The organism is Caballeronia sp. A2-2 (assembly GCF_057612605.2).
Genome location: NZ_JBVFIR010000004.1, coordinates 513016 through 626894 on the forward strand (window position 1 = coordinate 513016; position 113879 = coordinate 626894).

105 protein-coding genes and 3 pseudogenes (2 of these 108 only partly in view) are annotated in these 113879 nt (G+C 60.7%); 61 read left to right on the forward strand and 47 right to left on the reverse strand.

Annotated elements, in window-relative coordinates; genetic code table 11:
• Together ACZCWR_RS33335 and ACZCWR_RS33340 are read right to left on the reverse strand one after the other, a co-directional pair.
• Positions 1 to 584: the 5' portion of a sugar phosphate isomerase/epimerase family protein gene (locus ACZCWR_RS33335; protein ID WP_487306346.1), read on the reverse strand. The gene continues 256 nt to the left of window position 1, outside the view; the window shows 584 of its 840 coding nt (coding positions 1-584); the start codon lies at positions 582 to 584; the stop codon falls past the left edge of the window.
• 18 nt (positions 585 to 602) lie between these two features.
• Positions 603 to 1508, reverse strand: a complete 906-nt coding sequence (locus tag ACZCWR_RS33340) for a phytanoyl-CoA dioxygenase family protein (protein ID WP_487306347.1) — start codon at positions 1506 to 1508, stop codon at positions 603 to 605.
• A 178-nt stretch (positions 1509 to 1686) separates the two neighbouring features.
• Between ACZCWR_RS33340 and ACZCWR_RS33345 the strand changes: the two genes are divergently transcribed.
• Entirely contained in the window at positions 1687 to 2709 is a 1023-nt protein-coding gene (locus ACZCWR_RS33345) for a LacI family DNA-binding transcriptional regulator (protein ID WP_487306348.1), read from the forward strand.
• 6 nt (positions 2710 to 2715) lie between these two features.
• Here the strand turns inward: ACZCWR_RS33345 and ACZCWR_RS33350 are convergent, their stop codons facing one another.
• A complete protein-coding gene (locus ACZCWR_RS33350) occupies positions 2716 to 3741 on the reverse strand; it encodes a LysR family transcriptional regulator (protein ID WP_487306349.1) in 1026 nt (341 codons plus the stop codon).
• A gap of 162 nt (positions 3742 to 3903) precedes the next feature.
• Between ACZCWR_RS33350 and ACZCWR_RS33355 the strand changes: the two genes are divergently transcribed.
• Genes ACZCWR_RS33355 through ACZCWR_RS33395 form a run of 9 tightly spaced genes read left to right on the forward strand, consistent with a single transcriptional unit; the run spans position 3904 to position 10917 of the window.
• On the forward strand, positions 3904 to 4875 hold the full coding sequence (locus ACZCWR_RS33355) for an agmatinase (protein ID WP_487306350.1): 972 nt from the start codon (positions 3904 to 3906) through the stop codon (positions 4873 to 4875).
• 41 nt (positions 4876 to 4916) lie between these two features.
• Positions 4917 to 5780 (forward strand): transporter substrate-binding domain-containing protein, encoded by an 864-nt coding sequence (locus ACZCWR_RS33360; RefSeq protein WP_487306351.1) that lies wholly within the window; start codon positions 4917 to 4919, stop codon positions 5778 to 5780.
• Between the two features lie 32 nt (positions 5781 to 5812).
• Entirely contained in the window at positions 5813 to 6469 is a 657-nt protein-coding gene (locus ACZCWR_RS33365) for an amino acid ABC transporter permease (protein WP_487306352.1), read from the forward strand.
• A gap of 18 nt (positions 6470 to 6487) precedes the next feature.
• A complete protein-coding gene (locus ACZCWR_RS33370; RefSeq protein WP_487306353.1) occupies positions 6488 to 7210 on the forward strand; it encodes an amino acid ABC transporter permease in 723 nt (240 codons plus the stop codon).
• Complete coding sequence (locus ACZCWR_RS33375) at positions 7207 to 8007, forward strand: amino acid ABC transporter ATP-binding protein (protein ID WP_487306354.1); 801 nt, start codon at positions 7207 to 7209, stop codon at positions 8005 to 8007. The genes ACZCWR_RS33370 and ACZCWR_RS33375 overlap by 4 nt, the downstream gene beginning before the upstream one ends.
• Positions 8008 to 8034: 27 nt before the next feature.
• Positions 8035 to 9000: an arginase family protein gene (locus tag ACZCWR_RS33380; protein ID WP_487306355.1), complete on the forward strand. Its 966-nt coding sequence runs from the start codon at positions 8035 to 8037 to the stop codon at positions 8998 to 9000.
• A 19-nt stretch (positions 9001 to 9019) separates the two neighbouring features.
• Positions 9020 to 9628 (forward strand): DUF1989 domain-containing protein, encoded by a 609-nt coding sequence (locus ACZCWR_RS33385; RefSeq protein WP_487306356.1) that lies wholly within the window; start codon positions 9020 to 9022, stop codon positions 9626 to 9628.
• A 6-nt stretch (positions 9629 to 9634) separates the two neighbouring features.
• Positions 9635 to 10270, forward strand: coding sequence for an urea carboxylase-associated family protein (locus ACZCWR_RS33390; protein WP_487306357.1), 636 nt, complete (start codon positions 9635 to 9637; stop codon positions 10268 to 10270).
• Positions 10267 to 10917 (forward strand): DUF1989 domain-containing protein, encoded by a 651-nt coding sequence (locus tag ACZCWR_RS33395; protein ID WP_487306358.1) that lies wholly within the window; start codon positions 10267 to 10269, stop codon positions 10915 to 10917. The genes ACZCWR_RS33390 and ACZCWR_RS33395 overlap by 4 nt, the downstream gene beginning before the upstream one ends.
• 1107 nt (positions 10918 to 12024) lie before the next feature.
• On the opposite strand, the gene ACZCWR_RS33400 is transcribed toward ACZCWR_RS33395, so the two are convergent.
• The 3 genes from ACZCWR_RS33400 to kce are packed head-to-tail and all read right to left on the reverse strand — an operon-like array spanning position 12025 to position 15166.
• Entirely contained in the window at positions 12025 to 12816 is a 792-nt protein-coding gene (locus ACZCWR_RS33400; RefSeq protein ID WP_487306359.1) for an SDR family oxidoreductase, read from the reverse strand.
• Position 12817: 1 nt separating this feature from the next.
• A complete protein-coding gene (locus tag ACZCWR_RS33405; RefSeq protein ID WP_487306360.1) occupies positions 12818 to 14179 on the reverse strand; it encodes an MFS transporter in 1362 nt (453 codons plus the stop codon).
• A gap of 33 nt (positions 14180 to 14212) precedes the next feature.
• Entirely contained in the window at positions 14213 to 15166 is a 954-nt protein-coding gene (kce, locus tag ACZCWR_RS33410; RefSeq protein ID WP_487306361.1) for a 3,5-dioxohexanoate:acetyl-CoA acetone transferase, read from the reverse strand.
• A gap of 118 nt (positions 15167 to 15284) precedes the next feature.
• Between kce and ACZCWR_RS33415 the strand changes: the two genes are divergently transcribed.
• The 5 genes from ACZCWR_RS33415 to ACZCWR_RS33435 all read left to right on the forward strand — a co-directional run bounded on the left by ACZCWR_RS33415 (position 15285) and on the right by ACZCWR_RS33435 (position 19495).
• Positions 15285 to 16310: an AraC family transcriptional regulator gene (locus tag ACZCWR_RS33415; protein ID WP_487306813.1), complete on the forward strand. Its 1026-nt coding sequence runs from the start codon at positions 15285 to 15287 to the stop codon at positions 16308 to 16310.
• A gap of 158 nt (positions 16311 to 16468) precedes the next feature.
• Positions 16469 to 17287 (forward strand): transporter substrate-binding domain-containing protein, encoded by an 819-nt coding sequence (locus ACZCWR_RS33420; RefSeq protein ID WP_487306362.1) that lies wholly within the window; start codon positions 16469 to 16471, stop codon positions 17285 to 17287.
• A 2-nt stretch (positions 17288 to 17289) separates the two neighbouring features.
• Positions 17290 to 17940 carry an amino acid ABC transporter permease gene (locus tag ACZCWR_RS33425; protein WP_487306363.1) on the forward strand — a complete coding sequence of 217 codons (651 nt, stop codon included), beginning with the start codon at positions 17290 to 17292 and terminating at the stop codon, positions 17938 to 17940.
• Positions 17941 to 17960: 20 nt separating this feature from the next.
• On the forward strand, positions 17961 to 18623 hold the full coding sequence (locus ACZCWR_RS33430) for an amino acid ABC transporter permease (protein WP_487306364.1): 663 nt from the start codon (positions 17961 to 17963) through the stop codon (positions 18621 to 18623).
• 26 nt (positions 18624 to 18649) lie between these two features.
• Positions 18650 to 19495, forward strand: a complete 846-nt coding sequence (locus ACZCWR_RS33435) for an amino acid ABC transporter ATP-binding protein (RefSeq protein WP_487306365.1) — start codon at positions 18650 to 18652, stop codon at positions 19493 to 19495.
• Here the strand turns inward: ACZCWR_RS33435 and ACZCWR_RS33440 are convergent.
• Complete coding sequence (locus ACZCWR_RS33440) at positions 19476 to 19952, reverse strand: RidA family protein (protein ID WP_487306366.1); 477 nt, start codon at positions 19950 to 19952, stop codon at positions 19476 to 19478. The genes ACZCWR_RS33435 and ACZCWR_RS33440 overlap by 20 nt on opposite strands.
• Before the next feature lie 163 nt (positions 19953 to 20115).
• On the opposite strand from ACZCWR_RS33440, the gene ACZCWR_RS33445 reads away from it, so the two are divergent.
• A complete protein-coding gene (locus tag ACZCWR_RS33445; protein WP_487306367.1) occupies positions 20116 to 21420 on the forward strand; it encodes a dicarboxylate/amino acid:cation symporter in 1305 nt (434 codons plus the stop codon).
• Positions 21421 to 21431: 11 nt separating this feature from the next.
• The gene (locus ACZCWR_RS33450) at positions 21432 to 22367 is read left to right on the forward strand and encodes an amino acid ABC transporter substrate-binding protein (protein WP_487306368.1); all 936 of its coding nucleotides are present in this window, start codon (positions 21432 to 21434) and stop codon (positions 22365 to 22367) included.
• A gap of 3 nt (positions 22368 to 22370) precedes the next feature.
• Here the strand turns inward: ACZCWR_RS33450 and cynS are convergent, their stop codons facing one another.
• Positions 22371 to 22856 carry a cyanase gene (cynS, locus tag ACZCWR_RS33455; RefSeq protein ID WP_487306369.1) on the reverse strand — a complete coding sequence of 162 codons (486 nt, stop codon included), beginning with the start codon at positions 22854 to 22856 and terminating at the stop codon, positions 22371 to 22373.
• Positions 22857 to 22967: 111 nt separating this feature from the next.
• On the opposite strand from cynS, the gene ACZCWR_RS33460 reads away from it, so the two are divergent.
• A complete protein-coding gene (locus ACZCWR_RS33460; RefSeq protein ID WP_487306370.1) occupies positions 22968 to 23351 on the forward strand; it encodes a hypothetical protein in 384 nt (127 codons plus the stop codon).
• An 81-nt stretch (positions 23352 to 23432) separates the two neighbouring features.
• Here the strand turns inward: ACZCWR_RS33460 and ACZCWR_RS33465 are convergent, their stop codons facing one another.
• Positions 23433 to 23711, reverse strand: a complete 279-nt coding sequence (locus ACZCWR_RS33465; protein WP_487306371.1) for an HU family DNA-binding protein — start codon at positions 23709 to 23711, stop codon at positions 23433 to 23435.
• Between the two features lie 331 nt (positions 23712 to 24042).
• Here ACZCWR_RS33465 and ACZCWR_RS33470 point away from each other — a divergent pair, with 331 nt between their 5' ends.
• From ACZCWR_RS33470 to ACZCWR_RS33495, 6 genes are all read left to right on the forward strand, one after another.
• The gene (locus tag ACZCWR_RS33470) at positions 24043 to 24243 is read left to right on the forward strand and encodes a DUF6566 family protein (RefSeq protein WP_487306372.1); all 201 of its coding nucleotides are present in this window, start codon (positions 24043 to 24045) and stop codon (positions 24241 to 24243) included.
• Positions 24236 to 25135, forward strand: a complete 900-nt coding sequence (locus ACZCWR_RS33475; protein WP_487306373.1) for an alpha/beta hydrolase family protein — start codon at positions 24236 to 24238, stop codon at positions 25133 to 25135. Before ACZCWR_RS33470 ends, ACZCWR_RS33475 begins: the two co-directional genes overlap by 8 nt.
• 335 nt (positions 25136 to 25470) lie before the next feature.
• Positions 25471 to 27882, forward strand: coding sequence for an EAL domain-containing protein (locus ACZCWR_RS33480; protein WP_487306374.1), 2412 nt, complete (start codon positions 25471 to 25473; stop codon positions 27880 to 27882).
• Between the two features lie 6 nt (positions 27883 to 27888).
• Complete coding sequence (locus tag ACZCWR_RS33485) at positions 27889 to 28626, forward strand: iron-containing redox enzyme family protein (RefSeq protein ID WP_487306375.1); 738 nt, start codon at positions 27889 to 27891, stop codon at positions 28624 to 28626.
• 121 nt (positions 28627 to 28747) lie between these two features.
• Complete coding sequence (locus ACZCWR_RS33490) at positions 28748 to 29485, forward strand: OmpW/AlkL family protein (protein ID WP_487306376.1); 738 nt, start codon at positions 28748 to 28750, stop codon at positions 29483 to 29485.
• A 10-nt stretch (positions 29486 to 29495) separates the two neighbouring features.
• Positions 29496 to 29687 carry a hypothetical protein gene (locus tag ACZCWR_RS33495; protein WP_487306377.1) on the forward strand — a complete coding sequence of 64 codons (192 nt, stop codon included), beginning with the start codon at positions 29496 to 29498 and terminating at the stop codon, positions 29685 to 29687.
• A 659-nt stretch (positions 29688 to 30346) separates the two neighbouring features.
• On the opposite strand, the gene ACZCWR_RS33500 is transcribed toward ACZCWR_RS33495, so the two are convergent.
• Positions 30347 to 30796, reverse strand: a complete 450-nt coding sequence (locus tag ACZCWR_RS33500; protein ID WP_487306378.1) for an NUDIX domain-containing protein — start codon at positions 30794 to 30796, stop codon at positions 30347 to 30349.
• A gap of 250 nt (positions 30797 to 31046) precedes the next feature.
• Between ACZCWR_RS33500 and ACZCWR_RS33505 the strand changes: the two genes are divergently transcribed.
• The 3 genes and pseudogenes from ACZCWR_RS33505 to hutG all read left to right on the forward strand — a co-directional run bounded on the left by ACZCWR_RS33505 (position 31047) and on the right by hutG (position 33018).
• The gene (locus ACZCWR_RS33505) at positions 31047 to 31838 is read left to right on the forward strand and encodes an IclR family transcriptional regulator (protein WP_487306379.1); all 792 of its coding nucleotides are present in this window, start codon (positions 31047 to 31049) and stop codon (positions 31836 to 31838) included.
• A 126-nt stretch (positions 31839 to 31964) separates the two neighbouring features.
• Positions 31965 to 32184 (forward strand): annotated as a pseudogene (locus ACZCWR_RS33510) (formimidoylglutamate deiminase); the annotation flags it as partial.
• Positions 32185 to 32208: 24 nt separating this feature from the next.
• On the forward strand, positions 32209 to 33018 hold the full coding sequence (gene hutG / locus ACZCWR_RS33515) for an N-formylglutamate deformylase (protein ID WP_487306380.1): 810 nt from the start codon (positions 32209 to 32211) through the stop codon (positions 33016 to 33018).
• Positions 33019 to 33061: 43 nt separating this feature from the next.
• On the opposite strand, the gene ACZCWR_RS33520 is transcribed toward hutG, so the two are convergent.
• The gene (locus ACZCWR_RS33520; protein WP_487306381.1) at positions 33062 to 33796 is read right to left on the reverse strand and encodes a Crp/Fnr family transcriptional regulator; all 735 of its coding nucleotides are present in this window, start codon (positions 33794 to 33796) and stop codon (positions 33062 to 33064) included.
• A 270-nt stretch (positions 33797 to 34066) separates the two neighbouring features.
• On the reverse strand, positions 34067 to 34531 hold the full coding sequence (locus ACZCWR_RS33525; RefSeq protein WP_487306382.1) for a hypothetical protein: 465 nt from the start codon (positions 34529 to 34531) through the stop codon (positions 34067 to 34069).
• Positions 34532 to 34832: 301 nt separating this feature from the next.
• Between ACZCWR_RS33525 and ACZCWR_RS33530 the strand changes: the two genes are divergently transcribed.
• From ACZCWR_RS33530 to ACZCWR_RS33540, 3 genes are all read left to right on the forward strand, one after another.
• On the forward strand, positions 34833 to 35048 hold the full coding sequence (locus tag ACZCWR_RS33530; protein ID WP_487306383.1) for a Flp family type IVb pilin: 216 nt from the start codon (positions 34833 to 34835) through the stop codon (positions 35046 to 35048).
• Positions 35049 to 35360: 312 nt separating this feature from the next.
• A complete protein-coding gene (locus tag ACZCWR_RS33535; protein ID WP_487306384.1) occupies positions 35361 to 37553 on the forward strand; it encodes a hybrid sensor histidine kinase/response regulator in 2193 nt (730 codons plus the stop codon).
• 61 nt (positions 37554 to 37614) lie between these two features.
• On the forward strand, positions 37615 to 38841 hold the full coding sequence (locus ACZCWR_RS33540) for an MFS transporter (protein WP_487306385.1): 1227 nt from the start codon (positions 37615 to 37617) through the stop codon (positions 38839 to 38841).
• Positions 38842 to 39709: 868 nt separating this feature from the next.
• Here the strand turns inward: ACZCWR_RS33540 and ACZCWR_RS33545 are convergent.
• Genes ACZCWR_RS33545 through ACZCWR_RS33560 form a run of 4 tightly spaced genes read right to left on the reverse strand, consistent with a single transcriptional unit; the run spans position 39710 to position 48769 of the window.
• The gene (locus ACZCWR_RS33545; RefSeq protein WP_487306386.1) at positions 39710 to 41170 is read right to left on the reverse strand and encodes an efflux transporter outer membrane subunit; all 1461 of its coding nucleotides are present in this window, start codon (positions 41168 to 41170) and stop codon (positions 39710 to 39712) included.
• Positions 41167 to 44475: an efflux RND transporter permease subunit gene (locus ACZCWR_RS33550; RefSeq protein WP_487306387.1), complete on the reverse strand. Its 3309-nt coding sequence runs from the start codon at positions 44473 to 44475 to the stop codon at positions 41167 to 41169. Before ACZCWR_RS33550 ends, ACZCWR_RS33545 begins: the two co-directional genes overlap by 4 nt.
• Positions 44475 to 47594 (reverse strand): efflux RND transporter permease subunit, encoded by a 3120-nt coding sequence (locus tag ACZCWR_RS33555; RefSeq protein ID WP_487306388.1) that lies wholly within the window; start codon positions 47592 to 47594, stop codon positions 44475 to 44477. The genes ACZCWR_RS33550 and ACZCWR_RS33555 overlap by 1 nt, the downstream gene beginning before the upstream one ends.
• On the reverse strand, positions 47591 to 48769 hold the full coding sequence (locus ACZCWR_RS33560; protein WP_487306389.1) for an efflux RND transporter periplasmic adaptor subunit: 1179 nt from the start codon (positions 48767 to 48769) through the stop codon (positions 47591 to 47593). The genes ACZCWR_RS33555 and ACZCWR_RS33560 overlap by 4 nt, the downstream gene beginning before the upstream one ends.
• A gap of 479 nt (positions 48770 to 49248) precedes the next feature.
• Between ACZCWR_RS33560 and ACZCWR_RS33565 the strand changes: the two genes are divergently transcribed.
• The 3 genes from ACZCWR_RS33565 (at position 49249) to ACZCWR_RS33575 (ending at position 51808) form a co-directional block, all read left to right on the forward strand.
• The gene (locus tag ACZCWR_RS33565) at positions 49249 to 49980 is read left to right on the forward strand and encodes a winged helix-turn-helix domain-containing protein (protein WP_487306390.1); all 732 of its coding nucleotides are present in this window, start codon (positions 49249 to 49251) and stop codon (positions 49978 to 49980) included.
• Positions 49981 to 50046: 66 nt separating this feature from the next.
• Positions 50047 to 50367, forward strand: coding sequence for a pyrimidine/purine nucleoside phosphorylase (ppnP, locus tag ACZCWR_RS33570; protein WP_487306391.1), 321 nt, complete (start codon positions 50047 to 50049; stop codon positions 50365 to 50367).
• Positions 50368 to 50509: 142 nt separating this feature from the next.
• Positions 50510 to 51808: a cytochrome P450 gene (locus ACZCWR_RS33575; protein WP_487306392.1), complete on the forward strand. Its 1299-nt coding sequence runs from the start codon at positions 50510 to 50512 to the stop codon at positions 51806 to 51808.
• Here the strand turns inward: ACZCWR_RS33575 and ACZCWR_RS33580 are convergent.
• From ACZCWR_RS33580 to ACZCWR_RS33595, 4 genes and pseudogenes are all read right to left on the reverse strand, one after another.
• Positions 51805 to 52647 carry a lysophospholipid acyltransferase family protein gene (locus tag ACZCWR_RS33580; protein ID WP_487306393.1) on the reverse strand — a complete coding sequence of 281 codons (843 nt, stop codon included), beginning with the start codon at positions 52645 to 52647 and terminating at the stop codon, positions 51805 to 51807. The genes ACZCWR_RS33575 and ACZCWR_RS33580 overlap by 4 nt on opposite strands.
• A 61-nt stretch (positions 52648 to 52708) precedes the next feature.
• The gene (locus tag ACZCWR_RS33585; protein ID WP_487306394.1) at positions 52709 to 53359 is read right to left on the reverse strand and encodes a hypothetical protein; all 651 of its coding nucleotides are present in this window, start codon (positions 53357 to 53359) and stop codon (positions 52709 to 52711) included.
• A gap of 6 nt (positions 53360 to 53365) precedes the next feature.
• A pseudogene (locus ACZCWR_RS33590) lies at positions 53366 to 54538 on the reverse strand (glutathionylspermidine synthase family protein).
• Positions 54539 to 54543: 5 nt separating this feature from the next.
• Positions 54544 to 55935 carry a saccharopine dehydrogenase NADP-binding domain-containing protein gene (locus ACZCWR_RS33595; protein ID WP_487306395.1) on the reverse strand — a complete coding sequence of 464 codons (1392 nt, stop codon included), beginning with the start codon at positions 55933 to 55935 and terminating at the stop codon, positions 54544 to 54546.
• Positions 55936 to 56119: 184 nt separating this feature from the next.
• On the opposite strand from ACZCWR_RS33595, the gene ACZCWR_RS33600 reads away from it, so the two are divergent.
• The gene (locus ACZCWR_RS33600) at positions 56120 to 56638 is read left to right on the forward strand and encodes a DUF2628 domain-containing protein (protein WP_487306396.1); all 519 of its coding nucleotides are present in this window, start codon (positions 56120 to 56122) and stop codon (positions 56636 to 56638) included.
• 16 nt (positions 56639 to 56654) lie between these two features.
• On the opposite strand, the gene ACZCWR_RS33605 is transcribed toward ACZCWR_RS33600, so the two are convergent.
• Positions 56655 to 57257, reverse strand: coding sequence for a CDP-alcohol phosphatidyltransferase family protein (locus ACZCWR_RS33605; protein ID WP_487306397.1), 603 nt, complete (start codon positions 57255 to 57257; stop codon positions 56655 to 56657).
• Between the two features lie 234 nt (positions 57258 to 57491).
• On the opposite strand from ACZCWR_RS33605, the gene ACZCWR_RS33610 reads away from it, so the two are divergent.
• From ACZCWR_RS33610 to ACZCWR_RS33660, 11 genes are all read left to right on the forward strand, one after another.
• Positions 57492 to 58127, forward strand: coding sequence for a lysophospholipid acyltransferase family protein (locus ACZCWR_RS33610; RefSeq protein ID WP_487306398.1), 636 nt, complete (start codon positions 57492 to 57494; stop codon positions 58125 to 58127).
• A 7-nt stretch (positions 58128 to 58134) separates the two neighbouring features.
• Positions 58135 to 59064 (forward strand): phosphatidate cytidylyltransferase, encoded by a 930-nt coding sequence (locus ACZCWR_RS33615; RefSeq protein ID WP_487306399.1) that lies wholly within the window; start codon positions 58135 to 58137, stop codon positions 59062 to 59064.
• A gap of 207 nt (positions 59065 to 59271) precedes the next feature.
• Positions 59272 to 60588, forward strand: a complete 1317-nt coding sequence (locus tag ACZCWR_RS33620; RefSeq protein WP_487306400.1) for an MFS transporter — start codon at positions 59272 to 59274, stop codon at positions 60586 to 60588.
• A 30-nt stretch (positions 60589 to 60618) separates the two neighbouring features.
• Positions 60619 to 61815 carry an acyl-CoA dehydrogenase family protein gene (locus ACZCWR_RS33625; protein ID WP_487306401.1) on the forward strand — a complete coding sequence of 399 codons (1197 nt, stop codon included), beginning with the start codon at positions 60619 to 60621 and terminating at the stop codon, positions 61813 to 61815.
• Positions 61812 to 62870 carry a phosphotransferase family protein gene (locus ACZCWR_RS33630; protein WP_487306402.1) on the forward strand — a complete coding sequence of 353 codons (1059 nt, stop codon included), beginning with the start codon at positions 61812 to 61814 and terminating at the stop codon, positions 62868 to 62870. The genes ACZCWR_RS33625 and ACZCWR_RS33630 overlap by 4 nt, the downstream gene beginning before the upstream one ends.
• Positions 62863 to 63273 (forward strand): DUF6285 domain-containing protein, encoded by a 411-nt coding sequence (locus ACZCWR_RS33635; RefSeq protein WP_487306403.1) that lies wholly within the window; start codon positions 62863 to 62865, stop codon positions 63271 to 63273. The genes ACZCWR_RS33630 and ACZCWR_RS33635 overlap by 8 nt, the downstream gene beginning before the upstream one ends.
• 1 nt (position 63274) lies before the next feature.
• On the forward strand, positions 63275 to 64036 hold the full coding sequence (locus tag ACZCWR_RS33640; RefSeq protein WP_487306404.1) for an SDR family NAD(P)-dependent oxidoreductase: 762 nt from the start codon (positions 63275 to 63277) through the stop codon (positions 64034 to 64036).
• A 36-nt stretch (positions 64037 to 64072) separates the two neighbouring features.
• A complete protein-coding gene (locus tag ACZCWR_RS33645; RefSeq protein ID WP_487306405.1) occupies positions 64073 to 65764 on the forward strand; it encodes an AMP-binding protein in 1692 nt (563 codons plus the stop codon).
• On the forward strand, positions 65761 to 67488 hold the full coding sequence (locus ACZCWR_RS33650; protein WP_487306406.1) for a thiamine pyrophosphate-binding protein: 1728 nt from the start codon (positions 65761 to 65763) through the stop codon (positions 67486 to 67488). Before ACZCWR_RS33645 ends, ACZCWR_RS33650 begins: the two co-directional genes overlap by 4 nt.
• A 48-nt stretch (positions 67489 to 67536) precedes the next feature.
• Positions 67537 to 69447, forward strand: coding sequence for a propionate catabolism operon regulatory protein PrpR (prpR, locus tag ACZCWR_RS33655; RefSeq protein ID WP_487306407.1), 1911 nt, complete (start codon positions 67537 to 67539; stop codon positions 69445 to 69447).
• An 84-nt stretch (positions 69448 to 69531) separates the two neighbouring features.
• Positions 69532 to 69909: a hypothetical protein gene (locus tag ACZCWR_RS33660; RefSeq protein WP_487306408.1), complete on the forward strand. Its 378-nt coding sequence runs from the start codon at positions 69532 to 69534 to the stop codon at positions 69907 to 69909.
• A gap of 911 nt (positions 69910 to 70820) precedes the next feature.
• On the opposite strand, the gene ACZCWR_RS33665 is transcribed toward ACZCWR_RS33660, so the two are convergent.
• Positions 70821 to 72749, reverse strand: a complete 1929-nt coding sequence (locus ACZCWR_RS33665; protein WP_487306409.1) for a potassium transporter Kup — start codon at positions 72747 to 72749, stop codon at positions 70821 to 70823.
• A 141-nt stretch (positions 72750 to 72890) separates the two neighbouring features.
• On the opposite strand from ACZCWR_RS33665, the gene ACZCWR_RS33670 reads away from it, so the two are divergent.
• Genes ACZCWR_RS33670 through ACZCWR_RS33680 form a run of 3 tightly spaced genes read left to right on the forward strand, consistent with a single transcriptional unit; the run spans position 72891 to position 74279 of the window.
• The gene (locus tag ACZCWR_RS33670; protein WP_487306410.1) at positions 72891 to 73160 is read left to right on the forward strand and encodes a hypothetical protein; all 270 of its coding nucleotides are present in this window, start codon (positions 72891 to 72893) and stop codon (positions 73158 to 73160) included.
• 20 nt (positions 73161 to 73180) lie between these two features.
• On the forward strand, positions 73181 to 73765 hold the full coding sequence (locus tag ACZCWR_RS33675) for a glutathione S-transferase family protein (RefSeq protein WP_487306411.1): 585 nt from the start codon (positions 73181 to 73183) through the stop codon (positions 73763 to 73765).
• Positions 73749 to 74279, forward strand: coding sequence for a DsbC family protein (locus ACZCWR_RS33680; RefSeq protein ID WP_487306412.1), 531 nt, complete (start codon positions 73749 to 73751; stop codon positions 74277 to 74279). Before ACZCWR_RS33675 ends, ACZCWR_RS33680 begins: the two co-directional genes overlap by 17 nt.
• Positions 74280 to 74292: 13 nt before the next feature.
• On the opposite strand, the gene ACZCWR_RS33685 is transcribed toward ACZCWR_RS33680, so the two are convergent.
• The 7 genes from ACZCWR_RS33685 to ACZCWR_RS33715 all read right to left on the reverse strand — a co-directional run bounded on the left by ACZCWR_RS33685 (position 74293) and on the right by ACZCWR_RS33715 (position 81266).
• Positions 74293 to 74700: a VOC family protein gene (locus ACZCWR_RS33685; protein WP_487306413.1), complete on the reverse strand. Its 408-nt coding sequence runs from the start codon at positions 74698 to 74700 to the stop codon at positions 74293 to 74295.
• Positions 74701 to 74890: 190 nt separating this feature from the next.
• Positions 74891 to 75499 (reverse strand): TetR/AcrR family transcriptional regulator, encoded by a 609-nt coding sequence (locus tag ACZCWR_RS33690; RefSeq protein WP_487306414.1) that lies wholly within the window; start codon positions 75497 to 75499, stop codon positions 74891 to 74893.
• Between the two features lie 51 nt (positions 75500 to 75550).
• On the reverse strand, positions 75551 to 76492 hold the full coding sequence (locus ACZCWR_RS33695; protein WP_487306814.1) for a TauD/TfdA dioxygenase family protein: 942 nt from the start codon (positions 76490 to 76492) through the stop codon (positions 75551 to 75553).
• Between the two features lie 121 nt (positions 76493 to 76613).
• Positions 76614 to 77186 carry a DUF4142 domain-containing protein gene (locus tag ACZCWR_RS33700; protein WP_487306415.1) on the reverse strand — a complete coding sequence of 191 codons (573 nt, stop codon included), beginning with the start codon at positions 77184 to 77186 and terminating at the stop codon, positions 76614 to 76616.
• A gap of 50 nt (positions 77187 to 77236) precedes the next feature.
• The gene (locus ACZCWR_RS33705; protein ID WP_487306416.1) at positions 77237 to 78001 is read right to left on the reverse strand and encodes a flagellar brake protein; all 765 of its coding nucleotides are present in this window, start codon (positions 77999 to 78001) and stop codon (positions 77237 to 77239) included.
• Between the two features lie 143 nt (positions 78002 to 78144).
• A complete protein-coding gene (locus ACZCWR_RS33710; protein WP_487306417.1) occupies positions 78145 to 79668 on the reverse strand; it encodes a class I adenylate-forming enzyme family protein in 1524 nt (507 codons plus the stop codon).
• A gap of 71 nt (positions 79669 to 79739) precedes the next feature.
• Positions 79740 to 81266 (reverse strand): MFS transporter, encoded by a 1527-nt coding sequence (locus ACZCWR_RS33715; protein WP_487306418.1) that lies wholly within the window; start codon positions 81264 to 81266, stop codon positions 79740 to 79742.
• 158 nt (positions 81267 to 81424) lie between these two features.
• Between ACZCWR_RS33715 and ACZCWR_RS33720 the strand changes: the two genes are divergently transcribed.
• The 3 genes from ACZCWR_RS33720 (at position 81425) to ACZCWR_RS33730 (ending at position 83171) form a co-directional block, all read left to right on the forward strand.
• The gene (locus ACZCWR_RS33720) at positions 81425 to 81919 is read left to right on the forward strand and encodes a DUF2753 family protein (RefSeq protein ID WP_487306419.1); all 495 of its coding nucleotides are present in this window, start codon (positions 81425 to 81427) and stop codon (positions 81917 to 81919) included.
• 44 nt (positions 81920 to 81963) lie between these two features.
• A complete protein-coding gene (locus ACZCWR_RS33725; protein WP_487306420.1) occupies positions 81964 to 82590 on the forward strand; it encodes a superoxide dismutase in 627 nt (208 codons plus the stop codon).
• Positions 82591 to 82781: 191 nt separating this feature from the next.
• Positions 82782 to 83171 carry an RcnB family protein gene (locus ACZCWR_RS33730; protein ID WP_487306421.1) on the forward strand — a complete coding sequence of 130 codons (390 nt, stop codon included), beginning with the start codon at positions 82782 to 82784 and terminating at the stop codon, positions 83169 to 83171.
• Positions 83172 to 84072: 901 nt separating this feature from the next.
• Here the strand turns inward: ACZCWR_RS33730 and ACZCWR_RS33735 are convergent.
• Positions 84073 to 84738: a TetR/AcrR family transcriptional regulator gene (locus ACZCWR_RS33735; protein WP_487306422.1), complete on the reverse strand. Its 666-nt coding sequence runs from the start codon at positions 84736 to 84738 to the stop codon at positions 84073 to 84075.
• Positions 84739 to 84876: 138 nt separating this feature from the next.
• Between ACZCWR_RS33735 and ACZCWR_RS33740 the strand changes: the two genes are divergently transcribed.
• From ACZCWR_RS33740 to ACZCWR_RS33750, 3 genes are read left to right on the forward strand one after another with little or no spacing between them, the layout of a single operon-like run.
• On the forward strand, positions 84877 to 86004 hold the full coding sequence (locus ACZCWR_RS33740) for an HlyD family secretion protein (RefSeq protein WP_487306423.1): 1128 nt from the start codon (positions 84877 to 84879) through the stop codon (positions 86002 to 86004).
• Positions 85997 to 87571, forward strand: coding sequence for an MDR family MFS transporter (locus tag ACZCWR_RS33745; RefSeq protein ID WP_487306424.1), 1575 nt, complete (start codon positions 85997 to 85999; stop codon positions 87569 to 87571). Before ACZCWR_RS33740 ends, ACZCWR_RS33745 begins: the two co-directional genes overlap by 8 nt.
• Positions 87572 to 87575: 4 nt before the next feature.
• Complete coding sequence (locus tag ACZCWR_RS33750; RefSeq protein ID WP_487306425.1) at positions 87576 to 89027, forward strand: efflux transporter outer membrane subunit; 1452 nt, start codon at positions 87576 to 87578, stop codon at positions 89025 to 89027.
• Between the two features lie 74 nt (positions 89028 to 89101).
• Here the strand turns inward: ACZCWR_RS33750 and ACZCWR_RS33755 are convergent, their stop codons facing one another.
• The 9 genes from ACZCWR_RS33755 to ACZCWR_RS33795 form a co-directional block, all read right to left on the reverse strand.
• Positions 89102 to 89695 (reverse strand): hypothetical protein, encoded by a 594-nt coding sequence (locus ACZCWR_RS33755; RefSeq protein ID WP_487306426.1) that lies wholly within the window; start codon positions 89693 to 89695, stop codon positions 89102 to 89104.
• A 37-nt stretch (positions 89696 to 89732) separates the two neighbouring features.
• A complete protein-coding gene (locus ACZCWR_RS33760; protein WP_487306427.1) occupies positions 89733 to 93734 on the reverse strand; it encodes a type VI secretion system Vgr family protein in 4002 nt (1333 codons plus the stop codon).
• On the reverse strand, positions 93731 to 93985 hold the full coding sequence (locus ACZCWR_RS33765) for a PAAR domain-containing protein (RefSeq protein WP_487306428.1): 255 nt from the start codon (positions 93983 to 93985) through the stop codon (positions 93731 to 93733). Before ACZCWR_RS33765 ends, ACZCWR_RS33760 begins: the two co-directional genes overlap by 4 nt.
• 245 nt (positions 93986 to 94230) lie before the next feature.
• Positions 94231 to 95253 carry a substrate-binding domain-containing protein gene (locus tag ACZCWR_RS33770; RefSeq protein ID WP_487306429.1) on the reverse strand — a complete coding sequence of 341 codons (1023 nt, stop codon included), beginning with the start codon at positions 95251 to 95253 and terminating at the stop codon, positions 94231 to 94233.
• Positions 95254 to 95263: 10 nt separating this feature from the next.
• A complete protein-coding gene (locus tag ACZCWR_RS33775; protein ID WP_487306430.1) occupies positions 95264 to 96172 on the reverse strand; it encodes an SMP-30/gluconolactonase/LRE family protein in 909 nt (302 codons plus the stop codon).
• A 20-nt stretch (positions 96173 to 96192) separates the two neighbouring features.
• The gene (locus ACZCWR_RS33780) at positions 96193 to 97179 is read right to left on the reverse strand and encodes an ABC transporter permease (protein ID WP_487306431.1); all 987 of its coding nucleotides are present in this window, start codon (positions 97177 to 97179) and stop codon (positions 96193 to 96195) included.
• Positions 97176 to 98111 (reverse strand): ABC transporter permease, encoded by a 936-nt coding sequence (locus ACZCWR_RS33785; protein ID WP_487306432.1) that lies wholly within the window; start codon positions 98109 to 98111, stop codon positions 97176 to 97178. The genes ACZCWR_RS33780 and ACZCWR_RS33785 overlap by 4 nt, the downstream gene beginning before the upstream one ends.
• A complete protein-coding gene (locus tag ACZCWR_RS33790; protein WP_487306433.1) occupies positions 98108 to 99586 on the reverse strand; it encodes a sugar ABC transporter ATP-binding protein in 1479 nt (492 codons plus the stop codon). Before ACZCWR_RS33790 ends, ACZCWR_RS33785 begins: the two co-directional genes overlap by 4 nt.
• Positions 99587 to 99605: 19 nt before the next feature.
• Positions 99606 to 100640: a substrate-binding domain-containing protein gene (locus tag ACZCWR_RS33795; RefSeq protein ID WP_487306434.1), complete on the reverse strand. Its 1035-nt coding sequence runs from the start codon at positions 100638 to 100640 to the stop codon at positions 99606 to 99608.
• 4 nt (positions 100641 to 100644) lie between these two features.
• On the opposite strand from ACZCWR_RS33795, the gene ACZCWR_RS33800 reads away from it, so the two are divergent.
• From ACZCWR_RS33800 to ACZCWR_RS33820, 5 genes are all read left to right on the forward strand, one after another.
• The gene (locus ACZCWR_RS33800; protein ID WP_488876532.1) at positions 100645 to 100851 is read left to right on the forward strand and encodes a hypothetical protein; all 207 of its coding nucleotides are present in this window, start codon (positions 100645 to 100647) and stop codon (positions 100849 to 100851) included.
• A 147-nt stretch (positions 100852 to 100998) separates the two neighbouring features.
• Entirely contained in the window at positions 100999 to 101694 is a 696-nt protein-coding gene (locus ACZCWR_RS33805; protein WP_487306815.1) for a FadR/GntR family transcriptional regulator, read from the forward strand.
• Between the two features lie 92 nt (positions 101695 to 101786).
• The gene (locus ACZCWR_RS33810) at positions 101787 to 102089 is read left to right on the forward strand and encodes a hypothetical protein (protein WP_487306436.1); all 303 of its coding nucleotides are present in this window, start codon (positions 101787 to 101789) and stop codon (positions 102087 to 102089) included.
• A gap of 156 nt (positions 102090 to 102245) precedes the next feature.
• The gene (locus tag ACZCWR_RS33815; protein WP_487306437.1) at positions 102246 to 102806 is read left to right on the forward strand and encodes an ester cyclase; all 561 of its coding nucleotides are present in this window, start codon (positions 102246 to 102248) and stop codon (positions 102804 to 102806) included.
• A gap of 38 nt (positions 102807 to 102844) precedes the next feature.
• Positions 102845 to 103768, forward strand: a complete 924-nt coding sequence (locus ACZCWR_RS33820) for a LysR family transcriptional regulator (RefSeq protein WP_487306438.1) — start codon at positions 102845 to 102847, stop codon at positions 103766 to 103768.
• A 37-nt stretch (positions 103769 to 103805) separates the two neighbouring features.
• Here the strand turns inward: ACZCWR_RS33820 and ACZCWR_RS33825 are convergent, their stop codons facing one another.
• Together ACZCWR_RS33825 and ACZCWR_RS33830 are read right to left on the reverse strand one after the other, a co-directional pair.
• Entirely contained in the window at positions 103806 to 105920 is a 2115-nt protein-coding gene (locus ACZCWR_RS33825; RefSeq protein ID WP_487306439.1) for a phosphocholine-specific phospholipase C, read from the reverse strand.
• Positions 105921 to 105958: 38 nt separating this feature from the next.
• Complete coding sequence (locus tag ACZCWR_RS33830) at positions 105959 to 106294, reverse strand: hypothetical protein (RefSeq protein WP_487306440.1); 336 nt, start codon at positions 106292 to 106294, stop codon at positions 105959 to 105961.
• Between the two features lie 149 nt (positions 106295 to 106443).
• On the opposite strand from ACZCWR_RS33830, the gene bluB reads away from it, so the two are divergent.
• Positions 106444 to 107094 carry a 5,6-dimethylbenzimidazole synthase gene (bluB, locus tag ACZCWR_RS33835; protein ID WP_487306441.1) on the forward strand — a complete coding sequence of 217 codons (651 nt, stop codon included), beginning with the start codon at positions 106444 to 106446 and terminating at the stop codon, positions 107092 to 107094.
• A gap of 862 nt (positions 107095 to 107956) precedes the next feature.
• Here the strand turns inward: bluB and ACZCWR_RS33840 are convergent.
• From ACZCWR_RS33840 to ACZCWR_RS33855, 4 genes and pseudogenes are all read right to left on the reverse strand, one after another.
• A complete protein-coding gene (locus ACZCWR_RS33840) occupies positions 107957 to 108922 on the reverse strand; it encodes a porin (RefSeq protein ID WP_487306816.1) in 966 nt (321 codons plus the stop codon).
• 163 nt (positions 108923 to 109085) lie between these two features.
• Positions 109086 to 109547: a cupin domain-containing protein gene (locus ACZCWR_RS33845; protein WP_487306442.1), complete on the reverse strand. Its 462-nt coding sequence runs from the start codon at positions 109545 to 109547 to the stop codon at positions 109086 to 109088.
• A gap of 14 nt (positions 109548 to 109561) precedes the next feature.
• Positions 109562 to 110260, reverse strand: a pseudogene (locus ACZCWR_RS33850) (GNAT family N-acetyltransferase); the annotation flags it as partial.
• A gap of 42 nt (positions 110261 to 110302) precedes the next feature.
• On the reverse strand, positions 110303 to 111319 hold the full coding sequence (locus ACZCWR_RS33855) for a GlxA family transcriptional regulator (RefSeq protein WP_487306817.1): 1017 nt from the start codon (positions 111317 to 111319) through the stop codon (positions 110303 to 110305).
• A gap of 109 nt (positions 111320 to 111428) precedes the next feature.
• Between ACZCWR_RS33855 and betI the strand changes: the two genes are divergently transcribed.
• Positions 111429 to 112016, forward strand: a complete 588-nt coding sequence (betI, locus tag ACZCWR_RS33860; protein ID WP_487306443.1) for a transcriptional regulator BetI — start codon at positions 111429 to 111431, stop codon at positions 112014 to 112016.
• Between the two features lie 50 nt (positions 112017 to 112066).
• On the opposite strand, the gene ACZCWR_RS33865 is transcribed toward betI, so the two are convergent.
• Positions 112067 to 113512: an NAD-dependent succinate-semialdehyde dehydrogenase gene (locus tag ACZCWR_RS33865; RefSeq protein WP_487306444.1), complete on the reverse strand. Its 1446-nt coding sequence runs from the start codon at positions 113510 to 113512 to the stop codon at positions 112067 to 112069.
• Positions 113513 to 113773: 261 nt separating this feature from the next.
• Positions 113774 to 113879, reverse strand: the end of a protein-coding gene (locus tag ACZCWR_RS33870) for a hypothetical protein (protein WP_487306445.1). It continues 320 nt past the right edge of the window; only the last 106 of its 426 coding nucleotides appear in the window; its start codon lies beyond the right edge, outside the window — the gene reads right to left on this strand; the stop codon is at positions 113774 to 113776.

Below are 113879 nucleotides of genomic sequence, written 5' to 3' on the forward strand. Positions count from 1 at the left end.
TGTTCGCGGCTCGCGACGCGTCCATGCAAGCCCCAGCAGTTGTCGAGCACGCGATGCATCAACGCGTGGTTCTCCTTCGACACCGGCCATTCGAATTCGCGTCCGACGACGTAATGCGAGAGATCACCGGTGAGCCTCAAATCCGGAAAGCAATCGAGCAGACGCAACATGAAGAACAGGTCCGTCGTCATGCGGTTGCGATGCGTTTCGATATGCACGGCAATGCCCGCATCGTGCGCGAGGCGCCGCCATCCTTCGATCAGCGGAATGCATGCTTCGAGCGTATGCGGCCTGACATCGGGCTGAAGGTTGATGTGATCCGCGCCCAACTCCTGCACATGCTCGATGATCGGCTTGAGGTCATCCACCGTTTGCGGATAACACTGCGCCTGCCACGTCAGGCCGTATTCCTTCAACGTATGCGTGACCTGACGGGCGAACGCGTAATCGAAAAAGCGCACGCCCACGCCGTCATAGCCCGCGTCGCGGATCATGCGCAACTGTTCGTCGAGCGGCCATTCGAGGCCGTCCGGACGGCGGCGCTCCATGGCCCAAAGCGACTGATACACCTTGAATTGCTGCATGACACTCCCGTTCGATGCTTACATCGAGACTGCATCCGCCGTGGCTTTGGTCGCGAAGAAACGGTTCTTGAGCGACGTCTGGTTCTCATAGATCGAGCCTTGTTTAGGCGCGGGCGGCAGCGGCATGATGACCGGCACGTCTTCCATGCGCGGCTTGATGGTCGGCTCGCCCGCGATCATGCGCTCGTTGAATTCTTCGAGACTCTTGAGCGGCAAACCACCACCCGACAGCGGCCACGCATCGGCGGCGGTGATTTCATACAGCAGCAAGCGACGCGGACGGTTCGACGTGTTTTCCGCTGATCCATGAATGGCGCGCGCGTGGTGAATGGAGAACGAACCGGCTTTGCCCGTGCAAGGCGCGGCGCGGCTGAAATCGACATCGCACGTGGTCGGGTCCATCGCGCCGCAGAAATAGCCGTCCGTGTGATGGCTATAGACCTCGCCCTTATGGCTGCCCGGAATGATGAGCAGCGGGCCGTTCTCCAATTCGCAGTCGTCGAGCATCACGCCAACGGCCAGCACATCCTGATTCGTATGCGGATAAAACGCCCAGTCCTGATGCCATTCGACCGGATCGCCGACATGCGCTTCCTTCAGATTGAGCTTGGTGTTGCGCACGCGCAGATTCGGGCCGAGCAGGCTCGTCAACGCGGCAATCAGCTTGGGATGCTTCAGCGCTTCCATGAACACCGGATCGACGCGAATCGGGTCCTTGATGCGACGCACGCGCGGACGCTCGGCGGTGTGCGTCGGCGCGAGATCGAACACGTCATCGGATTGCGTCAGCGTGCGCGATTTCTCGACCAGTTCGTCCGTGACGCGACGCATGCGCGCCACGAGTTCTTCGCTGAAAACATCGGTGACGATCACATAACCGTCCTTGTCGTACTGCCCTACCTGCTCCGTCGTAAGCACGTTCATCTCCTCGAAAACATGATGGGAGCGCTCCCATTTTGCAGCATGTTTGCGTCGGATTCGCTTGGTCATCCGTCACGGGTCTTGCCTGAATCTCTGCCTGATGTGCGCGCTCCCATTCAAGGTATAGTGCTTCGAACGAGGTGTCAATAAACGGGAAAACCCTCAGCCAGCACGAGAAAACATGGATCAAACGGATGTTGCAACACGGAAAATTCTCGCTCGCCCGACCATGGAAGACGTCGCGCGCGAAGCGAAAGTCGGCCGCATGACGGTATCGCGCGCGTTGAATCAGCCGGAACTGGTGTCGGCGGAATCGCTGGCGGCGGTGCAGGCGGCCATCGAACGGCTGGGGTATGTGCCGAATCTCAACGCGGGAAGTCTCGCGTCGAACCGCTCGCGGATTATCGGCGCAGTGATTCCGACCATCGAGAACGCGTTTTTTTCGGAGACGATCAGCGGGCTGTCGCAAATGCTCGCGGTCAAGGGCTATCAATTGCTGCTCGGCCAATGCCTCTATAACGCCAGCGAAGAAATGCGACTGATCGATGCCTTCGTCGGGCGCCGCGTGGACGGCATCATGCTGATCCGCACCTCACGGCCCGCCGATCTGGAGAAGCGCATTCGCCGTTGCGGCATTCCCTTTGTCGAAGCGTGGGATACCTCGAACGATGAAATCGACATGCTCGTCGGGCTTTCGCATCGCGATGCGGGCGCGGCGGCGGGACGGCATCTCGCATCGAAAGGACGTCGATATATCGGCTATCTCGGCAGCGACGAAGCGCGCTCGAATGCGCGTCTGGAAGGGCTGCGCGCCGCGGCGAAGGAAGCGAGATTGCCGAAGATCGAAGCCATCATGCTCGACCGGCCTTCGGGCATCACGGATGCCTCCGCCATGCTCGACACGCTGTTCGAAAAACGCCCCAAACTCGATGGCCTGTTCTGTTCGAGCGACATGCTCGCGGCAGGCGCGCTGTTCGATTGTCAGCGGCGTGGCATTCGCGTGCCGGAGGAATTGTCGATCATGGGCTTCGCGGACTTGCCCATTGCTTCGGCGACGCATCCCGGCATCACCACGATCCGCGTGCCGTCGCTCGAAATCGGGCGGCTCGCCGGGACCATGCTGCTCGATTATCTCGATGGCGTGCATCCCGCGAATCCGCGTATCGATCTTGGGTTTTCGGTGGTCGAGCGTGGCAGCGCCTGATGTTGCTCAGGCCGATGCGCGCGCACCCTCGCTGCATCGGCCACGATGCGCGTCCTGCAAAAGCTGCATGAATAGCTCCGCGCTCGGCGCAAGCTGCCGGTCCTCCACGCGAACCAGCGCGAACACGGACCGATAGCTCACCGACTCCGCATTCCTCACCGGCACGAAGCGGTACATCGACTGCAACGCGCGGACGTAATGCGTCGGCAGAAGGCCCGCGAAACGACCGCTGGCAAGCAAGGTCGCGACCGCTTCCAGCCCGACCGATACACCATGCCGCGCAATGCCGACTTGCTCGACGAGCCGCGAAGTATGCGGATCGCGCTCACGCACGACAAGTTCATAACCCTGCTCCGCGAGTTCGCCCAGCGACGGCGGCGGCTCGCCTTCACGCTCGGCCACGTAGAGTTCGAACGTCTCCTCGAACAACGGCGCGCAGGACATGCGCGCACTGCCGACCGTGGTGCCGGTGACGCCGAGCGTCGTGCCCGTCATCGCAAGCTGCAACTGACGGTCCGTGAGCTTCGCAAGTAGTTCGGATGGCAAATGAATGGACAGATGCACGGTGACATCGGGCGCAAGCTGCCTGAACTGCGCCAGCGCTTCGACCAGCGCGCAATCGGGATTGGTCAGGCAGTTGTCCGCCACGCCCACATGCAGGCTGCCGCTCATCACACTGCGCGCGCGGTCGAGTTCGTGGCCGATCATCTGCAAAGTATCGTCGGCGTTGATGGCCGCGCGCAACACGGCACGTCCGAACTCCGTCAACTGAAAACCGCTCGGTCCACGAAAGCAAAGCCGCGCATTCAGCCGCGTTTCCAGCGTGCTGAGTTGCCGGCTGATGGTCGAGCGATCCATCCCGAGCGCCATTTCCGCCGCCGCGAGACCGCCCGCTTCCGCCACCGCGCGAAAGATGCGGAACAGCCGCAAATCACCTTCGCCGATGGCAAAGGTTGCGGCATTCGCCTGCGTCGAAGAATCGATTGCGGGCCGGATGGCACTGCGGCGGTGCGAAATCTGCGTCAGCTTCATGCATTTCCCCGTTTTCTCCAGTGCAATGCAAGCACGGTGCCAGTTGCTTAGGTTGCAAGGTATGCACGCATGGTTATTTTGGCGGCACTCCTTTGCGCGCTTATGGCTTCCTAGACTGCGACACATTCCAACCGTGATTGCACCAACGCAAAAGGAAAGCGCATGAGCACCTTGCCTCTGACCGTGCCGCCGTTCGCGGGCCAGCATCGGAGTTTCCTGTATTCGCCCGTCGAAACCGATCTCGATCGTCTCGATGCGCACGTCGCCATCATGGGTCTGCCCTACGGCAGCGCCTACGATGCGCGCGCCATCTCCAACGATCAGATCAACGCGCCGGATGCGGTGCGCTCGGTCACGGACCGCGTGTGCCGTTCGCTCGAACGCTACGACTACGACGTCGGCGGCCCGATCTACGCAGGCCGCGCATTGAAAGTGGTCGATGTCGGCAACGTCCCCGCCGACTTCAACGATCTGCGCAGCCACTATGTGCGCGCCGAACAGGCCATTCGCAAGATCGTCGCGAAGGGCGCGATGCCCGTGACCATCGGTGGCGATCACGGCATCACCACGCCCGTGCTGCGCGGTTTCGCGGATGCCGGACCCATCACCATCGTTCACGTCGATGCCCACCTCGACTGGCGCGACAGCGTGAACGGCGTACGCGATGGCTTGTCCAGCCCGATTCGCCGTGCATCGGAAATGCCGCACGTCAAGGCGATTTATCAGATCGGCATGCGTGCGCAAGGCAGCGCGCGGCCCGAGGAAGTGGTGGCCGCGACCGAATACGGCTCGCATATCGTGCCCGCGTTTCAGGTGCATGACGAAGGCATCGAGTCCGTGCTCGCGATGATTCCCGATGGTGAGCGCTACTACATCACCATCGACGCCGATGGTCTCGACCCGACCGTGATGCCCGCCGTCGAAGGCCCCGCGCCCGGCGGGCTCACCTTTCATCAGGTGCGCAAACTGATTCACGGCCTTGTGAAGAAGGGCCGCGTGGTCGGCATGGATATCGTCGAGATCACGCCGTCCATGGACGTGAACATGATTTCGTGCATCACGGCGGGACGGCTGATCGTGAATCTAATCGGCGCTGCCGTGCGGGCCGATTACTTCGACGCGCCGCCCGTCTGACGAAGAACACCCTTCCCCACATCGATACTTCGGAGAGCTTCATGATTCGTTTCCCGAGACGGGCGCGCGCGGCCATCGCGACGACGCTCTGCACGGCGCTACTGGCCCTGGTCGCCGCCCCGCACAGCGCGTTCGCCGAAACGACGCTCGAAAAAATCCGACGCACGGGCACGGTGACGGTCGGCACCGAAGCCGCCTATCCGCCGTTCGAATTCGTGGAGGACGGCAAGATCGTCGGATACGGGTCGGACATTCTCGCGGAAGTGGTCAAGTCGCTCAACGCCAAGCTCGTGCAAATGGACTTGCCGTGGCAGGGCATTCTGCCGGGCGTGGTCGCGGGCAAATTCGACTTCGTCGCGACGACCGTGGGCATCAACGAAGAACGTGCGAAGCGCTATGCCTACACGCTGCCGATTGCGGATGGCACGCCGTATCTGCTCGATCGCAAGGGCGAAGCGCTCAAGGCGACGGACCTCAACGGCAAGGTCGTGGCAACGCAGCTCGCTTCATCGACGGAACCGGTCGCGCGCGCTCTCGATGAGCAACTCAAGAAAGCGGGCGGCGCAGGCTTCAAGCAACTGAAGCTGTATACATCGTTCCCCGAAACATATGTGGCGTTGTCGAACGGCGAAGTGGACAGCGTGATTCAATCTTTGCCAAGTCTTGCCGTGCTCGTCAAGCAGCATCCCGATGGCTTCGCACTCGGCGGTCCGGTGAAGATCGAAGGTGCATATACGTATCTCGCGTGGGTTACGCGTCCCGAAGACAAAGACCTGCGCGACTACATCTCCGGCGTGATCCGCAAGATGCGCGATGACGGACGCCTCGGCGCATTGCAGAAGAAGTGGTTCGGCTATGAGATGAAGATTCCCGACAGCGGTTACCTGCCGCCCGGCGCGATGTAAGCGCATGGCACGCGCATGAGCGGAGCAGCACGATGAAATTCAACTTCGATTATCTGTGGTCCGTGCTGCCGTCGCTCGCCACGGCGGCGCTGACGAACCTTCGTCTCGCCGCCATTTCGATTTTGCTCGCGGTTGTGTTGGGCATCGCGTTGACAGTGCTGCGCGCGGCCAAGATCGGATGGGTCAACAGCATCATCGGCGTGGTCATCAGCTTCGTGCGTGGCACGCCTTTGCTCATTCAGATTTTTATCTTCTTCTATGTGTTGCCCGCTGCGGGACTGAATCTTAGCGCGCAAACGGCGGGCGTCGCGGCGCTTGCGTTCAATAGCATGGTGTTCGTGAGCGAGATTCTGCGTGCGGGCCTTGGCACGCTCGATCCCGGTCAGGTCGAAGCGGCTACCGCGCTCGGTTTGCGGCCTGCATCGATCTGGCGTTATGTGATCTTGCCGCAAGTGTTGCGGCGCGCGTTGCCGGTGCTTGTGAACGAAGCGTCCATCGTCATCAAGGGGACGGCGCTGCTTTCGGTCATCACCGTGGTCGATGTTTTGCGACGCGCGCAGCAGATCGCGGCGTCATCGTTCAGGCCGTTTGAAACGCTGCTTGGCGCTGCGCTCATGTTCGTGGTCATCAACCTGTTGCTCAACGTATGCGCGCGGGTGATCGAACGCAACGTCGCGCTGCGTACTTAAAACACGGTGATATCCGCGATGAAATTCGATCTCTCCATCATCGTCGATAACATGCCGCTGTTTCTGCGCGGCGCGTTATTGACGCTCGAAATCTGCGCGTGCGCGTTGGTGATTGGCTATCTCATGGGCATGTTGCTGGCGTTGATGCGTATCGCGCCGCAGCGGCCATTGCGCATGCTCGCAGGCGGCTGGATCACGCTGATTCGCAGCGTGCCGTTCATCATTTTGCTGTTCGTGGTGCATTACGGATTGCCGTTCGCGGGCGTGCGTCTGCCGTCTATTTTCACGGGCACGGTATCGCTCGCCACGTTCGCGAGCGTCTATTACGCCGAGGTGATTCGCGCGGCCGTGCAGGCCTTGCCTGCGGGACAGTATCAGTCGGCGCGCGTGATCGGCATGTCGCCCATTCAGGCGACGCGGCATGTGATCGTGCCGCAAATCTTGCGCGCGCTCGTGCCGCCGTCCACCAACATCACGCTATCGATGATGAAAGAATCCGCCGTGCTCTCGTCCGTCACGGTGCCCGAATTGAGCTATCAAGGGCTGATCGTGCAGGGCAATACGTTTGCGCCGTTCGAAGTATTCGCGGCGGTGGCCGGCCTTTACTGGCTGATCGCGATTGCGACAGCGGAAATAGCGCGATGGCTCGAACGTCGCACGGGCGGCGCGCACGATGTGCGCATCACGCGAAACGCGCTTGCGGAACGCTATCTGTCGCTTGAAAAACGGAGCGCGCAATGAGTACCGGAGGCATCGCGCTGCGTCTTTCTGGCATCAACAAACGATACGGCAACGCCACCGTCCTCGACGACTTCTATCTCGATGTGCGCGAAGGCGAGATCGTCGCGCTGCTCGGCCCGAGCGGATGTGGCAAGAGCACGCTGCTGCGTTGCGCGACCTGGCTCGAACCGCCTGACGATGGTTTCATCGAAGTGGGCGGGCAGGCGTTCGGCAGAAGGCAGATCGGCGAAGGCGTGATCGAGCGGCAGACGCGACAGGAGATCGACCGCATTCGTCCGCGCATCGGCCTCGTGTTTCAGCAGTTGAATCTGTGGCCACACATGAGCGCGCTGGAAAACGTGGTGCGCGCGCAATGCGTGGTGCTCGGCCGTTCGCGCAGCGATGCGCAAAGCCGTGGCAATACGCTGCTCGCACGGCTCGGTCTCGGTCCTTATGCGAGCCGTTCCGTGCAATCGCTGTCGGGCGGTCAACGTCAGCGCGTGGCAATCGCACGCGCTTTAGCGATGGACCCCGCCGTGATGCTGTTCGACGAACCGACTTCCGCACTCGATCCCGAACTCGTCGGCGAAGTGCTGGAGTTGCTCAAGTCGCTCGCGGCACAAGGCACGACGATGCTCGTCGTCACGCACAGCGTGGGCTTCGCGGCGGCGCTGGCCGATCGTGTGGCGTTCATGGATGGCGGGCGCATCGTCGAAGAAGGTCCGCCGCGTGAGTTGCTGAACAAGCCGCGCACCGAACGTCTGCGCGCCTTTCTGCAACATGCCGCGCCCGAACGTCTTTCCCTGGCCGTCGAATAGGCCTTTCATTTTCAGGAGTCGTTCCGCATGCAACGAGTCAATCGGCCATATGTTGGCATTCCTTCCTTTTTGCGCGCGCGCATCTGTGAAGACTTGAGCAAGCTCGATGCCGCCATCGCCGTGTTTGGTGTTCCCTTCGATGAAGGTTCGCCCTTCTTTCCCGGCTCGCGCATGGCGCCGCGTTCGCTGCGCGAGCACTCGCTGCGTTTCGGCGCGGGCGCAGGCGGCTATTACGATCCGCGCACGCGCACGCAATATCTCGTCGAAGAAATGCGCGATGGCCTGATCGCCGATGTCGGCGATGTCGATATTCATCCCACCAACGTGGAGCGCACGTTCGCGAATATCACGGGCATGGCGCGCGGCATCATCGAACGTGGTGCGATGCCGGTCGCGCTCGGCGGCGATCACTCGATCACCGACTCCATCTTCCGCGCGTTCGATGAAAAGCTGCACGTCATTCATTTCGATGCGCACACGGACTTTGCGCCCTTCGAGCATGAAATGGAGCATACGAACGGGCACGCGTTTCGTCATGTGGCTGCATTGCCTAACACGCTGAGTCTTACGCAAGTCGGCATTCGCAGTCTGCGTCACGCGCCCGCGCAAATCGAGGACGTGATTGCATCGGGTAATCGCGTGATACCGATCAACGAGTTTCGCGAGTTGGGACCGCAAGGCGTGGCGGACTCCTTGCCGGAAGGATCGCGCGTGTATGTGAGCATCGATGTCGATGTGATGGATATGTCGCTCACGCCGGGCTGCGTGTCGGCGGAACCGGACGGCATGACGTACGCCGACTTGCGCGATTCGCTGAAGGCGATAGCCGTGCGTCACGATGTGGCGGGCTTCGATTTCGTCGAAGTGAATCCCTTGCTCGATGCACGTACGGGCGTGACGTCGTATCTCGGCGCGCTGACCGTGGTGGAATTCCTTGGCAACATCTGCGCGCAGCCGCGCTGGGCCGCGCGTCGTCTTGCGCGTCCGCGTTGATCGAATGGAAGCGTACGCGATGAACGAACCCATTCAAACGCTGACCGTCAAGGCAGGCCACGGACGCGCCTTCGAAGTAAAGGCCGGCCAGTTCCTCACGATCATCGATCTCGAAGGCCAGCAAGCGGCGGATTTTGTCGCGGTGGCGGCATCGGACAAGCACGAGAAGCTATCGCCGACGCATACGCGCCGCGCCTTGCGTTCGCTTTTCTTTAACGTAGGAGATGCGTTGTATTCATCGCTTGGAAGACCGCTGTTGCGCGTGATCGAAGACACGGTAGGCGTGCACGATGCAAACGTACCCGCTTGCGACGACACGCGCTTCACCGTCGATTTCAACGTGACGGGGCATCGCAATTGTCTCGACAATATGCATTCGGGGCTTGCGCTGCATGGACTTTCTCCGTTCGAAGTGCCCGAGCCGTTCAATCTGTTTCAGAACGGACCCGTCACGCCGGATCGCCGCATGCAGGTGACCGACCCGACGAGTAAAGCAGGCGACCGCATCACGTTTGAAGTGTTGGAGGATTTGTTGTGCGCGGTGTCGTCGTGTCCGCAGGACATAATTCCGGGCAATGGGCTGCGTGTGACGGACATCGCCATTTTTATTCATGCTCAGGCTAACTGAACGTTCATGCTCTTACTCAAAGACACTCCGCAGCGCGCGCCGCTGCCGCCTGTGCGTGTGCTCGTTCCGGCAGGCGAAAGCCGTGCGATCGATGTGAAGGCCGGGCAGATTTTTCGAATCGAAGCGAAGGACGCGGGCGCAACCGCCGCGCTGTTCGGCTTCAGCCGAACTAATCCCGATGTGTTCATGTCGGTGCATCACACGCGTGTGTTCAGCAATTCGTATGTGTTGCAGGCGGGCATGCGGATCGTCAGTAATAAGAGGCGTGCGTTGATGGTGCTCGGTAAGGATTCGATAGGGCGTCATGACTTGCTGTTGCCTGCATCGACCACGGCTTATCTTGAAGAGAAAGGTTATGGCGGACAAACTGGATGCGTCGAATCGGTGGCAAAGGTCATCGCGCAAGAAGGACTGACGCCGCCGAAGATGCCGGACCCGATCAATCTCTTCATGCATGTGCATCTGCATCAAGATGGCCTGATCGAGCCGCGAGAAAACGCTATACGTATAGGCGATTTCATCGCGTGCCGTGTTGTGGCGGATATGGTGTTCATCGTGTCCGCATGCTGCACGGGTATTCCCGGCAATGACCGGCCTGGCGCGCTTGAGCTTGCTGCTGCGGAGGAGTTGAATCAGTTATGAAGTTTATCGTGGAGGCAAGACACGGCAAGGCCGTTCGTCTCGAAGCGGGTCAAGCCGTGCGCGTGGTCAATACGCATGGTACGCAAGTCGTCGATTGTTGGGCGTGGAACGCCTACGACCTTGGCGAGTATATGTGCATGGAAACGACGCGCGTCTGGAATCAGCGGCTCAATCCCATCACGGGCGATAGTTTCGTCACGAACCAGCGGCATCCCATTCTCACTGTCGTGGAAGACACCACGCCCGGCGTTCACGATACCTTCATGGCCGCCTGCGACCGCAAACGTTATGAACTGCTCGGCGTGCGCGGCTATCATCGCAACTGCTGCGACAACATGTTCGAAGGCATGTTTGCGCTCGGCGTGACGCCGCCGCGTGCGAACCTCGCATCGTTCAATATCTTCATGAACATTCGTGTGCAGGCGGATGGCATCACGTTGCATACGCTGCCGACTGTGACGAAGCCTGGCGAATACATCACGTTGCGCGCGGAGATGGATTGCTTCGTGGCGTTTTCAGCGTGTCCGCAGGACATCGTGAAGATTCAGGGGCAAGGGGATAACACGCCGAAACCGGTTGAGATTGTTGTGCTCGAAGGTTTTTATTCTGCATTGCCGGGGACGCGGACGTGGGTGCCGGAAGTGTGAGCGTGCTTGATGGCGGTGCGTTGGTTCTTCATGCCGGTGCATAAGCATGCGTGCTTTGTTCGCTGAATGGGTTCTTTTTGCTCGGCCTTGAAATTGCTTTGAAGGGTTATGAAGCGGAGGGAATCTGCCATGATGCGAGCGCCTTTTGTTACGCCTGAATTGTTGTTGATCGAGGATGCGTTGAGGGAGTATGCGGGTGAGCCTTTGGTTGAGCGTGCCGCGTGGTGGAGTGTGTTGGGTCGCTTTTTTAAGCGCGTTAAAGTGTAGGCGGGTGCATTTGATTTTGTTGTTCTTTCGTGCAAAGGGCTTCTCTTGGTTGTGCTCTTTATTCAGTAGCCGCCTCCCCGGCGGGGGGGTAACTTTCTTTGCTGCTGCAAAGAAAGTCACCAAAGAAAGCAGCTTTTACCCCTCCGCACGCTGGCTGGAAAGTGTGGTCTGAATTAACGATGCAGTGGCCGCAATAGGACTTGCAACGCATAACTTGTCGCTTAGGCAACCTGGCGATTGCGCGCTCGAATCTTATTGGTTCTGTGGACCGCGCTCATGCTTTCGGCCATGCGCTGCGCGCGCCGAGAGCTTTAGAACGGAATCCCGCAGCGTATGAGTGCCCAGTCACATCACACCGCATCGCACCTCTCCCATTGGGCCCAACCTTGGTAAGCGCTTCTGGGCAAAGCTCGCACACCAACGCAACTCACTTTTAGTCGGAGCACTAACCAAGGTAGGACCGAATAACAATCTAGCGGGGAAGCGTGAGGTGGCTGGGCGCTGATAGGCTGCGGGGTTCCGTTCTTACGTTCTCGGCGCGCGCAGCGCATGGCCGAAGGAATGACTGCGGTCCACTAAGACCAAAGGATTCGAGCGGGTGGTCGCGAGGTTGCCTAAGCGGCAAGTTATGCGTGGAAGGTCCTATTGCGACCACTGCATCGTTAATCCAGACCACCCTCTCCAGCCATCGTGCATGGGGGTAAAAGCTGCTTTCTTTGGTGACTTTCTTTGCAGCAGCAAAGAAAGTTACCCCCCCGCCGGGGAGGCGGCTACTGCAATAAAGACACAAACAACAGCAGCCCCTTGCACGACATACATAAACCAGCACCCAACACCATCTTAAAGATACTCTACATTCCCATCCACACTAATCGCCTGCCCCGTCACATTCCCCCCCGCCGGTGAAGCAAGAAACAGCGCCATCGCAGCGATATCATCCATCGTCACCATGCGCCGAAGCGAGATCTTCTTCAGATACTGGTCGCGCATGACATCGAACTCCACACCCGTAGCCTCCGCACGCGCCGCGATCACACGATTCATGCGTTCCCCTTCCACCACGCCCGGCAAAATCGCATTCACGCGAATATCGCTCGGCCCGAGCTCCACAGCGAGCGATTTGACCAACCCGACAATCGCCCATTTCGTCGATGCATACGGCGTGCGATACGCATAACCCAACCGCCCCGCGACGGACGACATCGCGATGATGCTTGCCTGATTCGGACTACGTTTGAGCCACGGCACCGCACGCCTCAGGAAGTAAAACTGACTATCAAGATTCGTACTCACCGTGCGTTCCCATTGTTCAACGTCGAGGTCTTCGATAGCACCGGTCGGACCGGCAATGCCCGCGTTGTTCACCAGAACGTCGAGACCGCCCATCACGCGCGCGGCTTCATCAATGACGTTATCGACTTGTTCCCGGTCCGAGACATCCGCGACACTCGCATGAAGCCCGGGATGCGCTTCACGCGCACGTTCGATCGCTTGCGAGTCGACATCGCAGATAGAGACTTGTGCTCGTGCATCAAGAAAGGCCTGTGCAATCGCCAGCCCGATTCCCGAGGCGCCCGCCGAGACAAAAACGCGCAAACCCGGTTGCGGCTTCAATAAATCAAGTGCGCTCATTTCACTTCCTCATCATGGGTTGCTGCACGCCCGCATTCGCGACAATGCCAACCCGCACGCCGGATTCACGCCGAATAGCGCGCGCCAGCAGCGGCACAAGCAACAACCCGAGCACCGACGCCGCCACGATCACGCCGAAGCCCGAATCGCTGCGCCCGGTGATCGTCTCCGTCATGCCGAAAAGATACGGTCCGACGAAGCCGCCAAGCAACCCAAGCGTATTGATGAACGCCAGCCCCGCCGCCGCCTGAATGCCTTGCAGGCGTTTCATCGCGATGGCCCAATAGGTCGGCAACACGCCGCCGCCGAAGAACGCCGTCACCGCGAGACAAAGGATGCGCGCCATCGGACTGCCCGCGACGAGATACGCACAAGCGCCCGCCACGAGTCCGAATGTGAGCCAGCCGAGATACACGCAATCGTTGTTCATACGTCGATGAATACGCGGCAAGATCAGCACGCCGAACAAAAACCCAATGCCGACACTCGCGGACAACAGCCCGATGATGAACGGCGAATCGACATGCATCTGATGAATCATTGCGGGCGCGAAGAAGTACAGGCCGACGAACGCCACCTGATTCAGAAAGTAGATGAGCCCGATCAGCACCGTCGTTGGCCGCTTGAGCGCGGCGAGCCAGTCGGCAGATGTCAGTTCCGGGTGACCCTGCGAATCGATCACGGCACGCGCTTCCAAGGAGGCCGCTTCCGGCTTCGTAAGCCATCGCGCATGCGAAGGCCGGTCGGGTAGCTTGAAGAACAGCAGCACGCCCACCACGATGCTCGGAATGCCTTCGAGCATGAACATCCATTGCCAGCCGTGTAGTCCGCCGATGCCGCCTAACTGCATCAACGCGCCGCCAATCGGACTGCCAATGACAAGCGCAAGCGCTGGCGCGGTATAGATCCATCCCACCGCAACAGGCCGGTCTTCAGGCGCAAACCAAAGCGTGACCATGTACATCAATGCCGGAAAAAGCCCCGATTCCGCGATGCCGAGCACCACGCGCAACACATAGAACGAGGTCGCGCCCTGCACGAACATCATCAGCGTGGACACGATGCCCCACGTCACCGCGATACGCGCAATCCAACGTCGCGGTCCGAAGCGATGCGCCGCCAGATTGCTGGGCACTTCAAGCAGCGCATAGCCAATCGAAAATATGCCTGCGCCAAAGCCATACGCCGCCGCGCTGATGCCCGCATCGATGGCAAGCTGACCTTTAGCGAGCGCAACATTCGTGCGGTCGAGAAAGGACATGAAATAGATGAGGCACATCAGCGGAATGAGCCTCGCCATGGCTTTGAGCGTTGCTTGCCGATGAAGCGCATCGCCGCCATCGGCAATCGTGTCGGTCGTCATGAATGTCTCCTTACTCTTTTATATGTACTACGCTCAGGCAGTGAGTGGCTCGAAAGAAACCTTATCCGCGCCTTTAAGGCCAAGCATCGATCTGGCTTCCGCGGGCGTGGCGATTTCGAACGAAAGCTCTTCCAGAATGCGTCGAATCTTCTGCACTTGCTGCGCGTTGGATTGTGCCTTCACGCCTTTGCCGAGATACACGCTGTCTTCCAGTCCAACGCGCACATTGCCGCCCATGATCGCGCTCATGGTGACGAGCGGCATCTGATGACGCCCCGCGCCGAGCACGGAAAAGTGGTAGTTTTCGCGGCCAAAAAGACGGTCGGCGGTCGAGCGCATGAGTGTGAGGTTCTCAGGATCGGCACCCATGCCGCCGAGAATGCCGAACACCGCTTGTATGAAGAACGGCGGCTTGATGAGCCCTGCATCGACGAAATGCGCGAGGTTGTAGAGATGGCCCAGGTCGTAGCATTCGAACTCGAAGCGCGTGCCCTGCTCGCCCAACTCAAGCAGAATGTGCCGGATATCGCGGAAGGTGTTGCGGAAGATCATGTCCTCCATGCCTTCCACATAATCCTTCTCCCAGCCGTATTTCCACGAAGGCATCTTCGCGGCCAGCGGATGAATGGAAAAATTCATCGACCCCATGTTGAGCGAGCACATCTCGGGCTTGAGCAAACGCGGATACGCCAGCCGTTCTTCGAGCGTCATGCGCGTGCTGCCGCCGGTCGTGATGTTGATGATCGCATCCGTCGCCTGCGCGATAGCGGGCACAAACTCATTGAATACGTCGGGGCTGGGCGTGGGGCGTCCGTCGAGCGGATCGCGTGCATGCAGATGAATGACCGCCGCGCCCGCGTTTGCCGCATCGATAGCCTGATCGCGAATCTGCTGCGGCGTGATCGGCAAATATTCCGACATCGACGGAACGTGCGTGGCGCCCGTGATGGCGCATGAAATGATGACCTTGCGGCCTGTGCTGCTCATGACGTCTCCTGATTTCGTTGTGATCTTGTGATACCGATGCTAAAGCGATAGCATCGCTACGAAAAGGTCATTTCCGGACACCCGGACGTCTCGTGAGGACATTCTCTTGAACTCGATCGTGGCATCGGTGCGACCGCCGCTGAACGAACGCATGTTCGCGCCGTACAAGATCGCCGCGCTCGTGGAAGTGCTGGCCGAACAGGGCATCGCGCCTGAAACGAGTCTGAAAGGCACGGACGTGCTGGTGGAGCAGCTTTACGATGCTGCGGTCATGACGTCGGTCGGGCAATACGCGCTCGTTTGTCGCAATGGCATCGCGCTATCGTGCGCGCCGGATACGCCGTTCAAGGTCGGCATGCGGCTGCATTTGTCGGCGTATGGCATGTACGGCTACGCGCTCATGTCGTGTCTGTCGCTGCGGGACTACTTCAAACTGGGCGTCAAATATCACCGGCTGGCGACGCCGACGGTCGCAATCGAATGGACGGAATACCCGGACCGCATGGTCTGGACGTTTCCAGATGCCTTCGTTTCCAGTCCTTCGCGTGAACTCGGCGCGTTCATCATCGAGCAGCAATATATGCAGCACGTCACGCATTTGCAGGATGTCGCGGGGCGTTCGTGTCCGCCGCTTCGGGCGTGTTTTTCGTATCCCGCGCCGCCGCATGCCGCGCTTTACGAATCGTATTTAGGCTGTCCTTGTCTCTTCGATCAGCCGCAGTGCGAGATGGTCTACGACAGCGCCATTCTCGATATGAAACCTCAACTCGCGCACAAACTCACTGCGACGCTGTTGCAGGAAACATGCGACCGGTTGATCGGACAGGCGAAGACTTCGGCGGGCGTATCGGGCGAGGTGTATCAGCTTTTGATGAGCAAGCCGGGCGTGTTTCCGGGCATGGAGGAAGTGGCCGACGCCTTGCACATGACCGCGCGCACCTTGCGGCGGCGCTTGCTTGCAGAAGGCACGTCGTTTATCGCCATCGTCGATGATGTGCGCCGTTCGCTCGCGCTCGAATACCTCAAGACCACGCAGATGACGACCGAGGACATCGCCATGTTGCTAGGTTTCAGCGATGCAGCAAACTTTCGCCGCGCGCTCAAGCGCTGGACCGGCAAGGGACTCGCCGAATTGCGAGGCTAAAGCGATAAAGCGAATGGCACAGCATAGAAGAAAGCTTTGCATTACATCGATAAACCATATTTTTTTGGGGAAATTGGCGCGATAGATTTCACAGGTCGTCGCAGACTAAAACGAATGCGATCCTTCTATTCAAGGTAACGGTCATGGGGCTACCTGACATGAAATACTGGAAACGTCATCTTCTCGCCGCGATGCTTTTCGCCAGCAGCCTTTCCGCACACGCGGACGATGTGCTTTCCCGCATCAAAAAGCAAGGCGAACTCAATGTCGGCACGGAGATGCAGTTCGCGCCGTTCGACTTCATTCAGAACGGCGAGCAGGCGGGCTTCAATAAGGATTTATTCGCGGAAGTCGGCAAGATTCTCGGCGTGAAAGTGCATTTCATCGACTTGCCGTGGGACAGCGTGTTGCCGGGTCTGGATGCGGGCAAGTTCGACATGGTGGCAGGACCGCTCACGATGACCAAGGCGCGCATGGAACGCTATGCGTTCACCTTGCCTATCGCCGATGCAACCGATGCCTTGCTCAAGCGCGCGAACGATACCAACATCAAGCAATCGTCGGATATCGCGGGTAAAACCGTGGGCGCGCAAAAGAGCAGCGCGCAGAACGAACAATTGAAGGCGTATCTCGCCACGCTCAAGCCTGAAACCACGGTTCGCGAATATGTCGATAACAATCAGGCTTATGCGGACCTCGCTTCGGGCCGCCTGAACGCAGTGGCAAACTCACTGACGAATATCGCTTATGTCGCCAAGCAAAGGCCAAATGTATTCGCGGTCGTGCAGCCAGCCTTCGGCGCGAAGGTGTATTTCGCCTATTGCACGCGCAAGGATGCGGACAGCGAATCGCTCATCAAGGCCTTCAACGATGCGCTCGTGACGCTCAACAAGAACGGTCAGTTGGCATCGTTGCAGAAGAAGTGGTTCGGTGTGGCGGTCGATCTGCCGACTTCGTTGCCGACGCCGAACTACTGATCATGTTCAGTCTTGCCGCCTTTTGCGAAGGTCTGCCGCTGCTTTTGCATGCGTCGATCATGACGCTGACAATCTCGGCGGCGGGCCTCGTCATCGGCTTCTTTATCGCGCTGATGGTGTGCAGTGCGCGGTTATCGGCGGTGCGGGTATGGCGTATTGCGGGCACCGTGTATGTTCGCGTGTTTCGCGGCGTGCCCTTGCTCGTGCAATTGCTGTTCGTGTATTACCTGCTGCCGTTCGTGGGCATCAACGTGCCGCCGGTGGTGGCCGCGATCAGCGCGGTGTCGTTGTGCACCGCTGCTTATATCGCGGAGATTCTGCGCGGCGGTTTCGCGACCTTGCCACGCGGACAAACCGAAGCCGCGATGATGCTGGGCCTCTCGCCAATCGACCGGCTTATACGCGTGCAGATTCCCCAGGTCATGCGCGCCACGCTGCCCTCGCTCGTCAACGAAATGGTGCTGCTCATCAAGGCATCGTCGCTGATCTCGGTGGTCGGCGTGGCGGAAGTCACGCGCACCGCGCAGAACATCGCGGCGAGCACGTATCAGCCGTTGGAAGCGTATGCGGCGGCCGGACTGATCTACTTCGTCATTTGCGGTGCGCTTTCGTTGGTCGCTCATGCAGCCGAACGACGGCTGCGTGTCGCCTGATAACCGGACCGGCTCAAGCGATGCCTCATTTCAATCCTTCCGTCATCACGGCCAATCTCTCGCAGATCGGCGCGGGCTTCGCCACGACCATCGGCATGTGGCTGTTGAGTGTCGTGCTGGGCGCGGCGCTCGGGTTGTTGGTCGCGCTCATTCAGCAACTCGGCGGCAAGGTTGCCCGCGCGATGCTTCGTGTGTACGTCGAACTATTTCGCGGCACGCCGTTTCTCGTGCAGCTTTTCTTACTGTATTACGGCGGTCCGTCGTTCGGCCTCACGCTTACGCCGATCACCGCGGGCGTGCTGAGTCTCACGCTCTACGGCGGCGCATATTTCGCGGAAGTCTTTCGCGGCGGCTTCGCATCGGTGCCGCGCGGTCATCTGGAAGCGGCGTCGTGTCTTGGCCTGACGCGTTGGCAAACCATCTGGCGCATTCAGCTTCCGCAGATGCTCGCGCTGATCCTGCCCGCGTTGTCCAATCTCACCATCGTGCTGAGCAAGGAAACGGCCGTGCTGTCTGTCGTGACCGTGCCGGAACTGACGTTCGTGCTGACCGGCATCGGCTCGGCGACTTTCGCTTATGTGCAGACCTTGCTTGCGCTTTGCGTGTGTTATCTCGTGCTGGTCGAACTGGCGACGGTCGCGGGCAACTGGGCCGAAGCGCGCGTGAGCCGCTTTCTGGCCTGATGTCACGAATAGTATCGAGGGTTTTTATGAGCAATACGAACGATGTGATGGATGCGGCACCGCTCATCGAAGTGAAAGGGCTATTCAAGCGCTTCGGCGAGACGGACATTCTGCGCGGCATCGATCTGGAGATCGCGAAATCGCAGGTGGTGTGCATCATCGGGCCATCGGGTTCGGGGAAGAGCACGTTGCTGCGGTGCATCGCGGGCCTTGAGACTTACGATCACGGCGACGTGAAGATCGAAGGCGAACTGCTCGGTTATGTCGAGCGCGGCGGCAAGCGCGTGCGGGCATCGGCGGGCGAATTGAATCATGCGCGACGCAACATCGGCATGGTGTTTCAGCAGTTCAATCTTTGGCCGCATATGAGCGTGCTCGGCAACGTGATGGAAGCGTTGCTGCGCGTGCGCGGTTTTTCAAAGGACAAGGCCGTGGCGCAGGCCGGACGCATGCTCGAAATGGTCGGGCTGTCGAACAAGGCCGATGCATATCCCGCGAAGCTCTCGGGCGGCCAGCAGCAGCGTGTGGCCATTGCCCGCGCGCTGGCGATGGAACCGCACATCATGTTGTTCGACGAGCCGACATCCGCGCTGGACCCCGAACTAGTGGGCGAAGTGCTGCAAGTGATGAAGCAACTCGCGCGCGATGGCATGACCATGGCGGTCGTCACGCACGAAATGGGTTTCGCCGCGCAAATGGCCGATACGATTGCGTTCATCGATCAAGGTCGCATTGCAGTGCGCGGCGATCCGCAGCTTGTTTTCAGGCGCTCGGAGAATCCGCGATTGAAGCAGTTTTTGCAGAATTATCTGGACCGGAATGCGTTCTGGTCGAGTGAAGTCGAGCCTGAAATCAAGCTCCCTGCAGCTTGAACACGAAATCTATTTCGACCGCCGCGCCCTTCGGCAATTGCACCACGCCTACCGATGTTCGCGTATGCACGCCCGCATCGCCGAGCACCGCATGCAATACGTCCGATGCACCGTCCGCCACTTCGCTTTGCATCGTGAAGTCGGGCGCGCTGCGCACGAACACGGTGATACGCGGCACGCTGCGCACGGCATCGAGCGTGCCGCAGTGGTTCTTGATCAACACCAGCGCGCGCAATGCAGACGTGCCCGCCGCGCGACGCGCTTCGTCGAGTGAAATCGAATCGCCTACGATGCCCACGAAGCGCACCGTCGCGCCGACTCGCGGAATCTGCCCCGCCACATAGGCGAAATTTTCTTCGATCAAGACAGGCGTGTACTTGCCGCCGACCTTGATTTCCTCGCGCGTATCGAAATCGAATTCGCTTGCAATGCTAAGCAGATGTTCGTCTCTTGTCATGTGCATGGTCTCTGCGTTCTAATGAATTCGACAGTATAGGGAAAGCGCGCTTAAGCGTTTACCCGAAAATCCCACGCTCTCATTGAGCCTACAAAAAACCTTCTTTTCCATCCGAAATTTGTTATGCAATGATTCGACATGCCGCTAACGGAGGCCTGGAAAAATGAAGAAGAATTCCGCAGCCATCTGGATCCTGATCGCCATGCTCATCGGCATCGCGGTGGGTTACATGGTCTATACGAGTTTTCCCGATAAAAAATCCGCCGCCGAAATTGCGGGGTATATCTCGCTGATGTCGGATATTTTCCTGCGTCTCATCAAGATGCTGATCGGGCCGCTGGTGTTCTCCACGCTGGTCGTGGGCATCGCGCACATGGGCGATGCGGCCTCGGTCGGACGCGTGTTCGCCAAGGCCATTGCGTGGTTTCTCACGGCGTCGATCGTTTCGTTGTTGCTCGGATTGCTGCTGTCCAATATCTTGCGGCCCGGCGATAACCTCGGGCTTCCGCTGCCGGATATCGGCGCATCGGCGAATCTCGCGACATCCAAATTCACGCTAAAGGATTTCGTCGGCCACATGGTGCCACGCTCGTTCGCGGAATCGATGGCGAATAACGAGATTCTGCAGATCGTCGTGTTCTCCATGTTCTTCGGCGTGGCGCTCGCCGCGCTCGGCGAAAAGGGCAAGATTCTGCTGGCCGCCATCGATCAGCTTTCGCACGTCATGCTCAAGATCACCGGCTATGTGATGAAGCTCGCGCCGCTGGCCGTGCTCGCGGCGATGGCATCGACCGTGGCAGTCAACGGCTTATCGATTCTGCTGAAATTCGCGGTTTTCATGGCGGATTTCTACTTCGGCCTGATCCTGCTGTGGTGCTTGCTCACCATCGCCGGATATGTGTTTCTCGGGCGACGCGTGTTCAAGCTGCTCACGCTCATCAAGGAAGCGTTCATGCTTTCTTTCGCGACGGCCAGTTCCGAAGCCGCTTATCCGAAGATACTCGATGCGCTCGACCGCTTCGGCGTGAAGCGCAAGATTTCGAGCTTCGTGATGCCGATGGGCTACTCGTTCAATCTCGATGGCTCCATGATGTACTGCACGTTCGCGTCGCTGTTCATCGCGCAGGCGTACAACATTCATCTGTCGATCACCACGCAGCTCACCATGCTGCTGATCCTCATGCTCACGTCCAAGGGCATGGCGGGCGTGCCGCGCGCATCGCTGGTGGTGATCGCGGCGACGCTCAATCAGTTCAACATTCCCGAAGCGGGCTTGCTGCTGATTCTCGGCGTCGATACGTTCCTCGACATGGGCCGGTCCGCGACGAATGCCGTGGGCAATTCGATTGCCAGCGCCGTGGTCGCGAAGTGGGAAGGCGAGCTGTTGTCGGAGCCGGAAGCGGAGGCGAACGAGGCGCGCATCGAGAACGAGCAGGACGCCACCCTCGCCCATCCGGCGCAAGTCTGACGGAGACCGCCATGACGACGCGGCGCTTCATCGCAGCGTTGGCCGTGATCGGCGCGCTGGCGGTTTTATCCAACGCGCATGCGGCCGATGACGTTCAATCGACATCACCCGCGCCCGCCGCGCTTACGGGCACGCTTGCCAAGGTGCGCGACAAGGGCGTCATCGCAATCGGCTATCGCGATGCGTCCGTGCCCTTCTCGTATCTCGGCGCGCGCAAGCTGCCTATCGGCTATTCCATCGAGTTGTGCAAGTCGCTGGTGTCGTCCATCGAAGATGCCGTCAACAAGACGCTGACGATTCAGTGGGTGCCGGTGACGCCTGAAACGCGCATCGATGCCGTGACGAGCGGACGCGTGGACCTTGAATGCGGCTCGACCACGAGCAATCTCGAACGCCAGAAGAAGGTGGCGTTCTCGCCGATCATCTTTGTCGCCGGAACAAAGGTGATGGTGAAGCAAGGCTTGCCGATCAATTCGTTTCGCGATCTCGCAGGCAAGAAGGTCGCCGTGACCGCCGGGACAACTAACGAAAAAGCGCTGCACGATCTCGATGCGAAGTTCAAACTCGGTCTGCAGTTGCAGGTCGTGCCCGATCATGCGGAAGGCTTCGCGCGCGTATCGAATGGCCAGGCCGATGCCTTCGCCACGGACGATGTACTGCTCTACGGCCTGATCGCGGAAAACGCCGCGAAAGGCGCAGGCGGTTTTCAGGTCGTCGGCGATTATCTGTCGTACGAACCATATGGCATCATGTATCGCAAGAACGACGCGCAATTCGCGCAGGTGATCCACGGCGCGTTTCAGGAACTCGCCGCCGATGGCGAGATCGAGCGGCAATACAAGCGCTGGTTCCTGCGCCGCCTGCCGTCCGGCACGAGCCTCGACATGCCGATGAGCGCGCAGCTTGAAACGATCATCGAAACGATCGCGGGCGGCGAGGCGCAGTAAGCGTCAGAACGGCTTGTACGGCAGAAATTTGCCATCGAGCGTGATGACCGCACGCGAGCCGCCTTCCGGATCTTCGACCTTCTTGATATCGATCCGAAAATTGATCGCGCTGATGATGCCGTCGCCGAATTGCTCGTGAACCAGCGCCTTGAGCGTGCTGCCGTAGACCTGCACCATTTCATAGAAGCGGTAGATGGTCGGATCGGTCGGCACGTTGCCGGGAATGCTGCCGCGCACGGGAATGGTCTGCAAGAGCGCCGCGCCTTCTTCGCCGAGTCCGAGTTTTTCCGCGACGCTATGCGCCGCCGCTTCGGGTAAAGGATGCTGGCCGAGAATGGCTGCCGTCACGTAAGGCACGCTCAGGCCGGTGCCTTCAGCGAGTTCCGCGTACGTAAGCCCACGTTGCGTCTTGAGCGCGACGCATTGCTCGGTCAGCGCGGAACGGGAAAGCTGCGAATGCTGTGATTGCTGTGTTTGCGGTGTTTGCATGACGACTCCTTCGCTCGGTTGGCATGAGGAAAGGAGAGTTAAACACGGCAAAAAAGCGCTGCTCGATGTTCCGGTAAGCTCATCGAGTTTTAGTCACTGACGTTTAAGCCGATGCCCTCGACCGTCCGCAACTCGCTGATCTGGATTTTCGATGCCTTCGAACGCGAGCCGACCTATATGAGCCGCCGCATGTTCGGTTGCGATGCCGCTTACATCGACGGTTTGCTGTGTCTCGTCGCCGCCGACCGCGATGCGCCGTTCAACGGGCTTTTGGTGTGTACATCGAGAGAGCAGCACGCGTCGCTCATGGAAGCGCTGGCCGCGCTCAGGCCGCATCCGGTGCTGGGAAAATGGCTTTATGTGCCGCAGGACGATCCCGCGTTCGAGGACACCGTGGCCGAACTCACGGCGTTGGTGCTGACGCGCGACCCGCGCATCGGCGTGGAGCCGAAACCGCGCAAGCGCAGCGGCAAGCCGGCAATGCCGAAAGCGTGATTCTTCGGTATGCCTAACGAGCAGAAAAGCAAAAGGCGGCGCGGCGCGCATCATGCGCGCCGACGCCGCCCGTGACTGCCGTCAGGAAGCGTTGACGGAATCCTTGAACGCCTTGCCAGCCGTGAACTTGACCGTCTTCGCCGCCGGAATGGTGATGCTCGCGCCCGTGGACGGGTTGCGGCCGGTGCGCTCGGCGCGTGCGCCACTCGAGAACGAGCCGAAGCCGATCAGCTGGACCGTGTCGCCGCGCGTGACGGCTTCCATGACCGCATCGAAGATGGCGTCGATGGCGGCGCCCGTGCTGGCCTTGCTATCGCCCGTCTCGGCCGAGACTGCGTCGATGAGTTCCTGTTTGTTCATGATTACATTTCCCTGATTGAGCGCCGATAGACGCGGTTTGGGCGTCACCCTACCGCATTCGCGGCACGACAGGCAAGCCCCTCGGGCGAATAACGCCAATTGCTTTCAATTACCTGCTCTCGGTGCCGACTGGATTCCAGCGCGTTTGACGCATCGGGCGAAGCGAAGTTCGGGGTCGCGGAGCATCGACAGTTAGTTGCGAGCGGGGAAGTTATATCGGTCCGTTCCTTCGCCATCCTGAGCATTGAAATCGGTATTTCCTTGCTCCCTCATTCCTCGCGCGGCATGCTATGTTCTTGCAAACCGCATCGGCGAATCCGGGACAAAAACGATGGAAGAAGAGGTCTACAAGGGCTTTTCGATCTACGGCCATTCGATCGAACGAGACAAGGGCTACGCCGCCAGCGGAACCGTGATGCGCGACTCACGCGTGGTCCAGAGCAGCGGCATCCTCGATGTTTTCATGACCGAGGAAGAGGCGCTGACCAGCGGCCTGGCGTGGGCGCGCGGCTGGGTGGATGCGAATGCGTGACAGAAAGCCGCGCGCGTGGCTGTGCGTGGCGGCATTGTGCGTGAGCATGGCCACGGCGCGCGCCGCCGAGCCCGTGACGCTCGCCGAGGATCTGCACGAGACCATCGTGCAGGTGCCGATGACCGAAAAAGGCTTCTTCGGCGATTCGAAACGGGAGATCGTGGCGACGCTCTATCAACCGGACGGCGCGGGACCGTTTCCGCTCGTCGTGCTGAGTCACGGCAGCCCGGCCGACCCGCTCAATCGCGGCAAGGTAGGCCGTTATCGCGCGATTCCGCAGATCCGCGCCTTCGTGGACATGGGTTTCGCGGTGATCGTGCCGATCCGGCGCGGCTTCGGCGCGACGGGCGGCAGTTACGAAGAAGGCAGCGGCCTGCGCTGCGACAGCGCCGACTACGTGGCCGCGGGCAATGCCGCCGCGCAGGATATTCTCGCGACCATCGCGTATGCGGACACGCTGCCGCAGATCGACCGCGCGCATGTGGTGCTCGTCGGACAGTCGGCGGGCGGATTCGCGTCCATCGCGGCGGCGAGTTTCGATCCGCCGGGCGTTGTCGCCGTCGTCAATTTTTCGGGCGGACGCGGGGGCAATCCGGATAAACATCCGACCGTGCCCTGCTCGCCCGACAACGAACTAGCAGCCTTCGGGCATTTTTCGCGGACGATCCGCGTGCCGGTGCTGTGGCATTACGTCGAAAACGATCAGTTCTTCGGACCAACCTACACGCGCGCATGGTTCGCTGCTTTCCAGCAATCAGGCGGACAAGGGCAATTCGTGATGGAACCGCCCTACGGCGAAAACGGCCATCTCATCTTTGCTTCCCGCGACGCCATTCCAATCTGGCTTCCGCACGTTCGCGCTTTTCTTGCGCCGCTCGCGCCGATCAAATAGCCGGTCATTCTTGCTAGTCTGAACGAGAGAAAGTTACGCACGTCCGTTCTAATTTCCGACGTGACGCCTCTCGTTCGGCGCGAAACGCCTGCGCCCGCGCGCAATAGGCGAAATTACCGCATGCATCAAAACAACAACACGGACAAATCCTATTAACAACCGACGAAAGTCTATTTCGCCCGCGTATTATTGCCGTTCGCGAAATAGGCGCGATGCGGCCTCAACTTTCCCACAAACACGCCGTTATCAATCGAAGGGACAAGAATTCGCCGGCCGGATCATCCGGCCGATGCACCCAACCCCGCCCGCAAAACCGACGACCAAGAAGGCTCGACATGCCAGCGGCCTCGAAGACGAATCGACAGTTGTTCAAGACTACCTGGCCGTTCGTGGCGGTCGTGGTGTCGCTGCTCGCGCTCGTCGCGACCAGTCTGTCGATCATGTCGTCGGTGCGCGCGTACATCGGCGGCGAAAGTACGTGGTCGAAGGGGCAGAAGGACGCGGTGTTCTACCTCATCCGCTATGCGCAGACCGGCGACGAAAACGCGTTTCGCCAGTACGAAGGCGCGATCGCCATTCCGCTGAACCTCAAGCGCGCGCGGCTCGCGCTCGATCGTCCGCAGCCGGATGAAGCCACCGCCCGCACCGCGCTGCTGGAAAGCGGCGTTTATCCCGCCGATGTCAGCTCGGTCATCTGGGTCTTCCGCACCTTCCGCCGCGCGAGCTATTTCGAGCAGGCCGTCGCCTACTGGACGCGCGGCGATGCACTCGTCGAACAACTCACCACCGCCGCCGCCGAATTGCGCGCCGCCAAGGCTGCGGGCAAGACCGCGCGCGTCGAGGTCGAACATCTGACGGGCGAGGTGTGGAACATCAACGCATCGATCGCGCCGATCTCGCGCGCTTTCGCTGATGTCCTCGGCGCGGCGTTCCGGCAAACCGCCTTGCTGCTGTTCGGCATCAATGTGCTGGTCGCGGTGCTGCTGGTGTCGTTGTCCGTGTGGTACGCGCGCCGCTTCATCACCGCGCGGCTCGCGACCGAACACGCGTTGCGGCGCAGCGAGGCGCGCGCGAAGGCCACGCTCGGTTCCATCGGCGAGGCGGTCATTTCGGTCGGGCCGACGGGTCTCGTCGAGTTCATCAACCCGGTGGCCGAGCGCCTGTTTTGCCGCGATGCCGCGACCTGCGTGAATCGTCCGCTCACGGCGTTGGTCTCCATCGTGCGCGAATGGGACCGGCGTCCGGTGGACCTGATCGAACAGGCGCTGCGCGGCACCGATCAGACGGACCCCGGCGCGGACCTCGTGCTCACCAACGTGCAGGGCACGGAAACCGTGGTGCAGGCAATCACTTCGGTCGTTCACGACACTTCCGAAACACTCACCGGCGTCGTGCTGCTTCTGCGCAACATGGCGCGCGAACGCGAGTACGTGTCGAACCTCTCGTGGCAGGCCTCGCACGATGGCCTGACGGGCCTGCTCAACCGCACCGAGTTCGAGCGGCGTCTGCATGCCTCGCTCGATGCGCAGGCGGGCATTCTCGAAAGCGCGCAGCGTCCCTGCATGCTGATGATGCTCGACCTCGACCAGTTCAAGGTCGTCAACGATACCTACGGCCACGCCGCCGGCGACACGATGCTGCGCGAACTGGCCGCGCTCATCAAGAAATGTCTGCGCGAGGAAGACTCGCTCGCGCGTCTGGGCGGCGACGAGTTCGCCGCGCTCATGTCCGAATGCGATGAACAGACTGCGGTCATCATCGCGGAACGGTTGCGGCAGGAAGTCGCCGCGTTCGAATGGTCGTGCGAGACGCATACGCTCTCCACCAGCGTAAGCATCGGCTTGGTCGATTTGCGCGGCCTCGACATGGAAACGGCCATGCGTTTCGGCGATATCGCCTGCTATCTCGCGAAAGAACGCGGCCGCGACCGCGTGCATCTGGCCGTGCGTGGCGACAAGGAACTGACGCGTCACGCCAGCGCCATGTCGTGGTGCGGACGCATCAAGGATGCGCTGGCGAACAATCGCTTCTGCCTCTACGCGCAGGAAATTCGCGCGGTACGGGAAGGCGACGACACGCATCCCGGACACGTCGAAATTTTGCTGCGCATGGTGGGCGATGGCGGCAAGATCGTCTCGCCCAACTTCTTCATGCCCGCCGCCGAGCGATACGGCCTGATGTCCGCCATCGACCGTTGGGTGGTGCGTGCCGTGTTCGCGACTTTGAGCCGCACCGGCAACCCCGAAGGCATGCAGTACGCGATCAACCTGTCGGGCGCGTCCATCGGCGACGAACGCTTTCTGCAGTTTCTGACCGATCAGTTCGACCAGACGCAGGTGCCCGCCGAATCGATCTGCTTCGAAGTCACCGAAACCACGGCGGTTGCCAATCTCGCCGCCGCCGCGCGCTTTATCCGCGAACTCAAGAAGCGCGGCTGCAAGTTCTCGCTCGATGATTTCGGCGCGGGCATGTCTTCGTTCGGATACCTGAAGCATTTGCCGGTGGATTACATCAAGATCGACGGTGGATTCATTAAAGACATGCTCAAGGATGCCGTCAACCGAGACATGGTGGCGGCGATCAACGACATCGGCCATTCGATGGGACGACTAACCATCGCGGAGTACGTCGAAAGCGAAGCGATCCTGCGTTCGCTGAGCACGATGGGCGTGGACTTCGTTCAGGGCTTTCACGTCGGCCGGCCCGCGCTCTGGGCGCAAAACGTCGAATTTCTCGCAATCACGTAGGAGGAGATGTTGGATCCCACTTTTCAGCGGGTTGGCGATCTGAAGGCTATCGCGAGCTATCCCGCCTGGCTCGGCGACGTGCTCGCCGAGACCGAAGAGGTGAAGCAGACCGTGGTCGGCCATCCGATCTTCGCCCTGATGCGCGAGGCTCAACTCACGCAGCGTCAGGCCGAGGCGTTTCTCGTCAACGGCTGGCCGGTCGTCGAGCAGTTTCCGCAGTACATGGCGATGAATCTTCAGAAGCTGCGTTATGGACATTCGCGCGGCGAGGACCTCGCGCGGCGTTATCTGACGCGCAATATCCGCGTCGAACAGAATCACGCGGATTATTGGGTGGACTGGGCGCTGGCGCATGAAGTATCCAAGCGCGCGCTCATGAAGGGCAATGCGCCGGCGATGGCGCTCGCGCTGTCGCACTGGTGCTGGAAAAGCAGCAGCGGCGATTCGCTGGCCGCGAGCATCGCCGCGACGAACTTCGCCATCGAAGGCGTGACCGGCGAATGGTCCACGCTCGTATGCAGCACCGATACGTATGCCAACAGCTTTTCCGCGCCGATGCGGCGCAAGGCCATGCGCTGGCTCAGTCTGCACGCGCATTACGACGACGCGCACCCTTGGGAAGCGCTCGAAATCGTGGCGACACTGCTCGGCAATGCGCCGGGCGTCGATGAGGTGCATGCGGTCAAACGCAGCATCCAGATGAGCTACGAGTTTTTCAAGGTGAGCCTCGACTGCTGCCTGTAAAGGCAAACGGTTTCGTCGCTCGTCTCCTGTTGCGCCATTCGTGACGTGAAGCATTCCGCCCGCGTCGCGCGGAAGCGTTCGCCCATGACCGTTTGATTTACGAACGAAAGAGAAGAAACGAATGAAGCTGAAACGATTTGCATGCGCGGCCATGGCGGCGCTGGGTGTGATGGGCGCATCGCTGGCGCATGCGCAATCGGCGGGCGATTTCCAGATCAACGCGGGCTGGATGCACTTCGCGCCGCAGGATTCGAGCGAACCGTTCAAGGTCACGGCGCTGGGTCAGACCACGACCGCGACGGGCTCGGGCGCGAACGTCAGCAACGCCGACACGTTCGGGCTGACGTTGCAGTATTTCATTACCGATCACATCGCGGCTGAAGGCGTGTTCGGCGTGCCGCCCAAGTTTCATCTCGATGGCGAAGGCACGCTCGGGCCGCTCGGCGAACTCGGTAATGCGCGTGAATGGAGCCCGACGCTGCTGCTCAAGTATTACTTCCTGAGTTCGCAGAGCAAGTTCCGTCCGTATCTTGGCGCGGGGGCATCGTATGTGTGGTTCTCGGATGTGAAGCTGAGTTCGCAGATGTCGCAGGGGGCGTTTCTTTATTCGCCGCAGACCGGCGGTCTTTTGACTGGTCCGACGAGCGCGCATATCAGCAATTCGTTTGCGCCGGTTGTGAATGCGGGTATGTCGTATAACTTTACCAAGCATTGGTCGGCGGCGTTTTCGGTGTCGTATATGTGGTTGAAGGCGCGTGCCACGCTTACTACTAATTCGGCTGTTGGCACCGTGCGGAGTGAGTCTAAGATCAAGCTTGATCCGATCGTTACTTTTCTTTCGGTGGGTTATACGTTTTGAGGTTTCTTGTTTGAGCGCGCTGGGGCTTGGGGTGTTTTTGTTTTGCTGTCTTTATTTCGTGGAAGGGGCTGCTGTTGGTTGGGCTTTTATTGCAGTAGCCGCCTCCCCGGCGGGGGGGGTAACTTTCTTTGCTGCTGCAAAGAAAGTCACCAAAGAAAGCAGCTTTTTACCCCATGCACGATGGCTGGAAAGTGTGGTCTGAATTAACAATGCAGTGGCCGCAATAGGACTTTCCGTGGTCGCTTAAGCGTATGGGCAACCTCGCGATTTCGCGCTCGAACTCTTTTGCCTTCGTGGACCGCAGTCATTCTTTCGGCCATGCGCTGCGCGCGCCGAGAGCTTTAGAACGGAATCCCGCAGCGTATCTGCGCCCAGCCACATCACACCGTATCGCACCTCTCCCATTGGGCCCAACCTTGGTAAGCGCTTCTGGGCAAAGCTCGTACACCAACGCAAGTCACCTTTTGTCGGAGCACTAACCAAGGTAGGGCCGAATAGCAATCTTGCGGAGAAGCGTGAGGTGCCTGGGCGCTTATAGGCTGCGGGATTCCGTTCTTACTGTCTCGGCGCGCGCAGCGCATGGCCGAATGAATGAATGCGGTCCACTGAGCGTTGATGATTCGAGCGTGCAATCGCAAGGTTGCCTAAGTGGCTCGTTATGCGTGGACAGTCCTATTGCGGCCACTGCATCGCTTAATCCAGACCAACCCTCTCCAGCCAGCGCGCATGGGGTAAAAAGCTGCTTTCTTTGGTGACTTTCTTTGCAGCAGCAAATAAAGTTACCCCCCCGCCGGGGAGGCGGCTACTGCAATAAAAGCACAAAAACCAGCAGCCCCTTCCACGACATAAAAAAACCAAACCTCAAGGCTTCCAATAATCCGTATAAGCCCGCGCCCGAAGCCCATTCGGCTTCCACGAAGTGCGCGTATCCTCAACAACCCCACCCCCCGGCCCCATCGCACGATTCAAAATCGCCCGCGTACCAGGACTAACCGGAATACTGCCAAGCTGCGCAGAATCCACCCACCGCACCTCTTCATAATCGCCCAAAGGATTCGGATAAGGATCGATATCATCCGGAATAGCGACGCGATACACGCTATGCATGTGCTGCGCCGAACCTTGCTGGAACATGAAGGCCGCCGCACTCGCCTCCACGCCCGTATCGCGATACAGCGCGCGCACCGCCGCCACCATCGCGAGTTCATCCAGTTCCACTGTCGCGCCCGGCAAAAGCCACGGCCCGCCGCGTTCTCTCACCAGCAAAACCGCGTGACGCCGCGTCAGCAGCACCGTCGCCCGTAATCTCATCCCCCGTCTCCCTTGTTGTGGCTTCGTCGTTTCATCGAAACGGAACCAAAACGCCCCCGGATTGACATTCAACACAGGGACACATTTTCGCAGCCGACAAAACGATTCGCAATTCGTGCAGGTCCCATGCGGATGCTTCATTTGTGCCTTAGGGCACATGTGCGCGTTTATTTTTCTTGGACAGAGGAATCACGCTCATGAATTCTCACCAGATGAGAACGCGATTTTTGCCAAGCGGGAGCGTTATGGCATGCTGAGAAGACCGATCAACCCGCGCGCGCCACACAAGCCATTGAGTCAGGAATCGAACGTCACCGGAGCCGAGCGTTTGCTGCTCGTGTTGAGCGCGCTCGCGCGTGAGGGCCGCGCCATGTCCGTCAAGGACATGCTCGCCGCGACGGGTCTTGCGCAAAGCACGCTGTATCGGCAAATCGCGCTGCTCAGACGCTGGGGCTTCGTCACGGAAGATGCGGGCTACTACGCACCGGGGCCGGTCAGCCTGCAACTCGCCATGAGTTTCGATGCAAACTCGCATCTGATCGAAGCGAGCCGCGAAAGCATGGCCGAACTCGCGCGCACGACGCGAGAAAGCGTCGGACTTGTCGCGGCGGTGAATGATCAGGTGATTTGTCTGGAGATGGTGGAAAGCACGTTCTCGCTGCGCTGCTCGTTCGAGAAAGGCCGCGCGGTGCCGCTCACCGCGGGTGCATCGGCGAAATCGCTGTTGGCCTTCATGTCCGATCAGGCGCGCCGCGATACGCTCGACCGACAGTTTCCCGGCGATGCCGAACCGCGCGCCGCGCTCGAAGCGGAACTTCAGCGCATCCGCAAACGCGGCCATGCGATCACCGAGAGCGAAGTCGATCCCGGCGTGTGGGGCGTGAGCGCGCCCGTGTTTCGCCGCGCGGGACGGGCGATGGCGGCGAGTGCATCGATCACCTTGATGGCGCCTTCTTCGCGCGCCGCCGGCCGCGAACGTCAGTTGACGGACTGGACCGTGCGCACCGCGCAGGCGATCTCCGCGAAGCTGCAAACTACCTAAGAGATGAGAGACGAATCGATGAATCCGCCAACCCGCGCCCTGTTCGCCGCGCATGCATTGTTGCCCGATGGCAGGCAGCGCGACGTCCTGCTCGAATGGAACGATGCAGCACGCTCACAAACGTCACGCGCAGACTGGATCGTGCTCGACCCGGCATCCGAATCTCGCGGAGCAAACGCCCGGCACGTGGCTCTCATCCACCGTATTCTGCGAACATGGCGATATACCCGTGCTCGATGTCCACGTCGGCGGCGAGCGCGTGGTGCATCGACGACGCCATCGCGACGAAACGCGCCTTTACGACGACTATCGCCGCGCGCTGCGGCATCTGCTTGCGCGCGCCTGAATTCAAGCCCTTCGGAAACAAGCTATGAGCGATCTTTTCACCCTGGAACGCGGCAATGCGCCGCTGCTGATCTCGATTCCTCACCTCGGCACGCAGATTCCCGAGTCCGTGCGCGACCGCTATACGGATATCGCCCTCACCGTCGCCGATACCGACTGGCATCTCGACCGTCTCTATGCGTTCGCGCAGACGCTCGGCGCGACCATCCTCGGTGCGCGCGTGTCGCGCTATGTGATCGATTTGAACCGGCCATCGAACGACGAAAGCCTGTATCCCGGACAGACGACGACCTCGCTCTGTCCGACGGAAACCTTTCGTGGCAAGCCGTTGTATCGCGAAGGATGCGTGCCGGATTTCAGCGAGCGCGAGCGCCGCGTGGCCGCTTACTGGCAGCCGTATCACGACGCGTTGCGTCTGGAGTTGCAGCGGCTGCGCGCGCAGCATGCCAATGTGCTGCTGTGGGAAGCGCACTCCATCGCGAGCGTGCTGCCGCGTTTTTTCGAAGGCAAATTGCCGGACCTGAACATCGGCACGCAGGACGGACGCACGGCGGCACCTCAAGTACAGGAAGCGGTGCTCAAGGCCGCATCCGCGAGTGCTTATACGTGGATCGCCAACGGACGCTACAAGGGCGGCTACAACACACGGCATTACGGCGCGCCACAGGACGGCGTGCACGCCGTTCAGCTTGAGATGTGCCAGTCCACTTACATGGACGAACACGCGCCGTTCGAATATCTGCCGGATGTCGCGAGAAACGTGGAGCCGGTGCTGCGGGACATGGTGAGCGGCGCGCTCGATGTGGTCATCGGCATGAACGCGTCCGCTCGCTGAAGTCCTTCTGCTGCTTTTTTGCTTCTACCGCGTGGCTTCGGGTTCAGGCAATCGCTTCGACCTGACGCATGCGCGGCAGAATGCGATCGAATTCACGCTTGACGATGCCGTAGCATTCGCACGCGTTGGCTTCGAGCGCCGCGCGGTCGAGCACCTTGATGCAACCACGGCTGTGATGGATCAGACCCGCGTCATGCAGCTTGCCCGCTGCTTCGGTCACGCCTTCGCGACGCACGCCGAGCATGTCCGCGATCATTTGCTGCGTGACGCGAAGTTGATCCGACGGGGTGCGGTCCGTCTGAATCAGGAGCCAGCGCGCCAGTTGCTTCGACAGCGAATGATGGCGGTTGCAGGCAGCCGTTTGCGCGACTTGCGTCAGCAGGGCTTGCATGTACAGCAGCATGATGCGGCGGAAGAAGTCCGAACGTCCGAAGTGCTCACGCAATGCACCCGCGCTGATGCGGTACGCCGTGCCTGCACACTGAACCTGAACGCGCGTCGGCATGGTGTCGCCGCCCGTCAGCACCGGCACGCCCGTCATGCCTTCGCGACCCACCGCCGCCACTTCCACCGAGCCGCCGTCTTCCATCGTGTGCAGCAGCGAGACGATGGCCGTCGTCGGGAAATACACGTGATGGATGCGCTGGCCCGAATCGCACAGCAGTTGCTCGGTGCGCAATTGAACGAGTTCGAGATGCGGTGCGATGGCTTGCCACTCGTGCGCCGGAAGCGCGCCCAACAGATGGTTGCCGTGCAAATCGGATTGGAGGGTCAACATGGTCTTCGCTCTTGTCTTTTCATGGCGCATCGCGCCGCTTTTTTTACTGGTTCGCAGCAGGCTTCGTGAAGGCATCTAGCGGCGTTCATCGAAACCTGCTGCAACCAGCCCCGTAGCAGGCATCACCGTCGTTGTGTTTGTGTTTCGCGGTGAAACCTTGCTTGGATGCTCTATAAGCGAGAGCCGTGCCAGGTCATGTCAGACCCAATGTTTGCAAGGGCACGTCCCCCGTGTGCCGTGGCGCACCAACCTGCCCCGTGCGAATTTGATTCAAACGTGAAAGGTCGGTGGATTGGTGTCCGTTCCGACTCCACGCTGAAGCACGACCGGTTTCTTCTGACCGAAAGCTTGTCCAGCAAGCGTTTCGTCGGTTTTGACAAGGTCTGGCCGTCCGCGCGGTCGGATTTTTCGCTGCATGAAAAGCTTTCTGCAGGCCTGTGCGAAAAACGTTGCAGCCGTGTTCATCGGTCTGACAGCAAACGGAGCGGTAATCGCGTTTAAACCGGCGGAAGGCCCGTTGCGCAAGGGCTTGCGGGCTTTCCACCGGGTTTTCATGGCGCTGGCGGAACGGCAGAAGGGGACCATCGAAAAATGTTGCATCGCGTACATCTTCGGTGGATCTACGCAGACGAATGGCGTCAGAGATGGCGCAAACTGCAGCAAATGTGGCCGATTCTGCTGTCGAATCTTCAGAACTAAGGTCAGTAATACCGTGTGATCGACCACATTCGGCATTTTTCGAAGCACCCAAAACCAAGTTCATGTACGACAAGAAGCCCGCTGCTGATCCGGCATTTCTTGCTTCTTCATACAATCAACCAAGCTAAATTTACCTAATCTTTCTAAAGCCCTCCATCGGGTTGCCGTAAAACAAACACGGCCCTGACCGGCCTATAACGCATTCACGACGAAGCGGCCCATCACCGTGCCCTTGGTCGATGAATGACGGCGAGCGCAAGCAGGCGCATTTCGTCACCGCACACAACATTGCCCACGGATAGCTGAGAGGTCCGTGATCCGAGCAACGCGGAAGACGATGCGAACGCTCGCCGACAACAACAATCGCTTCAGAAACCGAGAACTCACCATGCGCCTCATCAAGTATTTTCTGGCCGACTCGCGCGGCATCACCGCCATCGAATATGGACTGATCGCGGGCGTGCTCTCGCTTGGCATCATGACCGCCGTCACCGGCGTGGCCACTCAGATCACGTCCGTGTTCAACAGCATCAGCACGACGCTCAAGCACTGAGCGAATCTGGCTGCGGCTTTCGTCGTGTTGAACGCTATCTTCTTTGCGCTGGTCGCGCTGGGCGCGCTGGTCTTTGCCAGCATGCCCGCCGCCGTGGCGCCCCAGGCCGAACTTCCAGAAGAACCGGAAGACTGATGCGTATCGCTTGCTTGTACGTTCGTGCGGGACATTTCATTGCGCGCGTGTTAATGTAAATCCTCAGAATATTTCACCGACCGCCGGAAAAGACGGGAGAATCCCGCCCGGCGCCATGCCGCTCAAGACTCTGGTTCGGATATCGGCGCTGCACGCTTCGAGCGCCCGCTCAGCGTCATGAATGAAGCAGAAGAACACGAAACATTCGGCGCGGCGGAGCCTTTACCCAACCTCCCGCCGCTCGACTTCCGCGCGGCCCGCAAGCGGCTTTTCGCGGCGCTCGTCGCGTCCATCGTCATTCCGGTTGCGTTCTTCGGCCTCTATGGTTACTACACGTACGAACGGACGCTGACCGAAACCGGCGAATCGCTGCAAAGGCTCGTTCGGATCGTCGACGAACAGGCCAATACGGTCCTGAGCATCAACCGCGAACTGGTCTCGCGCGTCGAGACCATGCTGGGCGATCACACCGATGAAACCATCACGCGCAGCCAAAAAGCGCTGCACGATCAGCTCGAAAGCCTCGTGCAGAGTCATCCGCAGATCGCCGCGCTTTCCGTGCTCGATGCCCGTGGCCGCCTGATGGTGAGCAGCCGCTTCATGCCCGTGCCGGATGTGTCCATCGGCGACCGGGCGGATTTCATCGCCACGCGCGACACGCTCTCGCAGTTCCACGTCTCCATGCCGGAGCGCGGACGCGTGAACAACACCGACATCATCAACACGCTGGCGGCACGCGTGTCGAAGGACGGGCGCTTCATCGGCGCGATCTCGGTCGCGGTCAAGCGCGATTTCCTCATCGACTTCTATCGTGAGATGGCCGCGCACAATCCGGCGCTCACGCTGGCGCTGCATCGCGCGGATGGCGGCGTGCTGGCGCGTTATCCGGCGCTCGCCACACCGAATGCGCCCGCGCGCCATTCCGTGCTCGCCGATGCCTTCGCGACCGGCCGCGCGGCGGGCCTCGAACGCTATGTCTCGCCGCTCGACAACGACGAAAAGCTCGCCGCGTTTCGCCGCGTGGGCGCGTATCCCGTCTATGCAGCCGCAGGCTTTTCGATCGCCGATATCCGGCTGTCGTGGTGGCGGCGCGATGTCTCGATCGGTGCCATCGCGCTCATTCCATGCGTGGCGTTGTGGCTGCTCATTGTCTTTTCGCTCAAGCGCCTCAAGGCGGAAGAAGCGATGTGGCAAAGCTGGCGCGCCGAACTCGGACTGCGCCGGACGGCCGAAGCCGCCACGCGGCGCATGCAGCGCATGGGCGCGCTCGGCACGCTGGTGGCGAACGTCGCGCACGACTTCAACAATCTGCTGATGGTCGTCGGCTCCAACATGGAGATCGCGCGGCGCAAGGGCTTCAACGGGCTGGAGAAGGAAGTGACGGCGGTCGAGCGCGCGTCCGCCAATGCGCAGGCGCTCGCGCGGCGTCTGATGAGCGTCGCGCGCCGTCAGCCCTTGCGCATGCAGGTGACGCGGCTGGACCGCTGGATGGACGATGCCGATGCGCTGCTGCGCGCCGCCGTGGGCGACAAGGTGACGCTCGCCACGCGCGTCTCGGGCGCGACATGGCCGGTGCGCGTGGACATCACCGAACTGACGTCGGCGCTCATCAACATCGCCGTGAATGCGAAGGATGCGATGCCCAATGGCGGCAACTTCACCATCCATTGCGCGAACGTGCGTTATCCGGAAGCGCACGATGGTCTTGCGCCCGGCGAATACGTGGTCATTTCCTGCAAGGACAATGGCACCGGCATGCGGCCCGAAGTGGCCCGGCACGCGTTCGAGCCGCTTTTCACGACCAAGGGCGCCGGTGCGGGCGCAGGTCTCGGTCTCGCGCAAGTCCTCGCGATGGCCGAACAAGCCGCAGGCGATGCGCGCGCCGAATCCGCGTGGGGCCATGGCACGACCATCACCATCTATCTGCCGCACTGGAACGGCGAAATCGACGCGCTCACGGAAGCGCCGCCCGTCGCGAGCGAGCCGCGCGATGCGCCCTCGTCCACGGTGCTGCTGGTCGAAGACAACGAGGAAGTCGCGGCGGGTCTGTGCGCCGTGCTCGAAGTGCTCGGCTGGAAAGCGCAGCATGAAAGTTCCGGCGATGCCGCGCTGCAAGTGCTCGAAGCGGGCCACGAATTCGACCTCGTGCTCTCCGATATTCAGATGCCCGGCGCGTATGACGGCATCAAGCTCGCCGAATGGATCAAGTCGATGCGTCCGAGGCAGCCCGTCACGTTGATGACCGGTTACGCGGATCAGCTCGAACAAGCGCGCCGCACCGGTTTCGCGATTCTCGCCAAGCCATTCAATATCGACGATCTGAAAGCGTTGCTCGGCGGCTTGCCGATGCGGGGTGCAGGGCACGCGTGATTTGTTATGGCGTAGGACAATGCCTTCCCATGTGAAGACTGACCTCATGGGCGAAGCAAAAATGAACGACCCCTATTCCCTCCCCGCCGCGACGAACGCTGGCAGGCCGCATCTCCGCGCGCTGATTGCATCCGTTTCCGGCTATGCGATGGACGGCTTCGATCTCCTCATACTCGGCTTCATGCTGAGTCTGATTTCGGCGAATCTTGGGCTTACGTCCGCGCAGGCAGGTTCGCTCGTTACGTGGACGCTCGTTGGCGGCGTTGTCGGCGGTATGTTATTCGGCATCCTGAGCGATTATCTCGGACGCGTGCGTGTGCTTACGTACACCATCCTGCTGTTCGCCGTCTTCACCGGACTGTGCGCTTTCGCCACGGGCTATCACGACCTGCTCGTGTATCGCTTCGTGGCGGGGCTGGGATTGGGCGGTGAGTTCGGCATCGGCATGGCGCTCGCCATCGAGGCGTGGCCGGCAGATCAGCGTGGACGCGTGTCGTCGTATGTCGGCATGGGCTGGCAAGTCGGCGTGTTGATCGCCGCGCTCGTCACGCCGGTGCTGCTGCCGCATATCGGCTGGCGCGGCATGTTTCTGGTCGGGCTCGCGCCTGCTGTGCTGTCGTTTGTTATTAGAAAAGCCATCGGCGAGCCGGACATTTTCATCGAACGCGCGGTGAGAAAACACCATGAATTCCCGCTGAAAACGCTATTTCGCGATAGGGAGACCACGCGACGAAGCATCGGCATGATCGTGCTGTGCTCGGTGCAGAACTTCGGCTACTACGGCCTCATCATCTGGATGCCGGGTTATCTCACCAAGGCCTTCGGCTTCACGCTCGCGAAGTCCGCGACGTGGACGGCGGCATCGATAGTCGGGATGCTGGTCGGCATCTGGATCTTCGGGCAACTCGCGGATCGGATCGGCCGCAAGCCTACCTTCGTCGCGTATCAACTCGGTGCGCTGGTGATGGTCTTCGTCTATTCGCGCATGACGACGCCCGACGCGCTGCTGATCGGCGGCATGGTGATGGGGGTGTTCGTGAACGGCATGATTGGGGGCTATGGCGCGTTGATGGCCGAACTCTATCCGACGCATGCGCGTAGTACCGCGCAGAACGTGCTTTGGAGTATCGGGCGTGCGGTGGGCGGGTTTGGGCCGCTTGTCGTTGGTGCGGTTGCTAGTAAGCATTCTTTTGGTGTCGCGATTGCGGGGTTGGCGTGCGTTTATTTGCTTGATGTGATTGCCACTGTTGCGTTGATTCCTGAGCTTATGGGGGTGGAATTGGATTGAGGTTTTATTTGTTGGTGTTCGGGTTTATGTCGTGCAAGGGGCTGCTGGTTTTTGGGTCTTTATTGCAGTAGCCGCCTCCCCGGCGGGGGGGTAACTTTCTTTGCTGCTGCAAAGAAAGTCACCAAAGAAAGCAGCTTTTTACACCATGCACGATGGCTGGAGAGGGTTGGTCTGGATTAACGATGCAGTGGCCGCAATAGGGCGTCCCACGTTTCGTTAAGCGTGTGGGCAACCTAACGATCTCGCGCTCGAATCCTTGAATCTTAGTGGACCGCAGTCATTCTTTCGGCCATGCGCTGCGCGCGCCGAGAACGTAAGAACGGAATCCCGCAGCGTATCAGCGCCCAGCCACATCACACCGCATCGCACCTCTCCCATTGGGCCCAACCTTGGTAAGTGCTTCTGGACAAAGCACGCACACCAACGCAAGTCACCTTTTAGTCGGAGCACTAACCAAGGTAGGACCGAATAGCAATCTTGTGGGGAGCTTTGAGGTGGCTGGGCGCTAATAGGCTGCGGGATTCCGTTCTCAAGCTCTCGGCGCGCGCAGCGCATGGCCGAATGAATGAATGCGGTCCACTAAGCGTTGATTACTCAAGCGCGCAATCGCTAGGTTGCCTAAGTGGCAAGTTATACGTGGCAAGTCCTATTGCGGCCACTGCTTCCGTTAATCCAGACCAACCCTTTCCAGCCATCGTGCATGGGGTAAAAGGCTGCTTTCTTTGGTGACTTTCTTTGCAGCAGCAAAGAAAGTTACCCCCCCGCCGGGGAGGCGGCTACTGCAATAAAGACACAAACAAGAGAAGCCCCTTCCACGACAAAACGACAGCAAAAACAAAGCTCAAGTGCCACTATCTACGATTAACCCTCACCTCGTGCAAATCCCCTCCCGCGGATCGCAAAGCCCTTGCGCCAACCACCCACCCCCGAGATCGCCAAACAACGCCGCCGCATCAATCAACCGCGATTCCCGCACACTAAGCGCCGTTTCCTCATTGCTCAATTGCGTGGCCTGCGCGGTCGCAACCGTCGTGTAATCCACCGTCCCCGCCTGATACTCGTTCAACGCGACTTCCGCGCCGCGCCGCGCATCCGTCACAGCCTGATCGATGGCCGTCTGCTGCTGCGCAAGAATACGCAGGCCGGAGAGATCGTCCTCCACGTCTTGGAACGCCGTCAGCACGGTGCCGCGATAATTCGCGACCGCGGAATCGTAGGTGGCTTTCGCAGCATCCACCTCGGCGCTGCGTTCGCCTGCATCGAAAATGGTTTCGCTTGCGCTGCCGCCGAGTGACCAAACGTAGTTCGTGATATTCAGGAGTCCGGCAAGTGGCGATGCAGAAAATCCCGCGATTGCAGTGAGCGAAATAGTCGGATAGTACGCAGCAACCGCCACGCCGATGGCGGCGTTCTCCGCAGCCATGTCGCGCTCGGCGACCGCAATATCAGGCCTGCGCTCCAATAACGTGGATGGCACGCCCGCCGGTATCTCGGGCTGCGTGGGCAAAGTCGCGCCGCGTGCGATATCCAGCGCCTCGGGATTGCGTCCCACAAGCACCGCAATCGCATGCGCATACTTCGCGCGCGACACGCCCAGCGCAATGAGGCTCGACTGCGCCGTCTCGAGCTGAGTCTTCGCAGTAATGAGATCGGATGGCGCGATGGTGCCCGCATCGGACTGATTCTGCGTCACGCGCAAGGACTCCGTGTATGCCTTCACGGTGCGCTCGAACAAATCGATGTTGGCATCGACCACGCGCAGATCGATCACGGCTTGCGCGAGCGCAACTTGTTCGGTGAGCGTAGCATTCGCGAGCGTTGCTTCGCTGGCCTGTGCCGTGGCGGCTCTTTCTTCCACCGTGCGACGCACCTTGCCCCAGAAGTCCGGCGCCCAGTCCACTTCCCCTTCGAGCGATGCCGAATTGCTCACCGTGCGACGGTTCGTGAACGCGCTGGTGGTCGAACTCGTTCCCGCGCGCTGCCGCGTGCCGCTGCCCGTCACGCCGATGGTCGGAAACAGCGTGGCCCGCGCTTCCCGCACCTCGGCCAGCGCCTCGCGATAATTGGCCTCACTCTGGCGCACGGTCTGGTTCGATACGGCCACTTGCGGTTCTAAATCGTTCAGCAACGGATCGTTGAACGCGGTCCACCAGTCACCTTTCGGCAAAGCATCGGCATTCGGCTGCGCGGAGGTCCAGCCATCGAGTTCCTTCCACGTGGCAGGCACCGAAACCAGCGGACGATGATAATCCGGTCCGACGGCGCATCCCGCCATGACGAGCGTGAGAACGTTGAGCGCAAGCATGCGCGCGAGGGGTGTGGTCTTCATCGTGCGGCCTCGGACGCGGGGCGCCGGTTCCACGGCAGCCGTTGGGACCAGCGCGCGATGCGTGCGCGCACGCGGTCCAGATAGAGATAGATCACAGGCGTCGTGTAAAGCGTGAACACCTGACTGAGAATGAGCCCGCCGATCACGGTCACGCCGAGCGGTTGACGCAGCGTCGCGCCCTGCCCGATGCCTATCGCAAGCGGCACCGCGCCGAGCACGGCGGCAAGCGTGGTCATGAGAATCGGGCGTAGCCGCACGACCGCCGCATCGTGAATGGCGATGCGCGCTTCCACGCCTTCGTGGCGTTGCAATTGAATCGCGACATCGACCATCATGATGCCGTTCTTCTTCACGATACCGATCAACAAAATAATGCCGATCATCGCAATGACAGAAAACGGCGTGCCGAAGATAAGCAGCGCGAGCGTCGCGCCGATGCCTGCGGACGGCAGCGTCGAAAGAATCGTGATGGGGTGAATGGTGTTCTCGTACAGGATGCCGAGCACGAGATACACCACGCCGAGCGCCGCCGCGATCAGCAAGGGCACCGCGCCCATCGACTGCGAATAGGCCTGCGCCGCGCCCGCAAACGCACCATGAATGGATGCGGGCATGCCGATTTCTTCGCTTGCTTGTTGAATGGCCTGACCGGCAGCGGACAACGAGCCGTTGGTAGGCAAGTTGAACGACAGCGTAGCCGCGACCAGTCCGCCTTGATGGTTCACTTGCGTGGCCGTGTGGCTCGTGGAGAAGCTCGCCAACGCCTGCAACGGCACCATCGTTTCAGCGGACGTGCTGTCCGCGCTGCCGCTCGATGCACCGCCCTTCGAATTCGAAATGCTGTTGGTCGTGGTATTTGCTTCGGCATCCGTATTACTTGAATTCGTGGACGACGCGCTGCCGGACGCAACCGTCACGGCTGAAGCCGCCGTCACGCCGCTGACCGTGCTTTTCATCATCTGCGTCTGCGCGGTGCCATTCGCGTTGCCCGCCGCCGTCGAGAGATACAGACGATCAAGCTGCTGCGGATATTGCCAGTACGCGGGTGCAACTTCCATCACCACCGCGTATTGATTAAGGGCGTTATAAATAGTCGAGACCGTGCGCTGGCCGAGCGCATCGTAAAGCACGTTGTCCACCTGATTCGGGTCGAAGCCGTAACGCTTGGCCGTTTCGCGATGAATCTGCACCATCGTTTGCAGGCCGTTCTGTTGCAGGTCCGAATTCACATCGACGAGTTGCGCGCGATGTTTGGACAGCGCTTCGACGAGTTTGGGCGTCCATTTATAGAGTTGGTCGGCATCGTCAGCGGTGAGCGTGTATTGATATTCCGCCGCCGATTGCCGTCCGCCGACGCGCAAGTCCTGCTGCGCGATCAGAAAGAGCCGCGCGCCCGACACGGCTTCGAGTTTCGAACGCAAGCGGTTGACCACTTGTTGCGCGGACACATGCCGTTCGCTGAGCGGCTTGAGCGCGATGAAGTCCTGCGCGGTGTTGAGCGCGCGGCCGCCCGTGAAACCCGCAACTGACTGCACCGCCGGATCTTTCTGCACGATGGCCTGCAATTGCGCGAGCTTTTTCTTCATCGCCGGGAAAGAGATGCTTTGATCCGCGATGATTTGCCCCATCAACGTGCCGTTGTCCTGTTCGGGAAAGAACGTGGACGGCACATAACGAAACAGCACGACATTCGCAACGATCAGCCCGATCAGAATCAGCACCACCAATAGCGAGTGATCGAGCACGGCCGTCAGCGAGCGCGAATACGCGTTCGTGAAGCGCTCGAACTGTACATCGATCCAACGCGGCTTCTGCTGCTTTTCGTTCGGATCGCGAAGTACGTAGGCGCACATCGCAGGTGTAATGGTGAGCGACACGACGAGCGAGATGAGGATCGCAATCGACAGCGTGACCGCGAACTCATGAAACAACAATCCGACGATGCCGGGCATCAGCAGAATAGGCAGAAACACGGCGATCAACGAGAGGCTCATGGACAGCACCGTGAACGCGACTTCGCTGCTGCCCTGCAACGCGGCTTCGTGCGGCGGCATCCCCGCTTCGATATGACGCATGACGTTTTCAAGCACGACCACGGCATCGTCCACGACGAAGCCGGTGCCGATGGTCAGCGCCATCAGTGAAAGATTGTCGATGCTGTAGCCGAGCAGGTACATCGGACCGAATGTGCCGATGATGGAAAGCGGCAACGCCACCGCAGGAATGAGCGCGGAACGCGGCGAGCGCAGGAACACGAATACCACGCCCACCACGAGCAACACCGCTATGAACAACGTGCGCCCCGTATCGCCCACCGATGCGCGCACCGACTGCGAATGATCCACCGCAACGTGAACCTTCACATCCCCGGGCAAGGTCGCTTCGATGGACGGCAACACGCTGCGTATCTGATCCACCGTCTTCACGATGTTCCCGCCCGGCTGCGGAAACACGATCACCAATACCGCTGCCTTGCCGTTATAAAGCCCTGCATTGCGGATGCTTTCGTTCGAGTCCACCACATCGGCCACGTCGCGCAGCATGACCGGCGCATTGTTGCGATAGGCGATCACGAGATCGCGATAAGGCGCGGCCTTCGATATCTGATCGTTCGACAGCACTTCGAAGCGCTCGCCGTTTTGATCGATATGTCCTTTCGCACTGTCCGCGTTCGCCGCGCTCAACGATGCGCGCACATCTTCCAGCCCGATGCCGTAGCTGTTCAGCTTGCCCGGCTGCAATTCCACGCGCACCGCAGGCAACGCGCCGCCGCCCACGGTAATCTGCCCGACGCCATTGATCTGCGAAAGTTGTTGTTGGATAACGGAATCGGCGGAATCGTATAGCTGCGCCGTGGTGAGTGTGTCGGACGTAAGCGCCAATACCGCGAGCGGCGCTTCGGCGGGATTGTACTGACGATAGGTAGGACTGCTGCGCAATGTGGTTGGAAGATCGGCACGCGCGGCCTGAATCGCAGCTTCGACATCGCGCGCGGCACCATTGATGTCGCGCGTCAGGCCAAATTGAATCACGATCATCGATGTGCCGACCGAATTGATCGATGTGAGTTCGTTCACATCCGCGATGGTGCCGAGGCGTTTTTCCAGCGGTTCGGCGACAGTCGAGGCCATTGTTTCGGGGCTTGCGCCTGCCATCATCGCTTGCACGACGATGACGGGAAAGGCCGTGTTCGGCAGCGGTCCGACCGGCAAGCGAAACACCGCAAGCAAGCCCGACAACGCGATCGCAAACGCCAGCAACGTGGTCGCGACAGGCCGCTTGATAAAGATCGCCGATGGGTTCATCACGGCGCACCTTCGCTGGCCGCATCCGGTGCATTCGCCGCACGACGCGCACGCACGCGCTGCGCCACGCGATCGAACGCGAGATAGATCACGGGCGTCGTGAACAGCGTAAGCACCTGACTCACCGTGAGACCACCGATGATCGCAAGCCCCAGCGGACGCCGCAATTCAGAACCCGTGCCGGTGCCGATCAACATCGGCAGCGCGCCGAGCATGGCGGCGAACGTGGTCATCAGAATGGGCCGCAGCCGCAGCAGCGATGCCTCGAATATCGCTTCACGCGGCGGCTTGCCGTGCTCGCGTTCGGCTTCGAGCGCGAAGTCCACCATCATGATCGCGTTCTTCTTCACGATGCCGATCAACAGCACGATCCCGATGATGCCGATCACGTCCAGATCGCTTCCCGCGATCATCAACGCGAGCAACGCGCCGATGCCGGCGGATGGCAGCGTCGAAAGAATCGTCACCGGATGAATGAAGCTTTCATACAGCACGCCAAGCACGATATACACCGCAATCAGCGCCGCGACGAGCAGATAGACTTCGCTCGACAACGAATCTTCGAACGCCTGCGCCGCGCCTTCGAACGACGCGCTGATCGATGCAGGCATGGCCAGCGAATCTTCCGCCGCGCGAATCTGCTTCACCGCCGTGCTCAACGATGCGCCCGCCGCAAGATTGAACGAAACAGTCGCCGCCGGAAACTGCGCCAACCGGCTGATGACGAGCGGCGCCTGCGTGATACGCAACGTCGCGATCTGACGCAACGGCACTTGTCCCGTGGTGCCGGTTTGCGTCGGCAGATAGAGATCGCCGAGCGATTGAATGGTCGTCATGGATTCGGGCTTGGCCACCAGAATCACGCGATGCTGGTCCGACTGCTGAAAGATGGTCGATACGATACGCTGGCCGAGTGCATCGTAAAGCGCATTGTCGATGGTCGCGGGCGTGATGCCGTAACGCGCGGCGAGTTGGCGGTTCACATCGACCTGAATGCCGGGACCGTAGGAATCCAGATCACTTGTGACGTCGGTGAGATCGCCGAGCGCTTTCATCTTCGTCACAAGCGCAGGCACGTAGCGTTCGAGCACTTGCTGACTCGGTCCGCGCAACGTGAGCTTGTACGCGTTCGGCGAGACCGAAGTATCGAGCGTCAAATCCTGTTCGGGCCGCGCATAGAGTTTGATGCCTGCCACGTTCGAGGTTTCTTCGGAAAGCCTGCGCGAGACTTCCGCCGCACTCGATGAGCGTTGATCGCGGTCCTTCAGGTTGATGAGAAAGCGCCCGTTGTTCAGCGTCGAATTCGTCCCGTCGATGCCGATATACGAGGTCATCGATACAACGTCCGGGTCTTTAAGGATCGCGTCCGCCAGCGCTTCCTGACGCGTGGACATGGCCGCATACGAGACCGCCTTGTCCGCCACGCTGATACCTTCGATCACGCCTACATCCTGCGTCGGAAAGAGTCCCTTCGGAATGACGATGTACATCACCACCGTGAGCGCCACCGTGATGAGCGCGACAATCAGCGTCAACATCTGATGATCGAGCACCCAGCGTAATCCGCGCTCGTAGGCGTTTTGCGTGTTGTCGAAGAGACGCTCGCTCACGCGCTCGAAACGGCTGGGCTTGCGTTGTTCTTGCGCGCGGAGAATGCGCGCGCACATCATCGGCACGACGGTAAGGGACACCACGGCGGATATCACGATCGTGACGGCGAGCGTCACCGCGAATTCGCTGAACAAGCGTCCGATCACGCCGCCCATGAATAACAACGGAATGAGCACCGCGATCAGCGAGAGCGTGAGCGACAGAATGGTGAAGCCGATTTGCCCCGCGCCCGCGAGCGCCGCATCGAGTGGCTTCATGCCTTCTTCAAGATAACGCACGACGTTTTCGATCATCACGATGGAGTCATCCACCACGAAGCCCGTCGCGATGATGAGCGCCATCAGCGAGAGATTGTCGATCGAGTAATGCAGTTCGTACATGACGGCGAGCGTGCCGACGAGCGACACCGGCACCGAGATGCTCGGCACGATGGTGGCGGGCACATTGCGCAGGAATACGAAGATAACCGCGACGACGAGCAACACCGCGAGCACGAGTTCCCACGCGGCATCGCGCACGGAAGCGCGGATCACGCCCGTGCTGTCGGACACCACGCTCACCTGCATGCCCGCAGGCAGGGCCGCTTCGAGCGTCGGCAGTTCCTTGCGAATCTGATTGACGGTTGCGATCACGTTCGCGCCCGGCTGACGCTGCACGTTCAGCACGATGGCGGGCGTGCGGCCGCTCCATGCGCCGCGCTCCAAGTCCTGCGCGCCGCTGGTGGCGCGCGCAACATCGCGCAGATAGACCGGCGACCCGTTCTGATACGCGATGACGGTATTCAGATAGTCCGCGGGATCGGTGATCTGATCGTTCGAATTGACCGTGTAGTCCAGTTCCGGGCCGTCGAAATTTCCCTTAGGTTGACTAACGTTGACGTTCGCCAGCAGCGTGCGCAGATCGTCGATATTCAGGTTGTAGGCCGCGAGTTTGCGCGGGTCGGCTTCCACGCGCACGGCGGGGACGTTGCCGCCCGCAGCGGTCACCAGACCCACGCCCGGCACTTCCGAAATCTTGGTTGCGAGGCGGTTGTTCGCCACGTCCTGCAACTGCGTGAGCGACATCGACTTCGAAGTGATGGCGAGTGTCATGATCGGCTGATCGGCCGGATTGACCTTCGCGTAAGTGGGCGGCGCGGGGAGACCCGTCGGCAAATAGCTGTTGGCCGCGTTGATGGCCTGCTGCACGTCCTGCTCGGCAACATCCAGACTCAGCGACAGGTCGAATTGCAAGGTGATGACGGACGCGCCTTCCGAGCTATACGAAATCATCTGCTGCACGCCGGGAATCTCGCCCAGTTGCACTTCGAGCGGCGCGGTGACGGTGGTCGCCATGACATCGGGACTCGCGCCGGGATAGAAGGTCTGCACCTGAATGGTCGGATAATCGACATCCGGTAATGAGGATACCGGAAGAAAATGCATGGCGACGAAGCCGACCAGCACCATTGCGATCATCAGCAAGGATGTCGCAACGGGCCGCAGAATAAACGGGCGGGACAGATTCATGAGGCGCTGGCCGCGGATGCAGGTGACGCACGCCCCGTTGATACGCGTATCTTCGCGCCATCGCTCAGACGGTCCATGCCGTCGGTCACGACCGTCGCACTCGCCGGGAGTCCCGAGGTGATGACGGTATGCGCGCCATCGCTCGCGCCGAGCGTGACCTTGTTCACCGAGACCGTGTTATCCGCATTCACGCGGTAGACGAAATTGCCCGGCGCGCCGCTCTGCACCGCTGGCGTAGGCACCAGCAACGCGCCATGCAAGGTATCCACCAGCAGCTTCACATTGACGAATTCATTCGGAAACAGCACGTTCTTTTCATTATCGAAAGTAGCGCGCAAGGTGACCGTGCCCGTGCTCGTCGTGATCTGATTGCCGATAGCGTATAGCGTGCCGGTGCCGAGTTGCTTCGTGTTGTCGCTGCTCATGGCGGTGACCGTAAGCTTCGCGCCGCTCTGGAAGCGGTCGAGGATCTTGCCGAGCGAATCCTGCGGCACGGTAAATTCCACCGTGGTGGGTTGCATCGACGTGATGACGGCAATGCCCGGATCGCTCGATGCCGTCACGTAGTTGCCCGGATCGACCAGACGCAAGCCCACGCGTCCCGACACCGGCGCCACGATGCGGCAATACGTGAGATCAAGTTCGAACTGCTTGATATTCGCGAGATCGACCTGCACCGCCGCTTCGTCCTGCTGCACGGTGAACTGCTGATCGGCGAAGGTCTGCTCGGCAATCGACTTCTGCTCGTTCAGACGTCGATAGCGCGCGAGGTCCGCGCGTGCCTGCGCAAGCGATGCACGATCCTTCGCGAGCGATGCCTGCGCTTGCTCCTTATCGATTTCATATTGACGCGGATCGATCTGCGCGAGGAATTGCCCTTTGACGACATCCTGTCCTTCGCGATAGCCCACGGACGTGAGATAGCCGCTCAGTTGCGGCAAGACCGTCACCGTCGAGATAGGCGTTACCGTGCCGAGCGCGTTGAGCGTTTCAGGCATGTCGCCATTGATCGCTTTCGCCACGCTGATGACTTGCGCGGGCGTGGCGCGCGCAGGCGGCTTTCGATGAATCAAACGCAGCACCAGAAGCACGATCGCCGCAATGATGATGATCGCAATCAACAGACGCAGCCAACGGCGAGTCGGCGGCGATTGAGGCGTCGCCACGTCGCTCATGCTGGCCTCACGGAATGATGCGCCCGTGCCTTGTTGCACCGGACGCGATATTGAACACAGCGTGACATGCCTTTCTCCTCTTCGACGGCAGGATGGATCCGTGATTCACGCGAGAGGCGCAATGCCGACAATAACCGAGCCCGCGAAAGCGCGAGTTACGAAAATGCCGTGCGGTAACTATTAAAGGCGTCGGTGTAAGCCGTATCTTTACAACTGCTTCAACGGCTTCGGTAAGGAAGGGAATGCCGATATGGCAAGGCGGTCAGGGTCGAGTAAGAAATGAACATGAAGGTCAATAAATGCAGGGCTTTTGTCAGCGTGCAACCATGTTCAACGCGGCCGTTGGCGCGATGACTCAGTAATAAATGGTAAATACCACGAAGTAACCGTAATCGTTCGACGCGCTGTTTTCGACTTATTCTTTATTCGCGACTCATGCATGCATGACGCGTCGCTCAACATCGACCCGTGCGCTGCCCATGTCCGAAACATCCATCATTCATGTACTGCTTGTCAGTGACGATGCCCCGCGAGGCAATTCGTTGCGCGCATTCTTGACGCGGCGCGAAGTCGAACTTTCCCTGATCTCGAATATTGATGTATTGAGCCGGACCATCGGCCATACGAATCCGACTGTCATCTTGCTCGACCTCACCATGCCCCTCGTCGATGTGCTCACCGCGCTCAAGATCCTGCGCGCGAACGTGGCGGCGTGCCCCATCATCATGCTCACGGCGAGCCATTCGGACATGGAGCGCGTGACGAGCCTGGGCCTCGGCGCTGACGACTACTTCGGAAAGCAAAGCATGCCTGATGAATTGCTCACGCGCATTCATGCCGTGTTGCGACGACACGATGGCAACGCGCTGCCGGGCGCGCTTGCACTTGCAACTCCGCCGTTTCATTTCGGCCCGTTCATGGTGGACTACAACACGCGCACGCTGTTACGCGATCACACGCCGATCAGGCTGACGAGCGGCGAATATGCCTTGCTGGCCGTGTTCACGCAGCATCCCATGCAGGCGCTGTCGCGTGTGCGGTTGATCGAGATGCTGCACGGGCCGCATTCTTCCGTCACGGAGCGCGGCATCGATGTCCCGGTTTGGCGGCTGCGGCGCTTGCTCGAAGAGAATCCGGCGGTGCCTCGGCGTATTCAGACATTGCGGAGCATCGGCTATATGTTCGTGCCGGATGGGGAATATTTCTTCTAGGGGGAATGCCCGAGATCGACCTTCGGTATGATGACGGGCTCATTCACTACTCGAAGAAACTTCGCCATGTCATCCACCACGCAATTCGATCAGGTCTCAGTCGTCAAGCGCGCCAATGTGTACTTCGACGGTAAGTGTGTGTCGCATACCGTGCTCTTCGCCGATGGTTCCAGGAAGACGCTCGGTGTCATTTTGCCGGGCACGCTCAACTTCGGAACCGATTCGCCGGAATTGATGGAAGTGCAGGCGGGACAGTGCCGCATTCGCCTGGAAGGTCAGGAGGAGTGGAAGACGTATGGTGCGGGGGAATCGTTCTCGGTGCAGGGGAAGAGCCGGTTTGATATCGAGGTGATCGAGACGCTGGATTATGTTTGCAGTTATTTGTGAGGCAAGACGCGGTGGGTGGAAGCCCGCCGCATTTTGAACGTGATTTTGCAGTATCGATGTGGCATTTATGAATTCGGCTTTATCCTTTCGTCCTCCCTTTCCCCTTCCACCTGCTCGTCCGCTCGGGCCGCTTGCACTGATCATGGCGCTGCGCCGGAATGCCTTGCATATCTGGTCCAGACCGGACTTCGAAATTCCGGTGCAGATACGCAAGACCTTCGTGGACCGCCGCGCGCTCATCAACGACCCGGACGCAATACATCGCGTCTTCGTGGCGAACATGCGGAACTACCCGAAGAACGAGCTTCAGTTGCGGCTCTTGCGGCCTGCGCTCGGCGCAGGACTTATCACGGCGAGCACCGACGAATGGCGTCGTCAGCGGCATCTTCTCGCGCCGATGTTCGCGCCTGCCCGCGTCGCCGCCATGGCGGACGCCATGAACCACGTCGCGGAACGCTATGTGAGCGAACTCGAACAGCGCTTGCATGCCGACCCGGCACCGGTGCTGGACGTTGCCGAGGAAATGGGCGTTGTCACGTTTCAAATGCTCGAAGCCACGCTTTTCTCGGATGGCATCGCCTGCGCGCCGGGTGAATTTCAGCGCGTGATTGCACGCTACTTCGAGACGCTTGGCCGCCACGATCTCTTCGACCTTCTCGGTTTGCCCGATTACCTGCCGCGCATGAACCGAGTTCGCGGGCGTCAGGCAATCCGCTTCGCGTCCGATCTCGTCGATGAGATGATCGCCATCCGTCTTCGCCTGCTCGATGCAGGGAACGCCGTCCCCGACGATCTGCTGACGCGTCTTCTGACCGCGCGCGATCCCTCGGATCAGGGTTTGAGCCGTCAGGACGTGCACGACAACCTGATCACGTTCATCGGCGCGGGACACGACACCTCCGCCAATGCGCTGACATGGACGCTCTATCTTCTTTCGCAATCGCCGTCATGGCGCGCGCGCGTGGAAGAGGAAATAGATCGCATGCCGAATGATTCGTCCGGCGCAGACGTGCCGCCCGTCACGCGCGCGGTAATCGAAGAGGCCATGCGGCTCTATCCGCCGATCTCGCTGATGAGCCGCATTGCCCTGAACGACGACGTGCTCGGCGGCATGCCCATTGCCGCCGGCACGGTCGTCTCCGTGGCGCCGTATGTCCTGCATCGGCATCGCACGTTATGGGAAGAGCCCGATCTTTTCGATCCCGCGCGTTTTCTCGCCCCGCGTCGCGAGGCAATTCCGCGTTTTGCCTATATACCGTTCGGCGCGGGCGGACGGGTCTGCATCGGCATGAGCTTTGCCATGACCGAGATGTCGATCGTCCTGACCTGGCTGCTGCGGCACTTTCGCTTCGATCTCGTCGAGGGACACCGCGTCGTCCCGCACGTGCGGATCACCACGCGGCCGCAATACGGAATGAAAATGCGCGTGTCGCGGCGTTAGAGCATTCGGTCTTCGTCGCCGTGCGTCGATGCCGCGAGCGCATACGTGCGCCGTCGAAGCGCCTGAGTGATCTGGCCGTTATCGCCCATGCGGCCGATCTCCTCGGGCGCAATGAGTTCGCCAATGACGACATCCACCGTGGAATTGGTTCTGCGCACCACTTCCCTGAAGATCAGCGCTAGCTTGAGCGAGCGGTGTATGTGGCTCGCGCACTGGAAAAGCCGGCTGTTCTGGCCACGAAAAAACACCGGCAACACACTCGCGCCGGTGCGGCGGGCCAGTTGCGCGGAGAAGGTCTTCCATTCGGAGTCGATGGCGATACCGCGGCCCCATCGGTCGGCGGACGTCGAAATCAGACCGGCCGGAAACACGACAAGCGCGCCGCCCTGCTGCACATGGTCGAACGCGCTACGCCTTGCCGCGAGATTCCTGCTCATGGCCTCAGGCCGGTCCGAAAGATCGACGGGGATGATATAAGGCGCCAGCTCGGGCACCGTTTCCAGCACCGCACTCATCATGATCCTGACGTCGCCGCGCACCTTTTCGAGCAGCCATGACAGCGTGAGGCCATCGAGCGCGCCATACGGGTGGTTCGCCACGACGACGAGCGGAACCTTCGCCGACACGCGCGCAAGCGCGCCTTGGTCGTATCGGACGTCGAGCTTCAGCAAACGAACGGCAGCGCTCCAGAAGGTCTCGCCGTGGACCGGGCGATGTCGATTGGTCAGGTAAAGGATCTCGAGCTTCGCGCGCGAGGCGACACGTTCGACGAGCTTGACGACCCATCGCGAAACCGGATGCGTCACCTGGCTCGCGTAAGAAAATTTGATTTGAGGCATGAAGCATACTGACTGAATAAATGAACTATTTTTTGGGCGATCGCGGCTGGGTTGGAAAACGTCAGCCGCCCTGCGATCCACCGAACCCACCGCCATGCCCCGACGTGAATCCGCCACGCGAAACGACAGCACTCTCCCAGCGCGAAACCGAACTCGGCGAATGACTGTAGGCGCTCGATCCCGAACCCAACCAAGTACTGCGCATGGTCACAGACGACGTTTGCCCATGAACAGTAGCGGGCACGTGACCCGTCGTGCTCAAGCCGTTGTTGTGATAGATCGTGCCGCTGCGGGTGTAGTACGGTCCGTACCAACCGCTGTGACTCACGTGCGAATGATGCACAACGGAACCACCGCTCGATGTGCTCGTCGTTTCGCTCGCCGCGCCACTGTCCAAAGATGCCAACGCGTTCACGTCCGGGTCCACGTCCGCATCGTCATCGACCTGCTGGCAATCCGCCGGATTGTTCCAGTCATCCAGACACGCTTCCCGCGTCGCGTATTGAGCGCGTTCCACGTCGATCACCGGATCGGCGGGATCGGTACACAGCATGCCGACGACAATGGCCGTCAACGATGCAGCAGTGATACCAGTAATCACCAGCACCGGTTTGGTGTTGTTTCGTACTTCCAAGGCCGGCGATGTCGCGCTCGGCTTGCGAGACCCGACAAAACCACCACGATCCTGCGGATGTTGCTTGTTCTTGGCCATGATGCGTCAGGGCTTGCTGAAATAGTGAGGGACGAAGTTCGAGGTATTCGTGGCGATGGGTCCAGACTGCTCGCGCACGCACAGGCCGGCGGGCGCATCGTCCACGATTCACGCGCCGAGCGTGACGAAGCGATCGCCGAAGCGCGGCGTCGGCGCCCACGCCTGATAGACGTAACCTTCCTCGCCATACTCGCCGCCGTTCTCGAACCGTCCGTCGGGCGTCACGAGCGTGACGTTCGCGCCTTCCCGCGAAAGCAGCGGCTTTTTCGCGAATGGACGCCCGCGAAAATGCGCTTCATCGAACGAGGCTTCGAGCAGATTCGGGTGCCCAGGAAACAGCTCCCACAAGATCGGCAAAATGCCCTTGTTCGACAACACCGCCTTCCATGGCGGCTCCACCCAACGGCACTGGTCCATGAAAAGATCCGATGCATACGCGGAATTCGCCATCCATTCCCACGGATAGAGTTTGAAAATAAGTTCGATATGCTGATTTTCCATATCGATGAAACCACCGCGCCCGTCGCTGCCGATATCCTGCATGTCGATCAGCTTGACCGCCCAGCCCGCCTGCACGGCGGTGTCCATCAGATACTCCACGTTGCAGATATCTTCCTGGCTATCGAACATGCAGGCGAAGTGAAGCAGGCGCGCATCGGCATAATGTCTGCGAATCCAGCGCCAGCGTTCGATCAGTGACTCGTGCAGACTGTTGAACTGATCGTCGCCGGGACGCACGTCCTCTTTCCAGAACCACTGAGCAAGACTCGCCTCGATGATGGATGTCGGCGTGTCCGCGTTGTACTCGTACATCTTCGGCTGACCGTCCGCGCCGATGGTGAGATCGAAGCGGCCGTAAAGCGTGGGATCATCGCGCTCCCATGATGTGCGAATCCATTTCGCGAAGGGCGCTGAAATGCCGAGCCTGTGAAACAGATCATGCTCGATCACATGCTCGACTGCCGCGAGACAGCAGCGGTTCAGTTCGAGCGCGGCCGCATACATGCGCTCTATTTCCGCTTCCGAAAAGCGATAGGCGATGTCCTCGCGCCAATAGACGAAGGTATGTTGATCGACAGGCTGAGGAACGTCGTTTTCATCGAGCGAGTGAAAGTGAAAGCCGATCGATTCAAGGCGCTTTGGCCAGTCGAAGCGGGGTTGTTGCGGGATGCGTTCCATGGGTATCAGAGATTCGATGAGGGTTCGAGCTTGCGTTGAGGCAAAAGAAACTCGGAAAACGTTAGTTCGCGATGCTTATGAGAAGGACGCCAGTTCGTGTAGCAACGCTGCATGGGCTCCCAATACGGCAATACCGAATCGAGCAGCGCGACGTGATCGAGTTCATCCGATTCGACGATGCCTTCGTTAGGATGATCGAGCATCCATGCGATGCCACCGACGATGCTGGAGGCGACTTGCAAGCTGGTTGCGTTATTCAGCGGCGCGAGGCTGCGCGTTCGTTGAATCGACAAAGCCGAGCCGAGCCATAGCGAGGTTCCGTTACCGCTCATCAGAAACACGCCAAGTTCGTCTTCTCCATCGATCAGTTCGTGTTTGAGGACGCGGCTTTGTTCACACGCGAAGGCAGCATCTCTATTCAAACGATGCATCGACCCGATTGCAGCGTCCATCGGCCGATACGCGTAATAGACAGTTGGCCGATGCATCGGCGCATCAGGTGCGCCCAACGTGAGATAGTCCGCGATGGAGATCGATTCGTTATGCGTGAGCACACAGGCGGAGAATTCGCCGCGTAACAGCGTCCAGGACTTGACGATGGTTTCGTGCCCACGTGTGGCGAGCCGAATGGCCGCGCGACAGCCATGACAATGAACGTGCGCACCCGGTGGCATGACGTCTTCGTGATTGCCCCAGCCAAGCTCGGCTTCCTGCATGCACTCGGCGACGAAACCCTCCACCGACCATGTGTTCACAAATACATTCGGCAACGCGCGGGCGGGCTCACGCTGCGTATCGCACTCCGAGATTTGAATCACGCGAATATCCAGTGCGGCGGCCAGTTCCGCCCACGCTTCGCGTGTCGCTGGCGGCATCGATGCCTTGCGTTCCGGCAAGGACGTTTTCGCCATCTCCAGCAACGCCGCTTTGACGAGTATCGATACGAAGCCGGGATTCGCGCCGTGAGCAACGAGCGCTGTGCTCAGACCGGCACGCTCGCGTTTGAGGGCGAGCATGCGCTCGCGCAACGCATAGTTCGATGTTTCGGAATCCGTTTCAAATACGTATTCCCAAGGCTCGATGCCCGTGTCGAGATAGAGCGCACCTACATCCTGAGCAAGACGGATCAACGCAAACGAACTGACTGCGTGAGCGAGGTTGAGGAGGATATCGCCCGCTTGCAGCAGCGGACGCAGCACTGCACCGAAGTTTGCTTCGGTCACACGGCATTCGATCAACGCCACGCCGAACTGCGCCGCGATATTCAGCCGCGTTTGATCGCCACGTTGCTCGAGCACGGTGATCGGCCAGCCGGGAAACGTATTGCGAAGCAAGGGCGTGACGGCTTGCCCGATGTTCCCAAAGCCTACGATGACGAACTTGCGAATTTGATTCATGCAGCTTATCGACTTTTTTCTTCTCTCATGCGGCAACGCAAGCATACCAATCGACCTCTGAATTCAGTCGATCGAATTCTTCAAATTTCCTCAAATCCCGTGTGTTGAGTGGACAAGGTCGATGCCCGGTGCAATGCTCCATCCCCGGGGAATGATTCGAACAACCGACCAACACAGAGGCATCATGGAACAAGACCAACTTCCGCAAACCACACAGCCAGCGCCGGAGCAGAGTGCAGTGTCTGCACTCGATAAAGACACGCAGCTCTTTGTCGGAAAGAACGCCGATTACTATGCGCGCAAATGGGCGAAGCGTTCGGAGACAGGGCAACCGAAGATAAGCTGGAACGCAGCGGCGTTTTTGATCAGCCCTGTCTGGATGCTCTATAGAAAAATGTATTGGCAAACGGCTGCGTATTTCGTCGTCGCAGTCCTGCTTCAATTGCTTATGGATGCCGTGATCCCGGCCGGCGGCACAATCGTGGCCAATCTCTTTCCGTTCGTTCTCGGGATTTGCGGCAACGTGCTTTACCACGAGCATGTCCAAAGAAGGATCACGAAACTGCGAGCGCGCGGGCTGTCGCCGGATGCACTGGACGCCGTGCTTAGCGTCGAAGGCGGCACCAATCCCGTAGCGGCATGGATTCTCGCCATCGTCATCACCGTGGGGTTGGTGTCGATGATCCTCTACGTGACTCCATAATTATCGGCAACGGCCCTCAGCGCGTCTCGGCAACGCCTGCCATCACGCGCCTGAGCGCCGTCCATACCGATAGCGCGATCAACACACGCCACAACCACACACCCCACTCACCGACCGCGAAACCCATCCCCACCCAAAGCGCGACCGCGCCCAAAACCAGCGCACGGTCGCTCTTGCCGAACGGTCCGTCATAACGACGGCTCGCGCCTGCAAGCGGCCCGATCAACCCGGCGCATTCGACCACACACGCTACCCAAACGAATAGCCAAAGCTCGAACGAAGCCAGTCCGGGCACGACAAGAAACGGCAGCACGAGCGCGGCATCGGAAACGATATCGCCCAGTTCGTTGAGGTATGCGCCCAACGTACTTTTCTGTGCGTGCTCACGCGCCAGCATGCCGTCGATCGCGTTGAACGCCATGCGAATGAACAGCCACAACGGCACGAGCAGGAACACGCCACGTCGCGGATAGCCGAACGCGGCGAGCGCACCGACCATGATGGAGAGCACCGCCGCCGCAACCGTGACTTGATTCGCGGTGATGCCGCGTTTAGCGAGACCGTTAGTCAAAGGGCGCAGCAGATTTTGAAACCGAGGCTTGAGGGCGTAAAGGCTCATGGCGTGATCCAACAGGGACGCGTAGGCATCGGCATGATGCCCCGGCGGTTCTGAGTGGCCGCTACTATCGGTGCGCGTTCACCTCATGTCAACCATCAGGATGACGAAGCCTATCTCTTGAGCAGATTTGTTATCTCACTTCGATATTCGACACTTCTTGTCAACGCGTCTTGGCAATTCGCGGCAAGCGTGCCAGAAATGCATCACGCCCATTCAAAGGACTTTCTCTCATCCATGAAGCCCTACCACGCGTGGCAACGCGACGCCTTACTCATGCTCGTGCGACTCATCGCGGGCGCTTATCCTGTCTGGCACGCAACCAAGCCGGACATCGGGCAGAGACTTTATTTCTCCAATCACACGAGTCATATCGATACACTCGCGATCCTCGCCGCCCTGCCGCGCGATGTACGCAACACAGTGCGCCCGGTGGCCGCGCTGGATTACTGGAACGGCGGCGCAGTCCGGCGCTACATCGCAAACAAGTTGCTCAATGCGGTGCTGATCGACCGGAAACGCGAAACCGGCCGCGATCCGCTCGACCCCGTTCGCGATGCCTTGGCACAAGGCGCATCGATCATTATTTTTCCCGAAGGCACGCGCGGCGCAGATGCGTTGCCTCAACCGTTCAAGAGCGGAATATTCCATCTGGCAAGCGAGTTTCCGCACGTTGCGCTTGCGCCTGTCTATCTGGAAAACCTTCAACGGGTCATGCCCAAGGGCGCGATTCTGCCGATTCCGTTGATCTGCCGGGCGCACTTCGGCGCGAATGAAACCACTCGGCCGCACGAAGACAAAGCTACCTTCCTGCAACGCATGCGCGATGCATTGATCGCGCTCGCGCCCTCCTCATCTCAGACACTCGGATAGCCTGACCATGCCCGTCTTATTCTGGAAACTGATTGCGGCGGTGGCCGTGTTGCTGACCGTGGCCACCATCATCGGCGTGATGCTCGGTGCGCGTCCGAACGGTCGCAGCGAAGTCATCGTCAATCTGAACGAGCGTATCCGCGCGTGGTGGGGCATGGTCGCGCTCATGGCGGTCGCTATCGGCCTCGGCACGACGGCCACGTGCATTGCCTTCGCGCTGCTTTCGTTTCTCGCCTTGCGCGAATTCATCACGCTCACGCCGACCACGGCGAGCGATCACACTGCCCTCTTTCTTGCCTTCTTCGTGGCGGTTCCCGTTCAGTACGTTCTTCTTGCGATCGACTGGTACGGCATGTATTCGATCTTCGTACCGGTGCATTTGTTCTTCGCGATGTCGCTGGTTTCCGCGCTCACGCAGGACACGCGCGATTTCCTGAGCCGCAATGCGCGCATCAACTGGGCGTTGATGGTGTGCGTCTACGGATTGAGTCATGCAGCGGCGCTGCTTACGCTGGATATTCCCGCTTATCGCGGGCAAAACGCCTTGCTGCTGTTCTATTTCCTGCTGGTCGTGCAAATCAGCGATGTCTTGCAGTATGTCTTCGGCAAGTTGTTCGGACGCCGCAAGATCGCGCCTGCGCTGTCGCCTTCGAAGACCGTCGAGGGTTTCATCGGCGGCGGTGCGCTGGCGACGCTGTGCGGCGCGGCGCTTTATCGCGTGACGCCGTTCACGTTTCCCGGCGCGCTCGGGATGTCGCTTGCCATCGTGCTGGCGGGGTTCATCGGCGGATTGGTCCTGTCGGCCGTCAAGCGCTCGCTCGGCGCGAAGGACTGGGGATCGATGATCGCAGGTCACGGCGGCATGCTGGATCGCGTGGATTCCATCTGCTTCGCCGCGCCAGTGTTCTTTCATCTCGTGCGGTATCTCTACGTCTAGACCGGCGTTTCAATCGAAACACATGCAACGTAGTTGAAACACGCTTGAAACAATCGGGATGCCGAGGGAAAACCCGCACGGCGTCTCGCCGAGCCTTGTCGAACAAGGCTCTTTCGGCAGCGGGCAAAACTGGCCCAATGCTTGCAAAGTCATCCCGTAGTTGCGGCACGCATCACACAGCCGCATCGAAACTACGGAGACAAGCCCATGAGACAAGCCACCGCGCCCTGGGACGACGCCGCCGCGTCCAGCGCGCTTTCGGAAAGCGCGCTCTATGCGAAGGTCACGCGCCGCCTGCTGCCCATTCTTTTCATCTCGTATCTGGCCGCGTATCTCGACCGCGTGAACGTGGGCTTCGCGAAGCTGCAAATGCTCGCGGACCTGAACTACAGTCAGTCGATCTATGGTCTCGGCGCGGGCATCTTCTTCGTGGGTTATGTGATCTTCGAAGTGCCCAGCAATGTGATTCTTCATCGAGTGGGCGCGCGCATGTGGATTGCGCGCATCATGTTCAGTTGGGCGATTCTCTCCGCGCTCACGGCGTTCGTCAGGACGCCGACGCAGTTCTATATCCTGCGCTTTCTGCTCGGCGCGGCGGAAGCGGGCTTTATTCCGGGCATTCTGCTTTATCTGACCTACTGGTGGCCCGCCGCGCGACGCGGCCGCATCACCGCGCTCTTTCTCGCCGCCATTCCGATGGCGGGCATTCTCGGCGCGCCCGTCTCCGGCATGATCCTGCAATTGATGAGCGATGCCCACGGCCTGCGCGGCTGGCAATGGCTCTTCCTCATCGAAGCCATTCCTTCGCTGATTCTCTCCGTCGTCATCATTCTCTATCTGCCGAACAGCATCGAGAAAGCGAAGTGGCTCAACGATGGCGAAAAGGCCACGCTGCGCGCCAATATCGCGCGTGAAGATGCCACCAAATCTTCGCATGCATCGATCGGTTCGGCATTCAAAAGCCCGCAGGTGTGGCTGCTTTCCGTGATTTATTTCGGCGTCGCGCTCGGCATCTATGTGCTGAGCTTCTGGTTGCCCACGCTCATCAAGCAGGCAGGCGTCACGCAGCCACGCGATATCGGCCTCATGACCGCCGTGCCCTATCTCTTCGCGATGGTCGCCATGTACCTCGTTTCGCGCAGCGCGGACCGTCGCGGCGAGCGTCGCTGGCATACGGTCGTGCCGACGCTCGTGTGCGCCATCGGTCTCGCATTGAGCGCTTACGGTTCGCACAACCTCGTGCTCGCAATGACCGGCCTCACGCTCGCGACGATGGGCGCATCCGCCGCGCAGGCGGCGTTCTGGAGCCTCCCGGCCGCGTTCCTCGGCGGCGCGGCCGCGGCTGCGGGCATCGCGCTTGTGAATTCAATCGGTAATCTTGCGGGATTCCTAAGCACCTGGCTCGTGGGTCTGCTCGCGGACCTCACGCACAGCACCAACGGCAGCATGTATTTCTTCGCGCTGATTCTCGCCGCGGCCGCGTTCGCGGTGCTGCTCGTGCCTGCAAAGCTAGTGAATCGTTGAATCGATTTCGAAAACAAAGAAAGGATACACATGGACTTTAGCCTGAGCCCCGAACTGCGTGCGCTGCGCGAACGGTATCGCGAGTTTGTCGCCGAGGAAATCGTACCGCTCGAAAGCCTGCCGTCCAGTTACGACGCGCATGAAAATATCGCTGCGGATGCGCTGGCCCGTTTGCGTGACAAGGCAAAGCGCGCCGGCCTGTGGTCACCGCAAATGCCACGCGAACGCGGCGGCTTAGGTCTTTCCATGCACGAAATGGCCGCCTGCTACGAGGAAATGAACTGGTCGATCTTCGGACCCGTGGTCTTCAACTGCGCTGCGCCCGACGACGGCAACATGATGATCCTGCAAAAAGCCGCGACCGAAGAACAGAAGACGCGCTGGCTTCAGCCGATTGTCGATGGGCGCGTGCGCTCGTCCTTCGCGATGACCGAGCCCTCGCCCGGCTCCGGTTCCGACCCGACGATGATGAAAACATCCGCGCGTTTATCCAACGGCAAGTGGACCGTGAACGGAAAGAAGTGGTTCATCACCGGCGCGGAGGAAGCGCAGCATTTCATTCTCATGGCGCGCACATCGGATGATCCGCGCAAAGGGTTGACCGCGTTCCTGTTCGACCGCGATCAACCCGGCTGGCATATCGTGCGGCGCATCGGCATCATCGGGCCGGAGGAGCATGGCGGGCATTGCGAGATTGCGTTCGAAGGACTGAGCATCGACGATAACAACCGGCTTGGCGCGGTCGGCGATGGCCTCAAGATCACGCAGATGCGCCTCGGCCCGGCGCGTCTCACGCATTGCATGCGCTGGACCGGACTTGCCAAACGCAGTCTGGATATCGCGCTGCAATACGTGGAAAAGCGCGATTCCGGCGCGGGCAAGCTGATCGACCGCGAGAGCGTGCAGCAAATGCTGGGCGATGCCGCGTTGCAAATCGACATCGGCCGCACGCTGACCATGCGCGCCGCGTGGCTGCTCGATCAGGGCAGCTTCGCGCGCAAGGAAATCTCGATGGCGAAGATCGTCGTCGCGGATGCGCTGCAAAAGGCCGTCGATACGGCAATCCAACTGTGCGGCGCGTACGGTTACTCGACCGATACGCCGTTGGGCTGGATCTATCGTTATGCGCGTCAGGCAAGGCTTGTCGATGGCGCGTCCGAAGTCCATAAGATGGTGCTCGCGCAACGGCTCGTCGAAGAGCGGCGCGATTTCTGGTCGTGGGCATGAGCATCATGTCCACGGTCCTCGAAGCGCCTATCGATGCACCTGTCACGCGCGATGCGCTCGCACGCTGGCTCTGCAATGCAGCAGGCGCGAATGCACTCGCCATCACATCGATAAAACGGCTTTCAGGCGGGGCTATTCAGGAAAACTGGGCTTTGAGCGCGGACGTGACCGGCGGTCCGCATCACGGCAAACAGGACTGGGTGCTGCGCACGGATTCCGCATCGTCCATCGCGGTGAGCCGTTCCCGTGCGGAAGAATATGCCTTGCTGCAAGCGGTTTTCGCAGCGGGCGTGTGCGTGCCCGAGCCTTTATGGCTATGCGATGACCCGAGCCCAATCGGCCGCGTCTTCTTCATCATGCAACGCGTGGCGGGCAGCGCGGCGGGGCATCGCCTGACGCGTGATGCGGCGCTCGTGCCTGAACCCAACGCGCTCGCTCATGCGCTCGGCGCAAATCTCGCACGCGTGCATTCGATCGAGCCGGGACATACGGGTCTCGCGTTTCTAGGTGCGCCGCGCGAACATCCTGTGCGCGCGGATATCGAACGCTATCGCACGCATTTCGATGCATTGGGCCAGCGTTATCCCGTGCTCGAATGGGGCCTGCGCTGGTGCGAAGTGCATGCACCGGAACCGCTTGCGCCGGTGCTGTTACACCGCGATTTCCGCACCGGCAATTACATGGTCGATGGCGGCAAGCTCACCGGCATTCTCGATTGGGAATTCGCGGGATGGGGCGATCGTCGCGAGGATATCGGCTGGTTCACCGCGCGATGCTGGCGCTTCGCAAGGCCGGACCGCGAAGCGGGCGGCATCGCTTCGCTCGATGCGTTTCTCGCCGGTTATCGCGATCAAAGCGACATCACGTTCCGCGCGGAAGAACTGCGCTATTGGCAAGTGCTCGCGCATCTGCGCTGGGCGTTGATCGCGCTGCAACAGACCGCGCGGCATGCATCGAACGAGGAACGTTCGCTCGAACTCGCGTTGACGTCGCAACTCGTGCCCGAACTCGAACTGGAGATCGTGCGTCTTCTGGATGGAGGTTTCGATGATTGACGGTTTCATCGCCGCCGACTTGCTCGACGAATGTCATGCGGTGCTCACGCGTGAATTGATCGCGGCGCTGCCCGAGCACCAACGTTATGAAGCGCGAATGGTTGCGAGCGCGGTTGCGCGTGTGTCGCGGCAGATCAAGGTCTCGCGTCATGCGGCCGCATCCGAACTCGAAGCGCTGGCGCACTTGTCGGGCGATACCGCGCGCGCTAATACGAAGACCGTATCGCAGGATCGCGCGCTCGAAGACAGTCTTGCCAGCGCACGCGAACGTCTGTCCGATGACATTCGCGCGGGCCATCTCGATGCGCGTCTCGACAATCCCGGCGATCTGCTGCGGCTGCGCGAAATCGTGCATGCGAAGCTCGAAGTGACCAATCCGAAACGCATCACGGAGGGCGGTTGATATGCAGCTTTCGCTTGAAAAACGCGTGGCGTTGGTGACGGGCGCGAATGGCGGACTGGGCGCGCATTTCGCCATGACGCTCGCGAAAGCGGGCGCGGCGGTAGCGTTGTGCGCGCGTCGCACCGAGACGTTGAACGCATTGCGCGATGACATCGCTGGCATGGGCGGACGCGCGTGCGCCATTGCGCTCGATGTAACCGACCCGGCAAGCGTGCGCCGCGCATTCGACGATGCACAGGAAGCGCTCGGCGCAGTCGATGTGCTCGTGAACAATGCGGGCATCGCGTTGACGAAGCCTTTGCTCGATCAAACGCCCGATGACTGGAACAGCGTGCTGTCCGTCAATCTGAACGGCGCGTTCTTCATGGCGCAAGAAGCCGCGCGACGCATGAAGGACAACGGCCACGGCGGTTCGATCATCAATATCGCATCGATACTCGGCTTGCGCGTGGCGCAGCAGTTGCCGGGCTACACGGCATCGAAGGCGGCGCTTATTCAGCTTACCAAATCAATGGCGCTGGAACTTGCGCGTTACGGCATCCGCGTGAATGCGCTGGCGCCGGGCTATATCCGCACAGGCATCAACGACGCATTCTTCGCAAGCGATGCAGGCCAAACGCTCATCAAGCGCATTCCGCAACGGCGGCTGGGCGAGCCGGAAGATCTCGACGGTCCGCTGCTTTTGCTCGCATCCGATGCAGGCGCCTACATGACAGGCGCGGTGCTCGCGGTCGATGGCGGGCATCTCGTCAGCACGCTTTGAACGAAGCATCGAAAGAACAAAGGAGACACTGCAATCATGGCTGAATTGACCGATGTCGATCCACGCACCTTCGGCACGCTCTACGATTCGCTGCAACGCGCCGTCAGCCGCTTCGCGGATCGCCCCGCCTACATGGTGCCGCCGATGCAAGGACGCGCGTACCATCCCGACGGCGTGACCTTCACGTGGCGCGAGACGCAGCAACGCGTGTCGGCCTTGCGCGAGATCTATCAGGAAGCAGGTTATGGAATGGGCCATCGCGTCGCAATCTTGTTCGATCAGCGGCCCGAGTTCCTTTTCCATTACTTCGCGCTCAACGGCCTCGGCGTGAGCGTGGTGCCGATCAATCCCGATTACCGGCACGACGAGATCGAATATCTTCTGTCGCATTCCGAAGCATCACTCGCCATCGCTATCGAATGCCGTCTCGCACAAGTGGCCGAAGCGGCGCGCACGTGTCCGAACGTCGCGGGCGTGCTGCCGCTGGAGAACTTTCCGCGCACGCTGCCGGTGCCGCGCATCGCGCATGCGGAAGGCAAGCCCGATGCCGACACGGAAGCCGCCCTGCTCTACACCTCCGGCACGACCGGACGGCCCAAGGGCTGCATCATGAGCAACGAATACTTTCATATGTTCGGCATGTGCTACGTGACGCGCGGCGATGTCATGGCCATCGGCGAAGGTTGCGAGCGTTTGTATAACCCGTTGCCGCTGCATCATGCGAACTGTCTGTCGATTTCGGTTTCGGCCATGCTGCTCACGGGTAATTGCCTCGTGTTTCCCGACCGCTTTCATGCGAGCACTTGGTGGCGCGATGTGACCGAGTGCGGCATCACCGCCGTGCAGTTTCAGGGCATCATTCCGAACGTGCTCCTCAAGCTCGCGTTCGATCCGCGCGAGAAGCAGCACAGCATTCGCTTCGCGTTGTGCGCGGGTTGCGAGCCGGAACATCACGTGCAGTTCGAGGAACGCTACGGCATTCCGCTCGTCGAGATGTGGTCGATGTCGGAAGTCGGGCGGCTCATTACCGATCACGTCGAGCCGCGCGCGATCGACAGCCGTGCGTTCGGGCGCCCCGCGCCGGGCATCGAGGCGATCATCGTCGATGAAAACGGACAAGAGGTTCCCGTCAACACGCCGGGGCAATTGCTTATTCGTCATAGCGCGGAAGCGCCGCGCAAGGGCTTTTTCACGGCCTATCTGAAGAACGAAGCCGCCACCGACGAAGCATGGAAAAACGGCTGGTTCCATACCGGCGACATGGTAATGCGCGACGAGACCCACCGCATTTACTTCGTAGACCGACACAAGCACATCATCCGCCGTGCGGGCGAGAACATATCGCCTGCGGAGATCGAAGCGTGTCTCGTGCAGCATCCGCAAGTGCATCAGGCGGCGGTCATCGCAGTGAACGACGAAGTGCGCGAGGAAGAAGTCATGGCGTGCATCGTGCCGACACCGGACGTGACCGATCATCAGAAGTTGGCGCGCGATCTGCTCGCCTATTGCATGGCACGGCTCGCGTATTTCAAAGCGCCTGCGTGGTATCTCTTTCTCGATGCGTTGCCCACGACGAGTTCGCAGAAGCTGCACAAGATCAGCCTCTTTAAAGAAGGCGATCCGCGCACGCGGCCCGGTGCGATCGATCTGCGTGCATCGAAGAAGAAGCCTGTGGAACATGCGCCGGCCACCGCGCCGACGCGCGATATCGCGAGGAGCGCATCATGAATTTGCCACCGTTGACTGAAGATACCGTTGCGGGCGTCATCGCACGCTTTCTGAAGGCGCAGGGCGTGACGCGTGTTTTCGCACTGTGCGGCGGCCATATCATGCCCATCTGGATGCGGCTCGATGCCGAAGGAATCCAGATCGTCGATGTGCGCGACGAACGCGCCGCCGTCTACATGGCGCATGCGCACGGACAGCTTTCCGGCGAGCCAGGCGTGGCGCTCGTGACCGCCGGACCGGGCACCACGAACGCGATGACAGGCATTGCGAACGCGCATGTGGCGCGCGCGCCGGTGATGGTGCTGTCGGGCATTCCGCCGCGTCAGCAAGAGAATCGCGGCGCGTTGCAGGACATGGTGCATGTGGACCTCGTGCGCTCGATCACGCGTTATGCGCGCACGGTGCGCGAGGCATCGCTTGCATTGCCGGAATTGCGCGAGGCGTTGTCGCGCGCGCAAGGCGAAGGTGGCGATCCGGGCCCGGTGTATCTCGACTTTCCGACGGACACGTTGCGCGAAACCGTGCCGCATGCATTGCAGCGCGACGAATACTTTCGCGTGATCGTGCGCGCATCGATTCTTCCCGATCCTCAACGCGTTCAGGCCGCCGCCGATTTGCTTTTGCAGGCCAAGCGTCCGCTCGTCATCTCCGGGCGCGGCGCGATGGGCGGCGGTGCCGAACTGCGCGCGCTGCTCGATAAAACCGGTGCCGCGTACCTCGATACCGGCGAGAGCAAAGGCCTCGTGCCCGACTCGCATCCCGGCGTGGTCGGCGCGGTGCGCGGCGCGATCATGGGCGATACCGATCTCGTCATCACCATCGGGCGACGTCTGGATTTTCAGCTTGCATACGGTTCGCCTGCCGTGTTCGGCGAAGCGAAGTTCATTCGCCTCGCGGATTCGCCCGCCGAACTGCGCGACAACCGGCACGCGGAAGTCGAACTCTATGCGAGCCCGGCGGCCTCCATGCAAGCCATTGTCGATGCCATAGGCGACCGTGAAGGCGCAGTCGATCGCGCGTGGCTGACGAAGCATCGGCAGAACCATGAAGCGCGCGTCGAGAAGTTCAACGCGGGATTGCGCGCGAAACAGACCGGCAGCGATGGCCGCATCCATCCGAACTGGCTGATCGCGGAACTGCGCGAGCAGATGCCGAAGGATGGCATCGTCGTGGCCGATGGCGGCGATTTCCTGAGCTTCGCGCGCGTGGGTCTGCCCGCGCAGACGTATCTCGATCCGGGTCCGCTCGGCTGCATCGGCGTGGGCACGCCGTTCGGCATCGCGGCGAGTCTCGCGCGGCCGGATCAGACCACCATCGTCGCGACCGGCGATGGCGCGTTCGGCTTCAACGCGATGGAGATCGATACCGCCGTGCGTCATCAGGCGCCGCTGTTGGTCGTCGTCGCGAACAACGGTGCGTGGCAGATCGAAGTGCGCGATCAGCAGGATACGCATGGCCGCGTGGTCGGCACGAAGCTGCAATTCGCCGATCACGCCGCGATGGCGCGCGGCTTCGGCATGCATGCGGAGCGCGTGGAGCGGCCCGAGGATCTCGCGGGCGCGATCAGCCGTGCGCTTGCGAACCGGCCTGCGCTGCTCGATGTCGTGGTGACGCCGGAAGCGGCATCGTCGGACAGCAAATCGGGGCTGGCGTGGGTGCCCGACTTGCAGCCGCTCGAAGCGTGGGACGACGCCGAACGCGCGTGGCGGGCATCGAAGGACTGAAAACGCGGTGCTACCATCGCTTCATTCTTTCTTCGAGAGACAAGGGCGATGGTGGAGCCGCACCGCAAGGCGTTACCGCAGATCTTCGTCCTCATCAGCCATTTAGAGCTGATCACGCCGCCCAGCCGCCTCGCCGATGAAGTGCAGAAGGTGCTGCCCGCGTATGCGGGCGTCGCCGATATCCGCGTGGTCGATGTCCCCTTCGCCGATGCCCTCGCCTTCGCGCAATCCACGCAGCGCCGCGAGGGCTTCGACGTGCTCGTGTGCGCGGGCGCGACCGGCGCGTATCTGCGCGCTCATCTCGATGCGCCCGTCGTGCTCATGCCCGTCACCGGTTACGACGTGATCTTCGCGCTGGAACAGGCGCGTCGAATCGCGAAGACGGTCGGCGTGCTGAGTTATCGGCGGCCCGTTGCCGAGTTGCAGATCGCGACCGATCTCCTGACCGTGCGATGCCGTCAGGAAACGTACACCACGCTCGCACAGGCCGAGCAGAAAATCGACGTGCTGTCGGCGGAAGGCTACGAGGTGATCGTCGGTTCGTCGATGGTGACGGAAGTGGCCGCGCGGCGCGGGCTGACCGGCATCCTCATCAATTCGCCCAGTTCGATCAGACGTGCGCTCGACGATGCCATTGCGCTTGCCAGCAACGCCCGCGCGAATGCGGCGCGGCGCGAGCGCTTCAGCACCATCCTCGAATATCTGGGCGACGGCGTGATGGTCGTGGATGCGAACCGTCGCGTGGTCGCGGCCAACGCGTCCTTCGCGCGGCTGACGGAGGTGGATGTCGGCGAGATGGTCGGGCAGCCGGTGGGCGATCCGGGCGCGTGGTTCGGCATCGAGGAAGTCATGCAGACGGGTGCGGCGAAGCAATCGCAAGTGCTGAACATCGGGCATCGCACGCTGGTTTATGGCGTCACGCCGATTCCCGATGAAGAAGGCCATACCGGCGCGATGATCGTCGTGCAGGATGCGAGCAACGTGCAGCGCGCCGACCGGCAGATTCGCGCCGAAGCGCGGCGGACAACGTTTGCGGCGAGTTATCGGCTTGAGGATATCGTCGGCCAGTCGCCGTCGATGGTGGAGATGATCGCGCTGGCGCGGCTCTATGCGGCAAGCGACGCGACGGTGCTCATCACCGGTGAAAGCGGCACGGGCAAGGAGTTGTTCGCGCAGGGCATTCATAACGAGAGCGCGCGGGCGAACCGGCCGTTCGTGGCGATCAATTGCGCGGGCTTTCCCGAGTCGTTGTTGGAGAGCGAATTGTTCGGTTATGAGGAAGGCGCGTTCACGGGCACACGCAAGGGCGGCAAGCCGGGGCTATTCGAAATCGCGCATACGGGTACGGTGTTTCTCGATGAAATCGGCGAAATGCCGATGCCATTGCAAACGCGTTTGCTGCGTGTCTTGCAGGAACGTGAGGTCGTGAGGCTCGGCGGCGTGCAGCCCGTGCCGATCGATGTGCGCGTGGTGGCAGCGACGAATCGCAATCTCAAGGCGTGCGTGACGCAGGGGGTTTTCCGGCAGGATCTTTATTATCGGTTGAATATCTTGCGGCTCATGTTACCGGCGCTGCGTGAGCGTGGGAGCGATATTGGGTTGTTGGCAGAGAAGTTATTGAGCCGTCGCGCGCTTACGTTGAGCGCAAAAGATATCGTCGATGCGTTGATGCCTTTTTTGCTGAGGCACGCGTGGCCGGGCAATGTGCGTGAGCTTGAAAACGTGATGGAACGCGCGGCGGTGCTGTATGGCGAATCGGCTTTGCCCGTGGATGCGGATATCGCAAGGACGCTCTTTGATGACGAGGAAACGTTTGCGCAGGAGATCGCGCCGCCACGCGACCGCGCGACGCTGTTGCAAGTGATCGAACGATGCGAGGGGAATCTGTCGATGGCGGCGAAGCAGTTGGGGATCAGTCGCTCGACGTTGTGGAGAAGGTTGAAGGAACCGGAAACTTGAGCGTACGCCCGTTTTTTTCCACCCACGCTTAAGATTTCCCAAAGGAGGCCGCTAAAACATCTGTACTTCTGGCACTACCCTCGAATGCACACACCAAAACAAAAAAGCATCGATCCACGCATCCTGGCCGGCAACGAAATCAGCCTGGCGATGCTGGAGATCGACTCGAAGTCGTTCCCGACGGAGACCGACCGGCAACAAGCGACGTGGGCCGCGTACGACGAAGTACGCGATCGCTTCGGCCTGTCCAGTCTCATGCATGTGCGGCATTGCCTGCGCGTGAGCGAGCGCTTCGCCAATCATCCGCACGTGTTGGGGGCGTTTAATTTTGAGGATTTGTCGGCGCTTTGTGCGCTTGGGGTGACGGATTCGCAAGCGCGGGAACTCGCCGACGAGCGGCGGCGTAATCCGGCGTTTGGGTTGATGGAGATTTTGCGGGCGGTTAGGAGGTTTGAGCGGTGAGGTTTAACGGTCTGATGTCGACCTGCTGTCGGTTTGGGTTTGTTGTTTTTGTCGTGCAAGGGGCTGCTGGTTTTTGGGCTTTTTATGCAGTAGCCGCCTCCCCGGCGGGGGGGTAACTTTCTTTGCTGCTGCAAAGAAAGTCACCAAAGAAAGCAGCTTTTTACCCCATGCACGATGGCTGGAGAGGGTTGGTCTGGATTAATCGGTACAGTGGCCGCAATAGGACTTTCCACGCTTGACCCGCCGCTTAGGCAACCTCGCGATTTCGCGCTCTAATATACTTGGGCCAGTGGTCCGCATTCATTCTTTCGGCCATGCGCTGCGCGCGCCGAGAACTTTAGAACGGAATCCCGCAGCCTATCAGCGCCCAGCCACCTCACGCCTCCCCGCTAGATTGCTATTCGGCCCTACCTTGGTCAGCACTTCCAGCAAAGCCTAACGCTTTCGGTGTGCCATTCATGGAAGTGCTAACCACGGTAGTGCCCAATGGGAGGGGTGCGATGTGGTTTGATGTGGCTGGGCTCTTATACGCTGCGGGGTTCCGTTCTAAAGCTCTCGGCGCGCGCAGCGCATGGCCGAAGGAATGAGCGTGGACCACTAACGCTAAAGAATTCGAGCGCGCAATCGCAAGGTTGCCTAAGCGACTCGTTATGCGTGGCACGTCCTATTGCGGTCACTGCATCCGTTAATCCAGACCAACCCTTTCCAGCCAGCGTGCATGGGGTAAAAAGCTGCTTTCTTTGGTGACTTTCTTTGCAGCAGCAAAGAAAGTTACCCCCCCGCCGGGGAGGCGGCTACTGAATAAGCTAAACAAACAAGAGAAGCCCTTTGCACGAGAGAACAACAAAATCAAAAACAACGACAGCAAAAACCAACGCCATGGGTTTAAAGAAAGCGTCCATCGCCATGGATCAAAGCACCACCTGCACCCCAACCTCAACCACATCCCCACTCGACAATCCATAATATTCCGCACTCGATGCCGAATGAAACGACATCTCGCCGAACAGCCTTTCGCGCCAACGCGACATCTGCCCGTGCGAACAACCGGGCGTCACTTCATCGCGCGGCAAGAAAAAACTCGTGCGCGCAGGCTCGAAACGCCAGTCGCCAAGCTGTCCCTCGAGCGATGCCAGCAAACGCGGCAGATTCGGCCGCTCCACGAATCCATGCCGCGAAATCACTTCGTAGCAACCCGCGCCGAGATCACGCACTTCGATGCGCGTCTGCTCATCCACGCGTGGCGCGGACTCCGAACGATTCGCGAACACCACGACCGTCCGATGCAGCACATGGTTATGCCGCACATTGCTTTCGAGCGCGGATGGCGTCGCGCCCTGCGCCGTGCCCGGATAGATCGCCGTGCCGCCCACGCGCGCGGGTGGCTCTGCGCTGGACAGGACATCGCGCAGAAAAGCATCGAGCGGTGGCGCGTGCGAGGCATGCAGCGCGGCGAGCCTGCGTCCGCGATGCCACGTCGACATCAACACGAACAACAGCACGCCGATCGCCACGGGAAACCAGCCGCCCTGCGGAATCTTGTGGACGTTGGCCGCGACGAGCAAGCCATCGATTGCAAGCAAAGGCACGCTGATTAGCGCCACCGCTGCCCACGGCCAGCGCCACAGTTGCCGCGTCAGACTCACCATCTGCACGCTGGTAATGAGCATGGTGAGTCCCACCGCGATACCGTACGCATTCGTGAGCCGGTCCGAGCTACGAAACGCGAGCACAAGAAAAATCACCGCAGCGAACAGCACCGCGTTCACCGCGGGCACATACACCTGCCCGCGATGCGTCTTCGATGTCTCGATCACGCGCAAACGCGGCAAAAAACCGAGTTCGATGGCCTGACTCGTCATGGAGAACGCACCGGATATGACGGCTTGCGAAGCAATCACCGTCGCGGCAAGCGCAATCAACACGGTCGGCACGAGCGCCCAAGAAGGCGCGGCAAGAAAGAATGGCTGCTTCTCCGCGCCCGGCTGATAAAGCAGCGTCGCCGCCTGCCCGAAGTAACCGATGATGATCGACGGAAACACCACGAACAGCCACGCAAGACGAATGGCGCGCCGCCCGAAATGGCCGATATCCGCATACAACGCTTCTGCGCCCGTCAACGCGAGGATGACCGCGCCGAGCACGGTGAACGCCATTGAGGGATGCGTTTGCACAAGCGTCCACGCAAAGGTGGGCGAAACCGCGCGCAATACATCGGGATGCTGAATAACGCGGTAAATCCCGATGACCGCAAGATAGACGAACCACAGCGCCATCACCGGCCCGAACGATTTGCCGACAAGCTCGGTGCCGAAGCGCTGAAACACAAACAGCGCGACGAGTATCGCCAATGTGAGCGGGACGATATACGGATCGAAACTCGCGCTGACCTGATGCAGACCCTCCACCGCAGACAGCACCGACACAGCAGGCGTAATCATCGAATCGCCATAGAACATGGCAGCGCCAAAGAGGCCCGCGAGAAGCAGCCAATGCGGCTTGTGGCGTCCTTGTTGTTCATAGCCCGCGCGCACCAATGCCGTCAACGCAACGATGCCGCCCTCGCCTTCGTTGTCCGCGCGCATGACATAGCACACGTACTTGCCCATCACGACAATGAGCACGGCCCACACGATCATCGAAAGAATGCCGAGCACGATGGTCGCATCGACGCGACCGGCATCGCTCACGCCCTGACGCAGCGCATAGATCGGACTCGTGCCGATATCGCCGAAGACGACGCCCAAAGCGCCGAGCATCATGCCCGAAAGCGCCTTGTCGGTACGCGCCGCATGCGTGTTCGACGCGGCCTGTGGCGCGCTTTTGGAGGTCGTCGTCATGGGAAGGCGTTTTATTCTCTTAATGGAATCACTAGCAAAAGCCATTCCCTGTCGCATTGATAAAAGTCCCGTCACGGAATGCCCCTTGCTGAAAGACTAAGGCTTTCACGTGAAAACTACTGATCCGAGGAAGTGTCATCGATGCGCGCCACCATCATCGCTCATGAAACACCGGCGGAACCGGCCTCCGAGGAGATTCACCGCTTCACTTTCGAACTAGAGGATGACGATTCCGCTACGTTGACCGATTCCGTTTCGCTCAGAACGGCACGGGTCATCGTCGCCAATTTGAAAGACGGCAATGCGTTCATTCAGATGTTGCGCGTCATCGTCGGGGCGGACCCGGTGCAATACGACAGACTGATCGGCGATGTCTATGTGGACAGGCCGAAGGCATCGGCATCACACTAAAGATAAAGGAGGACCGCAATATGAAGCTCTATTACTCACCGGGCGCGTGCAGCCTGGCCGATCATATCGCCATGCACGAAGCAGGACTGGATTTCGAGCGTATCAAGGTCGATCTGAAGAATAAGGTTACCGAGAACGGCGCGAAGTTCGAGGACATCAATCCGAAGGGTTATGTACCTGTCGTCGAAATGGACAATGGACGCGTGCTCACGGAGAACGTCGCCATCTTATGGTGGGTTTCGAAACAGGCGCCCGCCCTTGCACCGAAGGACGATGCCGATGGCACGCGCTTGCTCGAAATGCTTGCGTTCATCTCGACCGAGATCCACAAGCAGTTCGCGCGCTTGTTCAAGCCGTCGTCGGATGCGGAAGGCGCTGCGGCGAAGGAGAAGATCGGTCAGCGGCTTACGCTCATCGAGAAGATGATGGAAGGCGAATATATCTTCGGCGAGTCCATGAGCGTGGCGGATGCATATCTCTTTACCATGCTTGTGTGGGCGAACAAGATGGGCCTTGCCATTCCGCCGCGACTCAATGGATTTTATGAGCGCGTGCGCGAACGGCCTGCCGTCAAGCTCGCGTTCGAGCATGAAGGGCTGGAATAAAGTATTTGCGCTTGCCTGTGCGTGCGTCGTGTTTTTATTTGCGACGCCGCCTGGCAGTTCATTGCAGGCGCAGGAGCGGCACATCGACTTTGCGAGTTTGCCGCTCGACCATGCAATTAGGATCGTTCAGGGTGCGGGTAGACGCAGCATCGTCGTGTTCGAAGATCCTTATTGCCCGTTTTGCCAGCGGCTTGAAAGCAGGCTTCACGTCATCGATAATCTTACGGTGTACGTATTTCTGTTTCCCATTCTCACGCCGCAATCTAAAACAACAGCGGACGCGATCTGGTGCTCGCCGGATCGCAGCACCGCATGGCGTGACTGGATGATGCGCGGGCAAGCACCGTCACCCGCGCATCATTGCGATGACTCGCCGGTCGCCGCCAATCTCGCGATGGCCGCGCGACTCGGTATTCGTCTTACACCGACCATTGTATTCAGCGACGGCGATCTCGTGACCGGCGCGCTGCCGCTCGACGATCTCAGGAACATGCTCGACGGCGCGCGTCCCTGAAAACCGCATGACGTCATTGATCGAACGTGCCGCGATATTCGGGCGCGGCATCCGAACGTGTGTTCAGTTCGAACATCACGCCACCCGGCGCGCGGCAAAAGAAACGCGAACCGCGCCCGTTATTGAACACGCCCGTTTCCATTTCCACGCCATCCTGCTTGAAACGCTCATACAGCGCGCTCACTTCATCGAGGCTTTCGAGTTCGAAGCCTGCGTGAAAAGCTTTCGGCCATTGGGGCGCATCGCCATCGACATGATCGATGACTACATCGAAACCGGGACGCTTCAGGATGAAGCACTTCTCCCACGTGCCGGAAACGGTGAAGCCGAGATAGTGCTCGAAGAAACGCGCCGTGGCGGCGGTGTCCGAGGAAGGAAAGCTGAGGTGGTTGAGCTTCATGCTCTTGATCGATTCGTTCATCGTCGTTCTCGCAAGTGAGTCGATGCGGCGAAGGCCCCATGCCAGTTCGCCCGACGACTTCAGAATATAAGCAAAAGCTCACATTCCCAACTCGCTTTCGACACGCTTCGATCAAACGCGCAAACCCTTGTGGCAAGGGCGTTTCGCAGACGTCGCATTACTTTAGGCGATGCGTTGCTCACATTCGATGCTATTTCCCGGTGCGCGCAAGATAGCCGAACACAGCCGCGCTCACGCGCACTTGCAGCGCGTCGATGTCCGTTTCGCCGCGTTCGCCCGCTGCATCCACCATGCCGTGAACGATGGCGAGCAAATCCGCCGCCGCCAGTTCAGGCGCACGATGACGCGGCACGGCGCGTTTCACGACGTTCATCACGAGTTGCTCCATCTCGTCCTTGGCGATCTCGCGGCGCACGGCAGGCCGCCCTTCCTCGATATCGAGCAGACGCGCGAGCATGGGCCGCTGCAATTGCTGGCGCACGCATGCGCCTATCAGATAGTCGAGCGCGGCACGGCCACTGCGCTGATACAGCGCGGCGGCGGCATCGTCATGAAAACGCTGGGTTTCGCGGCGGATCAGCGCGACGGTCAACGCATCCTTGCCCGGAAAGTATTGATAGAGCGAACCGATGCTCACACCCGCGCGCGCCGCCACGGCGTTCGTGTTGAAGCCTTCGAAGCCCGCTGTTTCGAGCACTTGCGCGGCCGCTTCGACGATTGAAGCGACCGTGTCTTCCGAGCGCGATTGCGTCGGCGTCTTGCGGGGACGATAAGGTTTATGCGGAGAGGTTCGGCTCATGCGAGTGCGTTCGTGAGGTCGCTCGACGGGACGCACTCATTGTACGATCGCTCAGTTCAACGCAGTGGCGCTCACGGCATCGACCGAAGAACCTGATAGCAAAACGGAAGATTTGCCATCGGGACCGACAGGCACATCGCCCACCAGCGTGGTGCGATAAAGCTGACGATCGAACTCCAGATCGAAGATATCGGTCGGTGCGAGATGCGCGGTCGCGCGGTTGTCCCAGAACGCGATGCTGCCCGGCTCCCATTTGAAGCGCACCGTGAATTCGGGCCGCGTGACGTGTTCCCACAGCAGTTCGAGCAAAGCCTGACTCTCTCGCGGCGTGAGTCCGACAATCGACTTGAGAAACGACGGGCTGACATACAACGCGCGTTCGCCCGTTTCGGGATGCACGCGCACGAGCGGATGCTCGCTCACCAGCGTGCGATCTTCCACGGCTTTATCGAATGCATCCGTGCCACGCGCGCCTTGCGGTGGCGCGAACTTGTGCACGCCGCGCAGCGTATCGACGAACGCGCGCAAAGGCGCCGACAACTTCGCATACGCAGCGACGAGGTTGGTCCATTGCGTATCGCCGCCGTAAGGAGGAATGGTCACGCCGCGCAGAATCGACGCATACGGCGGATTCACGGCGGCGGTGACATCCGTATGCCAGCCGGTCCACGGACGCAATAACGCTTGACCCTCGAATCGCGTGGCCTTGCGAAACTTGGCGATGGAATAGATTTGCGGATGTCCTTCCACATGCCCGAACACGGGATGCCCGACCGTCAGTTCCCCGAACTGTGCAGAGAACGCGACATGCTGTTCGTGATTGAGAAACTGCTCGCGAAAGAACACCACGCGCCATCGCAGGAGCGCGGCGCGAATGGCATCGATTTGAGTTTGAGACAGCGGCCGCGTGAGATCGACGCCGCCAATCAACGCGCCGATATGCGCCGACTGCGGCTCGACGGTTATCGCGGAGTGAGTTTCTGTCGGGGCAATGTAAGCTGCGTTCACGTCGGTCTCCTTTCTAAAGAAGTCCGAATGTACAAGCCGTTACGCGCCGCGAGAACGAAGAATAAGCGATGTGGTTATCGCCGCGAACGATAAGCCGTGCGCGAAATCATCGGCTATAACCAGGCCTTGCCAGCGCGATCCGAAGCCTTTGCGCCTGATCGAGTTGCAGGATGAACGAGGGCCGCGAACGCAGCAGCAGACTCTTGAGGTCCGTATTCGAAGTGGTGCGGATATATCCGTCCATGACATTGACGAGCCGGCCGAGAAAATCCACTTCGCGCGCCAGATAGCGCTGATCGAAGTCGTATTCGCTGGCGTCTTCGAGCGATGAAAGCGCGTCGCGGGCTTCGCGGGTAATGGCATCGCTCGTGTTGCTGCGTTGTGCGGTCGCGCCTGCGCGTTGCAGCACGGCGTTCGCATCCTGATTCACTTGCTGATGTTCGATCACCATGCGGTTCGCATAGACCTGCACGCTGCGCGATTTCGTGCGGCCCGCCGCGAGTTGACCCGCCGCGATCTCGGCCTGATTCGCGACCAGCAGCACGCCGACGATCTGCGCATTGGACAAACCATCGTCATCGTCCTGCGCATGCGCGACGAGCGTCGATGCCGCGAACAGCAGCATCGCCATGACCCAACGCTTCATGAATGCGTGGAAACCGCGCGTCTGCGTGAACACTGCAGGCCTCGAAGGAAAACGAAAGCTCCAGCATAACGCGCTTCTTAAGCTCAGTCGCGGTTGGTGCGTCGCAGATTGCGCGTTTCCAGTTGCGCGATGACGCGCTGCACCGTGCGTTCCGCGATTCCATCGAGCGCCATGAAGCGGCAGCCCAGCACGGTGCGGCGTTCGCCGGTCGGCGTGAAAGCCTGACGCGGCGCGACGATTTCCAGATCGACGGTGAACTCGCCATGACCGTGCAGATCGAGCGTGATATCGCGCCAGACGGTGCCGCGTTCGACATCGGCGAAACGCGTGTCGGCGGTACGCAACGCCACGCCGCCGAGCGAAATGTCCTGCAAATCGAGCGTGAACGCTTCGCCGTGCGGATCGGACCCGGTTGCGGTGAACGGATCGCACAGCGGTGTTTCCACGCGATAGAACTCGCGCCGCTGCACGTAGTAGAGCAGCGCGGGGAAAGCGGCCTCGAAGGCGGGACGGCCTTCGAATTGCGTCATCGATGCTTGTGGCACGACGAATTCCGTGCGAATGCCCGATGGCTGGCTGCGGAACACGAGCGTCTCGGCGCGCAGCAACGCGGCGTTGCGTTCGGGCACGCCGCCAAGATCGAACAGAAAGCACGCGCGCCGCGAATCGACATCGAGCACTTGCGTGACGAGTTGCGCGCCGCCGAATTCGACCGTGAGAAAGTCACGATGCGATGCCAGCCCGCGCAAACACAGCGCAATCTGCAGCGGATGCCGCAGCGCATGACGTTCGTCGATGCCGCTCACGGAGGCGGCGATTTTTTCGGTGAGGGCGGATTCGGCGATCATCGGCGTCGGGCTCTGTTTTTGTAGGTGCGCAGCGTTATGCGAGGAGCGTGCCAAGTGCGTTTCTTGCGGGTTTGCCGAGGATGCGCGCTCGTTAAGGCGTTCGTGCTACGTAACATCGCGAGCGATGTTACGGGCCACGCACATCAAACCTGTTCCAAGGCAATCGAGCGGCAACGTTGTGCAATGATCGTGCGATCCGGCTTGCCTTGTTCGGTGAGCGGCACGCGCGGCATCATCGCGACGCGGACCGTGTTCGCCACGCGCGGGCCGAACGCGGCATCGAGCGCACGCGCGCAGCGAGCCAGGTCGATCGTGCGGCCCGGCCACGGTTCGATCGCCACATCGAACGCGATGCCCGCCGCGAACGCCACCGCGTAACGCACGTCCGGCAGCGCACACAACACGTCTTCGATTTGCGCGGGACCGATGGCGCGTCCGTCGATACGCATCACGTCCGCCGCGCGGCCGAGAATATGCAGATAGCCGCGATCGTCGAGATAGCCGATGTCGCCGGTCAGGCACCATCCGTCGCGAAACTTCCGCGCTTCATCCGCCGGTTGATGCCGATAACCCTGCGCCACCGATGCCGACCGCACTTCGATACTGCCCGCTTCACCTGCGCTGCAAATCCCGCCATCCGCGCGACGAAAACGCACTTCGACGCCGGGACGCACGCGGCCCGCGCTATTCAAGAGACTTGCATCGATCCGGTATTCGGCGGGCGTGAGCGCGCTCACCAAACCGGCTTCGCTCGCGCCGTAGAGATGGGTGAGCACGGGCCCAAGCCGGTCGATTGCGCGCCGCCGCAGGATCGCGGGCGCGGAGCCGCCGATATGCGCGATGCTGCGCAGCGATGACAGATCGCGACGGCGCACGTCGGGATGATCCATCACTTCGAATAATTGCGGCTCGACCAGCAGCACGTCCGTGACGCGTTCGGCTTCGATGGCGGCGAGTGTATCGGCGGCATCGTAATGTGATTCCAGCACGACCGTGCCGCCGCCGATCAGCGTCGAATCCACCAGCACTTGCGAGAGATACGCGAGCGGTCCGTTCACGAGGCGGCGCTGGCCGGTGGCATCCGGCGCGTGGGCCGCGAGCGCCGAATACGCGGCGAACGAGCGGCAGCTTCCCTTGGGGATATCGGTCGTGCCGCCCGACGATGCGACCACGCAAAGATCGCGCGCCAACGCACGGCATTTCATCGGCCGGTCGTCTTGCGTGTAGGCAAGCGCGTCCAGCCGCGACGACGCCGGACCGAAACCGATCTGCTTCACGCGCACGTTCACGCCTTCGGGCACGAGATGAGCGGTGCCCGGAAACACCACCAACAGCGCCGGACGGATGCGCGCAATCAACGCCGCACGGCGTTCGGCCGTGTTTGGCGCGGCGAGAAACATCGCGGCCGCGCCGAGCAGATTCGCGGCGTAGCGCACGGCGAGCGCATCCGGACAATTCGGCGCGAACAGCGCCACCAGCGTCCCTCGTCCGATGCCGAGTTCCGCCAGCGCCCGCGCATGACGGAAGATCGCGCGGCGTAGTGCGTCGCCGGTTACATCGTCGTTTCGATAGCGGAGGACGGCTTCGTCGGCGCGCGCGTTCAGGCGGTCGAGCAAGACATCGATATAAGGCTGAAAACCCGGTTCCTGCGTGTGATCGATCTTCATGATCGCCCCCAGTCGTGGTGAAGATGGTCCGTGGATGCAACGCATCTTGCGCCCCGACAGTGAGGGGGAAATTAGGCGGCTTTTTCGGGTTGACGTTCGTGCGCGCGGATGGTGACGGCGGCGAGTGCTCCGGCGGCGAACGCGCATCCGGCGGACAGGAAGGAAACGGCACGCAATGCGGCGGCAATCGCGCTGGCTTCGGAATGACCCGCGTGCGCCAATGTCGCGTCATGCACCCGCACGAACACGATGCCCAGCACCGCCACCGCCAACAGCCCCGCGACGCGCGCCACCGCGTTGTTGATGCCCGAGGCCACGCCCGTGCGTTCGTCCGGCACGGATGCCATGACGGTCGCCGTCAGCGGCGCGACGGTGATCGTCATGCCGAAGCCGAGCACGAGCAGCGCGGGGAGCCATCCGGTCCAATAACCTTCGCCATTGCCGATGTAAGGCCGCGCGAGCAAGACGAAACCAACCGCCGCCACGCACGGCCCGACCGTGAGCAAGGCGCGCGCGCCGAAGCGGGTCGTCAGGCCGCCCGTCAAACGCGAGAGCACGCCGATGATGAGCGGCATCGGCAAGACGGCCGCGCCCGCTTCGGCGGCGCTGTAACCGTAGGCGCGAATCAGCGTGTACGGCAGGAAGAACAGCAGGCCGGACAGCGCGAAGTACAGCAGCAGCGTGACCAGATTCGCGCCGGAGAAATCGCGCGAGTGGAACACGTCGAGCGGCATCATCGGATCATGGCTGCGTGCCTCGATGACGATGAACGCCGCCAGCAGCACCACGCCCGCCGCGAGCAAACCGAGCACGACCGCCGAGCCGAATCCGCGCGACGATGCTTCGGTCAACCCATACGTGAGCGCGCCCAGCCCTGCGGTCACGGTCGCGGCGCCGAGCCAGTCGAGCGAGGGTGGCGCATCGGATTTGAGGCTGTCCGGCACCGCCAGCAGCGCGAGCGTGATGGTGGCCGCCGCCATCGGCAGATTGAGGAAGAAGATCGCGCGCCAGGAGAAAGCATCGACGAGCCAGCCGCCCGCCGCCGGTCCGAGCGCGGAAGTGATGGCCGCCACGCCCGCCCACGTGCCGATGGCGCGAGCACGTTCAGCGCCTTCGAACACGGAGCCGATGATCGCGAGACTGCCCGGCACCAGCAAGGCCGCGCCGATGCCCTGCACCGCGCGCGCCGCGATCAGCCAGCGTGAATCGGGCGCGAATCCGCACGCCGCCGACGCCACCATGAACACGACGATGCCCGCGACGAACACGCGGCGGCGTCCCAGCTTGTCGCCCATCGACCCGCCGACCAGCACCAGCGAGCCGAGAAACAGCAGATACGCGTTGACGACCCATTGCATGGCCGCGACGCTGGCGTTCAGCTCGCTCTGGATCGACGGCAGCGCGACATTCACCACCGATCCGTCGATGAACGCCATGCTGGAGGCGAGGATCGTCGACCAGAGCGCCATGCGTCGGCGCGTGCACGGCGTGCCGCTCGCGGCGGGTTGCGCGCGGATGAACAGCTCGTCGCACGGGCTGGATTGCGGCGCGGCGGCGGGCGTCGTGCGTCTTGATGGTTCGACGGATGAATCGGCCAAAAACGCTCCTGTATGTCACGTTCGTCACGTTCGATTCGGTTTCCTGCATGGTACAGCAGGGGTATTCCTGCACGCTCAGATGAGAACCGCTATCATTAAAACATCCCGAGTACGCAGGCATTCGTCGACGCAAAGGGCTCAGAAAACGGAGCCTCGTCATGCAGCCATCGATTGCCGGTCTTGCCTCGAAGTCGTCTTCTAGCGCCGCGCCCGCGAGCCTTACTGTGTGGGAATCGCTCATGCGGCAGGCTGTGGCGGATGAGCGTGCGCGTCGCATCGAGATGGCGCGGGCGGGTTATGAGCAGGCGCTTTCCGTCGCGCTGCAATTGCTCGATGCACCGCCGCCCGGCCGCGCGGACGATTGTCTCGCCGCGCTCGTGGTTTCGCATCACAATCTCGCCGACTTGCACGTCGCGCTGGGCGATATCGATAGTGCAACGAATCATCTTTGCGCGGCGCACGAAACGCTCGCCGCGCTTCATCTGAACGCGCAACGTCCTTTGTCGCTTCGACAAGCCGCCTTGCGTCACACGCGCGAAACGCATGTCGCGCTCATCCGTCATCTCGCGCGCCACGGGCACAGTCCGCTCGTCGCGCGCACGCTCGAAGCCGTCGACCTCGCGCTGCATGGCGCCAGTCCGGCGCGCCATTGACGTCGATTCGACGTCGTCCTCACATCATCGAAAGGAGATTCAAGATGCCTTATACGCTGCCCGAACTTGACTATGCCTACGACGCGCTCGAACCGCATATCGATGCGCGCACGATGGAGATTCACTACACGAAGCATCATCAAACGTATGTCAACAATCTGAACGCCGCGCTCGAAGGAAAGGGCCAGCCGGACGTGCCGGTCGAAACGCTGATCGCTAATATCGATTCGTTACCCGAAGCAATTCGGACGGCGGCGCGCAACAACGGCGGCGGCCATGCGAACCACAGCCTGTTCTGGAAGGTGATGACGCCGCAGGGTGGCGGCAATCCGGATGGCGCAATCTCAAGCGCCATCGATGCCGATCTCGGCGGCTTCGATGCCTTCAAGGACGCCTTCACGAAAGCCGCGCTCACGCGTTTCGGCAGCGGCTGGGCGTGGCTTTGCGTGGATAAGCAAGGCAAGCTCACGGTCGAGAACACCGGCAATCAGGACAGTCCGCTGATGGCGGGCATTGGCACCGGCAATACGCCGGTTCTCGGGCTGGATGTGTGGGAACACGCCTACTATCTCAAGTATCAGAACCGCAGGCCGGAGTACATCGCGGCGTTCTTCGACGTGATCGACTGGAAGGAAGTCGCGCGGCGTTATGAGGAAGCGCGCAAGAAGTAATGCGTTGAACGCGGGCCGGTCATGCCGACGGTTCGCACATCTTTTAACAGGCGTTACCGGCGTAATGCTCGTAAGCGTAACTTACACATCCTCACGCCATTTAATACGGCGCTTGCGTAAAGTCCACTTCACCGATTCGTCGGGCATCGCAGATGCGAACGACGAAGCTCAATCAACGTTAAGAGGTGGATATGAAGACCAGTCGAATCATCGCGGCGCTGTTGTGCGCGAGCATGGGGTTGTCGGCGGCAGCGACGTTTGCGCAACCCGCACCGGGCGGTCCCGGTTATCACGACGATCACGGGCAGCGTTTTGACGATCATGGGCGCCAGGATCACGGTGGCCCGGATCATCGTCCGCCGCCGCCGGTGCATGCGGACAACGGGCCGCATCATCAGGACTGGCGCAAGGGTCAACCGATTCCGAATGATTACCGCGACCATCAATACCGCGTCGATGACTGGCATGGTCACGGCCTGCGTCAGCCGCCGCGTGGTTACGACTGGGTTCAGGTTGGCGGCGATTATCTGTTGATCGCGGCGGCGACGGGCATTATTGCGGATATGGTGCTGGCGCGCTGAGTTGGCTTGGAAGCGCGACGCGTTTGTATGTATTTGGCGTGTCGCGTTCGCTGTTTGTTGGGGTTTTTGGCTGGTGTTTTTTTGTTGTCGTGCAAGGGGCTGCTGGTTTTTGGGTTTTTATTGCAGTAGCCGCCTCCCCGGCGGGGGGGTAACTTTCTTTGCTGCTGCAAAGAAAGTCACCAAAGAAAGCAGCTTTTACCCCTCCGCACGCTGGCTGGAAAGTGTGGTCTGAATTAACGATGCAGTGGCCGCAATAGGACTTCCCTCGGTTGGTTTAGCGTGTGGGCAACCTGACGATTTCGCGCTCGAATTTTTTAGTGTTAGTGGTCCGCAGTCATTCTTTCGGCCATGCGCTACGCGCGCCGAGAACGTAAGAACGGAATCCCGCAGTCTATAAGCGCCCAGCCACCTCACGCTTCTCCGCAAGATTGCTATTCGGTCCTACCTTGGTTAGTGCTCCGACTAAAAGGTGACATGCGTGGGTGGGCGTGCTTTGCCCAGAAGTGCTTACCAAGGTAGGGCCCAATGGGAGAGGTGCGATGTGGCGTGATGTGGCTGGGCGCTCATACGCTGCGGGATTCCGTTCTTACGTTCTCGGCGCGCGTAGCGCATGGCCGAATGAATGAGCGCGATCCACCAAGCGTTGATTATTCGAGCGCGAAATCGCGAGGTTGCCAACGCGCTCTGGCAAACGAAGGACATCCTATTGCGGCCACTGCATCGTTAATCCAGACCAACCCTCTCCAGCCATCGTGCATGGTGTAAAAAGCTGCTTTCTTTGGTGACTTTCTTTGCAGCAGCAAAGAAAGTTACCCCCCCGCCGGGGAGGCGGCTACTGCAAAAAAACCCCAAACAACAGCAGCCCTTTGCACGACAAAACAACAACCCCCCACCACGTTTCTTACCGCAACTCCGCAGCCTCCACAACCGCAAGGTAAGCAGCCAACGCCCTCCGCACCTCACGCAAATACCGCTGCGCCAATTGCACATCACCCATCGCAGGCCGCAGCTTGATCGCCAACGCGCCACTCGCCAACGCACGCAGCATCTCCACATACAACGCACGATCCGCAGCCTTCACACCAGGCATGCGCGCATCGATCACCTTTCTCAACGTGCCAGACTTCCGCTTGCCCCTTTCTTCATCATGCGGCATGGTCGACATGAGAATCAGGCAATCCGGATTACGTTCGAGATAGCTGATATACGGCGTCATGATGCGGTCGATCACCGCGTCCGCCGACAACTCCTGCCACGTCTCCGTCTCGACCTTGCCGAGTTCCTCATCGATCTCACCGGTCGCCGCCATGTGCCGATCCCACAGCGCCAGCAGCAAGGTATCGCGATCCGGAAAGAAGTGATACATGGAACCGATGGGCGTCTGCGCGCGCCGCGCGACACCATGCATGGTCACGCCTTCCAAACCTTTCTCGACGATCAGTTCCGCCGCGGCATCCAGCACGGCTTCGATACGCGCCCGCCCCCGCGCCTGCAACGGCGAGCGCGCATTGCCCGCGCGTTCCGGCTTCGGTTCCGCGTGGTCCTGACCGGGCCGTGGCTTTTTCATTGCGTTCCTCAAATGCTAAAGGCAGAGTCAAACTAGACGCTTCCGTCTAGATTCGTGCATACTAGACGACATCGTCTAGTTTGGCGAGTGCGGTCAATTCATAGTCCGCAGGCTTTTTACTTTGAGACTGGAGTCATCATGGCAGGTGCAGCGCCCGCGCAAAGCGGCAATCCGGACACAGCGCAACAGGGCAAGTCCTCGCGCATGCGTGTGCTCGTCATCGTCGGAATCATCGCGGCGATCGCGGCCATCGCGTGGGGCGTGCGCTGGTGGACGGTGGGCCGCTTCATCGAAACCACGGATGACGCGTATCTCAAGGCCGACAGCGTGACCATCGCGCCGAAAGTGAGCGGCTATATCACCGAAGTGCTGGTCGGCGACAATCAAACGGTCGATGCCGGCACGCCGCTCGTTCGGCTCGATTCGCGTCAGTATCAGGCATCGTTCGATCAGGCGAAAGCCACGCTCGATGCCCGCGCCGCCGACATTCAACGCGCCGAGGCCGATCTGCGGCAGCAGCACGCCAACGCCGATCAGGCGCGCGCGCAGGCGGAAGTGGCGCGCGTAAGTCTGAAGCACGCGGACGACGATGTGCAGCGTTATCGTCCGCTCGCCGCGACCGGCGCGGAAACCGCCGAGCGTTTGTCGAGCCTCGTGAGCACGCGCGATCAGGCGCGCGCCACGCTCACCGCGAACCTGGCCGCCGCGAAATCCGCCGAAACGCAGACGGGCGCGATTCAGGCGCAGATCGCGCAGGCGCACGCGCAAATGGAAGCCGCGCAAGCGCAACTCGAACAGGCAAAGCTCGATCTGCACGACACGGCGCTCGTGAGTCCGCTGGGCGGGAGCGTCGGGGATCGCACCGTGCGCGTCGGCCAGTATGTGCAGCCGGGCACGCGGCTGATGACGGTCGTGCCGGTCGAATCCGTCTATCTGACGGCGAATTTCAAGGAAACGCAGGTGGGCCGCATGCGCGTGGGCCAACCCGCGACGCTGCATGTCGATGCGCTCAAGGGCACGGATCTGCATGGCATCGTCGAGAGTTTTTCGCCGGGCACCGGCGCTCAGTTCGCGCTGCTGCCGCCGGAAAACGCGACCGGCAACTTCACCAAGATCGTTCAGCGCGTGCCGGTGCGCATTCGCGTCGAAACCGGTCCGAACACGCGCAAGGTGTTGCTGCCCGGCCTGTCCGTGACGGTGGATGTCGATACGAAATCCGCCACCGACGACAGCGCGCGCATCGCTCAAGAAAACCATCATGACTGATGCCTCGCAGGCGCACGCCCGCGCGAGCGCCACCGACTGGATCGCGGTCACGGCGGGCGCGCTCGGCGCGTTGATGGCGACGCTCGACATCTCCATCACCAACTCCGCGCTGCCGCAGATTCAGGGCGAAATCGGCGCGACAGGCACGGAAGGCACGTGGATTTCCACCGGCTATCTCATGTCGGAAATCGTCATGATTCCGCTCGCCGCGTGGCTCACGCGCGTGTTCGGGCTGCGCAATTTTCTGCTCGGCAATGCGGTGCTGTTCACCGCGTTTTCCATCATGTGCGGCTTGTCGAACTCTCTGCCGATGATGGTCGCGGGCCGCATCGGACAAGGTTTCGTCGGCGGCGCGATGATTCCCACGGCGCAGACCATCATCCGCACGCGATTGCCGCGCGAACAGATGCCGGTGGGCATGACGATCTTCGGGCTGATCGTGCTGCTCGGGCCGTTGCTTGGACCGGTGCTGGGCGGATGGCTCGCAGAAAATATCTCGTGGTCGTGGTGCTTTTATCTGAATATCCCGGTGGGCGTGACGCTCGTCGCGCTGCTCATTACCGGCCTGCCCGCGGAGAAGGCGCATTGGGAGTCGTTTCTCACGGCTGACTGGATTGGTATTGCAGGGCTCGCAATCGGGCTGAGTTCGCTGACGGTCGTGCTGGAAGAAGGCCAGCGCAATCAGTGGTTCGAGTCGAGCGAAATCGTCTTGCTGACGTGCGTCGCGACCTTCGGCATGCTGTTGATCGCGCTGTCGCAGATGGTGGCGAAGAAGCCTATCGTGCGGCTTTCGCTGCTGCGCAATCCGCGTTATGCGAGCGTGATTCTGATCGTGTTCGCGGTCGGCGCGGGGCTGTATTGCGTATCGTTTTTGCTGCCGCAATTCTTGAGCATCGTCGCGGGATACAACGCTCAGCAGTCCGGCGCGATCATGTTGATTTCCGGCGTGCCCGCGTTTCTCATCATGCCGATTTTGCCGCGCCTGCTTGGCAAGGTGGATTTTCGGGTGCTCGTTATTTCCGGGCTGTTGTGCTTCGCGGGAAGCTGCTTGCTGGATATTTCGCTGACGGCGCAAAGCGTCGGCCATGATTTCTTCTGCTCGCAAATCCTGCGCGGCTTCGGCCAGATGCTCGCGATGATGCCGCTCAATCAAGCGTCGATGGCCGCCGTCTCGCGCGAAGAATCCGGCGATGCCGCCGGTCTCTACAACATGGCGCGCAATCTCGGCGGCTCGGTCGGACTGGCGATCATCGGCACCGTGATCGACCGGCGCAACGATTTTCATACGGCGGCCATTCGCGAATCCGTGACGGCGAATTCCGTGCTCGGGCAAGAGCGCATGGCGTCGAGCGCGGCGAACTTCTTCGCGCAGGGCGGCGACATGGCGCACGCGAAGATGCAGGCGCTCGGCCAGTTGGCGATGCAGATCGGCCAGCAAGCCGTCGTCATGACTTATTCCGAAACCTTTTACGTGCTCGCGATTGCGTTGCTGGCCTGCCTGCCGCTCGCGCTGTTGCTCAAGACGCCCTCCGCGCATCCCGGCGATGCCCCTTCCGCCGGTCACTGACACCATGAATCACTCGATGTTTTTCTCTGCTCTATGCCGCGCGGGATTGTTCAGCGCGGCGCTTGTATTGGCTGCGTGCACCGTCGGCCCGGATTATCGCGGCGCACCGGATATCGCGCCGGACGCGATCAAGAGCGGCGCGTTCGTGCGCACGCCCGCGCAGGGCGTGATTGCATCACCCGCGCCCGCGCAATGGTGGCTCGCGCTCAACGATCCGCAATTGAACGCCCTCGTCGATGCCGCGCTCGCGCATAACCCGGATGTGAAGATCGCGCAGGCGCGTTTGCGTGAAGCGCGTTCGCAGTTGCGCGGACAGCGGGCGAACGAGTTGCCGAAGGCGTCGGCATCGGCGGCGGCGTTGCGCATGCGTTCGCCGGATACGTCCTTGTTCTCCGATCAGAACAGCGGCGGTTCCACCGGTCGCGGACCGATCGATTTTTATACCGCGGGTTTCGATGCATCGTGGGAAATCGATTTGTTCGGCGGCACGCGCCGCGCGATCGAGGCTGCATCCGACGAAGCCGATGCCGTGCATGCCGACCTCGCCGATACGCAAGTGTCGCTCGCGGCGGAAGTGGCATCGGCGTATATCGACTTGCGCGATCAGCAGGAGCGTTTCGCGCTCGCGCAGCGCACCGCCGACTATCAGCAGCAGATGCTCACGCTCACCCAGCAGCGACGCGCGCGCGGCACCGCCGCCGATGTCGATGTCGAGCGGCTCACCACGCAGGTCGATACCACGCGTGCGCGCCTTGTGCCCTTGCAGGAACAGATCACTGATTCCCTCGATCAGTTGGCTGTGCTCACGGGCCGCGCGCCCGGCGCGCTCGATGCGGATTTGGCCGCGCATGCGCCGCTGCCGGCGTTGCCGGTGTCGGTGCCGGTCAGCGATCCGTCGGGCATGTTGCAGCAACGGCCGGATATTCGCGCGGCGGAGCGTCGTCTTGCATCGAGCAATGCGCAGATCGGGCAGCATATTGCGGATTATTTTCCGAAGGTGTCCTTGCTGGGCGACCTCGGGTTTTCTGCGAGCGATCCGGGGCATTTGGTTCGCAAGGAGAATTTCTCGTGGCTGACGGTGCCTTATTTGCAGTGGAACGTGCTGGATTTCGGGCGCACGGCGGCGAGCGTGGATGCGGCGCGCGCGTCACGGGATGAGGCCGAGGCGCGGTATGAGAAGACGGTGCTCGGTGCGTTGAAGGATGCGAATTCGGCGCTCTCGCGGTATGGGTATCAGCGGGAGCATGTGGTGCAACTTGAGCAGGTGAGTGCGTCGGCGGATCGCTCGGCGGTGCTCGTGCGGCAACGGTATGCGGCGGGGGTGGCGTCGTTGATCGATTTGCTCGATGCGCAAAGGACGCAGTTCGCCGCGCAGCAGGATGTGGTGGCGGCGCGGGCGGAGTTGTTGAAGGATTTTGTGGGGTTGCAGAAGAGTTTGGGGTTGGGGTGGGGTTGATGGCGCGGACTGGGGCGCCATCTTTGTGTTGGCGCCCTTGAAATCGCATCGCGTGGGATGAGTCGGCGAAATGGTTAGTCGTGATCTTGGCGCCTGGACTGATTGCCTTGATCGAGTTCCGAAGGGCTTAAGGGGATTCGCTTCACAGTGAATTGCCTCAGGTTGGTTGGGTTCCTTAAGCTGTCGAACCCCGGACCATCGTTTTCGTTATGCCCCAGATAGTCGACGTCGACATATACGTCAAATTTAGACTCTGGTGGTAACGGGAGCCGATAGTCGAAAGTGACGACGTCTGGATTGAGATCGGGGCTGATTACATTCGGATAAAAAAAGTGTCGCTGCTCCACTCTATTTTCATTAATGAGTTCTCCTTCAACGGTACGATGGAGTCCCAGCGCCTGTTCAAAGCTTTCTTTTCGAATGCAAGTATCGACTGAAAAAGCTTTGAGCGTGAATGATTTCGGAGTGCCTGATCTTGCGTCTGCCTCAAGGTAGACTGCACCGAAGTCCGGATAGTATCTTCTGTATAGAATTCCACCCATGGTTTTCTCGACCTTTGGCTTGCCAACAATCCGGTTCACTTCTTCGAACTGCATGCGTTGGCGTGCCCAATCGACCCCAACCTTGAGCCATTGAGCTATCACGGCTTGCTGCTCTGCGGAAGCCAACTTGGACGTCGCCCTTCCGCCTCCCCCATTTGTCGTGCTACTGCCGTGGCTGTCCGTCATTTGCATGGGCGAGAAAATAAGCGGTCCGGCTATCGCTGTTGAATTTTGGGCTGCAAACGTCGGGCTCAGGCAGAACAAGGGCACCGCGATCGACGTAAGCATCCCAATAGCAGCCCGCGACTTCTTCCGTGAAAAATGCATCATCTTCCCAAGGCCGTCCCGCATAATCGACATCTTTCGTCGGGTAATCAGCTGCCATGTCATCAATATCAATTGCTGTCCCTCCGAGGCCTGTGTTCTTCAAAAGATCAAGTGCGAAAGCTCTTGCGTTCGAAATCTCTTCGATCGCTGTGTTGTTATCGGGGATGAAATTGCTCAGCCAATTAGCTCGCTTCCACGACGTCAAGATCCTTAGATAGTAGGCTACCGCCATTCGCTTGATGCTGATCAGCGCGGCGGTATCACCTGGGATTTTTGTGTTCGCAGCAATCTGGGCAATGGCTTGATTTGATTGCAGTAGTTCTCTCTTTGGCCATTGGGCAATGAACGGGAGATCTCTCAATGGATGCTTGTCGTTATCCAGTTGACCGGAGAAGCTTTGCGCATTCTGTTGTACGAAAGCGTACATCCAGAAGATCTGCTGACAGTGTCGGGTCTCGTGATAAAGCGTCTTCGCAAGTTCTCGAATCTGCTTCAGGCGCTGTGAATGTGCATCGCCATTTTTCATCGTCCCCGTGAAGATGTCTTGCAGCGCGTCGGTGTTGATGAACAAGTCCCACCGGGAGGCAGTGAAGCCCCCCTGCGATTCAGCGATATTCTGGTAATTTTTCGAAGCGCGGAAAGATTCGACCCCGATGAGCGGTAAGGCCTCATCCGGGAGCGCGAAATCTCCAAGCTTGCTCTGGAGCGCCGCTTTGAGTATTGGGGCGACTAGGTCGGCCAACTCATTGGCAGAATCACCGTCAATTGGCCACGTCAACCTAAGCGTCGCCTCGCTCTCATTCTTTCCAAAGTAACTCTCACCCCATTTCACTTTCTCAAGCAGACACAGATGGATGGCGTTCGCGTAAGCGTCTGCGACCGGATAGGCCAGCTTTCCAGTTTGACTGTCATGCGCCACGGAATACCGCATGCCCCAGTTGTTAGGGCTGCACTTCGCCAGACTGGCATACTTGTTCTCACTAGTCGGCACGTTCTGATTCTTGAACGCCTCCTTCGTTCCAAAGGTTTGGCTGCTGCGCTTTTCCATCGTCGATAGTGCAGGCGCCATCGCTTCCCCATCTCGCGTCAATGCAACACGGCTTATCCCGATCGGATTGTCCGAGCCATCGTCATGAAGAATCGCCACCGTTGCGAACTGGACCGCATCCGAGAGCACAAGCGACGTTTCACCGAGTGAGTTGCTCACGCTCTTCAGAACCGTTCCGTCATCTAGCGTGATCCGATACGGTTGTTCAGGCAGTCTGAAGCCCGAGCTGTGCTCGACGAGAACGAAATGCTCCACCACCTTCGCATCCGCGACATCCGTCAACGGCATTTTCACCGGCGTGTCCTGCGGCCCATCGGTTGCGTGATCCGCCGCGTGAACGAGAAACGCCCCGTTGGTCAGGCCTGTGATCCCTTGCGCGCCGATCTCGATCACACTCCCTCCGCCGTTCAGCCGGATTCCCTTGGCGCCCGTGAGATTGATCCACCCATCCGCGCTGACAATCTCTGCATTGCGCCGGGCGATGATCTGCACCGCCTCGCTCTGCGCTTCGATACGAATCTTGCCCGCCGCGGCCGTGAGCCTGATTCCAGCCTTGTGCGCAAACAACGATACCGATTCGATCACGCTCGCCAACAGCGAACGCGCGGCAGCAAAGCTCACGTTGCGCCCGGCGGTGAGCGCCATATCTTCGTCGCTTGCTAAGTGCGTGCTGCCGGCCGTGGTGGTCTGGATGCCCGCAGGACTCGCGAGCGTGAGATGGGGCGCCGTGTATTCGGCGCCGCTTTCGCCCGCCCCGCGTACCGCGTCGGTGGCGTGCTTGATCGAGCGGGCCACCTCCGCCTGATCGCCTCCGCTCTGCGCGCCGTGCCGTTGCGCCAGTTCGGCCACGCTTTCGTGAATGTCGCTCGCCTGCGTGAGCCGAGCGAGCGTTTCGCCCATGTCCGTGGCATGACCTCGCGCGTTCTCGCGTGCCTCGGTCGTCACGAGCATCCCCTTGGCCGCACGCGCGACACCGTGGCCGTCCGTGCGCAACTCGAAGCCCGCGCCGCGCGCGTCCTGTCGCCCCTTGTTCCCGTCGATACGCGTATTGAACCCCAGGCTCAGGCTCGACTTCGCATGGTCGCTGGCCAACTGCGCCTGCATCCGGCCGTGCGTGTCGTCCAGCGCGAGATGGTTCGAGGCGAGACTTCCTTCAAGGCCCTGACTGCGCCATCCGCTCAAGGCGCTGTTGCGCGGCAACTCCCACGGCGGCAGATTGAATGCGTCCACCACGAAGCCGGAGACGTAGGGACGATCGGGGTCACCGTGAACGTGCGAGACGATCACCATCTGTCCCGCGCGGCCCGGCGTGACCATTCCCATCTGGCTACCTTGCCATTGCGTGGCCATGCGCACCCAGATCGATGTCTCGCCGTCGTAGCGGGAGGCTCGATCCCAATCGTATTGAATCAGGACGCGCGCCTTGTCGTCGGTCCACTGTTCGAAGTGCTCGCGCTCCTGATGCACCGGCGTGACGATCACGGCGTACTCGTCATCCACGTGCGGCCGGGGTGTCACCTGAGGCAGCCGGTAGAACTCATCGATCGGCTGCAGCTCAAACGCGCTGCTCACCGAATAATGGCGCGATGCATCCGAGGATGTCGCGGCTTCGGTGATGTCGAGATCGCACCCGAGCACGATGTACTCCCGGTTGGCCTTCGTCTGCGGATAGTTCGTCAGTTTGAAAGTGCGGCCGGGCTGAAGTCCGCGCAACGCGCCCTTGCCCTGCGCGCGCAGTCCCGCGCAACGCAGCGCCTCAAGCTTCACGCGCGCCAGATGCCGGGCTTCGTCTCGCCAGTCGTGCGTCGAGGCTGCCCCGTTGACAGTCTCGGGCTGGGCAAACTCGGCGGGTGCGTAGACTTCAATGCGTGAGCGCGCCGTGCCTCGTTCGTCCTCGTATCGCTCGCGCAGCGGCGCGTTGCTCTCTCTCAGGCGCGGCTGCATGTAGTCGTGATCGTTGACCGTGACCGCGCCCGCTGTCGTGGTGCAGGTGACCGACAACTCGCTGATGTATTCCTCGTCGATGCGCCCGCCCGCGTGATAGCGCAGCGTCTCGTAGGCCATGCCGTGACCGTGAAAGCCGCTGAGCGTGTCGGAGATCACGATGCTATGGGCGTCCTTCACATGCTCGAACCAGAAGAACAGCCCCCATTCTTCCATCAGGCGCATGGCCAGATTCCAGTCGGACTCCCACGCCTGACGAATCAGATCGCGTTTCGGATAGCGCGGCTGCCCACTCCATGGTCCGGCGATGCGCCAGTCGATCGTGCCGTACCTGCCCAGCAGCGTGGAAAGCACATCGAGGATCGACTTATTCCTGAAGATGCGTGAGTCGCGATTGAGCGTGGCCCACCACATGGATGGGCGCAGCACGAACTCATAGACCGCCGCGCGATCCTCCACGCACAGGATGCGGGCCGAGGCGATATGGCCGCTGAGGTAGCGCGTGTTCGCGCCGATGTTTGCGCGGCCCGTTTCTCCCTTCTGGCCTGCGCGCAACGTGCCGATTCCTGGAAGCTGGATGGCCACCGTCCCCGCGCTGCCGACGATCTTCTCAAGATCGATCTGTGCGGCATCGGCCGGGAGGCGCAGAAAGTCGGGTTGTCCCACCTCGGCAAGCACGGTGTATTCGTACAACTCGCCGAGCGCCTCGCGTCCGCGGACGCTGCGCGTGATGAGCATCGATTCGCGCCATTCCCGGCGACCCGGCCCACGACCTACGATTTCGGGCAGCGACTCACCGCTGAACGTGATGGTACGGGTTCGATCGTTCCACGCCATCGCGTTCATGCTCCGATGATCGTCGCGCCGCACGCGGTCCGATCGCCGATGAACGCGACCTTGATGCCACGATGGGTGCGTGTGCCGCTCGCGATGATGGGATACGTGCCGCCGCACTTCGGACACTCGCTCAGGTGTCCGTCGAGTGCGACTTCGATGCCCTTATGCCTGAGGTCTTGCGCCGCCTGAATGACCGCGCCGCCGTGATCGGTCTTGTCGCCCAGACGCGCCACGTCGCGCCCGGTAAGAGTATCTCTCATCGCCTTCCTTTGATTTCTGACGCGCGTCGCCCCTGCCAGCGAATGAGCTATGGCATCGACACGCGTGTTCGAAAGGCGGAATTTACAGGGCGCAGAAGTTGCCGTTCGTCATAAATATTCGTTGACTTTAGGCAATAAAAAATGAGAGAGACTGTGGACTAATGTGGCGAGTAATACCTTTTGCTGGTCCGTTGCAGCAGCAACGGACCCGACTACGGGCGGCGCTTTCAAAGCACCGCTTTGACTCACTTCTTCCCATCCACCACCGCCACCACCTCCTCCTTCGTATACTCCTTATTCGCCAGCGCCCCCGCCGGCGTCTTCGCCAGCACCGCATCCAACTCCTCCGGCTTGACTTCAAGCACCGGCATCCGAATATCATGCGGCAGCTTCTTCCCCGCCAACACCTGCTGCGTCACCCAGAACGCAAACGTAGAAGCCCCCGGCGGAATGGTCACGGACATGGTTTCATAGCCGGTCTTCTTCTGATCCGCCCACCAGGCCAACTCCTCCTGACGATTGCCGAGAATGATGATCGGCGTCGGCCTTCCCGCGGCCTTGATCGCCTGCGCGGCACCGAACCCATCGCCGCCCTGCGTGACCACGCCATCGATCTGCGGCAGCGTCGGCAGAATACCCGCCACCTGTTTCTGCGCCACCGTCTGCGTCCAGTCGCCGTGCACCGAACCGACGATCTTCATGTTCGGATACTTCTTCAGTTCATCGACGATACCCTGATGAATCTCGTCATCCACGGACACACCCGCCAGCCCGCGAATTTCCAGCAAGTTGCCCTTGCCGTTCAACCGCTTCGCAAGATAATCGACCTGCATGCGTCCCATGCCCTGAAAATCCACGGCGATGCGATACGCACACGGCTCCGTCGCAATGCCATCGAACGACACGACCGTCACGCCCGCCGCGCACGCCTGCTTGATGACGCCATTGAGCGCAGTCGGCGACACCGCATCGACGGCAATCGCTTTGAAGCCTTGCAGGATGAGGTTTTGTATCTGCTGAACTTGTTCGGTGGCCTGGCTCTCGGCCGTCGTGAAGGTGGGCGCGGCCGCGACGACCTTCTGCTTGACCGCCGGATCGGCGACATTGGACCAGCTCTTGAGCATCTGCTGACGCCAGCTATTGCCCGCGTAGTTGTTCGACAGCGCGATCTTGAGCGACGATGTATCGCCGGTCGCGACCTGCGCCATGGCCGATGCCGACAACGCGGTCACCACCGCGCCCAATGCGATTCGAGTGATCTTGTGCATCTGCGTCTCCTTAGCGCGCTGCGCCTCTTATGCCGACATAAAGCGAATAGATCGAAGTCGTCGCCGCAATGAACAACCGGTTGCGATCGATGCCGCCAAACGTGAGATTGGCGACGACTTCCGGAATCAGTATCTTGCCGAGCAAGGTTCCATCGGGCGCGTAGCAATGCACGCCGTCATCGGCGCTGGTCCACACGTTGCCTTGCTCGTCGAGGCGCATGCCGTCCGGCACGCCCGTTTGCATCGAGATGAACACGCGGCCGCCGCTCAACGCGCCGTCTTTCGCGACATCGAACACGCGAATGTGACGCGGCGCATCTTCACTGTGCGATGCACCCGAGTCCGCCACATACAGTTTCGATTCATCCGGCGAAAACGCAAGACCATTGGGCTTCACGAAGTCATCGCAGACGATACGCACGTGACCATCGGCGGGACTCACGCGATACACGTTGCATCGCCCTATTTCGCTATCCGAACGATATCCCTCGTAATCGCTGATGATGCCGTAGTCGGGGTCGGTGAACCAGAAATCGCCACGCGAATCCACGATCACGTCGTTCGGCGAATTGAGCCGCTTGCCCTCGTAATGCGAAGCCAGCACGGTCACGCTGCCATCGTGCTCGGTGCGCGTGACTCGGCGTGCGCCGTGTTCGCAACTCACGAGCCGGCCTTGCGCATCGCGCGTATTGCCGTTGCTGTAGTTCGACGGCGCGCGATACACGCCCACGCCCATTCCCGGCGCCCAGCGCATCATGCGGTTATTGGGGATATCGCTCCAGATAAGCATGTCGGCTGCGGGAAAATACACCGGTCCTTCGGCCCACAAGCAGTCGCCGGTCAGCTTCGTGAGGAACGCGTTGGGCTGCAACATCAGCCTGAAACGCGCGTCGTGAACTTCGAAATCGCTCGGTTTCATCGTCTCCTTGTCCTTTTGATTTAGCGCAGCACTTTGCCGCCCGCAGCCACCGTGACCGCGATGATCAACACGCCATACACAATGGAGCGCACGCCCGCATCCGCGCCCACGGCATTCAGCACGGCATTGGTGAGAAACAGGAACATCGACGCGCCCCACACGCCGGTAATGGTCGGCTTGCCACCGGTCACGAGCGTGCCGCCGATCACCACGACCGCAATCGAAATCAACATGTATTCCACGCCCATGTCGAGCGATGCACCGCCCGACACCGCCGACAGCAGCAGCGCGGTAATGGCCGCGATCATCGACGAAAGCACATAAGCCAGACAGCGCGTGCGATGCACATTCACACCCGCCAGCCACGCCGCGCGCGAGTTCTGTCCGATGGCGGACAGCTTGCGTCCATACACCGCGCGATGCAGCAGCACCGAAAGCGCAATCGACAAAACAAGCGCTACCAAAGCGATATAAGGAATGTTGAACAAACGCCCCGTTGCAAACGCACCGAGCGCGGGCGGCGGTGGCGGCAACTGCCGCCCTTGCGTGATCGCAATCGACTGAATGATGAAGCTCGACGACAACGTCGCGATGATCGGCGGAATGCGCAGCAGGCGAATCAACGCATAATTCGCGAACCCGATTGCCGCGCCCACGCCCAGCACCGCCGCGATGCCGAGCGCGATATCGCCGTTCGCGCCATGCATCACATGCATGCCGACGACACCGGCAAGCGCGATGGCGGACGGCACCGACAGATCGATATTGCCCACGCCCGAGGTGATGACGAGCATCTGCCCGAGACCGACGAGCACCATGAAAACGCCATACGTCAGCGCGGTTTGCGCGACATTGCTCGCAATGCCCACGCCAAAGATAGCGACGATGACGAACCACACGAGCACCGCCCCGACGAAGGACCACGCCCACGGCGCCTGAATACTTCGGAAGCGTGCGCGCGCGCCGCTTTCTTCCGCGATGGTTTCGCTCTGCGTTTGCGGGCTCATTGGCGCTCTCCACGCTGCAACAGCACGCGCAACGACAACACGACGATCAGAATCGCGCCCTGCATGCCGACCTGCCAGTCCGCCGAGATATTCAGGAATGCGAGGAATGATGCCGCGAGCGTCAGCGTGATCGCGCCGAGCACCGCGCCCACCACCGACACACGTCCGCCGATGAACTCGCCGCCGCCGAGGATCACCGCTGCGATCGAAAGCAAGGTATAGCGCAGCGCGAGGTTCGCATCGGCGGACGTAGTGAGGCCAAGCAGCGAAAGACCCGACAGCACGCCGAAGATGCCCGCTATGCCATACAGCGTCGCCTTGCTGCGCGTGAGCGACCAGCCGAAGCGGCGCATCGCGCGCGGATTGCCGCCCGCCCCGCGTATGCGCACGCCCGCCGACGAGCGCATCAACAGCACATGCCCGATGATCGCGATCAGCACGGACCACACGATAGGCGCGGCGATCAACGGCGTCTGATAGTTCATCGCGGTGCCGAGCCACGCGGGACTTGCGCCGCCCGGCGAAGGCAGCAGCACGATGGCCAATCCGCTCCATACGAACGAAAGCCCGAGCGTGACGACAATCGACGGTATCTGCCGCATTTCGATCAACGCGCCGACCGCCGCATACGCGAGCACGCAGCCGACGAGCGCGAGCACGCCGAGCCACGGCGTCTTAACCAGCAGCGTCGCGCCGATGCACGCAACGAGACTCACGAACGGCCCGATGGACAGATCGAGATCGTTGACGGTGATGATCGCGAGTTGCGCAAGCGTCGCGAGCACGATGGGCACCGCGAGATTGAGCAGCAGGCTCGAACCGAAATAGCTCATCACCGCAGGCTGCATGACGAGGATCGGCACGAGCACCGCGACGAGCGAAATGGCCGGAAGCATCGCGCGCAGGCGCGCTTGTGTGATCGCCAGACTCATGCGGCCTGCTCCTCGAAACTGGCTGCGAGCAGCGCGTCTTCCGTGCATTCGTCGGCACGCAATACACGCGTTACCGCGCCCGCGCGGAACACATACGTGCGGTCGCAGTGAGACAGTTCTTCGTTTTCTGTCGTGTACCAGATGAACGTGCGGCCCTTCGCGGCTTCGTCGTGAACGAGTTGATAGATGTCGCGCTTGGTGCCGACATCGACGCCGCGCGTGGGATCGTCCATGAGGATTAAATCCGCATTCGATGCCAGCGCCCGCGCGAACAATACCTTCTGCTGATTGCCGCCCGAGAGCGACAAAATGCCTGCATTCATGGATGCCCCGCGTATGCCGATCTTCGTGCGCCATGCTTCGACCACTTCACGCGCTGCCGCGAAATCGACGAGACCGCGCCCTGCTTTCGCGCCGCCGAACAGCCAGCGTAAATCCAGATTCTGCGCGATGGACCATACCGGAAACACGCCATCGCGCGCACGGTCGCCCGCGACGAAGGCCACTTTCGCGCGGCCTTGTCCGTGGCCTGTCGCGGCTTCGTAAATACTTAGCAATGCTTCCGTTTGCCCTTGTCCCGCGAGGCCCGCGAAGCCGACTACTTCGCCGCGCACTGCATCGATAGCGGTTTGCTTTTTAGCGCCTGCCTGCCAGTGGAAATGCCGTTCGTCGCTGCGTTCTGCTTTCAAACGCGCCGCGCCCGGCGTTCGGTCCGCTTCGAGATGTTGACCCATCGCCTGAATGATCGCTTCGCGGCTCGACTGTTCACGCGACAACACGCCGACGATGCCGCCATCGCGCATCACCGCCACGCGATCCGCCACGCGCTCGATTTCGCCGAGCATGTGCGTGATGAGCACACACGTGATGCCGCTTTCCGCCGCGTGCCGCACGAACGCGAGCAACTGATCGGCGGTGTGGGCATCGAGCGAGGACGTGGGTTCATCGAGAATCACGAGACGCACGGGCGTGTCCGTCACCGTGAAACCGCGCGCGATTTCCACCATCTGTTGCTGCGTGAGCGTGAGATCGCGCACGAGTTCGTTGCCCTTCAAACCGTTGCCCGGAAAGATGGCTTCGAGCTTCTCGCGCATCAACGCAGTCGCACGGCGCCGCCATCCGCGTCCCTTCAATTGCGGATGCACGATGCACATGTTCTCCGCCACCGTCAGGTTCGCGCACAGCGAAAGCTCCTGAAACACGCAGCGCACACCGGCTTCGCGCGCGGCGTTGGCATCGTAATGCGGCGCGTGTTGTCCATCCACTTCGATGCCGCCCTGCGTCGGCGGATACACGCCCGCGAGCACCGCCATCAGCGTGGACTTGCCCGCGCCGTTGTGTCCCGCGATGCCCACGCACTCGCCCGCCCTGAAGGCAAAGCTCACGTCGGACAACGCACGCACGCGCCCGAAGCTCTTGCCGATGCCTTCGAAACGGATCAGCGCGCCGCCTTCATCTCCATCGTTTGTGCTCATTCACCTCTCCATGCAGCGCTTATTTCTTGTCGAGCAGCGCGACGGTTTGCGGCAGCGTGTAGGTGACATCCGCGATGCCGCCCGGTGGCGTGGCCGCGAGCTTCGCCGGCAACTCCTGTTGCGAGATGGCGAGCAGCGGCACGTTGATCGTTACTTCCTTGGGGATCTTCTTGCCCGCGAGCACTTGCTGCGCGACCCAGAATGCAAAGCTCACTGCGCCCGGCGGATTCGACAGCGAACGCGATTGATAGCCGCTTTTCGTTTGCTCGTTCCACCATTGAAGCTCGGGATACGTGCTGCCGATGATCATCGGCGGTGCCGGACGATTCGCCGCCTTGAACGCCTGCGCGATGCCGAACGACATCTCGCCTTCGGTCGCCACGCCATCGACTTGCGGGAGCGTCGGCAGAATGCCCGCGACCGCTTTCTGCGCGACGGATTGCGTCCAGTCGCCATTCACGGAACCGACCAGCTTCATGCCGGGATGCTTCTTCATGGCATCGATCACGCCTTCGTGCATGAGGTTATCCACCGAGATGCCCGCCACGCCGCGCACTTCCAGAATATTGCCCTTGCCGTTCAGACGTTCGGCCAAGAAATCCACGCCCTGCTCGGCCCAGCCCTTGAAATCGAAGTTCACGCGATACGCGCACGGCTCGTCCACGATGCCATCGAACGACACGACGACCACGCCCGCCGCGCACGCTTTCTTGATGGTGCCATTGAGCGCCGTGGGCGACACGGCATCGATGACGATGGCGTTATAGCCCTGCAAAATAAGGTTCTGCACCTGCTGCGCCTGCTCGGTGACCTGATTCTCGGCGGTGGTGAACGCGGGCGCGGCGGCGATCTTCTTGTCGCTCACCGCCTGCTGCGAAACCGCGTTCCAGCTCTTGAGCATCGACTGACGCCACGCGTTGCCAGCAAAACTGTTCGAAAGCGCGATCTTCTTTTGCGAGGTGTCGCCCGTGGCGACTTGCGCGTGCGCCACGCCTGCGGTCATGCCTGAAACGAGCGCGCAAGCGAGCGCGGTCTTGAGTCCTGAACGGAACATCGGCTTGTCTCCTGTTTTGATTTTTGGCTTTGCTGCGGGCGAGCGTGGTTCCGCTCAGCGTATTCGAAGCGATGGAATGCGGGCGTGCAAAGACGGCGACAGACAGGAAGCGAAGGGGAACGACATCATCATGAGCACGCCTTTGCAAGAGCGCATCCGCGTAATTGCCGATGCTATGCTTTCAAAACGCTGCCTGGCCTCTCGCCAGTGAATGTGTCTGCGGTCAGGCCAATGACATGCTTGATGCAGTGGTCAGGCCACCAGACCGCCGAGGCAGTATAACGACTGCCTCGGGGTCGTGCAATTCGATTAACGAACGATGAACGAAACGGGTAAGGATGCGCGAATGAACCTGCCGATGGACCTGCCGAACCTCAAGTCCGAGCGCCTCTACCTGAAGATTTCGAACCTGCTGATCGGTCTGATCGATAACGGCACTTACGAGCCGGGACAGGCGTTACCTGCCGAGCGCGATCTGGCGCGGCAACTGGGTGTCGGGCGGTCGTCGGTGCGTGAAGCGCTGATCGCGCTCGAAATCGCGGGCCGCGTGGAGATACGCACCGGCACGGGCGTGTTCGTGCGCGAAGCAGATGCCGCGCAGGCCACGCTCGCCGAGGAAGACGCCGAGGCGTCGTTCAGTGCGGCTGACCTTTTGTCCGCTCGCGCGATGATCGAAGGAGAAATTGCCGCGCTCGCCGCAAAGAACGGCACCGACAAGCAGCGCCGCACGCTCACGCGCATTCTCTCCAAGCTGGAAACGCAATCGGTGCATAACGCGGCTTTCCTCGACGAAGACAAGCGGTTCCATCTTCACATCAGCGAGATGACCGGCAATGCCGTGCTCACCGATGTGATGACCGTGCTCTGGAACAAGCGCTATAGCCCGATGTTCACGCACCTCGAAACCTATTACGCGGACCCGCATATTCCAGTCGCCATGAACGCCGATCATCAGAAGATCGGCGAAGCAATCCTCAATCGCGATGCACGCGCCGCCAAGAACGCAATGCGCGCGCATCTGCGCAATGTGCATCGCCGCTTGTTTGCCGATTGATTCGCACGCCCGTGCTTTGTCTGCGGAACGGCGTTTGCGCGAGTGATGTGGGAGACGCCGCGTTCGGCGTCATCGATCCGGGAGACATCACGATGAAAACGCTCAGCAAACTCGCCCTTTCGCTTTTGATGACCGCGCTTGCGGGAAGTGTCTATGCAGAAGGCGCGCAAACGCAGCCCGGCGCAAGCCGCGGCGCGATGACGGTCAACCCGTCCGCGAAGGATTCGCCTGCCGATCCTGCGCTGGGCACCGATTCGCGCGGCGGCGTATCAAATGGGACAAGCGCCGCGGGCGTGGGCACGACGCAAGGCTCGGGCGGCATGCAGCCACGTCTGGACAAGGGCAACAGCAATTCGGGCCAAGCGACGCCGAACGGCAACGCGCAAGGGCTGTAACCGCGCTCGAAGGACTTTTCAGTTTTCCTTGAAGATCATTCAACTCGCGGCTCAATTATCAAGTCGCGTGGTTGAAAGCAGAATGGCTTCATTGCACGGCGCTTCGCAACTTCATAGCGTGCGCCGCCTTCGGAGCTATCTTCAGAGGAGAAGATCATGTCCTTCAAATCCATCGCACGTACCGTTCTGGCTGCTGTCGGCGTCACGTTGTTTGCTGTTTCCGCCAATGCGTCCATCGACAACAATCTGGTCAAGCCGCAAACGCTCATCGTCGATAAAAGTTTGTCGAAGCATCAAGCGGATCAGCAGATTCGCGCCGCGCGTCTCTATGACACGTTTTGGACCACCGGCGACGAAGCGCAAGCCCGCGAAGCACTCGCCGCCACGTTCACAGATCGCACGTTGCCGCCGGGACGTCCGCAAGGTATCGAAGGACCGCTGGCTGCATCGAAAGGATTTCATGCTGCGGTGTCGGACGTCCACGCTTCCGTCGAACAGATGATCGTGACGGGCGATCGCGTCATCACGCATTTGCGCTTCACGGGGCATTTCACGGGCACGTTCAACGGCGTGCAGGGCAAGGGCCAGCCGGTCGATTTCATCGCGACGGATATCTATCGCGTGCGCGACGGCAAGATCACCGACAACTGGCATCTCGAAGACAACCTCACGTTCCTGCAGCAGCTTGGCGTCGTCGCTAATAAGTGCGCGGTATGATCGCGGCGTCGCATGAATCGGAACGGGAGCCGAAGCGCGTGGACAATCTGGGTGATATCCGGCTGTTCGTGGAAGCAGCCGCGCTGGGCAGTCTGTCCGCTGCGGGGCGCAAGCTCGATCTCTCGCCTGCGGCCGCGAGCGCGCGGCTCGTGCGTCTCGAAGCCGCGCTGAACACCACGCTGTTCGAGCGCACCACGCGCAGCCTCAGACTCACCGACGAAGGCCGCACGTATCTCGCGCACTGCCAGCACGCCCTTCAAACACTCGACGATGCCCACACCGCGCTGCAAGCCGGCCGCGCGGTAGTGAGCGGCAAGCTGCGCGTCTCGGCGACATCGGACTTCGGGCGACACGTGCTGCGCGGATGGCTCGATGCCTTCAACGCGCGGCATCCTGAAGTCAGCATCGCGCTCACGTTGTCGGATTCGCTCGCGCATCTTTTGCAGGACGATATCGATCTGGCGATCCGCTTCGGCGTGCCCGCCGACAGCACGATGATCGCGAAGCGCATGGCGCCGAATCGCCGGGCGTTGTGCGCGTCGCCTGCTTATCTGGAGGCGCATGGTGTGCCGGAGAGCATCGATGCGCTGGCGGGGCATCGCTTCGTGTTGCTGTCGTCGGCGGCGGGCGTCGCGAACGAATGGCGCTTTGCACGCGATGGCGAAACGCACGCGTTCAGCGCGTCGATCGCTCAGGCGCGCGAAACCAACGATGGCGCGCTCGCGCGGCAATGGGCGCTGGAAGGTCACGGCATCGCGATGAAATCGGTGTGGGATATCGGCGCTGATCTGAAGGCCGATCGTCTGCGGATGGTGCTGCCCGAATGGCGCACGCCGGATGTGCCCGTGCATGCGCTGTATCAGCGGCGTCCGTACATGGCGCCGCGTGTGCGCGCGTTGCTCGATGATCTGAGCGAACGCTTCGCCCAAGCAACGAGCGAATTGGAGCCGTATTTAGGCTGAAGGGCGACGCATTGCGCGCCGCCCTTGCTTCACATCATCAACTGCAGAAGGCCGGGTCGCTCATGCTGTCGCGCCCCGTTTCCACGCGACCCGCGAGCCGGCGCACGAACGTTGCATCCGTGCTGACCTTCACTTCGACGTCGTACCAGCCATAAGCACCGCGCAAGTCGAGATAGACCTGCGCCGTGTTGCCGCCCGCGACGCGCTTCGTGATGGTCTTCGACGCATCGTAGGCATTCACGACGGTGAACACGCACGCAGCGGAACCGCGATTTTCCAGCCGCAGTTGCAGGTTGCCGTTCGCCACGTCATAACCTTCCGCGACCACCGGAACCGCCTGCTCCTTCGACCACTGGTTCGCATGCGCGCTTGCCGTGCCCGCGACGCGACGCAGAAAACCGTTAGGACCGTGCACGGTGAAATCGTACGTGCCGTCCTGATTCGCGGTGAGCTGATCCTTCAGACGCTTGTGTGCTTCCACCGTGTAGGTGCGCGGTGCATCCGTGCTGGCGTTGCGATAGAGCAGGAAGACCGCGCCTGCATCGCCGGTATTGATGAAATCGAAGGTCACGCCCTCGCCCGATTTCTCGGCATGCGAGCGCACGAACAACTCATACGGCAACGCACGCGACGGACGCACGCCCGGTTCCTGCTGCGGCAAGGCCTGGGCCACCGGCGGCACCGGAATATAGTCGGGATGCCGAAGTTTGTCCGGTGGTGCGTAGCCGGTCGTGCTCGGCAGCGTCGGCAGGCGGCCGTTCGGATTGCGGAAGTCGAACGCGGACGTCAGATCGCCGCACACTGCACGACGCCACGGCGTGATGTTCGGCTCGGCCAGATCGTGCTGGCGTCCAAAGCGCTTCTGGATGAAGCGAATCACCGACGTATGATCGAACGTTTCCGAGCAGACCCATCCGCCGCGCGACCACGGCGACACGACGAGCATCGGCACGCGCGCGCCGAGACCGTAGTTGCCGGTCGCATACTTCGCACTGCCGGGGAATATTTCGTTGGCCGTGCTCACCGTGGACAAGCCGTTCGCACTCGATGCAGGCGGGAACGCGGGCACGACGTGATCGAAGAAGCCATCGTTTTCGTCGTAATTGATGAGCAGCGCGGTCTTGCTCCACAGATCGGGATTCGACGTGAGCACCTGCAAGACCTGATCGACATACCAAGCGCCATAGTTCGCGGGCCAGTTCGGATGCTCGGAAAACGCTTCCGGCGCGACGATCCACGAAACTTGCGGCAGCGAATTGTTCTGCACGTCCTGCTTGAGAATGCGGAAGTAGTCGTCGCCGGTCAGCGCAGTCGTGCCGCGACGCGCTTTCTCATAGAGCGGGCTGCCGGGCTGCGCGTTCTGGTATTGCGTGAAGTACAGCAGCGAGTTGTCGCCGTAATTGCCGATATATGGGTTATCGCCCGTCCAGCCCCACGAACCCTTCGCATCCAGTCCTTCGCCTTCGTCCTGATAGATCTTCCACGAGATGCCCGCGCGTTCCAGCACTTCCGGGAACGTGGACCAGCCATAACCCACTTCCGCATTGTCGATGACCGGGCCGCCGCCGCTGCCATCGTTGCCAACCCAGCCGGTCCACATGTAGTAGCGGTTCGGGTCCGTCGAGGTATTGGTCGAGCAGTGATATGCGTCGCAGATGGTGAACGCATCGGCGAGTTGATAGTGGAACGGGATGTCGTCGCGGCGCAGATAGGCCATCGTCGTGGTGCCCTTGGCGGGCACCCAGCCATCGTAACGGCCGCCGTTGAACGCTTGTTGACCCGTGGGCCAGTCGTGCGGCAAATCCTGAATGAATTGCAGGCCGAGGTTCGATGCGCCCGGATGGAACGGCAGCAGTTCCGCTGCGCCGCCGAGAAGCGGCTGACTGAACACCGTCTTGCCGTTGGACCGCGTGACCGCCGCCTTGTCGCCGTAGCCGCGCACGCCGCGCAGGCTGCCGAAGTAGTGATCGAAGGAGCGGTTTTCCTGCATCAGCACGACGATGTGCTCGATATCCTCGATCGAGCCGTGGCGATTGTTGGCGGGGATCGCAAGAGCCTGGCGGATGCCCAGCGGCATCACGCTCATTGCGGTGGCGGCGGCGGCCGTTTCAAGGCTCGCGCGCAGGAATTCACGTCGGTTCTTGGTTGTCATGCGTCTCGTGGAAAGCGTGGAATTGTGGGTTTGAAGTGCTAATCGACCGTGTGAATCACCGGTGTCGCCAGTGCATCGGACGCAGTCCGCGCGACGGCGGCTTGACTGGCCGCATCGAGTGCATCTTTAGGTGCGGCCGATGCGGTGTGAGGTGATTCAGTGGACGTGGCCTGACGAGCCCAGTCCTGAAGCTCGTTTCTTTGAAGCTGATTCGGCTGATACGCTTGCGATGCGTCCTTGCCGCTCGCGGAAGCCGATTGTGTCGGCGATGCGTTCGCATCGCCCGTCTGTGCCTGACCGCATGCGGCAACGGTTGCGCATGTGCACACGACGAAAAGCGCCACGAAGGCGTGACGCGCTGGGACAATCGACATGATGTTCTCCGGCGCTTGGGGCTGTTCCACGAGAAGCGCTCGAAGCTTATCCGCCACTTGTGTAAGGAATGTGACTGGGCGGCAATATATGATCGCGGGGTGAAAGGGCTTTCATCGCTTACACCGTTATTTCATCGACATCAAGATACATGGATCAGGCATTCAGTGACGCCGAACGCGAAGCGGTTTATCGCGCGATACGCGAACGACGCGATATGCGGCATTTCACGCGGGAGGCGGTTGCGCCTGCCGTCATGGCGCGGGTGATCGATAGTGCTTTGAATGCGCCTAGCGTGGGGTTTATGCAGCCTTGGCGGATCGTGCGGATCACGAGCGCTTCGCTGCGCGGGCAGCTTCTCGAAGCAGTGGAACAGGAACGTCTGCGCACTGCGGACGCGCTCGGTGAACGGCGTGATGCTTTCATGAAGCTGAAGGTGGAAGGTTTGCGCGAGTGCGCTGAAGTGCTGGTGATGGCGTTGATGGAAGATCGCGAGCGTTACGTGTTTGGGCGGCGCACGCTGCCGGAGATGGATCTTGCGTCGGTGGCTTGCGCGATTCAGAACATGTGGCTTGCGGCGCGGGCGGAGGGGTTGGGGTTGGGGTGGGTGTCGCTGTTTGATCCGCGTGAGGTCGGTGAATTGCTGCATATGCCGGAGGGTGCGCGTGCCGTGGCGATTTTGTGCGTGGGCCATGTCGAGCGCTTTTATGATGCACCTATGCTCGAGACGGAGCGTTGGGCGACGCGGCGTGGGATCGATGAATGTGTGTTTGAGAATGTTTGGCGTGGGGTTAAGGGTTAGCTGGCGCTGGTTCTGGGGATTCTTTTTTCGTGCAAAGGGCTGCTGTTTTCTGGGCTTTTATTGCAGTAGCCGCCTCCCCGGCGGGGGGGTAACTTTCTTTGCTGCTGCAAAGAAAGTCACCAAAGAAAGCAGCTTTTTACACCATGCTCGCTGGCTGGAAAGGGTTGGTCTGGATTAATGATGCAGTGGCCGCAATAGGATGTCCTACGTTTCGCTAAGCACGTGGGCAACCTCGCGATTACGCGCTCGAATCCTTTGGTCTTAGTGGTCCGCATTCATGCTTTCGGCCATGCGCTGCGCGCGCCGAGAACTTTAGAACGGAATCCCGCAGCATATGCGTGCCCAGCCTCCCCACGCGTCATCGCTGTATTGCTATTCGGCCCTACGTTCGTCAGTGCTCCGACTGAAAATAAAACACCAACGCGGCACTAGCGCCGATCTGGGGATTGTGCCTGCGACTGCGCGTGGCTAAGCGTCGAAGCGCTAACCAAGGTTGGGCCGAATAGCAATCTTGCGGCTAAGTGTGATGTGGCTGGGCGCTTATACGCTGCGGGGTTCCGTTCTTACGTTCTCGGCGCGCGAAGCGCATGGCCGAAAGAATGAGCGCGGTCCACTAAGCGTTGATTACTCAAGCGCGAAATCGCGAGGTTGCCTAAGCGACTTGTTATGCGTGGAAAGTCCTATTGCGGCCACTGTATCGTTAATCCAGACCAACCCTCTCCAGCCAGCGTGCATGGGGTAAAAAGCTGCTTTCTTTGGTGACTTTCTTTGCAGCAGCAAAGAAAGTTACCCCCCCGCCGGGGAGGCGGCTACTGCAATAAAGACACAAACAGAAGCAGCCCCTTGCACAACAAGAAAAAACTCAAAACCGATCCAACACCCCAACCTGCACCCCCCGCACCGGCGCACCCGCATACGAAGGCGTCAACCCAGTCACATTAACGCCGCGCAGCGTAAAAGTAGCGCCCCCCCGATTACGCAACCAACCCGCGCTAGCGTAGAGCAGAAGCCGCTTCGACATATCGTACTCACACGCCGCGCTGAACTGGTCAGCGTTATTGTCACCACCAGAGCGATCACGCAAATACGTATAACCAAGCGACGCCCGCAACCTCGAAGTCACCGCATACAACGCTGAAACGGAAGCCCCATCACTGTGATAACGCGGCGCGCCACCATCGCCATTAAAGAACGATAGATAGCTCGTCACCGGCCCAACCACATACGACACACCACCAAGATTCGCCCGCAACGCACCATCGCCATTCGTTTGCTGATGCGCGTACGACACATGCAGCGGACCATTGCGATAGTCGAACGTTTCGATAGAACCCGCGAGCCCGTTGCCATCCGTCGTGCCATCGCGCAGCGAGATCATGAGCGTCGTCGTGAAGCCGTGAATGTCGGGCGACAGATAGGTGATCGCATCGCTCTCGTAAGGGGTGATCTTCGAAAGGTTGTCGAGACCCGATGCAATGGTGCCCGCACCGAACGCATCGAGTTGTCCTTTGAAGGGGATGTAGATCGGCGAATACTGACGCCCCGCGCGCACGGCGCCCCAGTCGCCACCCGCGCCGATCCATGCCTGCCGGTTGAAGATGGTATTGGCGACGGCGAGCGTGCCATCCGCGGAACTGAAGCCGCTTTCAAGCTCGAACAGCAGCGTGTTGCCGCCGCCGATATCCTCCGACCCGCGCAACCCGAAGCGCGAGCCGCGATACGCGCCCGAGTCCATGCGCGCCACATAACCCGCACCCGGATTAGTCACTTCGATGCTGGTATCGAGACTGCCGTACAGCGTCACCGAGCTTTGCGCGCAGACCGGCATCGCGTGAAGGATCAGCGGAAGAAAGGCGGTGCGAATGAAAGGGAAGCGCAAGCGTGAACCCCGTAGAAATCGGCCGATGACGGCGTGCATTCTATGCGGTTCGCACTATGCGCAGAAAACATTTGGTCAGCGCCGCAACACCATTCCCGCCGCTTAAATGGATCTATGCGCCGTCGATGGCCGACCCGTCCTTGTGCACGAAACGGCCATCGGCGTTCGCGCTCATCATGTCCACATCGGAACAGGTCGTGAGGTCTTCATACACGCGCGAACCGACTTCCAGATACACCGCCGCGCGCGATGACCGGTTGATCATGTGATGCCCGTTGCCCGTGCCCTTTGGAAACGCCGCGCAATCGCCTGCGCGCAGAATGGTTTCGCCTTCGTCCTCGACAAGCACGACCTCGCCTTCCAGCACGTAGACGAACTCATCCTCGTGCGAATGCCAGTGACGTTGCGCGGACCAGTTTCCCGGCGGCAAGACCATGAGGTTGACGCCGAAATCGTTGAGGCCACCCGCATCGCCGAGACGTTGACGGATACGATCGGCGCACGGCGCATCGAACGGCGGCGGATAGCCGGAGCCGATACGCTTCGGCACGCTCGCGAGATCGATCTTCGGCATGATGGTCAGCCGTCGCGCAAGTGAGCGAGCGATGCACGCTGCTTGCCGTTCGCATCGAAATTATCGTCGGCGAGCCAGCGTTCGAACGCGCTTTTTACGCGCGGCCAGTCGCGGTCGATGATCGCGTACCACGCCGTATCGCGGTTGCGCCCCTTGTAGACGATCGCCTGTCGAAAGATGCCTTCGAACTCGAAGCCGAGCCGTTGCGCGGTCTTGCGCGAAGGCGCGTTGAGACTGTCGCATTTCCATTCGTAGCGGCGATAACCAAGCGTGTCGAACGCATAGCGCATCAGCAGAAACTGCGCTTCGGTGGAGATGCGCGTTTGCTTGAGGCGCGGCGAAAACGTGACGCTGCCCACTTCGATCACGCCATGCACGGGTTCTATGCGCATCAGCGCGAGCGTGCCGACCGCGCGGCCCGTCGCACGGTCAATGACCGCGTAGTGCAGCGGATCAGCGGATTGCGCGGCCTTCGCCAGATACTCGCGAAACGCATGGAATTCGGTGAATGGTCCGACGAACAGATACGTCCAGTCGCTGGCATCGGACGCTTGCGAATAGGCATCGAAGAGATCGGTTGCGTGCTGCTCGACGGACAGAGGTTCGAGATTGCAGTGCGTACCCTCGATCACAATGCGCGCGGGCCGTTCGCGCGGCGTCCAGTCCGGCACGGTATCGCCGATGGGTTGTCCTGTTTCGTTCGTTCTTGCCATCTGCCCCAAGCTCCTTGAATACGAAGGCGCGACCGTACACGTTCAGCAAAGCGCGAGCGCGGCGGCCGGGTGTGTCTCGCGTACCGTCGCGAACGCGGGCGTCTGCTTGCGCCGCTCGACGGACGGCGCCGCGCCGAATGCTTCGCGATACGCCTTCGAGAAATGACATGCGGATCGAAAGCCGCATGCTACCGTGATTTCCATGATCGACATATCGGTTTGCAAAAGCAATTCGCGCGCGCGGCGCAGGCGCAGGTTCAGATAGAAGTGCATCGGTGAAAGACCGACGTGATCGCTGAACAGCCGCTGCAAATGCCGTTGCGACATGCCCGCGAAACGCGCGAGTTCTTCGGGCGAAAGCGGCTCTTCGATGTTGTTCTCCATCAGCGAGAAGACTTCGAACAGCGACTTGTTGGCCGAGCCGAGCCGCGCGACGAGCGGGAAATTCTGTTGCGCCTCGCGGTCTCGAACACGATCGACGATGAGTTGCTGCGCAATCTGCGTGATGCGCGCGACACCGACTGCGGGCGCGATCAGATTGAGCATCATGTCCAATGGCGCGACGCCGCCCGAACAGGTCACGCGGTCGCGGTCGATCACGAAAAGCTCGCGCAGAAAGCGCGTTTCGGGGAATTCTTCCTTTAATGCTGAGAGGTTTTCCCAGTGGATCGCGCAGGCGTAGCCAGTGAGCAAACCGGCGCGCGCGAGTGCGTATGAGCCGGTGCACAATCCGCCCAGCACACTGCCGCCACGCGCGATACCACGCAACGTCGCGAGATGTTGCGGCGACGTCGCGCGCTGTACATCGATTCCTCCGACGACGAACACGATATCGGGCACTTCCGTTTGCTGCATGGGATGCGTGTCGAGCGAAAGCCCGCTGCTCGCTTCGACCGGACCACCATCTGGACTAACGAGCGACCATCGATAACGTTCGGTGCCGCTAACATAGTTCGCCATCCGAAGCACTTCGATTGCCGTCGTCAACGCAATCAACGTGAAGTTCGGAAGCAGCATGAAGGCGAAGTGCGTGAGGGACGCGGTGCGGTCTTGGTTCATCGTCATATGAAAAAACCTTTTATTGATTGACCGTTCAATATAAAAACCATACCATGTCAAAAATGTCGTGAGACATTCTGGCTATCCCGGATACAGCATCGAGGTCACCATGCCCAAGGTCGGAATGCGCGAAGTGCGCCGCGCGCAACTCATCGACGCCACGCTGCTCACCATCGATCAGGTGGGGCTTTCCGGCGCCACGCTCGCCTCGGTGGCGCAGCGCGCGAGCACGTCCACGGGTATCGTGAGTCATTACTTCGGGGATAAGGACGGCCTGCTCGAAGCCACCATGCGGCACGTTCTGCGCGATCTCTGGCAGGCCACGTCGCGGCGGCGCAAGGCCGCGAAGCCGGACCCGCGTTCGAAGCTGCGCGCGGTCGTCGCGGCGAATTTCGATGTGGAACAGGTGAACGGGCCGGTCATGAAAACGTGGCTCGCGTTCTGGTCGGAAAGCATGCACAAGGCCGAGTTGCGACGCTTGCAGCATGTCAACACGCGGCGGCTCTTTTCCAATCTGTGCGCGGACTTTTCGCGCGTGCTGAGCAAGCCTGCGGCGCGGCGCGCGGCGTCCGGGCTTGCTGCGCTCATCGATGGTTTATGGCTGCGCGGCGCATTGTCCGGCGAGCCGTTCGATACCAAAAGCGCGTTACGTCTGGCTTACGATTACATCGACCTCATGCTTGAGGCGCGTGGATAAAAAAAACGGCACGCCGAAGCGTGCCGCGTTTGCCATGCGTGGTGAAGCGATCAGACCGCCATCACCGTGACCGACTTCGACACGAGATACGGTTCCAACGCTTCCGGTCCGCCTTCCGAGCCATAACCCGAATCCTTCACGCCGCCGAACGGCATTTCAGGCCAGGGCGTGGCGGGCTGATTGATCCAAAGCATGCCGACTTCAAGCTGATTCGTAAGCGTATGCACGTTTTTGAAGCCGCGCGTGAATGCATAGCCCGCGAGACCGTACGGCAGACGATTTGCCTCGGCGATGGCTTCTTCCAGCGAATCGAAACCGCGCACCGCCGCGATCGGGCCGAACGGCTCCGAGTTGAACACATCGGCTTCCAGCGACACATCGGTGATGACCGTCGGCGCGAAGAAATTGCCTGCGCTGCCGATACGCTCGCCACCCGTGGCGATGGTCGCGCCCGTCTTGCGCGCATCGTCGATGATCTTGCTCATGGCCGTCAGCCGGCGCGCATTGGCGAGCGGGCCGAGGGTGGTGCCATCGGCGAGGCCATCGCCCACTTTCAGGCTTTCCGCATGCTTGACGAGCGCCGCGATGAAGTCCTGCCGAATGCTGTTGTGCACGAGGAAACGCGTCGGCGAGATGCACACTTGTCCCGCATTGCGGAACTTCGCCGCACCCGATGCCTTCACGGCCAGTTCCACGTCCGCATCTTCCGCGACGATCACCGGCGCATGGCCGCCGAGTTCCATGGTCGCGCGCTTCATGTGCTGGCCCGCGAGCGCCGCGAGTTGCTTGCCGACCGCCGTGGACCCGGTGAACGTGACCTTGCGGATATCCGGATGCGCGATCAGGAATTGCGAAATCTGCGGCGGATCGCCATACACGAGTTGCACGACGCCCTTCGGCACGCCGGCATCCGCGAATGCACGAATGAGTTCGGCGGGCGATGCGGGTGTTTCTTCCGGCGCCTTCACGATGAACGAACAACCCGTGGCCAGCGCCGCGCATAGTTTGCGCACGACCTGATTGACCGGGAAATTCCACGGCGTGAACGCAGCGACCGGACCGACCGGTTCCTTCACCACCGTCTGCGACGCATTGATATTGCGCGGCGGCACAATGCGGCCATACACGCGGCGGCCTTCATCCGCGAACCATTCGATGATATCCGCCGCCGAATTCACTTCGATGCGCGATTCCGCCAGCGGCTTGCCCTGCTCTTGCGTCATCAGGCGCGCGATGGAGTCTGCCCGTTCGCGGATCAGCGCGGCGGCTTTGCGCATGGTCTGCGCGCGTTCGATCGCGGTGAGTTTGCGCCACGTCGCGAAGCCCCGTTTCGATGCCGCCACCGCGCGTTCCAGATCCTGCGTGCCCGCGCGCGCGACGGTGCCGATCACGTCGCCCGTGGCGGGACTCAGGACGTTGATCGTTTCGCCGGACTGGGCATCACACCACTCGCCGTCGATGAAAAGGCGTGTGTCCGAGTAGCCTGCTGTTGCCATTTATGACCTCCGGTTGGACATTGCTCGCGCGTCTCGCCCGCTTCGGCCGACGCGGGCGCGCGCGTCGCAAAACCTGAATATGTTGCCTCATCTGCGTGCTTTTCGCTCAGACGAGCCTTGCGCGCGCGCCTGCGCGAACCCATCGCACGAGCGTTCAAGTTCGCAAACCCGCTGCCGTAAACCCTCATAGAACGCGCTGTTTGCGCCGTCGCTTATCTCTCCACATCGCCCGCCGCATCGCGGGCCGAAGGTCGATGCCCGTCATCCGCGCGCGGAACACCGGGCGCTGCACGCCTGCTTCGTGGACACGCCATCCGCCTGACTAATTAGTTGCCCGAACGACATGATCGACTTCGTCAACGCATTG

What these genes read in the sequence shown, in the direction of transcription:
- ACZCWR_RS33340 (WP_487306347.1), bottom strand. Translation starts at nt 1,508, where the DNA reads ATGAACGTGCTTACGACGGAGCAGGTAGGGCAGTACGACAAGGACGGT.
- ACZCWR_RS33345 (WP_487306348.1), top strand. Translation starts at nt 1,687, where the DNA reads ATGGATCAAACGGATGTTGCAACACGGAAAATTCTCGCTCGCCCGACC.
- ACZCWR_RS33350 (WP_487306349.1), bottom strand. Translation starts at nt 3,741, where the DNA reads ATGAAGCTGACGCAGATTTCGCACCGCCGCAGTGCCATCCGGCCCGCA.
- ACZCWR_RS33355 (WP_487306350.1), top strand. Translation starts at nt 3,904, where the DNA reads ATGAGCACCTTGCCTCTGACCGTGCCGCCGTTCGCGGGCCAGCATCGG.
- ACZCWR_RS33360 (WP_487306351.1), top strand. Translation starts at nt 4,917, where the DNA reads ATGATTCGTTTCCCGAGACGGGCGCGCGCGGCCATCGCGACGACGCTC.
- ACZCWR_RS33365 (WP_487306352.1), top strand. Translation starts at nt 5,813, where the DNA reads ATGAAATTCAACTTCGATTATCTGTGGTCCGTGCTGCCGTCGCTCGCC.
- ACZCWR_RS33370 (WP_487306353.1), top strand. Translation starts at nt 6,488, where the DNA reads ATGAAATTCGATCTCTCCATCATCGTCGATAACATGCCGCTGTTTCTG.
- ACZCWR_RS33375 (WP_487306354.1), top strand. Translation starts at nt 7,207, where the DNA reads ATGAGTACCGGAGGCATCGCGCTGCGTCTTTCTGGCATCAACAAACGA.
- ACZCWR_RS33380 (WP_487306355.1), top strand. Translation starts at nt 8,035, where the DNA reads ATGCAACGAGTCAATCGGCCATATGTTGGCATTCCTTCCTTTTTGCGC.
- ACZCWR_RS33385 (WP_487306356.1), top strand. Translation starts at nt 9,020, where the DNA reads ATGAACGAACCCATTCAAACGCTGACCGTCAAGGCAGGCCACGGACGC.
- ACZCWR_RS33390 (WP_487306357.1), top strand. Translation starts at nt 9,635, where the DNA reads ATGCTCTTACTCAAAGACACTCCGCAGCGCGCGCCGCTGCCGCCTGTG.
- ACZCWR_RS33395 (WP_487306358.1), top strand. Translation starts at nt 10,267, where the DNA reads ATGAAGTTTATCGTGGAGGCAAGACACGGCAAGGCCGTTCGTCTCGAA.
- ACZCWR_RS33400 (WP_487306359.1), bottom strand. Translation starts at nt 12,816, where the DNA reads ATGAGCGCACTTGATTTATTGAAGCCGCAACCGGGTTTGCGCGTTTTT.
- ACZCWR_RS33405 (WP_487306360.1), bottom strand. Translation starts at nt 14,179, where the DNA reads ATGACGACCGACACGATTGCCGATGGCGGCGATGCGCTTCATCGGCAA.
- kce (WP_487306361.1), bottom strand. Translation starts at nt 15,166, where the DNA reads ATGAGCAGCACAGGCCGCAAGGTCATCATTTCATGCGCCATCACGGGC.
- ACZCWR_RS33420 (WP_487306362.1), top strand. Translation starts at nt 16,469, where the DNA reads ATGAAATACTGGAAACGTCATCTTCTCGCCGCGATGCTTTTCGCCAGC.
- ACZCWR_RS33425 (WP_487306363.1), top strand. Translation starts at nt 17,290, where the DNA reads ATGTTCAGTCTTGCCGCCTTTTGCGAAGGTCTGCCGCTGCTTTTGCAT.
- ACZCWR_RS33430 (WP_487306364.1), top strand. Translation starts at nt 17,961, where the DNA reads ATGCCTCATTTCAATCCTTCCGTCATCACGGCCAATCTCTCGCAGATC.
- ACZCWR_RS33435 (WP_487306365.1), top strand. Translation starts at nt 18,650, where the DNA reads ATGAGCAATACGAACGATGTGATGGATGCGGCACCGCTCATCGAAGTG.
- ACZCWR_RS33440 (WP_487306366.1), bottom strand. Translation starts at nt 19,952, where the DNA reads ATGACAAGAGACGAACATCTGCTTAGCATTGCAAGCGAATTCGATTTC.
- ACZCWR_RS33445 (WP_487306367.1), top strand. Translation starts at nt 20,116, where the DNA reads ATGAAGAAGAATTCCGCAGCCATCTGGATCCTGATCGCCATGCTCATC.
- ACZCWR_RS33450 (WP_487306368.1), top strand. Translation starts at nt 21,432, where the DNA reads ATGACGACGCGGCGCTTCATCGCAGCGTTGGCCGTGATCGGCGCGCTG.
- cynS (WP_487306369.1), bottom strand. Translation starts at nt 22,856, where the DNA reads ATGCAAACACCGCAAACACAGCAATCACAGCATTCGCAGCTTTCCCGT.
- ACZCWR_RS33460 (WP_487306370.1), top strand. Translation starts at nt 22,968, where the DNA reads ATGCCCTCGACCGTCCGCAACTCGCTGATCTGGATTTTCGATGCCTTC.
- ACZCWR_RS33465 (WP_487306371.1), bottom strand. Translation starts at nt 23,711, where the DNA reads ATGAACAAACAGGAACTCATCGACGCAGTCTCGGCCGAGACGGGCGAT.
- ACZCWR_RS33470 (WP_487306372.1), top strand. Translation starts at nt 24,043, where the DNA reads ATGGAAGAAGAGGTCTACAAGGGCTTTTCGATCTACGGCCATTCGATC.
- ACZCWR_RS33475 (WP_487306373.1), top strand. Translation starts at nt 24,236, where the DNA reads ATGCGTGACAGAAAGCCGCGCGCGTGGCTGTGCGTGGCGGCATTGTGC.
- ACZCWR_RS33480 (WP_487306374.1), top strand. Translation starts at nt 25,471, where the DNA reads ATGCCAGCGGCCTCGAAGACGAATCGACAGTTGTTCAAGACTACCTGG.
- ACZCWR_RS33485 (WP_487306375.1), top strand. Translation starts at nt 27,889, where the DNA reads ATGTTGGATCCCACTTTTCAGCGGGTTGGCGATCTGAAGGCTATCGCG.
- ACZCWR_RS33490 (WP_487306376.1), top strand. Translation starts at nt 28,748, where the DNA reads ATGAAGCTGAAACGATTTGCATGCGCGGCCATGGCGGCGCTGGGTGTG.
- ACZCWR_RS33500 (WP_487306378.1), bottom strand. Translation starts at nt 30,796, where the DNA reads ATGAGATTACGGGCGACGGTGCTGCTGACGCGGCGTCACGCGGTTTTG.
- ACZCWR_RS33505 (WP_487306379.1), top strand. Translation starts at nt 31,047, where the DNA reads ATGCTGAGAAGACCGATCAACCCGCGCGCGCCACACAAGCCATTGAGT.
- hutG (WP_487306380.1), top strand. Translation starts at nt 32,209, where the DNA reads ATGAGCGATCTTTTCACCCTGGAACGCGGCAATGCGCCGCTGCTGATC.
- ACZCWR_RS33520 (WP_487306381.1), bottom strand. Translation starts at nt 33,796, where the DNA reads ATGTTGACCCTCCAATCCGATTTGCACGGCAACCATCTGTTGGGCGCG.
- ACZCWR_RS33525 (WP_487306382.1), bottom strand. Translation starts at nt 34,531, where the DNA reads ATGCCGAATGTGGTCGATCACACGGTATTACTGACCTTAGTTCTGAAG.
- ACZCWR_RS33530 (WP_487306383.1), top strand. Translation starts at nt 34,833, where the DNA reads ATGCGAACGCTCGCCGACAACAACAATCGCTTCAGAAACCGAGAACTC.
- ACZCWR_RS33535 (WP_487306384.1), top strand. Translation starts at nt 35,361, where the DNA reads ATGAATGAAGCAGAAGAACACGAAACATTCGGCGCGGCGGAGCCTTTA.
- ACZCWR_RS33540 (WP_487306385.1), top strand. Translation starts at nt 37,615, where the DNA reads ATGAACGACCCCTATTCCCTCCCCGCCGCGACGAACGCTGGCAGGCCG.
- ACZCWR_RS33545 (WP_487306386.1), bottom strand. Translation starts at nt 41,170, where the DNA reads ATGAAGACCACACCCCTCGCGCGCATGCTTGCGCTCAACGTTCTCACG.
- ACZCWR_RS33550 (WP_487306387.1), bottom strand. Translation starts at nt 44,475, where the DNA reads ATGAACCCATCGGCGATCTTTATCAAGCGGCCTGTCGCGACCACGTTG.
- ACZCWR_RS33555 (WP_487306388.1), bottom strand. Translation starts at nt 47,594, where the DNA reads ATGAATCTGTCCCGCCCGTTTATTCTGCGGCCCGTTGCGACATCCTTG.
- ACZCWR_RS33560 (WP_487306389.1), bottom strand. Translation starts at nt 48,769, where the DNA reads ATGAGCGACGTGGCGACGCCTCAATCGCCGCCGACTCGCCGTTGGCTG.
- ACZCWR_RS33565 (WP_487306390.1), top strand. Translation starts at nt 49,249, where the DNA reads ATGTCCGAAACATCCATCATTCATGTACTGCTTGTCAGTGACGATGCC.
- ppnP (WP_487306391.1), top strand. Translation starts at nt 50,047, where the DNA reads ATGTCATCCACCACGCAATTCGATCAGGTCTCAGTCGTCAAGCGCGCC.
- ACZCWR_RS33575 (WP_487306392.1), top strand. Translation starts at nt 50,510, where the DNA reads ATGGCGCTGCGCCGGAATGCCTTGCATATCTGGTCCAGACCGGACTTC.
- ACZCWR_RS33580 (WP_487306393.1), bottom strand. Translation starts at nt 52,647, where the DNA reads ATGCCTCAAATCAAATTTTCTTACGCGAGCCAGGTGACGCATCCGGTT.
- ACZCWR_RS33585 (WP_487306394.1), bottom strand. Translation starts at nt 53,359, where the DNA reads ATGGCCAAGAACAAGCAACATCCGCAGGATCGTGGTGGTTTTGTCGGG.
- ACZCWR_RS33595 (WP_487306395.1), bottom strand. Translation starts at nt 55,935, where the DNA reads ATGAATCAAATTCGCAAGTTCGTCATCGTAGGCTTTGGGAACATCGGG.
- ACZCWR_RS33600 (WP_487306396.1), top strand. Translation starts at nt 56,120, where the DNA reads ATGGAACAAGACCAACTTCCGCAAACCACACAGCCAGCGCCGGAGCAG.
- ACZCWR_RS33605 (WP_487306397.1), bottom strand. Translation starts at nt 57,257, where the DNA reads ATGAGCCTTTACGCCCTCAAGCCTCGGTTTCAAAATCTGCTGCGCCCT.
- ACZCWR_RS33610 (WP_487306398.1), top strand. Translation starts at nt 57,492, where the DNA reads ATGAAGCCCTACCACGCGTGGCAACGCGACGCCTTACTCATGCTCGTG.
- ACZCWR_RS33615 (WP_487306399.1), top strand. Translation starts at nt 58,135, where the DNA reads ATGCCCGTCTTATTCTGGAAACTGATTGCGGCGGTGGCCGTGTTGCTG.
- ACZCWR_RS33620 (WP_487306400.1), top strand. Translation starts at nt 59,272, where the DNA reads ATGAGACAAGCCACCGCGCCCTGGGACGACGCCGCCGCGTCCAGCGCG.
- ACZCWR_RS33625 (WP_487306401.1), top strand. Translation starts at nt 60,619, where the DNA reads ATGGACTTTAGCCTGAGCCCCGAACTGCGTGCGCTGCGCGAACGGTAT.
- ACZCWR_RS33630 (WP_487306402.1), top strand. Translation starts at nt 61,812, where the DNA reads ATGAGCATCATGTCCACGGTCCTCGAAGCGCCTATCGATGCACCTGTC.
- ACZCWR_RS33635 (WP_487306403.1), top strand. Translation starts at nt 62,863, where the DNA reads ATGATTGACGGTTTCATCGCCGCCGACTTGCTCGACGAATGTCATGCG.
- ACZCWR_RS33640 (WP_487306404.1), top strand. Translation starts at nt 63,275, where the DNA reads ATGCAGCTTTCGCTTGAAAAACGCGTGGCGTTGGTGACGGGCGCGAAT.
- ACZCWR_RS33645 (WP_487306405.1), top strand. Translation starts at nt 64,073, where the DNA reads ATGGCTGAATTGACCGATGTCGATCCACGCACCTTCGGCACGCTCTAC.
- ACZCWR_RS33650 (WP_487306406.1), top strand. Translation starts at nt 65,761, where the DNA reads ATGAATTTGCCACCGTTGACTGAAGATACCGTTGCGGGCGTCATCGCA.
- prpR (WP_487306407.1), top strand. Translation starts at nt 67,537, where the DNA reads ATGGTGGAGCCGCACCGCAAGGCGTTACCGCAGATCTTCGTCCTCATC.
- ACZCWR_RS33660 (WP_487306408.1), top strand. Translation starts at nt 69,532, where the DNA reads ATGCACACACCAAAACAAAAAAGCATCGATCCACGCATCCTGGCCGGC.
- ACZCWR_RS33665 (WP_487306409.1), bottom strand. Translation starts at nt 72,749, where the DNA reads ATGACGACGACCTCCAAAAGCGCGCCACAGGCCGCGTCGAACACGCAT.
- ACZCWR_RS33670 (WP_487306410.1), top strand. Translation starts at nt 72,891, where the DNA reads ATGCGCGCCACCATCATCGCTCATGAAACACCGGCGGAACCGGCCTCC.
- ACZCWR_RS33675 (WP_487306411.1), top strand. Translation starts at nt 73,181, where the DNA reads ATGAAGCTCTATTACTCACCGGGCGCGTGCAGCCTGGCCGATCATATC.
- ACZCWR_RS33680 (WP_487306412.1), top strand. Translation starts at nt 73,749, where the DNA reads ATGAAGGGCTGGAATAAAGTATTTGCGCTTGCCTGTGCGTGCGTCGTG.
- ACZCWR_RS33685 (WP_487306413.1), bottom strand. Translation starts at nt 74,700, where the DNA reads ATGAACGAATCGATCAAGAGCATGAAGCTCAACCACCTCAGCTTTCCT.
- ACZCWR_RS33690 (WP_487306414.1), bottom strand. Translation starts at nt 75,499, where the DNA reads ATGAGCCGAACCTCTCCGCATAAACCTTATCGTCCCCGCAAGACGCCG.
- ACZCWR_RS33705 (WP_487306416.1), bottom strand. Translation starts at nt 78,001, where the DNA reads ATGATCGCCGAATCCGCCCTCACCGAAAAAATCGCCGCCTCCGTGAGC.
- ACZCWR_RS33710 (WP_487306417.1), bottom strand. Translation starts at nt 79,668, where the DNA reads ATGAAGATCGATCACACGCAGGAACCGGGTTTTCAGCCTTATATCGAT.
- ACZCWR_RS33720 (WP_487306419.1), top strand. Translation starts at nt 81,425, where the DNA reads ATGCAGCCATCGATTGCCGGTCTTGCCTCGAAGTCGTCTTCTAGCGCC.
- ACZCWR_RS33725 (WP_487306420.1), top strand. Translation starts at nt 81,964, where the DNA reads ATGCCTTATACGCTGCCCGAACTTGACTATGCCTACGACGCGCTCGAA.
- ACZCWR_RS33730 (WP_487306421.1), top strand. Translation starts at nt 82,782, where the DNA reads ATGAAGACCAGTCGAATCATCGCGGCGCTGTTGTGCGCGAGCATGGGG.
- ACZCWR_RS33735 (WP_487306422.1), bottom strand. Translation starts at nt 84,738, where the DNA reads ATGAAAAAGCCACGGCCCGGTCAGGACCACGCGGAACCGAAGCCGGAA.
- ACZCWR_RS33740 (WP_487306423.1), top strand. Translation starts at nt 84,877, where the DNA reads ATGGCAGGTGCAGCGCCCGCGCAAAGCGGCAATCCGGACACAGCGCAA.
- ACZCWR_RS33745 (WP_487306424.1), top strand. Translation starts at nt 85,997, where the DNA reads ATGACTGATGCCTCGCAGGCGCACGCCCGCGCGAGCGCCACCGACTGG.
- ACZCWR_RS33750 (WP_487306425.1), top strand. Translation starts at nt 87,576, where the DNA reads ATGAATCACTCGATGTTTTTCTCTGCTCTATGCCGCGCGGGATTGTTC.
- ACZCWR_RS33760 (WP_487306427.1), bottom strand. Translation starts at nt 93,734, where the DNA reads ATGAACGCGATGGCGTGGAACGATCGAACCCGTACCATCACGTTCAGC.
- ACZCWR_RS33765 (WP_487306428.1), bottom strand. Translation starts at nt 93,985, where the DNA reads ATGAGAGATACTCTTACCGGGCGCGACGTGGCGCGTCTGGGCGACAAG.
- ACZCWR_RS33770 (WP_487306429.1), bottom strand. Translation starts at nt 95,253, where the DNA reads ATGCACAAGATCACTCGAATCGCATTGGGCGCGGTGGTGACCGCGTTG.
- ACZCWR_RS33775 (WP_487306430.1), bottom strand. Translation starts at nt 96,172, where the DNA reads ATGAAACCGAGCGATTTCGAAGTTCACGACGCGCGTTTCAGGCTGATG.
- ACZCWR_RS33780 (WP_487306431.1), bottom strand. Translation starts at nt 97,179, where the DNA reads ATGAGCCCGCAAACGCAGAGCGAAACCATCGCGGAAGAAAGCGGCGCG.
- ACZCWR_RS33785 (WP_487306432.1), bottom strand. Translation starts at nt 98,111, where the DNA reads ATGAGTCTGGCGATCACACAAGCGCGCCTGCGCGCGATGCTTCCGGCC.
- ACZCWR_RS33790 (WP_487306433.1), bottom strand. Translation starts at nt 99,586, where the DNA reads ATGAGCACAAACGATGGAGATGAAGGCGGCGCGCTGATCCGTTTCGAA.
- ACZCWR_RS33795 (WP_487306434.1), bottom strand. Translation starts at nt 100,640, where the DNA reads ATGTTCCGTTCAGGACTCAAGACCGCGCTCGCTTGCGCGCTCGTTTCA.
- ACZCWR_RS33805 (WP_487306815.1), top strand. Translation starts at nt 100,999, where the DNA reads ATGGACCTGCCGAACCTCAAGTCCGAGCGCCTCTACCTGAAGATTTCG.
- ACZCWR_RS33810 (WP_487306436.1), top strand. Translation starts at nt 101,787, where the DNA reads ATGAAAACGCTCAGCAAACTCGCCCTTTCGCTTTTGATGACCGCGCTT.
- ACZCWR_RS33815 (WP_487306437.1), top strand. Translation starts at nt 102,246, where the DNA reads ATGTCCTTCAAATCCATCGCACGTACCGTTCTGGCTGCTGTCGGCGTC.
- ACZCWR_RS33825 (WP_487306439.1), bottom strand. Translation starts at nt 105,920, where the DNA reads ATGACAACCAAGAACCGACGTGAATTCCTGCGCGCGAGCCTTGAAACG.
- ACZCWR_RS33830 (WP_487306440.1), bottom strand. Translation starts at nt 106,294, where the DNA reads ATGTCGATTGTCCCAGCGCGTCACGCCTTCGTGGCGCTTTTCGTCGTG.
- bluB (WP_487306441.1), top strand. Translation starts at nt 106,444, where the DNA reads ATGGATCAGGCATTCAGTGACGCCGAACGCGAAGCGGTTTATCGCGCG.
- ACZCWR_RS33840 (WP_487306816.1), bottom strand. Translation starts at nt 108,922, where the DNA reads ATGCCGGTCTGCGCGCAAAGCTCGGTGACGCTGTACGGCAGTCTCGAT.
- ACZCWR_RS33845 (WP_487306442.1), bottom strand. Translation starts at nt 109,547, where the DNA reads ATGCCGAAGATCGATCTCGCGAGCGTGCCGAAGCGTATCGGCTCCGGC.
- ACZCWR_RS33855 (WP_487306817.1), bottom strand. Translation starts at nt 111,319, where the DNA reads ATGAACCAAGACCGCACCGCGTCCCTCACGCACTTCGCCTTCATGCTG.
- betI (WP_487306443.1), top strand. Translation starts at nt 111,429, where the DNA reads ATGCCCAAGGTCGGAATGCGCGAAGTGCGCCGCGCGCAACTCATCGAC.
- ACZCWR_RS33865 (WP_487306444.1), bottom strand. Translation starts at nt 113,512, where the DNA reads ATGGCAACAGCAGGCTACTCGGACACACGCCTTTTCATCGACGGCGAG.